Source organism: Burkholderia sp. AU30198 (assembly GCF_020419825.1).
Classification (GTDB): Bacteria; Pseudomonadota; Gammaproteobacteria; order Burkholderiales; family Burkholderiaceae; genus Burkholderia.
In genome coordinates this window covers 1-113,779 of record NZ_JAIZSA010000018.1, presented here as the reverse complement: position 1 = coordinate 113,779, position 113,779 = coordinate 1, and the positions used below count along the sequence as shown (strand labels likewise).

At 66.4% G+C, this 113,779-nt stretch carries 98 protein-coding genes and 1 pseudogene (1 of these 99 cut by a window edge); 71 read left to right on the top strand and 28 right to left on the bottom strand.

Annotated features, from left to right (window positions below; translation table 11 throughout):
• A protein-coding gene (locus LGN19_RS31310) for a LysR substrate-binding domain-containing protein (RefSeq protein ID WP_226219106.1) crosses the window boundary here: on the top strand, positions 1-772 show its 3' portion. 179 nt of this gene lie to the left of the window's left edge; the window shows 772 of its 951 coding nt (coding positions 180-951); its start codon lies off the left edge, out of view; its stop codon occupies positions 770-772.
• A 16-nt stretch (positions 773-788) separates the two neighbouring features.
• Here LGN19_RS31310 and LGN19_RS31305 read toward each other — a convergent pair whose 3' ends face one another.
• On the bottom strand, positions 789-1,721 hold the full coding sequence (locus LGN19_RS31305; RefSeq protein ID WP_122950140.1) for a LysR substrate-binding domain-containing protein: 933 nt from the start codon (positions 1,719-1,721) through the stop codon (positions 789-791).
• A gap of 96 nt (positions 1,722-1,817) precedes the next feature.
• On the opposite strand from LGN19_RS31305, the gene LGN19_RS31300 reads away from it, so the two are divergent.
• From LGN19_RS31300 to LGN19_RS31290, 3 genes are all read left to right on the top strand, one after another.
• On the top strand, positions 1,818-2,354 hold the full coding sequence (locus tag LGN19_RS31300) for a phosphonopyruvate decarboxylase (protein ID WP_226219104.1): 537 nt from the start codon (positions 1,818-1,820) through the stop codon (positions 2,352-2,354).
• On the top strand, positions 2,354-2,947 hold the full coding sequence (locus tag LGN19_RS31295; RefSeq protein WP_226219102.1) for a thiamine pyrophosphate-dependent enzyme: 594 nt from the start codon (positions 2,354-2,356) through the stop codon (positions 2,945-2,947). Before LGN19_RS31300 ends, LGN19_RS31295 begins: the two co-directional genes overlap by 1 nt.
• 124 nt (positions 2,948-3,071) lie before the next feature.
• Positions 3,072-4,550, top strand: coding sequence for an aldehyde dehydrogenase (locus LGN19_RS31290; RefSeq protein WP_226219100.1), 1,479 nt, complete (start codon positions 3,072-3,074; stop codon positions 4,548-4,550).
• Positions 4,551-4,700: 150 nt separating this feature from the next.
• On the opposite strand, the gene LGN19_RS31285 is transcribed toward LGN19_RS31290, so the two are convergent.
• Positions 4,701-5,615 carry a LysR family transcriptional regulator gene (locus LGN19_RS31285; protein WP_226219098.1) on the bottom strand — a complete coding sequence of 305 codons (915 nt, stop codon included), beginning with the start codon at positions 5,613-5,615 and terminating at the stop codon, positions 4,701-4,703.
• 191 nt (positions 5,616-5,806) lie between these two features.
• Between LGN19_RS31285 and LGN19_RS31280 the strand changes: the two genes are divergently transcribed.
• The 7 genes from LGN19_RS31280 to tssF all read left to right on the top strand — a co-directional run bounded on the left by LGN19_RS31280 (position 5,807) and on the right by tssF (position 13,124).
• Positions 5,807-6,466 (top strand): RraA family protein, encoded by a 660-nt coding sequence (locus LGN19_RS31280; RefSeq protein WP_226219096.1) that lies wholly within the window; start codon positions 5,807-5,809, stop codon positions 6,464-6,466.
• 28 nt (positions 6,467-6,494) lie between these two features.
• Positions 6,495-7,175: an RraA family protein gene (locus tag LGN19_RS31275; protein ID WP_226219094.1), complete on the top strand. Its 681-nt coding sequence runs from the start codon at positions 6,495-6,497 to the stop codon at positions 7,173-7,175.
• 3 nt (positions 7,176-7,178) lie between these two features.
• Positions 7,179-7,823, top strand: a complete 645-nt coding sequence (locus tag LGN19_RS31270; protein ID WP_226219092.1) for an RraA family protein — start codon at positions 7,179-7,181, stop codon at positions 7,821-7,823.
• Positions 7,820-9,037, top strand: coding sequence for a pyridoxal phosphate-dependent aminotransferase (locus tag LGN19_RS31265; protein WP_226219091.1), 1,218 nt, complete (start codon positions 7,820-7,822; stop codon positions 9,035-9,037). The genes LGN19_RS31270 and LGN19_RS31265 overlap by 4 nt, the downstream gene beginning before the upstream one ends.
• A gap of 80 nt (positions 9,038-9,117) precedes the next feature.
• Entirely contained in the window at positions 9,118-9,933 is an 816-nt protein-coding gene (locus LGN19_RS31260; RefSeq protein WP_226219089.1) for an alpha/beta fold hydrolase, read from the top strand.
• A gap of 527 nt (positions 9,934-10,460) precedes the next feature.
• On the top strand, positions 10,461-10,874 hold the full coding sequence (locus LGN19_RS31255) for a DoxX family protein (protein ID WP_122950131.1): 414 nt from the start codon (positions 10,461-10,463) through the stop codon (positions 10,872-10,874).
• A gap of 387 nt (positions 10,875-11,261) precedes the next feature.
• Positions 11,262-13,124 carry a type VI secretion system baseplate subunit TssF gene (tssF, locus tag LGN19_RS31250; protein WP_226219087.1) on the top strand — a complete coding sequence of 621 codons (1,863 nt, stop codon included), beginning with the start codon at positions 11,262-11,264 and terminating at the stop codon, positions 13,122-13,124.
• A 54-nt stretch (positions 13,125-13,178) separates the two neighbouring features.
• Here the strand turns inward: tssF and LGN19_RS31245 are convergent, their stop codons facing one another.
• Together LGN19_RS31245 and LGN19_RS31240 are read right to left on the bottom strand one after the other, a co-directional pair.
• Complete coding sequence (locus LGN19_RS31245) at positions 13,179-14,615, bottom strand: hypothetical protein (protein ID WP_226219085.1); 1,437 nt, start codon at positions 14,613-14,615, stop codon at positions 13,179-13,181.
• Positions 14,612-14,872, bottom strand: coding sequence for a PAAR domain-containing protein (locus LGN19_RS31240; protein WP_011350302.1), 261 nt, complete (start codon positions 14,870-14,872; stop codon positions 14,612-14,614). The genes LGN19_RS31245 and LGN19_RS31240 overlap by 4 nt, the downstream gene beginning before the upstream one ends.
• Positions 14,873-15,289: 417 nt before the next feature.
• Here LGN19_RS31240 and LGN19_RS31235 point away from each other — a divergent pair, with 417 nt between their 5' ends.
• The 15 genes from LGN19_RS31235 to LGN19_RS31170 all read left to right on the top strand — a co-directional run bounded on the left by LGN19_RS31235 (position 15,290) and on the right by LGN19_RS31170 (position 37,341).
• Positions 15,290-18,244: a type VI secretion system Vgr family protein gene (locus tag LGN19_RS31235; RefSeq protein ID WP_226219083.1), complete on the top strand. Its 2,955-nt coding sequence runs from the start codon at positions 15,290-15,292 to the stop codon at positions 18,242-18,244.
• Positions 18,231-19,481: a hypothetical protein gene (locus tag LGN19_RS31230; RefSeq protein WP_226219081.1), complete on the top strand. Its 1,251-nt coding sequence runs from the start codon at positions 18,231-18,233 to the stop codon at positions 19,479-19,481. Before LGN19_RS31235 ends, LGN19_RS31230 begins: the two co-directional genes overlap by 14 nt.
• Before the next feature lie 59 nt (positions 19,482-19,540).
• Complete coding sequence (locus LGN19_RS31225; protein ID WP_226219079.1) at positions 19,541-20,263, top strand: hypothetical protein; 723 nt, start codon at positions 19,541-19,543, stop codon at positions 20,261-20,263.
• 56 nt (positions 20,264-20,319) lie between these two features.
• A complete protein-coding gene (locus LGN19_RS31220) occupies positions 20,320-23,661 on the top strand; it encodes a type VI secretion system Vgr family protein (RefSeq protein WP_226219078.1) in 3,342 nt (1,113 codons plus the stop codon).
• A gap of 86 nt (positions 23,662-23,747) precedes the next feature.
• Positions 23,748-24,245 carry a hypothetical protein gene (locus LGN19_RS31215; RefSeq protein ID WP_226219076.1) on the top strand — a complete coding sequence of 166 codons (498 nt, stop codon included), beginning with the start codon at positions 23,748-23,750 and terminating at the stop codon, positions 24,243-24,245.
• A gap of 155 nt (positions 24,246-24,400) precedes the next feature.
• A complete protein-coding gene (locus tag LGN19_RS31210) occupies positions 24,401-24,895 on the top strand; it encodes a hypothetical protein (RefSeq protein ID WP_226219074.1) in 495 nt (164 codons plus the stop codon).
• Between the two features lie 106 nt (positions 24,896-25,001).
• On the top strand, positions 25,002-27,845 hold the full coding sequence (locus tag LGN19_RS31205; RefSeq protein WP_226219072.1) for a type VI secretion system Vgr family protein: 2,844 nt from the start codon (positions 25,002-25,004) through the stop codon (positions 27,843-27,845).
• 2 nt (positions 27,846-27,847) lie between these two features.
• Positions 27,848-28,753, top strand: coding sequence for a DUF4123 domain-containing protein (locus tag LGN19_RS31200; protein WP_226219070.1), 906 nt, complete (start codon positions 27,848-27,850; stop codon positions 28,751-28,753).
• Positions 28,753-31,431 (top strand): T6SS effector BTH_I2691 family protein, encoded by a 2,679-nt coding sequence (locus LGN19_RS31195; protein ID WP_226219068.1) that lies wholly within the window; start codon positions 28,753-28,755, stop codon positions 31,429-31,431. The genes LGN19_RS31200 and LGN19_RS31195 overlap by 1 nt, the downstream gene beginning before the upstream one ends.
• Before the next feature lie 5 nt (positions 31,432-31,436).
• Entirely contained in the window at positions 31,437-32,519 is a 1,083-nt protein-coding gene (locus LGN19_RS31190) for a DUF6708 domain-containing protein (RefSeq protein ID WP_226219066.1), read from the top strand.
• Between the two features lie 57 nt (positions 32,520-32,576).
• Positions 32,577-32,702, top strand: a complete 126-nt coding sequence (locus LGN19_RS39670) for a hypothetical protein (RefSeq protein ID WP_264173260.1) — start codon at positions 32,577-32,579, stop codon at positions 32,700-32,702.
• 74 nt (positions 32,703-32,776) lie between these two features.
• A complete protein-coding gene (locus tag LGN19_RS31185; protein ID WP_226219064.1) occupies positions 32,777-33,721 on the top strand; it encodes a dTDP-4-dehydrorhamnose reductase family protein in 945 nt (314 codons plus the stop codon).
• A gap of 125 nt (positions 33,722-33,846) precedes the next feature.
• Entirely contained in the window at positions 33,847-34,755 is a 909-nt protein-coding gene (locus tag LGN19_RS31180; RefSeq protein ID WP_226219062.1) for a LysR family transcriptional regulator, read from the top strand.
• A 180-nt stretch (positions 34,756-34,935) separates the two neighbouring features.
• A complete protein-coding gene (locus LGN19_RS31175; RefSeq protein WP_226219060.1) occupies positions 34,936-36,276 on the top strand; it encodes an MFS transporter in 1,341 nt (446 codons plus the stop codon).
• Positions 36,277-36,357: 81 nt separating this feature from the next.
• Positions 36,358-37,341, top strand: a complete 984-nt coding sequence (locus tag LGN19_RS31170; RefSeq protein ID WP_226219058.1) for a succinylglutamate desuccinylase/aspartoacylase family protein — start codon at positions 36,358-36,360, stop codon at positions 37,339-37,341.
• 234 nt (positions 37,342-37,575) lie between these two features.
• On the opposite strand, the gene LGN19_RS31165 is transcribed toward LGN19_RS31170, so the two are convergent.
• Positions 37,576-37,848, bottom strand: a complete 273-nt coding sequence (locus LGN19_RS31165; RefSeq protein WP_122950123.1) for a hypothetical protein — start codon at positions 37,846-37,848, stop codon at positions 37,576-37,578.
• Positions 37,849-38,564: 716 nt separating this feature from the next.
• On the opposite strand from LGN19_RS31165, the gene LGN19_RS31160 reads away from it, so the two are divergent.
• From LGN19_RS31160 to LGN19_RS31135, 6 genes are all read left to right on the top strand, one after another.
• Positions 38,565-39,491, top strand: a complete 927-nt coding sequence (locus tag LGN19_RS31160; RefSeq protein WP_226219056.1) for a DMT family transporter — start codon at positions 38,565-38,567, stop codon at positions 39,489-39,491.
• Between the two features lie 210 nt (positions 39,492-39,701).
• Positions 39,702-40,274, top strand: coding sequence for a plasmid fertility inhibition factor family protein (locus LGN19_RS31155; protein ID WP_226219054.1), 573 nt, complete (start codon positions 39,702-39,704; stop codon positions 40,272-40,274).
• A gap of 267 nt (positions 40,275-40,541) precedes the next feature.
• On the top strand, positions 40,542-41,891 hold the full coding sequence (locus tag LGN19_RS31150; protein ID WP_226219052.1) for a reverse transcriptase family protein: 1,350 nt from the start codon (positions 40,542-40,544) through the stop codon (positions 41,889-41,891).
• A 328-nt stretch (positions 41,892-42,219) separates the two neighbouring features.
• On the top strand, positions 42,220-42,549 hold the full coding sequence (locus tag LGN19_RS31145; RefSeq protein ID WP_175223476.1) for an H-NS family nucleoid-associated regulatory protein: 330 nt from the start codon (positions 42,220-42,222) through the stop codon (positions 42,547-42,549).
• 301 nt (positions 42,550-42,850) lie between these two features.
• Complete coding sequence (locus LGN19_RS31140; protein ID WP_122950118.1) at positions 42,851-44,098, top strand: MFS transporter; 1,248 nt, start codon at positions 42,851-42,853, stop codon at positions 44,096-44,098.
• Positions 44,095-44,706: a DNA-binding protein gene (locus tag LGN19_RS31135; protein WP_226219050.1), complete on the top strand. Its 612-nt coding sequence runs from the start codon at positions 44,095-44,097 to the stop codon at positions 44,704-44,706. Before LGN19_RS31140 ends, LGN19_RS31135 begins: the two co-directional genes overlap by 4 nt.
• Positions 44,707-44,812: 106 nt before the next feature.
• Here the strand turns inward: LGN19_RS31135 and LGN19_RS31130 are convergent, their stop codons facing one another.
• The 3 genes from LGN19_RS31130 to LGN19_RS31120 all read right to left on the bottom strand — a co-directional run bounded on the left by LGN19_RS31130 (position 44,813) and on the right by LGN19_RS31120 (position 47,878).
• Entirely contained in the window at positions 44,813-45,922 is a 1,110-nt protein-coding gene (locus tag LGN19_RS31130; RefSeq protein ID WP_226219048.1) for a polyamine ABC transporter substrate-binding protein, read from the bottom strand.
• A gap of 237 nt (positions 45,923-46,159) precedes the next feature.
• Positions 46,160-46,360, bottom strand: coding sequence for a hypothetical protein (locus tag LGN19_RS31125; protein WP_374104170.1), 201 nt, complete (start codon positions 46,358-46,360; stop codon positions 46,160-46,162).
• Positions 46,361-46,825: 465 nt separating this feature from the next.
• Entirely contained in the window at positions 46,826-47,878 is a 1,053-nt protein-coding gene (locus LGN19_RS31120) for a zinc-binding alcohol dehydrogenase family protein (protein WP_226219046.1), read from the bottom strand.
• A gap of 234 nt (positions 47,879-48,112) precedes the next feature.
• Here LGN19_RS31120 and LGN19_RS31115 point away from each other — a divergent pair, with 234 nt between their 5' ends.
• Positions 48,113-49,033 carry a LysR family transcriptional regulator gene (locus LGN19_RS31115; RefSeq protein ID WP_226219044.1) on the top strand — a complete coding sequence of 307 codons (921 nt, stop codon included), beginning with the start codon at positions 48,113-48,115 and terminating at the stop codon, positions 49,031-49,033.
• Between the two features lie 149 nt (positions 49,034-49,182).
• Here LGN19_RS31115 and LGN19_RS31110 read toward each other — a convergent pair whose 3' ends face one another.
• Entirely contained in the window at positions 49,183-50,163 is a 981-nt protein-coding gene (locus LGN19_RS31110; protein WP_226219042.1) for a helix-turn-helix domain-containing GNAT family N-acetyltransferase, read from the bottom strand.
• Positions 50,164-50,444: 281 nt separating this feature from the next.
• Here LGN19_RS31110 and LGN19_RS31105 point away from each other — a divergent pair, with 281 nt between their 5' ends.
• Entirely contained in the window at positions 50,445-50,819 is a 375-nt protein-coding gene (locus LGN19_RS31105; protein WP_174960004.1) for a sugar ABC transporter ATPase, read from the top strand.
• 35 nt (positions 50,820-50,854) lie between these two features.
• Here LGN19_RS31105 and LGN19_RS31100 read toward each other — a convergent pair whose 3' ends face one another.
• Both LGN19_RS31100 and LGN19_RS31095 read right to left on the bottom strand, forming a co-directional pair.
• Positions 50,855-53,290 (bottom strand): PEP-utilizing enzyme, encoded by a 2,436-nt coding sequence (locus LGN19_RS31100; RefSeq protein ID WP_226219040.1) that lies wholly within the window; start codon positions 53,288-53,290, stop codon positions 50,855-50,857.
• Between the two features lie 482 nt (positions 53,291-53,772).
• The gene (locus LGN19_RS31095) at positions 53,773-54,867 is read right to left on the bottom strand and encodes an AraC family transcriptional regulator (RefSeq protein ID WP_226219038.1); all 1,095 of its coding nucleotides are present in this window, start codon (positions 54,865-54,867) and stop codon (positions 53,773-53,775) included.
• A 251-nt stretch (positions 54,868-55,118) separates the two neighbouring features.
• On the opposite strand from LGN19_RS31095, the gene LGN19_RS31090 reads away from it, so the two are divergent.
• The 3 genes from LGN19_RS31090 to LGN19_RS31080 are packed head-to-tail and all read left to right on the top strand — an operon-like array spanning position 55,119 to position 59,418.
• The gene (locus tag LGN19_RS31090; protein WP_122950111.1) at positions 55,119-56,510 is read left to right on the top strand and encodes an APC family permease; all 1,392 of its coding nucleotides are present in this window, start codon (positions 55,119-55,121) and stop codon (positions 56,508-56,510) included.
• 55 nt (positions 56,511-56,565) lie between these two features.
• On the top strand, positions 56,566-57,963 hold the full coding sequence (locus LGN19_RS31085; RefSeq protein WP_226219036.1) for an aspartate aminotransferase family protein: 1,398 nt from the start codon (positions 56,566-56,568) through the stop codon (positions 57,961-57,963).
• Between the two features lie 30 nt (positions 57,964-57,993).
• Positions 57,994-59,418, top strand: coding sequence for an aldehyde dehydrogenase family protein (locus tag LGN19_RS31080; protein WP_226219034.1), 1,425 nt, complete (start codon positions 57,994-57,996; stop codon positions 59,416-59,418).
• A gap of 182 nt (positions 59,419-59,600) precedes the next feature.
• Here LGN19_RS31080 and LGN19_RS31075 read toward each other — a convergent pair whose 3' ends face one another.
• Entirely contained in the window at positions 59,601-60,455 is an 855-nt protein-coding gene (locus LGN19_RS31075) for a FadR/GntR family transcriptional regulator (protein ID WP_226219032.1), read from the bottom strand.
• Positions 60,456-60,683: 228 nt separating this feature from the next.
• Here LGN19_RS31075 and LGN19_RS31070 point away from each other — a divergent pair, with 228 nt between their 5' ends.
• The 8 genes from LGN19_RS31070 (at position 60,684) to LGN19_RS31035 (ending at position 69,462) form a co-directional block, all read left to right on the top strand.
• Positions 60,684-61,892 (top strand): ABC transporter substrate-binding protein, encoded by a 1,209-nt coding sequence (locus tag LGN19_RS31070; protein ID WP_226219030.1) that lies wholly within the window; start codon positions 60,684-60,686, stop codon positions 61,890-61,892.
• 69 nt (positions 61,893-61,961) lie between these two features.
• Positions 61,962-62,822: a branched-chain amino acid ABC transporter permease gene (locus LGN19_RS31065; RefSeq protein ID WP_122950106.1), complete on the top strand. Its 861-nt coding sequence runs from the start codon at positions 61,962-61,964 to the stop codon at positions 62,820-62,822.
• A complete protein-coding gene (locus tag LGN19_RS31060; protein ID WP_174960015.1) occupies positions 62,819-63,862 on the top strand; it encodes a branched-chain amino acid ABC transporter permease in 1,044 nt (347 codons plus the stop codon). The genes LGN19_RS31065 and LGN19_RS31060 overlap by 4 nt, the downstream gene beginning before the upstream one ends.
• On the top strand, positions 63,859-64,626 hold the full coding sequence (locus tag LGN19_RS31055) for an ABC transporter ATP-binding protein (RefSeq protein WP_122950104.1): 768 nt from the start codon (positions 63,859-63,861) through the stop codon (positions 64,624-64,626). Before LGN19_RS31060 ends, LGN19_RS31055 begins: the two co-directional genes overlap by 4 nt.
• Complete coding sequence (locus LGN19_RS31050) at positions 64,623-65,324, top strand: ABC transporter ATP-binding protein (RefSeq protein ID WP_174960019.1); 702 nt, start codon at positions 64,623-64,625, stop codon at positions 65,322-65,324. Before LGN19_RS31055 ends, LGN19_RS31050 begins: the two co-directional genes overlap by 4 nt.
• 34 nt (positions 65,325-65,358) lie before the next feature.
• The gene (locus LGN19_RS31045) at positions 65,359-66,648 is read left to right on the top strand and encodes a Zn-dependent hydrolase (RefSeq protein ID WP_226219028.1); all 1,290 of its coding nucleotides are present in this window, start codon (positions 65,359-65,361) and stop codon (positions 66,646-66,648) included.
• The gene (locus tag LGN19_RS31040) at positions 66,645-68,147 is read left to right on the top strand and encodes a M81 family metallopeptidase (protein WP_226219026.1); all 1,503 of its coding nucleotides are present in this window, start codon (positions 66,645-66,647) and stop codon (positions 68,145-68,147) included. Before LGN19_RS31045 ends, LGN19_RS31040 begins: the two co-directional genes overlap by 4 nt.
• Positions 68,148-68,274: 127 nt before the next feature.
• A complete protein-coding gene (locus LGN19_RS31035) occupies positions 68,275-69,462 on the top strand; it encodes a YncE family protein (RefSeq protein ID WP_226219024.1) in 1,188 nt (395 codons plus the stop codon).
• A 161-nt stretch (positions 69,463-69,623) separates the two neighbouring features.
• Here the strand turns inward: LGN19_RS31035 and LGN19_RS31030 are convergent, their stop codons facing one another.
• Positions 69,624-70,403: a class I SAM-dependent methyltransferase gene (locus LGN19_RS31030; protein ID WP_226219022.1), complete on the bottom strand. Its 780-nt coding sequence runs from the start codon at positions 70,401-70,403 to the stop codon at positions 69,624-69,626.
• 89 nt (positions 70,404-70,492) lie between these two features.
• Complete coding sequence (locus tag LGN19_RS39665) at positions 70,493-70,627, bottom strand: hypothetical protein (protein ID WP_006405345.1); 135 nt, start codon at positions 70,625-70,627, stop codon at positions 70,493-70,495.
• A 403-nt stretch (positions 70,628-71,030) separates the two neighbouring features.
• On the opposite strand from LGN19_RS39665, the gene LGN19_RS31025 reads away from it, so the two are divergent.
• The 7 genes from LGN19_RS31025 to LGN19_RS30995 all read left to right on the top strand — a co-directional run bounded on the left by LGN19_RS31025 (position 71,031) and on the right by LGN19_RS30995 (position 79,464).
• Positions 71,031-71,495 carry a hypothetical protein gene (locus LGN19_RS31025; protein ID WP_175223469.1) on the top strand — a complete coding sequence of 155 codons (465 nt, stop codon included), beginning with the start codon at positions 71,031-71,033 and terminating at the stop codon, positions 71,493-71,495.
• A gap of 70 nt (positions 71,496-71,565) precedes the next feature.
• Positions 71,566-72,375: an alpha/beta fold hydrolase gene (locus LGN19_RS31020; RefSeq protein WP_175223468.1), complete on the top strand. Its 810-nt coding sequence runs from the start codon at positions 71,566-71,568 to the stop codon at positions 72,373-72,375.
• A gap of 359 nt (positions 72,376-72,734) precedes the next feature.
• Complete coding sequence (ampC, locus tag LGN19_RS31015) at positions 72,735-73,904, top strand: class C beta-lactamase (protein ID WP_226219021.1); 1,170 nt, start codon at positions 72,735-72,737, stop codon at positions 73,902-73,904.
• A 163-nt stretch (positions 73,905-74,067) separates the two neighbouring features.
• Positions 74,068-76,188 carry a hypothetical protein gene (locus tag LGN19_RS31010; protein WP_226219019.1) on the top strand — a complete coding sequence of 707 codons (2,121 nt, stop codon included), beginning with the start codon at positions 74,068-74,070 and terminating at the stop codon, positions 76,186-76,188.
• Between the two features lie 11 nt (positions 76,189-76,199).
• The gene (locus LGN19_RS31005) at positions 76,200-76,460 is read left to right on the top strand and encodes a hypothetical protein (RefSeq protein ID WP_122950093.1); all 261 of its coding nucleotides are present in this window, start codon (positions 76,200-76,202) and stop codon (positions 76,458-76,460) included.
• 37 nt (positions 76,461-76,497) lie between these two features.
• Positions 76,498-78,636: a phosphocholine-specific phospholipase C gene (locus LGN19_RS31000; RefSeq protein WP_226219017.1), complete on the top strand. Its 2,139-nt coding sequence runs from the start codon at positions 76,498-76,500 to the stop codon at positions 78,634-78,636.
• A gap of 141 nt (positions 78,637-78,777) precedes the next feature.
• Positions 78,778-79,464 carry an HAD family hydrolase gene (locus LGN19_RS30995; protein ID WP_122950091.1) on the top strand — a complete coding sequence of 229 codons (687 nt, stop codon included), beginning with the start codon at positions 78,778-78,780 and terminating at the stop codon, positions 79,462-79,464.
• Between the two features lie 12 nt (positions 79,465-79,476).
• Here the strand turns inward: LGN19_RS30995 and LGN19_RS30990 are convergent, their stop codons facing one another.
• Entirely contained in the window at positions 79,477-80,364 is an 888-nt protein-coding gene (locus LGN19_RS30990; RefSeq protein WP_226219015.1) for a LysR substrate-binding domain-containing protein, read from the bottom strand.
• Positions 80,365-80,486: 122 nt separating this feature from the next.
• Positions 80,487-80,858, bottom strand: a complete 372-nt coding sequence (locus LGN19_RS30985) for a cupin domain-containing protein (protein WP_374102129.1) — start codon at positions 80,856-80,858, stop codon at positions 80,487-80,489.
• 185 nt (positions 80,859-81,043) lie between these two features.
• On the opposite strand from LGN19_RS30985, the gene LGN19_RS30980 reads away from it, so the two are divergent.
• Positions 81,044-81,706: an ankyrin repeat domain-containing protein gene (locus LGN19_RS30980; protein WP_226219013.1), complete on the top strand. Its 663-nt coding sequence runs from the start codon at positions 81,044-81,046 to the stop codon at positions 81,704-81,706.
• 25 nt (positions 81,707-81,731) lie between these two features.
• On the opposite strand, the gene shc is transcribed toward LGN19_RS30980, so the two are convergent.
• Positions 81,732-83,786: a squalene--hopene cyclase gene (gene shc / locus LGN19_RS30975; RefSeq protein WP_226219011.1), complete on the bottom strand. Its 2,055-nt coding sequence runs from the start codon at positions 83,784-83,786 to the stop codon at positions 81,732-81,734.
• Between the two features lie 53 nt (positions 83,787-83,839).
• On the opposite strand from shc, the gene LGN19_RS30970 reads away from it, so the two are divergent.
• The gene (locus LGN19_RS30970) at positions 83,840-84,556 is read left to right on the top strand and encodes a TetR/AcrR family transcriptional regulator (RefSeq protein WP_122950086.1); all 717 of its coding nucleotides are present in this window, start codon (positions 83,840-83,842) and stop codon (positions 84,554-84,556) included.
• A gap of 168 nt (positions 84,557-84,724) precedes the next feature.
• Here the strand turns inward: LGN19_RS30970 and LGN19_RS30965 are convergent, their stop codons facing one another.
• Entirely contained in the window at positions 84,725-85,996 is a 1,272-nt protein-coding gene (locus LGN19_RS30965; RefSeq protein WP_226219009.1) for an EAL domain-containing protein, read from the bottom strand.
• Positions 85,993-88,722, bottom strand: coding sequence for an ATP-binding protein (locus LGN19_RS30960; RefSeq protein ID WP_226219007.1), 2,730 nt, complete (start codon positions 88,720-88,722; stop codon positions 85,993-85,995). Before LGN19_RS30960 ends, LGN19_RS30965 begins: the two co-directional genes overlap by 4 nt.
• 241 nt (positions 88,723-88,963) lie before the next feature.
• On the opposite strand from LGN19_RS30960, the gene LGN19_RS30955 reads away from it, so the two are divergent.
• From LGN19_RS30955 to LGN19_RS30940, 4 genes are all read left to right on the top strand, one after another.
• Entirely contained in the window at positions 88,964-90,112 is a 1,149-nt protein-coding gene (locus LGN19_RS30955) for a helix-turn-helix transcriptional regulator (protein ID WP_226219005.1), read from the top strand.
• Between the two features lie 298 nt (positions 90,113-90,410).
• Complete coding sequence (locus LGN19_RS30950; RefSeq protein WP_226219003.1) at positions 90,411-90,923, top strand: AmiS/UreI family transporter; 513 nt, start codon at positions 90,411-90,413, stop codon at positions 90,921-90,923.
• A gap of 72 nt (positions 90,924-90,995) precedes the next feature.
• Entirely contained in the window at positions 90,996-92,228 is a 1,233-nt protein-coding gene (gene fmdA, locus LGN19_RS30945; protein ID WP_226219001.1) for a formamidase, read from the top strand.
• Positions 92,229-92,295: 67 nt separating this feature from the next.
• The gene (locus LGN19_RS30940; protein ID WP_226218999.1) at positions 92,296-92,616 is read left to right on the top strand and encodes a zinc ribbon domain-containing protein; all 321 of its coding nucleotides are present in this window, start codon (positions 92,296-92,298) and stop codon (positions 92,614-92,616) included.
• A 39-nt stretch (positions 92,617-92,655) separates the two neighbouring features.
• On the opposite strand, the gene LGN19_RS30935 is transcribed toward LGN19_RS30940, so the two are convergent.
• The 3 genes from LGN19_RS30935 to LGN19_RS30925 all read right to left on the bottom strand — a co-directional run bounded on the left by LGN19_RS30935 (position 92,656) and on the right by LGN19_RS30925 (position 93,894).
• Complete coding sequence (locus LGN19_RS30935) at positions 92,656-93,000, bottom strand: hypothetical protein (RefSeq protein ID WP_226218997.1); 345 nt, start codon at positions 92,998-93,000, stop codon at positions 92,656-92,658.
• 72 nt (positions 93,001-93,072) lie between these two features.
• Positions 93,073-93,576, bottom strand: a complete 504-nt coding sequence (locus tag LGN19_RS30930) for an SMI1/KNR4 family protein (protein WP_226218995.1) — start codon at positions 93,574-93,576, stop codon at positions 93,073-93,075.
• A gap of 45 nt (positions 93,577-93,621) precedes the next feature.
• Positions 93,622-93,894 (bottom strand): hypothetical protein, encoded by a 273-nt coding sequence (locus LGN19_RS30925; RefSeq protein ID WP_226218994.1) that lies wholly within the window; start codon positions 93,892-93,894, stop codon positions 93,622-93,624.
• 69 nt (positions 93,895-93,963) lie between these two features.
• Between LGN19_RS30925 and LGN19_RS30920 the strand changes: the two are divergent.
• Positions 93,964-94,147, top strand: a pseudogene (locus LGN19_RS30920) (TetR/AcrR family transcriptional regulator); the annotation flags it as partial.
• A gap of 51 nt (positions 94,148-94,198) precedes the next feature.
• Here LGN19_RS30920 and LGN19_RS30915 read toward each other — a convergent pair.
• Positions 94,199-95,284: a PDZ domain-containing protein gene (locus LGN19_RS30915; protein ID WP_226218992.1), complete on the bottom strand. Its 1,086-nt coding sequence runs from the start codon at positions 95,282-95,284 to the stop codon at positions 94,199-94,201.
• A gap of 128 nt (positions 95,285-95,412) precedes the next feature.
• On the opposite strand from LGN19_RS30915, the gene LGN19_RS30910 reads away from it, so the two are divergent.
• Positions 95,413-95,958 (top strand): AAA family ATPase, encoded by a 546-nt coding sequence (locus LGN19_RS30910; protein WP_122950639.1) that lies wholly within the window; start codon positions 95,413-95,415, stop codon positions 95,956-95,958.
• A 21-nt stretch (positions 95,959-95,979) separates the two neighbouring features.
• On the top strand, positions 95,980-96,276 hold the full coding sequence (locus tag LGN19_RS30905; RefSeq protein WP_226218990.1) for an SUMF1/EgtB/PvdO family nonheme iron enzyme: 297 nt from the start codon (positions 95,980-95,982) through the stop codon (positions 96,274-96,276).
• Positions 96,277-96,325: 49 nt separating this feature from the next.
• Here the strand turns inward: LGN19_RS30905 and LGN19_RS30900 are convergent, their stop codons facing one another.
• Positions 96,326-96,658, bottom strand: a complete 333-nt coding sequence (locus LGN19_RS30900; protein WP_122950076.1) for a tRNA-binding protein — start codon at positions 96,656-96,658, stop codon at positions 96,326-96,328.
• A 328-nt stretch (positions 96,659-96,986) separates the two neighbouring features.
• On the opposite strand from LGN19_RS30900, the gene LGN19_RS30895 reads away from it, so the two are divergent.
• The 7 genes from LGN19_RS30895 (at position 96,987) to LGN19_RS30865 (ending at position 104,404) form a co-directional block, all read left to right on the top strand.
• Positions 96,987-97,493, top strand: coding sequence for a thioesterase family protein (locus tag LGN19_RS30895; RefSeq protein WP_226218988.1), 507 nt, complete (start codon positions 96,987-96,989; stop codon positions 97,491-97,493).
• 72 nt (positions 97,494-97,565) lie between these two features.
• Complete coding sequence (locus tag LGN19_RS30890; RefSeq protein ID WP_319000671.1) at positions 97,566-98,909, top strand: phenylacetate--CoA ligase family protein; 1,344 nt, start codon at positions 97,566-97,568, stop codon at positions 98,907-98,909.
• The gene (locus LGN19_RS30885) at positions 98,909-99,667 is read left to right on the top strand and encodes an enoyl-CoA hydratase/isomerase family protein (RefSeq protein ID WP_226218984.1); all 759 of its coding nucleotides are present in this window, start codon (positions 98,909-98,911) and stop codon (positions 99,665-99,667) included. Before LGN19_RS30890 ends, LGN19_RS30885 begins: the two co-directional genes overlap by 1 nt.
• 2 nt (positions 99,668-99,669) lie before the next feature.
• The gene (locus tag LGN19_RS30880) at positions 99,670-100,389 is read left to right on the top strand and encodes an HAD family hydrolase (protein WP_226218982.1); all 720 of its coding nucleotides are present in this window, start codon (positions 99,670-99,672) and stop codon (positions 100,387-100,389) included.
• Positions 100,390-100,403: 14 nt separating this feature from the next.
• On the top strand, positions 100,404-101,525 hold the full coding sequence (locus LGN19_RS30875; protein ID WP_413227255.1) for a branched-chain amino acid ABC transporter substrate-binding protein: 1,122 nt from the start codon (positions 100,404-100,406) through the stop codon (positions 101,523-101,525).
• Positions 101,526-101,896: 371 nt separating this feature from the next.
• Positions 101,897-102,292, top strand: coding sequence for a thioesterase family protein (locus LGN19_RS30870; protein WP_043184251.1), 396 nt, complete (start codon positions 101,897-101,899; stop codon positions 102,290-102,292).
• Positions 102,293-102,508: 216 nt separating this feature from the next.
• The gene (locus LGN19_RS30865; RefSeq protein WP_226218978.1) at positions 102,509-104,404 is read left to right on the top strand and encodes a sigma-54 interaction domain-containing protein; all 1,896 of its coding nucleotides are present in this window, start codon (positions 102,509-102,511) and stop codon (positions 104,402-104,404) included.
• Positions 104,405-104,521: 117 nt separating this feature from the next.
• On the opposite strand, the gene LGN19_RS30860 is transcribed toward LGN19_RS30865, so the two are convergent.
• Positions 104,522-105,454, bottom strand: a complete 933-nt coding sequence (locus tag LGN19_RS30860) for a LysR family transcriptional regulator (RefSeq protein WP_226218976.1) — start codon at positions 105,452-105,454, stop codon at positions 104,522-104,524.
• 128 nt (positions 105,455-105,582) lie between these two features.
• Between LGN19_RS30860 and LGN19_RS30855 the strand changes: the two genes are divergently transcribed.
• The 3 genes from LGN19_RS30855 to LGN19_RS30845 all read left to right on the top strand — a co-directional run bounded on the left by LGN19_RS30855 (position 105,583) and on the right by LGN19_RS30845 (position 110,778).
• Complete coding sequence (locus LGN19_RS30855; RefSeq protein WP_226218974.1) at positions 105,583-106,983, top strand: MFS transporter; 1,401 nt, start codon at positions 105,583-105,585, stop codon at positions 106,981-106,983.
• A gap of 828 nt (positions 106,984-107,811) precedes the next feature.
• A complete protein-coding gene (locus LGN19_RS30850) occupies positions 107,812-109,377 on the top strand; it encodes a methyl-accepting chemotaxis protein (RefSeq protein WP_226218972.1) in 1,566 nt (521 codons plus the stop codon).
• Positions 109,378-109,689: 312 nt separating this feature from the next.
• Positions 109,690-110,778, top strand: a complete 1,089-nt coding sequence (locus tag LGN19_RS30845) for a sigma-54 interaction domain-containing protein (RefSeq protein WP_174957662.1) — start codon at positions 109,690-109,692, stop codon at positions 110,776-110,778.
• Positions 110,779-110,814: 36 nt separating this feature from the next.
• Here LGN19_RS30845 and LGN19_RS30840 read toward each other — a convergent pair whose 3' ends face one another.
• From LGN19_RS30840 to LGN19_RS30830, 3 genes are read right to left on the bottom strand one after another with little or no spacing between them, the layout of a single operon-like run.
• Entirely contained in the window at positions 110,815-111,924 is a 1,110-nt protein-coding gene (locus tag LGN19_RS30840) for an LLM class flavin-dependent oxidoreductase (RefSeq protein WP_226218970.1), read from the bottom strand.
• Positions 111,921-112,646, bottom strand: a complete 726-nt coding sequence (locus tag LGN19_RS30835) for an LLM class flavin-dependent oxidoreductase (RefSeq protein ID WP_226218968.1) — start codon at positions 112,644-112,646, stop codon at positions 111,921-111,923. Before LGN19_RS30835 ends, LGN19_RS30840 begins: the two co-directional genes overlap by 4 nt.
• Positions 112,643-113,692: an LLM class flavin-dependent oxidoreductase gene (locus LGN19_RS30830; RefSeq protein ID WP_226218966.1), complete on the bottom strand. Its 1,050-nt coding sequence runs from the start codon at positions 113,690-113,692 to the stop codon at positions 112,643-112,645. Before LGN19_RS30830 ends, LGN19_RS30835 begins: the two co-directional genes overlap by 4 nt.
• Positions 113,693-113,779 lie beyond the last annotated feature (87 nt).

Genomic DNA, 113,779 nt, shown 5'->3' with positions numbered 1-113,779 from the left:
GGGGCAGGCACTTTACCGGCACGCGCATCTTGTGCTCAGACAAATGGAGCAGTTGCGCCAGGAAGTGAAGGAGGGGGCGGGCAGCGAGTCGGGCACGGTCGCGGTCGGTTTCCCGACGACGATGACCTCGATTCTGGCGGTACCGGTGTTCGAACGCGTGCGTGCCCGGTATCCCGGCATTCGGCTGCAGTACGTCGAGAGCATGAGCGGCTTCATCAACGAATTGCTGGCGAACGGGCGGCTCGATCTCGCGATCCTGTTTCGGGAGTCGAACACGACCGGGATTACCGCCATGCCGCTCTTCGACGAAACGCTGTGCCTGCTCGGCGAGCCGGGTGGCGCCATAGCGGCGCGTTCGCGCACCTGCAGTCTCGCTGCGCTTGCCGGCGTGCCGCTCGTCGCGCCAGGCGTGCCCAATGGTCTGCGCCTGTTGCTCGAGCGCACCTTCGCCCGCGAGGAAGTCCCGCTCAACATCATCGCGGATATCGATTCGCTGCCCACCTTGGTGTCGCTCGCGCAGTCGGGCGCCGCATGCACGATTCTGCCTGCGTCGACGGTTGCGCTGCGTGAGCCGTCGGGGCGCCCGAAGATGCGCCGTATCGTCGATCCGGAGATCCGGCGTCCCGCAAGCTTGTGCTGGTCGAATACGTCGCCGGTGAATTCGGCCGCACTCGCGGTGCGCCAGACGATCGTCGAACTGGTGCAGGAACTGGCCGCCAGCGGTGCGTGGACCGGCATTACGTTGCGCGCGGCCGACGCATCGCCGGCGTGACGCGTGCCCGGCCGGGTCAGTCGGCAAGCCAGCGTGCGGCCGGCCAGTCGCCGCGCTCGACGGCGCGCTTCATTTCGAGCACCAGAATCGACGCGACCGCGCGCACGGCCGTCGTGATCCGGCGCGTATTCGGCAGCGCAAGCACGATCGTTCGTTGCAGTGCCTGATCGGTGAGCGGTGCCGCACGAAGCTGCTTGCGCGCGACATCTTCGGTGACGGCGATGCTCGGCAGGATCGTGAAGCCATGCCCACCCGCAACCAGGCTTTTCTGTACGCTCATTGCATTCGTTTCGACGACCACGTTGAGCTTCATCCCGCTACCGGGGCACGCCTGTTCCAGCAGGTTGCGTATGCCATGCGGCGCACTCGGCAGGATCATCGGCCACGATGTGAGGTCGGCAAGCGCGACAGGGCGTTTGGCTGACAGCCGCGACGATGGCGGTCCGACGACGCACAGACTCTCGCTGAGCAACGGTTGAACCTGAACGGTCGGCGTGGCCTTCGGGTTGTAAAGCAGTGCCGCGTCGACTTCGCCCGATTCGAGCCAGTCGCGCATATGCCCGGCATAGCCCACGGAAATCCGAAGGTTCACGGCCGGGTAGCGTTCCCTGACTTCACTCAGGAGTGGTCCGGCGAGCAGATCCGACGTGCTCGGCAACAACCCGATCGTCACGATGCCGGAAATCCTGGCGTCGGACGGCTGGATTTCGGCGCGCGCACGATCGAGTTCGAGCAGCGCACGCCTGGCGTGCTCGGCGAGGATCTCGCCCGACTCCGTCAGTTCCATGCCATATCTGCCTCGCTCGAAGAGCGAAGTCCCCACGTCTTCCTCGAGCAGCTTCAGTTGCCGGGAGACGGCAGGTTGAACGATGTGCAGCACGTCGGCCGCACGGGTGACGCTGCCCGTTTCAGCGACGGCCAGCAGCGCACGCAGTTGCTTGATGTCCATGCCGATTCGTGATCCTTCAATCAGAAAACTCTATTTCTTGATGGGTGTAATCGCATTTTATTATGCCTGAAACCACTTCATGAAGGAGCACGTCACATGAGCACTGCAGCGGGACAAACGCCAGTCTGGCAGGAGTCCATATTTTCCGTCCTGAAGGCCGGTGGTACCCGGCAGATTGCCTACGTCCCGGATGCAGGACATACGCAGGTGATTCGCCGGGCGATTGCGGACGACGAGATCGAGGCGATCGCCCTGACGACCGAGGAAGAAGGCGTCGCACTGACGAGCGGTGCGTGGCTCGGCGGGCAGCGTGCGGTGTTGCTGATGCAGAGCAGCGGTGTCGGCAACTGCGTGAACATGTTTTCGCTGCTGCGCAGCTGCAACTTGCCGTTCTTCACGCTCGTGACGATGCGCGGCGAGTATGCGGAGTTCAACCCGTGGCAAGGGCCGATGGGAAAGACGACCCAGGCTGCGCTCGAGCTGATGGGGATCACGGTGTTGCGCGCCGATCGTCCCGAGGATGTCGAGGAAATCGTCAGTGCGGGCTTCGACGCTGCGTTCGAAGCGGGCGAGCAAGTCGCGGTCCTGTTGTCGCAAAGCCTCATCGGTCGCAAGAAATGGGAGAGAAAGTAATGAGCGGGCAGAACGCGAAGACGATCGAGCGGCGCGCATTCGTCGCGAACCTGCTGGCCGGTGTGCCGGACGCACTGGTCGTGACGGGCCTCGGATCGGCGTCGTATGACGTATTCGCCGCCGGCGATCGTGTCGGCAACTTCTATTTGTGGGGCGCGATGGGCGGCGCTGCCGCGCTGGGCCTCGGCCTCGCGCTCGCGCAACCGGAAAGGCAGGTCGTCGTCGTCACCGGCGACGGCGAACAGCTGATGGGAATCGGCGTGCTCGGTACGATCGGCGCGAAGCAACCGAAGAACCTCACGATCGTCGTACTCGACAACGGGCACTACGGCGAAACCGGCATGCAGCAAAGCCATTCGAGCCTCGGCACGGATCTCGTCGCGGTCGCGAAAGGTTTCGGGCTGGCCGACTCGTTCGCGATTCACGACGAGCGTGAAGTTACCCACATCGTCGAGCGTGTGAAGGTGGGCAGTGGCCCGGTGTTCGCGCAGGTGCATATCCGTGCGGACGAGCCGCCGCGCGCGCTTCCGCCCCGGGACGGCGTATATATCAAGAACCGCTTCCGCGAAGGTCTCGGTTTCGCGCCGTTCTGACGCACGTCCGCTGCGCGTGCCGGAGGCGCAGGCATCCGGCGCACGCTTTTTTGTTCCGTGGGCTGTTGCACGGCGCGATCGTGCGCGTGCACGGAACGCAATCATCGACACCAGCGAGCCGGTCATGCAACGCTATTTTCATTTTGTCGACGGCGAGCGGCGCGAGCCCGCAAGCGGTCAGTGGTTCAACAGCGACAATCCGTTCACCGGCCAGCCGTGGGCCGAAATCGCACGCGGCAACGAAGCCGACGCCGATCTCGCGGTGCGGGCCGCGCATCGTGCGTTCGTTTCCGGCGAGTGGCGAGGGTTGTCCGCCAGCGCGCGTGGGCAGTTGCTCTGTCGGCTCGCCGATCGCCTGGCCGGCGACGCGGCCCGTCTTGCCGAAGTCGAGGTGCGCGACAATGGCAAGCTGTATGCGGAGATGCACGCGCAGCTCCACTATTTGCCGCAGTGGTACCGCTACTACGGCGGGCTTGCGGACAAGATCCAGGGCGACGTCATACCGCTCGACAAGCAGGGCTACTTCAATTTCACGCGGCGCGAACCGCTCGGTGTCGTCGCGATCATCACGCCGTGGAACTCGCCGTTGATGCTGCTGGCATGGAAGCTTGCGCCCGCGCTCGCAGCCGGGTGCACGGCGGTCATCAAGCCGTCGGAATTCACGTCGGCCTCGACGCTCGAATTCGTCGAACTGCTGCACGAGGTCGGATTCCCGCGTGGTGTCGTGAACGTCGTGACCGGCTTCGGGAACGAAGTCGGCAGCGCACTCGTATCGCACCCGCTCGTGCGCAAGGTCACGTTTACCGGCGCGGATTCGACCGGCCGCCGGATCAACGAGCAGGCCGCTCGCGATTTCAAGCACGTGAGCCTCGAGCTCGGCGGAAAGTCGCCGAACATCGTATTCGACGATGCGAATCTCGACGACGCGGTCAATGGCGCGGTATCCGGCATTTTCGCGGCGACGGGGCAGACCTGTATCGCCGGATCGCGGCTGCTCGTGCAGTCGACGGTGCATGACGAGGTGGTCGAGCGCGTGGTCGCGCTCGCGCGTACCGCGCGCATGGGCAATCCGATGGATGCCGGCACGCAGGTCGGGCCGATCACGACGCGCCCGCAATACGACAAGGTGCTCCACTATATCGACGTTGCACGGAATGAAGGCGCCACGCTTGCGCTCGGCGGGCAGGCCGCGACACGCGCCGAGTGCGGCGACGGCTGGTTCGTCGAGCCGACGATCTTCACCGGCGTCAGCAACGATATGCGGATCGCACAGGAAGAGGTATTCGGTCCCGTGCTCGCGGTGATCCGCTTCGATACGGAGGACGAAGCAGTCGAGATGGCAAACGATGTGCGTTTCGGCCTCGGCGCCGGCGTATGGACGCGCGATATCGGCCGCGCATTCCGGATGTCGGAGCGCATCGAATCGGGCACGGTCTGGGTGAATACCTATCGCGCGGTCAGCTACATGTCCCCGTTCGGCGGGTACAAGGATTCCGGGTTGGGCCGCGAGAACGGCATCGACGCCGTGAGCGAATACCTGCAGACGAAAAGCGTGTGGATCAACACGGGCGCGTCGACCGGCAATCCGTTCGTGCTGCGCTAGTCAACCGAGGTGGGCGTGCTTTCTTGCGCGCCCACCGAGTCGCATGTCCCCGGGTGCCGCCAGTATGCGGTCCGAACTCGAGCCACGTCCTGGTCGCGCCATTTCATGGTCACGGGGTACATGGAGACGGTCGATCGCCCGCTGCAACGTTCATCGCGATCGACTCATCCGCGCTTTCAGCCACGCCACCGCTTCGTCGACCATCGGGTGATGGCGGCGCGTGTTCCAGAGCAGTGCCGCAGTGACAACCTTCACTTTCTCTTTCAACGGGCGGACGACGACGTTCTCTGGCGCCAGCTTCCGCATCGATGCGGGGACGAGCGCAACCCCCTGGCCACACCCGACATAGGCGATCTGCGACGTGACCGAACGCACTTCGTGGATGACCCGCGGCGTCAGCCCGTGCGAGCGGCAAACGGAGGTCAACATGTCGAAGTAGACCGGACTGACCTGACGAGAGGACATCACCAGCTGTTCCTCTGCGAGCGCGCGCAGTCGGACGCCCGGCAAAGCCGCCAGCGGATGATCGGCCGGCAGCGCCACGGCCAGCAGGTCTTCTGCCAATGGCATCGTAGCGATTCCGTTACCTACCGCCCCGTCGACCCGAACGAATGCCAGGTCCAGTTCCCCCGCTTCGAGTGCGGGGATGGCGTCGGCGCTGTCGATTTCCTTGACGAATACAGTCAGGTTCGGGTGCGTCTGTTTGAGTGCGTCCAGCAATGGCGGCACCGTTTCGAGCATCGCGGAGGTGATCGCGCCGACATGGAGTACGCCGGACTGGCCCGCGGCGACTTCCCGAACGACGCGTTCCAGTCGTTCGACCTGGCCGACGAACTGCTGCACGGCGGGCAGGATGGCCGCGCCTGCGGGGCTGAGGTGCGTGCCTTGACGGGATCGATAAAAGAGCTGGAGCTTCAACGAATGCTCGAGCACCTTGATCTGCTCGGTCAACGGCGGCTGTGACATGTTCAGGCGCTTTGCCGCTCGCCCGAAGTGCTGTTCCTCCGCGACCGCCAGGAACATCCACAGCTGCCTGATCAGCCTGAAATCGATCGTACTGCTCATGCAAGTTTGCCTCCGTCCGAAATGCTCGGCGATCTACCCGATGCGTTGAAGAGGGCATTTTCCCCTCAACTGGCCCCGCAACCTCTTTTTTCGCTGTTCCGAAAATAGTATCAGCGAGCTACGAAATAGGAAATTTACATATCAATGCGGCGACGCGACGATAGCGGCACCTGTCAACGGAACCCAACGCGATGACCCCGACATCCCTCCTCGACCGCCTCGCCGCGCTCGACACCAACACCGTTTCCGATGCGCTCGATTTTTTCGATCTGCCGGGTGCGACCTACGGGCTGCGCCCGCTGTGGGATTGCCCGAAGATCGTGGGCCGTGCGAGCACGGTTCAGCTCGGTCCGAAGACCGACGCCAGGCCCACCGTGCATCTGATCTCGCCCGTCATCGACGCGGTGACCACGAACGACCGCGTGCTGGTGATCGCCGGCGGTGCCGACGGCATCTCGTGCTGGGGCGACATCCTGGCCAATGCCGCCACGGCAAAGCAGATCCGCGGGTCGGTCATCGAAGGCCTGAGCCGCGACATCGACGGCAGCGAGTCGATCGGCTACCCGGTCTACGGCCGCGGCGTGACGATGATCAGCGCGCGCAATCGCGTCATCCAGATCGACTCGGGCAAGCCGGTCCGGATCGCGGGCGTCACCGTGCACGAGGGCGACTACGTCATTGCCGATCGCTGCGGCACGGTGTTTGTTCAGGCCGCGCGCATCGAGGCGGTGCTGGATCTCGGCGAGCGCATCGCGCGTCGCCAGGACGCGATGGTGGCCGCCGTGCGTGCCGGCCGCTCCGTTGCCGAGGTCATGCACGACAAGGAATTCGAGGCCATCGCGGCCCGCTAACCCGACATCATTGCTGGAGTTTCCCCGTATGACGAATCCGAACAGGGCAAGCGCCGAAGACCGGGAACTGGTCGCGTCGTTCGCCGGGCTGGACACCCCGGGTGTCTCCGACGCCATGGATAAGCTGGGCCTGCACGGGCAGTCGCTGGGCATCATGCCGCTGGCGAACTACACGAAGGTCGTCGTGGGGCCGGCATTCACGGTCAAGTACGTGCCGGCCGGCAATCCGCCAGGCACCGTTGGCGACTTCATCGATGACGTTGCTGAAGGCGACGTGGTCGTGATCGACAACGACGGCCGCACCGATTGCACGGTCTGGGGCGACATCATGACCCAGTATGCGGGGCTGCGCGGGATCGCCGGCACGGTGATCGACGGTGTCTGCCGGGACGTGAACAAGGCGCTCGGCGACAACTATCCGCTGTTCACGGCGGGGCGCTTCATGCGGACCGGCAAGGATCGCGTGCAGGTCGAATCGGTGAACGCCACGGTGGGGATCGGCACCGTCCGCGTTGCTTCGCGCGACATCGTGGTGGCCGATGCGAACGGCGTCGTCGTCGTGCCGCGTGCTCGCGCACGGGAAGTTGCCGAGATCGCCCGCAAGATCGAGGAAGTCGAGTCGCGTATCCGCGAGCAGATCGCGGAAGGCAAGTCGTTGGGCGACGCACGCACCGCACTCGGTTATCACACGCTTCAAACCAAGGGCTGAGCGATGACCAACGTTCCTTTCTGCGACGCGCTTCTGCTGGCGCAAGCCTGCAAGCTGGGTACGTCGACGCTGTACGAAGCGTCCGGTCTCGCGACCAGTTCGGTCGATCCCGCGATCCACACGGTATGGCCGGGTGCGTCGATTGCCGGCCCGGCGTATCCGCTCGAATGTTCGCCGGGCGACAACCTGTCCATCCACATCGCGATGGAGCAGGTGCCCCGCGGCAGCGTGCTCGTCGTATCGACCGGTGGCTTCGTGTCGGGCTACTGGGGCGAAGTGCTGACCGTGGCGGCCGAAGCTGCCGGCATCGTCGGCCTGGTCATCGACGGAGGCGTGCGTGATATCGCGGCCCTGACCGCCCGGCGCTTTCCCGTGTTCACCCGCGGCATCTGCATGCGCGGCACGATCAAGGCCAGCGCGCCGTCGGTCGGACAGCCGATCAGCTTCGCGGGCACGCCGGTGGCGGCCGGGGATCTGGTTGTTGCGGACGATGACGGTGTCCTCGTGATCCCGGCGGCCCACGTCGACGAGACGCTGGCACGGGGGCAGACCCGCGCCGACAAGGAAGCGAAGATGATGGACGCGTTGCGTGAAGGCCGCAGCACGCTGGAGTTGATGGGACTGACGAGCTGGAGGGCAGCGCAATGACCGCAGCGGCAGAAAGTCTGAATCGCTTCCTTGCTGCGGCCCGCCCGTCGGCAACCTATAAGGTGATGGATCGCGTGGCCGCACGGCGCGCCAGCGGTGCGGCGGTGATCTCGCTGAGTGCCGGCGAGCCGGATTTCGATACGCCGGAGCACGTTCGCGAAGCGGGCATCGCAGCGATCCGGGCGGGCCATACGCGTTATACGCAAGTCGCAGGCTTGCGTGCGCTGCGTGAGGCGATCGCCGCGAAGTTCCAGCGCGAGAACGGCCTGGACGTCGACTGGCGCGACACGCTCGTGTGCAGCGGCGGCAAGCAGGTGATCTTCAATGCATTGGCGGCCACGCTCAACGAGGGCGACGAGGTGGTCGTGCCGGCACCGTATTGGGTCAGCTACCCCGAAATCGTGCAACTCTGCGGCGCGAAATCGGTAATCGTCCCATGCGGGGCAGAAAGTGGCTTCAAGCTGACGGCGGATGGGTTGCAATCGGCGATCACGCCGCGCACGCGCTGGCTGATTCTGAATTCGCCATCGAACCCGACCGGCGCGGTCTACAGCCGTGCGGAACTGCAGGCGCTGGCCGAGGTGTTGCTTGCGCACCCGCAGGTGCTGGTGCTGTCCGACGACATCTACGAGCATCTGCTTTTCGACGGCATCGAATTCTTTACGCTCGCCCAGGTCGAGCCGCGGCTGCGCGACCGCGTGCTCACGATGAACGGCGTATCCAAAGCGTATGCGATGACGGGCTGGCGCATCGGCTTCGGTACGGGTCCCGGCTGGTTGATCGACGCGATGGAGAAGTTGCAGGGGCAGCAAACGTCGGGCGCATCGACGATTTCTCAGCATGCGGCACTTGCCGCGTTGACGGGGCCGCAGGATTTCATCCAGCACTCGCGTATTGCATTCCAGCGCCGGCGTGACCTGGTCGTCGATCAACTCAACCAGGCGCCCGGCCTGCACTGTGCGGTACCGCAAGGCGCGTTCTACGTGTTCGCCTCCTGTGACGGCCTGATCGGCAAGACGACGCGTGCGGGCGTCCATCTGGACAGCGACGAGGCGGTGGTTAATGCCTTGCTCGACGAGGCTGGTGTCGCGACCGTGCATGGCAGTGCGTTCGGTCTTGGGCCTTACATTCGCATCGCCTATGCGCTCGACGACGAGTCCCTGGCACGTGCTTGCACGGCCATTCAGGATTTCTGCACGACGCTGGCGGATTGAACGTCGCCGCAGTGCGCGGCCTTTGTTGCCTTCAATGAACTGAGGCCGCATGGCGCGGATATTAGTGCAAGGTGATTGAGATGACGCGTGAATTTATCCGGTCGCAGTTCCGGTTCAACGTCGACGGTACGGCGCTGGACGTCTCGGCCATTCATCGCGACGGCGACAAAGCGCCGATCGTGTTTCTGCACGGCTTCGGTTCGACGAAAGAGGACTATGTCGATATCGTGCGCCACACCGCATTTGACGGGCATCCGTTCATCGCTTATGACGCACCGGGCTGCGGCGAAACCCGTTGTGCCGACCTGTTGCAAATCGGTATCCCGTTTCTGTTGAAAACGGCACGGGCCGTGCTCGACCATATCGGTTTCGATCGCTTCCATCTGATCGGGCATTCGATGGGCGGGTTGACCGCGTTGATGCTCGCCCACCAGCAGCCGGAGCGGGTGCTGAGCTTCGTCGATATCGAAGGAAACATCGCGCCGGAAGACTGCTTTCTCAGCCGCCAGATCGTCGACCATCCGCGGGGCGATGCCCAACGTTTCTTCGACGACTTCATCGAACGGACGCTGCATGCCCCTGCTTACGCGAGTGCGCTTTATTCGGCGAGTCTGCGTCACAAGGTTCGGGCCGAAGCGGTCGGCGGGATCTTCCGGTCGATGGTCGACCTGTCGGACAACGGCGACCTGATGACGAAGTTCCTCGGCCTGCCGTTGCCGAGGATGTTTATGTACGGCGAGCAGAATGCATCGCTCTCCTATCTGAAGCACATCCGGGAGAAGGGCGTCGAACTGGCCGAAATCCCGGATTGCGGACATTTTCCGATGTATTCGAATCCGGTGCTGATGTGGGAGGCAATCGCGGCGTTTCATCAGCGCTCGATCAGCGTTGCGTGACGATGCGTGATCGGGATGCCCGGCGGGTCGGAGAGCGCGAGTCTTTCCCGGAAACGATGGCAAGTGGTCGAGGCCGACTGAGCTGGCCACGTCGAATGAATACAAAGATCTGGCGGACGAAGATGGGCTCGGTTTCCGTTGACCGGAAAACGCAGATACCGCCCGGAACAAGGCTCTTTGCCTGAAGAAAGCGAGAGCCGGTTAATTGGCTCCAGTTCAGATTCCGTGCGCGATACCTCCCGGTGGTTGACTACCGGCGGGGTTGTCTTTAATTGTCCACTCGGATGAGACAGCGAATCATATTTAGGCGGATTGATGATTCCTGGGGAGACAGTAGACTGCATCCGTGCTTCGCCAGAACCGATCCGGAGCGTGCCGGCAACGGCGCGACCAGACGGATTCTTCGGCGGCGGGCCAGCCGGCTTGCTGTCCGATTGTGCGAGGAGTAGTTCGTTGCCAACCTGGCGCGCCGATTCGGCGTGTATCGGCACCGGATGCATCAAACCGTCAATTCAAGGGTGATTGCTATGCGTTACATTTCGCTGGAGTCGAAGAAGGACGAGCTGCTGCTGGCGGCTCGCGTGCTGTTGATGATCCTGTTCGTGCTGTTCGGCTGGCAGAAGCTGAGCGGCTTCTCGGGCACGGTCGCGTACATGGCGTCGACGGGTAACCCGGCGCCCGAGCTGGCGGCCGCAATTGCGGTGGCGGTCGAGCTGGTCGGCGGCCTGCTGATCGCGATCGGCTTCTATACGCGTCCGCTGGCACTGGCGTTCGCCGCCTATACGCTCGCGACCGCGCTGATCGGCCATCGCTACTGGGCGCTGCAGGGGATGGAGCAATACATGGCGATGATCAACTTCTACAAGAACGTGAGCATCATCGGCGGGCTGCTGTTGCTCGCGCTGACCGGGCCGGGGCGCTATTCGCTCGACCGGAAGTAAGTCGGCGCGGAATGTCCGTTCGGGTTCGCAAGCCCGGTGCACGAAAGTGCACCGGGCTTTGTCCTTGTTGAAGGAGCGCGACGTGCGGTGGTTCCGCGGGGTGCTTGCGGCGCGGATACTGCGTTGCCAAACGAACAGGTTCCGGACATGATTGCACGTGCACAGCAGTGATGCTGTTCACGCCGCGTTGCCCGGCGTGCTTTCGCATCGCGTTTCAATGTCCCCGCACGTCCCGCACCGGCATCCGGATGTTTCGGGTGGCACGCAAGGGGCTGCAGAGCAGGCGCATGCTGCTTTCGATGCGCATCGGTATTGGCCGGGCCCACGTCCGCAGCGTCTCGCGGAAATCGTTTGCTTCAGGGCATTGCCGACGGAGAACGACGACGTATGAGTCCGGAAGACCTGCTGTCCTATTACGAACGGGAACTCACCTTGCTGCGGCAGTACGTGCGTGAATTCGCCACGCACTACCCGAAGATCGCAAGCCGGCTGTCGCTGACCGGCGGGATGGACAGCGGCAGCATGGATCTCCACGTCGAACGTCTGGTCGAGTCGTTTGCGTTGATGGCGGCACGGACGGCCCGCAACATCGACGACGACTATCCGCGGTTTACCGAGGCATTGTTCGAGACGCTGTACCCGCATTACCTGCGCGCGTTTCCGTCATGCTCGATTGCGCACTTCGAGATGGACAGTGGCCGGGCGGCCCAGATGTCGACCGCCGTTACCGTGCCGCGCGGTACGCAGCTGTACAGCCGGCCGCTGCACGGAGCCAAGATATTGTTCCGGACTGCGTATGACGTCACGCTTTCGCCGCTGCAACTGACGGCGGCGCAGTTCCGCTCCATCGGCGACGTGCCGCGCACGTTGCGCCTGCCAGCCGGCGCGACGGCGCTGATCTCGCTGACGTTTGCGATTCAATCCGCCCATCTGTCGATCGCCGAGCTGGATGTGGATTCGGTCCGGCTCTATACGCAAGGCACGCCCGTCTTTACCGCGATGCTTCGCGACGCACTGTCGATGAAGGCGCTGCGCGCTTATGTCGAGCCGGCGCACGGCGGCCGGTGGATCGAACTCGACGGTACGCCTTGCACCGCGGCGGGCATGGAGCGCGCGGACAGTCTCGTCCCGTATCCCGAGTCGGCGGACCCGGCCTACCTGCTGCTGACGGAGTTTTTCGCGTACCCGGAAAAGTTCGGCTTCTTCGACTGCGATTTGCGTCAGGCGGGCCGTCTGGGCGGCAGGCAGTTCAGCATTCATGTCGTGCTGAAGGACATGAATGCTGAATCCGCTGCCGCGCAGGCGCTGGCGGCGCTCGACACGAGTCACCTGGTGCTCGGCTGCACGCCGGTCGTCAACCTGTTCGAGGCGGTGGGCAAACTGGGCGAGCGATCGAGCACGTCGGACGCCGCCGACGCATACGCGCTGGAGGCCGACGAACAGAGCGTCCATGCGTGCGCGATTTATTCGGTCGATTCGGTCGCGCAGGTGCAGGCGTCGCCGCAAGGCAGCCAGGCGGTGGCACTCGATCCGCTGCACTCGCTGCGCCATGGGCGGCACGCGGGTGCGGAGGCACTCTACTGGCAAGCCGGCCTCGATCGCCGGGCGACGCCGGGCAGTCCCGGCGAGGACGAGACGTTGACGTTTGTGAGTGACGGTCTCGTGCGCCGCGCGCCGCCAGCGGCGCTCGACATCAGGCTCACCTGCAGCAATGGCGGCCTGCCCGAGCGGCTGGGTTACGGTTCGCCGATGGGGGACCTGATGATGGAGGGCGGCAGCCTTGCGCGGCGGATTGCGTTGCTGCACCGGCCGACCCGGCCGTTGCATCACCGACACGAACGCGGCGCGCAGTGGCGACTGATTTCGCAACTGTCGCTCAATGCAGTGTCGTTGACGGGCGGCGCGGGCCCTGTCCGGGACTTGCTTGCGCTGCACGATCTGCAACGGTCGGCTCCGTCGGTCCGACTGATCGACGGCGTGGTGAAACTGACGCAGAAGGCGGTGACGGCGTGGGTGACCGAGCGAAACTTCGCGGGCATCGTCCGGGGCATCGAGCTTCACCTGACCGTCGACGAAGACGCGTTCGTCGGCACGGGCACCGGCATTCATGTTTTTGCGCAGGTCATGGACAGGTTGCTGCGCCTGCACGTGACGACGAGCAGTTTCACCCAGCTGGTCGTCTTCTCCAGCCGCACCGGCGACATGTTGCTGCGCTGCCCCCGCTGCGCCGGCACCGGATTCCTGACTTGAGCGTACCGGTGTGCCTGCGTCGGTGCCGCCCGGCATGACGAACGCGGGCGGCCCTCACGCGGGCGGCGAGCCGCCGTCCGAGTCAGGCGCGCCGTGATGGCTGACGACGAGGGCGCCGCGCATCAGCGGGTCGCTGATCGAAACGGCCAGTGTCGGTCGTTGCGCGCCCGCTGCGTGAGCGCCGGCCGCGGCGATCAGGCCGAGCGCCAGCGCGCCGCCGCCGTCGCCATTCGCGATGCCCAGGTGGCGGCAACGCAGCCGGATGTCGGGGTCGTCGGGCCACGTGCGCTGGGCCGCATCGCCGATTTCCGTGCGACGGCTGCTGCGCTGGTCCGCGTCGCTCACGAGTGCGCAGCCGGCCATGGCCGGTTCGGCGTCCGTCATGCGAGCGACCGCCTGCCGAAGCAGCCCGGCAACCGTTTCGCCGTCGGGTTGCCCGGTCGGTGGGCGCTGTTCGGCGGTCACGAGCCGATGAATCCGTGTGGTGTCCGGCGTGCCGGCCGCCATCGGCAGCGCGAGCAGGAGCGCGCACGCACCTTCGCCGAGCACCTGGCCGTCGGGGCGGTTGTGCGCAAACAGCCGGCCGGCATGGTCGAGCGTGTTCACCGTCGGCTGGCTTAACGTCGAGTCGCACGCCAGCACGAGATGCCGGGCCGTCGCGTGCGTCCGGTGAAGCTCGACGTTTAGTGCATCGAGCGCGGCGAGTGCATCAACCGGGTGCGCAACGAACGTGACCTGTGCCGGCGCGACGGCCGGCCGCCAGTGGCCGCGTTCGAGGTGCCGGTCGAGCCAGGCCACGAGTGCCGGTGCATCGGCGCGCCAGCGCTCGGGCAGCAGAAGATGCAGCGCGAATGGCGGTACCGCGCCCTGCGACGTATCGCCGGGCCGCCTGACAGGGGTGGTGGCATGGCGCTCCATCAGCTCGTCGATCGCTTCGGCTGCCAGCAGCATCGCGCGGCGCTGCTCGTCGTTTTCGCTCGGCATGACGTCGAGCGCCAGCATGCCGTCATCGGGATCGTCGCGCCAGATCGACGCCGCGGTACCCGCGAACACCTTCGTGCCGTCGAGCCGCTGAAGTGTCGGGTGCAGCCCGACGACCTGGCCGTCGCGGGCAAGCGCGAGCACGTCCTCGACGTGCATGCCCGCCGGCAGGCGCAGGCTGGCGTCGAGCAGCGCCATCGTCCACGTGAGCGACGGATCTGCGCCGGTCGTTTCGGCCGGCGCGCCGGCAGCTTGCGGCCCGGGCTTCGGTGCCGGGCCGGGTACGGGAGCGAAACCCTTGCGGATACTGGCCACCCCGATGACGAGCAAGAGCGGCACCCCGACGCCGCCCATGAACAGTTCCTTGACGCTTGGCACGTGGTCGGTCGCTTTCCAGTACGCACCGGCCAACAGCCAGACCGAGGCGAACGCGGCGGCCACCCAGAGGGCCGCGCGAACCGGCGATCGCCCGCCTGGGCGATCGACCGGGGAGTCGGGCGCCGTGCTCATTCGCTACCGGTATTCGACTGGCTGGCGATCAGGATCGCGCCGCACTTCGTTTTGTGGCCATCCCGTGCGACGGCGCGGCTCTCGATAATCGCGGTGTCGTCGCCTTCATCGATGTAATTGACGCCGTGAAGCGGACAGGTAACCGTGTCGTTGCGGCGGGCAATTCCCTTGCCGTCGATTTTGGCGATGCCTGACGCACTGGTCACGACGCCGCCATGACTGTGCTTGTCCCCGAGAACAATAAACGGGCGCGTCATATAGAGGCCTCCTGCAATTTTGAATGTGCCGCTTCGAGCGATCGGTATTTAATTCGCGATTTTCGGCGGCCGAATGCCGGAGGTCGGTAATTAATGCCGTTTGGCGACCGCCGTCGCCACCGATTATGTCCGGCGCGCGTCGCATCGAGTGCGAAAATCAAATCAGGGTTGGTGCGCCATTCTATCCGAGTTCCAATCCCCGGTTGGCACTTGCTATCAAGCTGATGATATTCTAATGGCCATGGCGCCATAAAATAGGGTTATATCATTGGCGCAGAATGATTTTACATTTTTATGTCATTTTAAAAACGAATGCCGGGCCGGGTTCATTGGTATTCGTCATCGCGCTTCCGAGAGGGCAGGTTTTCGCGCTGCGGTGCTTTTAATAGAAAAACGTAACAGGTGAGAGAGACCCGCATGGATGTTAACTCGCAACTGCCGTCTCTATTCAGCGCTTTGAATCGACTTCACGTACTCGACGGGCCGGGTTCGATCTCGTCCTTGCAGATCGAACGCTGGAGCGGCCGCGAAGCGCTTTCGGAGATTTACCGCTGGGATGTCTATGCGCTCGCCACCGATCCCGGGCTCGATCTCGATGCGATGGTCGGGCAGCGCGTCACCCTCACCACCACGCTGGCGAACGGATCGACCACGACCCGTAGCGGCCTCGTGGCCGAGGCCGGATGCGTCGGCCATGACGGCACGCTGGCCCGCTACCACCTGCAGCTGGTGCCATGGCTGGAGGCGCTCGCGCACGGCCGCGACCAGCGCACGTTCGTGAACCGGACGGTCGCGGAGGTGCTCGACGCCGTGTTCGCGGCTTACCGCAGTAGCGCCCGCTGGCGTTTCACCGCCGATGCCAACCAGCGTATCGACGCGCTCGGACCGTGCGAATACCGCGTGCAGTATCGGACCCACACGCACCTCGACTTCGTGCGCCGCGTGCTGGCGGAAGCCGGCCTCGGCTTCTGCTTCGTCGAGGACGATGACGCGCCGGCGGGCCATACGCTGCTCGTCTTCGACGACAGCGCGCAGCTTCCCGAGGACGACACCTCCCGGCGTCTCGGTGGCCTGCCGCTTCGCCTGAACGGCATGGCGGTCGGCACGGGTGACGTGATTCTGGGCATGGGCCAGGTCGTCTCGCTGACGGCCGACCGGCTGACGCTGATCAGCAGCGACTATCGCGGCAACCAGTCGGTGACGGCGACGGCGAACGTGGGCAATCCGGCCGGCTTTCGCGAGCTGTACGACGACGTCGGGCCGGAAGCGTTCACGACGCTGCGTGCGGCCGAGTCCACGGCGCGCCGGCAGGCCGATGCGATCCTGTCCGAGGCGCGCTGCTGGGCGGGCTGCAGCACGCTGCACACGGCGCGGGCCGGCCGGGCGCTGCGCGTCGCCAACGCGCCGTGGCAACCCGTGCGCGGTTCGGCGGAAACGCCCGACACCTTTCTCGTCACCGAGGTGGCGCACGTCGGTATCAACAACTTGCCGCGCACCGTGATGGACGCGCTTCAGCAGACGCTCGGCACGCTGCCGCAGGACGATCTCGATCCGCGTGTGCTGAAGGAAGCGGGTATCGGCGGTTACGCGAACCGTTTCACGAGTGTGCCGCGCGAGCAGGTCTGGCGTCCCACGCTCGAGGACGGGACAGGCCAGCGGCTGAACCCGGTGCCGACGGCGCTGGGCGCTCAATCCGCGATCGTGGTCGGCCCGCAGGGCGAGTCGCAGCCGGGCACCACCGGCCCGGTTCACACGGACGCGCAGGGCCGGTTGAAGTTGCGCTACCACTGGCAGGCGGACGGCGACACGGGGGTGTTCGCGACGCGCGCGATGCAGCGGCTGGCTGGCGACGGCCATGGCTTGCAGCAGACGCAGCGGATCGGCCACGAAGTGCTGGTGCAGTTCATGAATGGTCTCGTGCATCGGCCGGTGATCCTCGGCGGCTTGTTCAACGGCCGTGGCGAAGGCGGCGAATCGCCGACACCGGGCGGCGAGACGGGCCAGCCGCTCGACGAGTCGATCTACGCCAAGGCGGCCGATCATGCGCCGAGCGCGCAGGGCAATCTGGTCGGCGGTTACAGCCCGGCGTGGCACGGCGGCGGCGCGGGCGCGCAGCGGCACAACCACGCGGGCGCGCTGTCCGGCTTCAAGAGCCAGGGATTCGACGCGCAGGGCCACAATCAGCTGGTGACGGACGACAGCGACGGCATGGGGCGCCTCCAGATGGCGACGACGCACGCCGCGACCCAGCTCAACCTCGGTCACCTGCGTCACCAGGCGGACAACTATCTCGGCAGTTTTCGCGGCCAGGGCGTCGAACTGCGTTCCGATGCCTATGGCGCCGTGCGCGCGACGCGCGGCGTCCTGATCTCGAGCTATGCGCCGGATCCGGCGCAACCCGCCGGCGACGTCGCCGCGCTGAAGTCGTTGCTGGCGCAACAGTTGGCGCTGGCGCGCACCTTCGACAAGGCTGCCGACACGCACCGTACGTTGCCGCTTGCCGCGCAGCGCGGCGTGCGCAAGGCGGGCCAGTCGTCGCTCGACGGCGAGGCCGCACCGCTCGATGCGCTGTCGCGCAGCCTGGCGACCACGGTGAGCGCGAACGGGTTCGACCAGGCCACGGCCGATGCAGCGGGCCGTGGCACCGGCAACGCGCTGCCGCATACGGGCGACGCGTTGCTTGGCATCGCCGCCCGCGGCGGCCAGGGGCTGTTCGCGGGCCAGGCGCTGCAGTGGGCTGCGGGCGAGACGCTGACGGTCGGCAGCGGCCGCGATACCAACCTGGCGGCCAGCCGGTCGCTGCGGGTTCACAGCGGCCAAGGCATCGGCTGGCTGGCGGGCGCGAACGGGACGGGCGCGGCGAGCGACGCCGGCCTCAGCCTGATTTCGGGCAAGGACAACCTGGACCTGCAGGCGCAGCACGGCACGCTGGCACTGCGCGCGAAGGACGACCTGACGGTGGCCGCGACGAAGAGCGACGTCGAACTGGCCGCCGGGCAGGCACTGCGGCTCGCGGTGAGCGGCGGCGCGTCGCTGCTGATCGAAGGCGGCAACGTCACGTTCGAGTGCCCGGGCAACCTGACGGTTCACGCGGCCGATCATCAGTTCCAGGGGCCGACCGACCTGGACAAGGCGAAGGGCGCGTGGGGCGACCACGGGCTCTACAACGAGTATTACTGGCTGCGCGACGCACAGACGGGCAGCGCGGTGAAGGGGCTGCCTTACCGGATGGTCGGCGCGAATGGCGATGCGCTGGCTGCGCGCAGCAGCGCCGGCGACGGGCGGACGGCGACCTATTCGACGAAGGCCGCGGCGAAACCGATTCGGGTCGAATACACCGGCAACGAGGACATCGATCATGGCTGGAGCTGATACGGTCGCCGTCCCGAAGGTGCTGACCCAGACCGACAGCACGCCGATGGAGCAACAGGACGGGCATCCGGTCGCGGTCGAGCTGGTCAGGCTCGTGGAATACACGGTCAATATCCGTTCGTTTCACCCGAACAAGAAGTTCGAGCGGCTGGGTTTCCGCTTTCACGGCGACACGCGCGGCTTTTCGCTGGAGGAGAGCTTTCACCCGAGCTACCTGGCTCGCCAGACCGGCAAGGTGACGTCACGCGTGTGGCAGCTGTATTCGTGCAACCTGGCGGCGGGCAGCAAGGACAAGTTCCAGGACCGGCTGAGGCGCTCGAAGTACGCGGGGTCCAATACGTCGTCGGGGCCATGGTGGGCCTCCGACGGCCCGGAGCCCTATACGGAGAAGAAATATCAGCCCGATGGAACCGCCGATGTGAACGCCTTCGAGCAGGGGCACGCGGGGGAACAGATTGCCGAAGTGACGTCGTGGTACGGGGGCAAGAATTTTGCGTTCCTGGGGTCGCGGCTGGACTGGAATACGCTTCACACCACCGTCGTTCCCACGCTCGACGCGCGTGGGCATCTGTGGATCAGGGTCGAGCGCGTGCGCCGCTGGATGGACATCTGCATGCTGGTCTATGGCGACGGGTTCCCCAACTGCGAATCGTTCATCGAGGATCCCGCGGGCAACAAGCTGTTCCTCGGTACCCACGTGCGGATCGGCACGCCCGCCACCCATCTCGCCGGCGACAACAAGCGCATCATGTTTGCCAACGTATTGCGGGTGGAACTGACGCTCGACGGCAACTTCGGATCGAAACTGTGGATCTTCACGCAGGCGCTCGGCGGCACGCCCGACCGGCGCGAGGACTATCCGGCGATCCGCGACATCAAGACCGCACCGGGCACGCCCACGCGCCACATGAGCGACCCGGATCCGTCGGCATGGTCCGGCGTGCCGGGAGACGGGCCGCCGGTCATCCTCCCGGGAATGGACGTCGTCGCGTGGCCGGCCGATCCGCTCGGCAAGATCGGCGATGGCGTGAGCGGCGGGCTGGGCAAGCCTTTGCATATTTCCGCATACGAGGACGTGGGTGCCGTCTGGCAACGTCTGCAGGACAGCTTCAAGCGACCGCCGGCCACCCGTGACACGACCGTTCAGGCCTGGAATGACTTTCACCTTCATCGAAACCCCAACGAGGGCCGCGCGCCCGATAGCGAAGACCTGGATCCCAAGCTATGGAAGAAGTAGTGCCACCGCCGTCGTCGGAGCGTCGCGTGAGGTGGCGCTACGTCGTGTTGCTCGCTGTCGTGCTGCTCGCGGCAATCGTGTTCGGACTGGATAGGAGTCGGCGCATGCCATTGATCTACGTGATTCCGGAAGGCTATGTCGGCCCGGTGGTCGCATTGTTCGACCAGCCCGACGGTGTCGAGCCGGCCCATGCGAAAGACGGGCTCGAGGTGCGGGTGCCCGCGAACGGCATCGTCAAGATAAAGGGCAACCCGAAGCTCGGCCATTCGGAGGCGTTCCCGAAGAGCACGGTGGTGTTCGAGCTGGAGAAGCGCGACGGTAGCCGCGAGGTGCTCCAGGAAGCGATCAACCCGTGGCAAGACTACGACCGGAACGACGATCCGCACTGGAAAGTCGGCATTCGCGATGCTCAGGGGAATCTGCGCACCATCGCCGTTTCCGACCGGAAGGACGGTTTCGTGTTCGACGATTTCCCCGAGCCGGATCGCAGCCGCGTCATGGTTTTCTGGCACGAGTCGTGCCAGGACCGCGTGTTCGGTCCGGAGTCGGATGCGTATCTCGCCGGCGAAAAGTCCGCCGAGGAACTGCACGTTCCGCCGTGCGGCGAGTTCGTCGTGGGCGCCTTCGATCACATCCGGCAGTGGCCGGAATGGATGTTCCTGCGCGGCAAGGGCAAGCAGGAAAAATCGGGAGTCAGGAATCCTACGTACAGCTCGATCCAGGAGCTGGTCGACGAGGCGAATGCGCGGGTGGCCAGAAAGAAGGCCGACGCGATCAACTGAGCGATTCCGCGTGACCGGCAACGGGCACCGCGGCCGGCGTGACGCAAGAGGACGGAATGGATATTGCTGCTGCATTGAAGGGCTATTCGCAAGCGACTCGCCAGATCCAGCTCGATACGGCGATGCCGGGCGCATTCGCGGTCGAGCGGTTTCATGGCCGCGAAGCGATGGACGAGTCCTTCCGGTTCGAGGTCGACGTGCTGTCGAGCACGCCGTTCCTCGACCTGAATCCGCTGCTCGGCACGGCGATCCGCCTGCGTCTCGCGACCGGCGCGGGCGAGCGCTGCTGGAACGGGTACGTCGTGCGGGCCGCGTACAGCGACAGCGACGGCGAGATCACGCGTTACCGGCTGACGATGGCCTCCTGGCTCGAATTGCTCCGGCTTCGCCGCAATTGCCTGTATTTCGTCGGCCTCGATACCGAAGGCATTTGCGAGCGCGTGTTCGGCGACTATCCCGAGGCGTATCGGCGCTATGAGCTGAAGGAGCCGTTGCGCACCTTCGATCTGCGTGGCCAGTATCGCGAAACCGACTTCGACTTCGTGATGCGCCAGTTGTCCGAGGCCGGCCTGTCGTTTCGTCTCGAGCATGCGCAGGACGCAGGCGAAAAGCCGTCCGGCAACCATACCGTCGTGGTGTTCGACCGGCGCGCCGAACAGCCCAAAGGCAGCACCGTCGCCTACAACCGGCAGGACGTGGGCGACCCCGACGGCGTGATGACCTATTTCACGACGCGTCACCAGTTGGTCCCGGATCGCGTCACCGCCGCGAGCTGGAAAGCCAGCAATCTCGTCGCGCTTGCCGGGCATGCCCAGGGCGAGGCCGATCGCGATGCGCCCGCCATGCCCGCGCGCGAAGTGCTGGACGCGCAGCGTGCCGGCCGCTTCGAGACGTCGGACCAGGCGCAGCGTTACGCGTCGCAGCGTCTCGACGCGCTGCGCCTGTCGAAGCGGATTCACTATGGTGCAGGCTCGTCGCGCACACTGGAGATCGGCAAGGTTCACACGTTGACCGGCTATCCGGACGGTACGGTTTCGTTCGTCCCGCTGACGCTTGAGCACGAGGCGGTCAACAATCTCGGTGCCGATATCGCGCAACTGCTCGAACACGGCGAACTGGCGCAGGGGCTCTATCGCAACCGCTTTGCCGCGGTGCCGCCCGGCGTGCCGATCGTGCCGCCTCACCGCGACCGTCCGGTCGTGCAGGGCGTGCAGACCGCGATCGTCGTCGGCGAACCGTCGAACCGGGTGAGCAGCACGCGCGACCACCAGGTGCGCGTGCAGTTTCCGTGGATGCGCGGTACGGCGCCGCTGCCCGGCGGACTGACCGACACCGCGAGCCGGTCGAACCCGCAGGGGCACGCGCCCGGTGACCACCGATCCGGCGTGGTCGCGCGCATCGCCGAACAAGCGGCGGGCCCGAACTTCGGTCACAGCTTTACGCCGCGCATCGGCGCGGAAGTCGTGGTCGGCTTCGACTCGGGAAATATCGACATGCCGGTCGTGCTGGGCCAGCTTTACGGCGGCCGCGTGCAACCTCCGTTCGCGGCCGGTGAAGGCAGCAGCGCGAATCATGCGGGCGTGCTGACCGGCATGCAGACGCAGACACTCGACGGCACAGCGGGCAGCCGCTGGGTGATGGACGATTCGTCGGGCCAGTTGCGTCACGAACTTTCCAACAGCGTCGCGAACAGCCGGCTGGCACAAGGCTATCTGATCGATCAGCAGGGCGCGGTTCGCGGCGCCTATCGTGGCGAAGGATTCGATCTCGCGACCGAAGGCTGGGGCGTCGTGCGGGCCGGCGAAGGCGTGCTGGTGTCGGGCACCGCGCGCACGGAAGCGGCTTCGACGCAAATGGATCTGGGAGAGAGCGTTGCCCAGTTGAAGCAGGCGGTGAAAACCGCGCAGGGTCTCGACGAATCGGCGGCGCGCGCGACCGCCGGCCGGCTGACGGCGAACGCCGCGCAGTCGGATTTCCTGAAGGCGATCGATCCCGCGCAGGACGGCAAGTACGCGGGGGCGGTGAACGGGCAGAGCGCGACCAAACCGGCTGCCGGCGGACCAGGCGGCAGCGGGGATCCGGTCGAGCGCTTCGCGGTGCCCGCCGTCGTGCTGGAGTCGCCGCAAAACGTCGTGATGAGTACCGGCAACAGCGCGGTGTCGTATGCGGAACAGCACGTGCATCTGACCGCGCAGGGCGATGCGCACTTCGCCGCCGGCGCGACGGTCGCCGGTGCGTCCGGCGATGCGGCCAGCCTGTATGCGGCCGCGGGCGGGATCAAGGCCGTGGCCGGCCACGGGCCGGTCAGCGTCGAGGCGCATGCATCGTCGATGCAGATCCTGGCCGACCAGTCGGTGCGCATCACGTCGTCGGATGACCGGATCGACGTGCTCGCGAAGGATGCGATCGTGCTTCAGCAAGGGCCGAGCCGGATCACGCTGAAGGGCGCGGACATCCTGGTCGAGACGCCCGGATCGTTTGCCGTCAAGGCGGGTGCCCATCCGTTCATGGGGCCGGGTGCGCAGTCGCCGGTGCTGCCGGCCCTCCCGATACCCGTGCCGCTTGCGCTCTATGACGAGCAACTGCGATTCGTCAACGCAGACGGGGTGCCGCTGTCGAAGGTTGCCTATCAGTTGAAGCTGGCCGACGGCACCACGGCGTCGGGCGTGACCGATGACGCGGGCAAGACCGAGCGCGTGGCGTCGGCGAGCCCGCTGGGGATCCTGTCGGCGCTGCTGACCCCGACCCAGATGGTGGACTGCTGCGGACGCACGTCGGGCACGCCGCCAACGCCGGTCGAAGTCAAGATCAAGGGCGTACAGACGAACCAGTTTCAGTTGGGCGAATCGGAGCAGACGGTGACGGTCAAGGGACACGAACGGCCGTTGACCGCGGGCGAGATCGAGATGGCCCGGACAGTCTTCAAGGACGGCATCGACTACGACAAGGTGCGGGTGCACCGGGGGAGTTACTTCTGGTTCGACATGCAACCCAAGAGAACAGCAGTCACCCCTGACGGGCACATGTATTTTCGCGACGAGGACTTTCTCGAGGACTTCTCCGCCGAATTTGTGGCGGAAAGAGACAAGTCATGGTTCATGCACGAGATGACGCATGTGTGGCAATACCAGCTCGGCTATTCGGTGCGCTGGCACGGGTTGACCGTCACCATTCGCGGCGAGAGTGCCTATCAGTACACCATCACGCCTCAGAACGTTTTTCACGACTACAACATGGAACAGCAGGGAAATCTGGTCGGAGATTATTTCGCGATTCATGTGCGCAAGACATACCAAGCGATCAGACACCGCGGATACGTCGGAGCGCCGGAAGAACTCAACTGGGTGCTCGCGCCATTGCTGCGGGATCCGAAGAATACGGACAATCTGCCGAAGTAGCGAGACAGGCGCCGTCGCGCGGTGGTGATGTTTGAATTCCTGATCAACTCGAGTGGCTTCGCTGCCACGATGAATGGATTCGAAGCATGAGGAAAATTTCGCTAGGCAGTGCGGTGGCATGCATATCGAGCTTGGTTTTTACCTCCTGTGCGGTTGCCACGTCGCACGGTCCGATTCGCCTGGACATCAGGCAGATCGACGGAAAACCGGCTGCTTGCCTGCCGGCAAGTGACGACACTGGTTCCGACCCGATCCAGATCCGCGGGGTCGATGTGACGAGACAAACCGGCCCGGTCAGTCCCGTTGTCACGTATTGGGCGCTGGAGGTTCCGGAGCGTGCGCCGCCGGTTTATCTGAAGCGAGGCGAGTGTCTCGTCTATGGCCAGACCGTGGCCGGTGCGGTTGTGCATGCGGCGCCGAGGGCGCTGGACATCAACAAGTTCTACAGCATCTCGATCTTACCGGGGGGGGACTATGGCCCGGTGTACAGCTCGGCGTTTTGCGTGATCAGGCAAGCGGGGGGCGGTGTCCGCATTGCGACGCCGGGGCAGGAAGGGAACCCGTGCGCGCCGGCGGGACACTGAGCGGTGCAATGGGCTCCGAGTCGTGGCGTGCCGGCCGCGGATGATGACGTGGCCACGGTTGTGCCGGGCGCCGTAGCCGGGCGTTGATCATGGTGATGTCGGGCCACCGCGAGTGCTCGATCATGTTGTTGTGCCGTTCCGGGAGGATCAGGGGAATGCAGACACGCTTGCGAAGCAGCGCGCTGGGCCTGCTCGCGTCGCTGTCTTGCCTGTCGCGCGCGATGGCAACGTCGCAGGCGCCCGTCGAACTGGAGATCAGGCAGATCGACGGGAACTCCGCCGCCTGCCTGCCGGTGAGCGGCGAACGGGCAGAAAGCGTCATCCGGATCCGCTCGGTGGGTGTCGCCAGACCGACCGGACCGGCGAGTCCCGATGTGACTTACTGGTGGTTCGAGATGCCGGCCGGGGCCGAGCCCATCTACCTGAAGCGCGGCGAATGCCTGGTGTATGGACAGAAGGTGAAAGGTGCAATCGTGCGTACGCCGCCCAAACCGCTGGATCTCGACCGGACCTACTACGTCTCCATCATTCCGGGTGGGGATGCCGGCCCGGTTTATGGCGCGGCGTTCTGTACGCTCAGGCAGGCCGGTGGAGGTGTGCAGATCGCAGTGCCGCAGCGTGACCGGAATCCATGTGCCCTCGCTCACTGACCGGCTTGCGGGAATGCCGGCCGAATTCGATCGGACGGCAGTTGTACGTTGGCCACGACACGAGGCGTAGCGAACAGCGCGCGTCGTACCTACAACGAACCCATTCATGTCGACGAATATGGACGTTCTGAAAAAACTCGCCGGAGACTGGTCGCAGTACGACCGGTTCCTCTGGGTCACCACGCCGCTGGGTCCGAACGCGCTGGTCGCCGAGAGTCTGCACGGGTGGGAGGCGGTCGATCACGGCGGCTACCGGTTTCAGTTGACGGCGTTGTCCGGGAACGCGGCGCTGCCGCTGGAGCGCCTGATTGGCGCGACGGTCCTGATCGAATGGCGTGCGCGGGAAGGCAGCGACGTCCGCCGCCCCGTTCACGGTCACATCATTGCGGCGGAGCGGATCGGCTACAACGGCGGGCTGGCCCGCTTTCGTCTCGAAGTCGAGCCGTGGCTCGCGGTGCTCCGTCAGCGAGTCGATCACTACAATTTCCAGCATGCCAGCGTGCTCGACATCAGCGAGCAGATCTTCGGCTATCACACCGCGGGCACCGTGGCACCCGCGTGGCGCTGGGCCCTGACCGATCCCGCCAAATACAGCAAGCGCAGCCTGACCACCCAGGCCGGGGAATCCGACTTCGATTTCCTGCAGCGGCTGTGGGCCGAAGAGGGCATCTTCTACTGGTTCGAGCATGCCGGTGACGCCCATGCGTCCAGCCTCGGCAAGCACACGCTCGTGCTCGCCGATTCGAACCAGTACTTCACGCCGGACAAGCCGGAGGTCATCGGCTTTCACCAGACGAGCGACGGCGATCCGGCGGGCAGCATCCAGCACTTCATGACCGCGCGTCGCTGGCGTATCGGCCGGGTCGCGCGCGCCAGCTGGGATCACCGCACGCTGTCGAACCGGCTGACCGGCGCACAAGCCGACGGCGTCGCAATGGCCGGCGAAGATCGTGACGTTGCCGGCCCGTATGCGTTCCAGACCGCCGCACTCGGCGATCGGCGCGCGCGCCAGCAACTCGACGCGCAACGCGTTGCCGCGCTGTGCAGCGAAGGGCGCAGCACCTGCATGGCGCTGCATCCGGGAATGCGTTTCGCGATCGACGGGCATCCGGCGCTGAAGGCGTCGGACGCGTTCGTGTGCCTGCGCGTTCAGCACAGCGTGCGCGCGAACGTCGATGCGGACGTGCATGCCGCGATCGAGCAGACGCTCGGCGACATACCGCCGATGCTGGATACCGACGTGAACGAATACGGCATCGCCCATGCGCTGCACGCCGCGCTCGGCAGCGGGACGCACGATGGCGCGCCGCTGGTGGGCAACGAAGCGGTCTATGCGAACAGCTTCGTCGCCTTGCCGGCCGGACAGACGTATCGGCCGCTGAGCGAAGGCGGTCACGGAGCACGCTCGCATCCCGTGGTGGCCGTACAGGGCGCGCAAACGGCGATCGTCGTGGGCGCGGGCGATCCTGTTCACACCGATCGCGATCACCGGGTCCGGATCCAGCACCATGCGCAGCGCGGGCAGAAGGCGGCGAGTCTCGAGGATCATCCGCACGCGGCCAACGCGCCTGCCGACCGGAATGCGGGCACATGGACGCGCGTGCTGACGCCGGTCGGCGGCGACAACTGGGGCGGCGTGAGCGTGCCGCGCGTCGGGCAGGAGGTGTGGGCCGAATGGCTCGAGGGACAACCGGACCGGCCGGTGGTGGTGGGCTCGCTGTACAACGGCCAGGGCAATGCCGATGCGCAGCACAATGCGCAAGCGGGCGGTCCGGCCAGCAGTACCGGTAACGCGGCCGCTTGGTTCGCGGGCAATGGCCATCCCGCGGCACTGACGGGCATCAAGACGCAGGATCTGAACCTGAGCCAGCAGGGCACGGGCGGTTATCGCCAGTTCCTGATCGACGACACGGCCGGCGAGGCGAGCGCGCGTCTTTATACGACGGACCACGACAGCGGGTTGACGCTGGGTCATCTCAAGCAGATTCAGGACAACCAGCGGCAGGCCGATCGCGGGTATGGCATGGAGTTGACGACCGGCGCGGCCGCCGCGTTGCGCGGCGGCTCGGGCATGCTCGTCAGCGCGGCGCGTAGCGCCAGCCAGATGGATGCGAGCGCGGCAGGCCAGGTGCTGACCCAGAACCGTCAACTGCTCGACGGTCTCGCGGAGGCGGCGCGTGCGCAAGGTGCCGAGCCGGCGCAGCCTGCTGCGCGTGTCGGCGCTGCGCCGGGTGAAACGGGGCATGCGACGGGGCCCGACGCGTCGACGCAATCGGCCGCCGTGATCGGGTTGCAGCAGAGCGAACAGGCGCTCGCCGCGACGCGCGACGGTCGAACGTCCACCCAGGCCGGCGGCGGCAGCGGTAGTGCCGTGGCATGGTCGCGCCCGCATGTCGTCGCACACGGCGCGGACGGTCTCGCCGCCGTGACGCCCGGCAGCCAGGTCTGGGTGTCGGGGACGGAGACCGTGCTGAGCGCCGGCCAGGATCTGCAATGGACGGCCAAGGGCAAGACAACCCTGGCGGCGACGCACGGCATTGCGTTTTATACCCAGGGCAACGCCGCGGGCGAGCGCCCTGTCGCCGGGCAAGGCATCGCGTTGCACGCGGCCTCCGGCGCGGTGAGCCTGCAGGCGCAGAACGCGGGCACGCTCGGCGCGGCCGCGCAGCGGGCGGTCGTGTTGTCGAGCAGCCAGGGCGCGGCGAATCTGCAGGCACCGAAGCGTCTGCTGCTGAATGCCGCGAAAGCGTACCTGAAGATGGAGGGCGGCAATATCGAGGTCGGCGCGCCGGGACGAGTGGAATTCAAGTCGGCGCAGCGCGAGCTGACCGGGCCGCGAGGCGCGGGTGGGCAAACCTCGTTGGGCGGCAGCAGCGCGAAGGATTGCCAGTTGCGCCTGTCGGGAGCGGCCGCGAGCCACGACAGCGTCGTCATGCTGCCGGCGGGCTGACGATGGAACGCATCGACTTCGACGGTCACGCGCTCGATGCGCGCCACTTCCTGCTGCTCGACCCGTTGCAGGGCGACGGGGATGCGATGCTGCCGTGGCAAGACCTCCCGTTGCGTGCGCTGGCGCCGCCCGGATTCGACGCGCAGTCGCGGCAGTTGCCGTTCCTGCTGGCCTGGCAGGACTTGAGTGACGCGCAGCGCGCGCAGGCGTTGCGTTTGCTGACCGATGGCGACGACGCGATCGCCGCATCGCTGTGCGTCGGGCTGCTGCAGTCCGACGCGGTGTCCGCATATGTTCGCGCGCATCTGCGGCAATTGCTCGTGCCGCATTTTCCGGATGGCGCGCGCGGCGTATTCCGCTTCTACGACCCGGTTGTATTCCTGCATCTGGGCTGGATGCTCGACGGGGGCCAGCGGTCCGTGCTGTTCGGACCGGTGTCGGTCTGGACGTTCCCGTCGGGCGGCGCGTGGTTTGCGCAATCGACGCCGTTGCAGGGATCGCATCACGTGCGTTTCGCGCCGGGCGAGGCGGTGTGGCGCCGTATCGGGCGTATCGGTGCGGTGCACGCCGCGCTCGAAACCGAGCCCGCGTGGCGTGCCGAGCCGGTGCTGTACGGGCCGCAGGTCGAAGCGTGGCTCGTCAGGGCCGAAGCGCATGGCCTGAGCGAGCGCGACGACGTCGTGGCGTTTGCACGGCACGGAATGTTGAAGCATCCGGGGTTCGATACGCACCCCGAAGTCATTGCGACGTTGCAGCAGTGCGCGGGGCACCCCACCCGTTACCGGCGCCTCACGTCGCTCTGGAGCGATGACGACTGGCGGGCCATCGTTCGGGATCTGGAGCGAGCGGCCGATGCGAGACGTGTTGCACCGGCGAATACCGATCACTCGACGCAAGGAGCGAGTTGATGACGACACCCTGCCCCTTCTGTGAAAAGAAAGGCTTGCCGATTCTGCCGATCCGCTATGGCATCGCGCCGACGAAGACGTTCGGGACCTACAAGGTCCCGCACCCGCCACCCGACGCGACAGCGCTGCTGGGGCCGGCCGAGGTGCCGCTGAACGTCAACGAAACCGTCTATACGGGTCGCACGTTGCGCCCAGGCTACCTGTACCTGTTCTACGAGACGCACCAGCACTGGGAAGCGTATGCCGTCGATGAATCGGGAATCCTGTCGAGCGTGCCGCTCGTCGACGACAAGCCGCCCGGTGGCGATCGTTTCCACGAGGACTGCAAGCGCGATGCGAACAAGCTGGCCAATGCGTCGGTGATCACGATCCAGGATCCCGGCAGCGCGGGCAAGGTGTGGTTCGGGTTTTCCGATGCGTGGTGGACCAAGGCGATTCGCGACAACAATGCGGGATTGTCCGCGAAAGAGCGGAAGAAGTTCATGCGTCTCGTCGATATCGGCGCCTGGTACAACCACGGCACGCCCGGGGCGCCGCAACCCGAGCACGCGTTCCAGATTTACCAGGTCGACATGATCGTAGCCGAATATGCGATGACGCTCCTGGACGAGGTGAGCGCGTTGCGCTGGAGTCCGTTCCTGTGCCGCGACATCCTGTCCGCCACGACGCTCAAGAAGGTATGCGACGGGTTGGCGCCCGCGAAGGGTCTGGTGCTGGCGCTCCAGGATCCGGCCGGCATCGCGCAGGAAATTCCGGCATACATGAATGCGCGATGGGAGGGATTCTCGGATCAGTGGAAACGGCCGACCGACCTGGATACCAACCTGACGAACCTGCAGGCCGCGGTCGAACGTCAGGCCGAGATGAATCTGTACAACAGCCGGGTCCGGAAATCGCAGGACGATTACAACCAGCTGGTGAATAGCGGCGGGACGGCTTTCCTGCTGGAAAGCTATCGCAAGCAGATGCAGCCGCTGCTCGACGAGGCCAAGAAGGTGAAGTTCACGGCGGCCGACCTCGAGCACGCGCGCAAGGAGGGGTGGGGCAAGTACGGCAAGCTGATCAGTCCCAACCTGCGCAAGACGTATCGGGAACAGTATGAAAAGGCGTCCGACGACTACGACAACCGGATCATGCTGCCGCTCGCAAAAGCCCACGTGGCCTGGATGCGAAGCGCCGGCATGACGACGGTGTTCGATTACCACTTCGACGCGAAGGACATCAACACCGGGGTTGGCTTTACCGCGTTGTTTGCTGCGTGCGTGATGGGGACGGGGGGCTATGCGCCGTGCGTGAAGCTTTACGATGAATGGTTGCACGGCGGCATGGCCGCTCACAACCTGATATGGCGATCGCTGTTCTTCAACCATCCCGAGCTGAAGGCCCATGCTTCAGAGGTCAGCGCGGGCGCGCAGAAGGACGACGGCAAGACGGCCGATACGGCGAACCATCTGCCGAACCCCGGCAAATGGGCGAAGCTGTTTTCGCTGTACAAGACCGTGATCAGCAAGCTCAAGATGGCCGGGGAAAATGCGTACAAGACAATCGACAGCAAGAATACGCTGCCGGAACTGATCGTGGAGCTCGGGCCGAGGATGGTGGCCGCGATCAAGGAACGCAACCCGGCGTCCGAAGACCTGAAGACGGTACTGGGGATGCATGCCGGCATGCCGGTGCAGCGGTTGCAGGTAGTGGGCACGCGGCGCGACGTGTTCAGTGCGATGCACGAGGCGCTGGAAACCCTACAGCCTGCCGCGAGCGGTCCGGACAAGGCCGATCGCGCGATGATCGTGCAGGCACGGATGGCCATCCTGGACGAGGAAGCGAAGAAGGCCGGCTACAGCCTCGACGAGGAAGTCCGGTCGTGGAACCTGCTGCTGGACGCCAGCGAGGCTGACAAGGACGCGTTGTATCGGCTGCCTTCCGAAGCGCAGGGCAAGCTCGCGGCCGACCGATTGCTGTCGGTCGGGAAGGCGCCGGGCGCGGAGGTGGTCACGAAGATTCCGGTCAACAGTTATATGGGCACGGTGCTGCGTTATGCGCGTTCGCCAGGCATGCTCGCGTCGGTGTCGTTGGTGTTTTCGACGCTGGGGTGGGCGAATGCAGAGGACGCGATGGGCAAGGCGATGAAGAGCGAACAGGGGCGCGTGGCGTGGGCGTTCAGGACTGCGACGGTCGGTTTGGTGGGAGGCACGCTGGACCTGGTCAGTGCCGGTATCAAGTCGTCCGGTGTGCGACGCTTGCCGTTGCTGGGGCCGGTGGCCAAGAGCCTGGGTGGTGGGTTTCTGCGCTTTGTCAAAGTGGGTGGTGCTGGCGCGGGCGTTGTGGCAATGTGGATTGCAACCGGCATGGATGCCGTGAATCTTGCCGAAGCATGGAAACGACGCGAAGGCGGGATGGTCGTGCTGTATTTCACCCGAATGTCCGGGGAGGCCTATTTGACTTTCGGCTTGACTCGCGCATTGTTTGTCGCGATTGCGAGCGGAGCAGAGGTGGAAGCGTTGGGGCCACCGGCGTGGATCGTTACAGCCGTGATCCTGATCCTGACCGTCACGATAGATATTTTCAAGGATCCTCCGACGTTGACCTGGACGCGCAATTGTCTCTGGGGGCCTGAAAACAGCTTCGAGGATGGTCCCGAGGAACAGAAGAACTACGAAAACGCAATTGCAGGGTAAGAAATATGAGTAATGACTCGTCGTTGAAGGCCTACTGGAGCCAACTGTTCAGCAAGCGATATTGGCTCGAAGCAGAGTTCGGCATGCCACCGAAGGATCCTTGGGCGCCGACGGGCGAAATGCTCGCGTACGAACTTGGCAAGACGAAGCCGGCACGGATCACCGGGCAGCCGACGTCGCTGGATATGGCCGTGTCGTACAACGCTTCCTATCTGGAAGTCGCCGATAGTCGATACATGCGACGTGGCTTCGGCGGGATGGTGTTCACGCTTCTGCTGATGCCGCTTCTGTTTGTCGACGCGCTGGTATTGATCTCGGTCTTTACCAATCGATTCGACTCGATTGCGCTTTCGCTGGTGCTTCTGGCGTTGCTTGTGATATTGGGCGTCCCTTTGCTTTTCATGATCGGCTATCAATGGAAGCAGGACATGTTGAGCTATACCTACAAGCCGATCCGGCTGGTGCGCGCCACACGCAAGGTCCATGTGTTCCAGCACAACGGCCCCGACGGGGTGTGGTCGCTCGATTGGGACAAGCTGGTGTTCTGCCTGAAGAAGGGCGGACTGAACTGGGGCGTGCTCGGTTATTTACCGGACGCGAACAGGCAAGTGACGCATGCGTTTTACCTGGGCGCCGTCATGCCGGTTCACCCCAAGGGTATCGGGCCGGACGAACCACTGCTTGCTCACTGGGAATACTTCCGTCGTTACATGGAGGAAGGCCCGGCGAGCGTGCCTGCTCCGGATCTGCTTCTGCCCATCGAGAACCGGCGTGAACCGTTTCTTTACGGCGTGTACCGCCTATGGCAGATGTTCGGCCCGTTCGCAGTGTTGTTCGCGCCGGTTACGACACTGGCGGGCTTGTTCCGCTGGCTCGGCTTGCGAATGAGTCGCCTGCCGCGCTGGCCGGCGGAGGTGGAGGCGCAATGTCGGGTGTCACCGGAAGATGCCACCGTGCAGCCCAAGAAGAAAGCGACGGACAACAGCGTGGGCGTCGCGATGGGTGTCGTGGTGATGCTGTCGCTGGACGTCGTGTTGTTCTGGTTGCTGTTCACGCGCGTGTTCGAAATCGATCGTCTTTTTACCTGAAGGTCCTGGATTCCGAGAGGCGTCGTTGATCAAGCGGATAAAAACGCGGGCACCGAGATGAGCGACGACGCGTCTGCAAAAGCCTATTGGCGCGAAGTAGTGATCGGCTTGCCGCCGAAGGATCCGTGGACGCTGACGGTCGACATGCTTGCATACCGACTCGATAAAACGCAGCCGACCTAGCACGGGAGTCGACATCGGTTGCCCGTTCTTGTATAGATTGGAGGATCCCCGTTCCCCTTCCATAGATAGCTACCGTGCCGCACTCGACCGTTCTCCTCATCGGCGCCGCCGGCCTGCTTGGCCGCGCGGTTGCCGCGTCCCTGTCCCGCGAATCGTCGTTGAACCTCGTCGCGACTATCCGAACCCCGCAAAGCGCAGGCGCAAAACGCCTCGCACTGCCCCCGGAAAACGTCACCGAACTCGACGTCCTCGACGAGCCGGCCCTCGAACACCTGTTCGCCACCCGCCAACCGGCCGCCGTGATCATCTGCGCGGCCGAACGTCGTCCGGATGTCTGCGAACGCGATCCTGCCGGCGCACGCGCGATCAACGTCATCGCCCAGGCCCGCATCGGTGCGCTCGCCGCGCGCCATGGCGCATGGACACTCGGCATCTCCACCGACTACGTGTTCGACGGCAAGGCTGCGCCGTACCGTGAAGACGCCGCACCGAATCCGCTGAACATCTACGGCCGCACGAAGCTGGAAGGCGAGGCGGCACTGCTCGCCGCGTCGCCGCTGTCGTGCGTGCTGCGCCTGCCGCTGCTCTACGGCCCGATCGTCGACTGGAGCGAGTCGGCCGTCACGAGCCTCGTGCCGGCGATCGTCGTCTCCGCGCGCGCGGGTGCCGACGCGGTCGGCATGGACGCCTGGGCGATCCGTTACCCGACGTATACGCCGGACGTCGCGGACGTCATCCGCGATCTCACGCTGCGGCATCTCGCGGGCGCATCGATCACGGGCATCCGTCACTGGTCGGGCGAAGAGCCGATGACGAAGTACGACATTGCGCAGCGGATCGCGGCCGCGCTCGGCATCGACGCCGCGCTCAAGCGGATCGACCAGCCGACCGACGCGACGCCGCGCCCGTACGATTGCCATCTGGACGCATCGCGCGTGCGGGCAGCCGGAATCGATTACGCGACGCCTTTCGATATTGCGCTGCGCGCCGTGCTGCGCGACGCGCCGCAGGTGCTGTAGGATCGGGCGCCACGCGCGGCCCCGCGCCGCATGAGCTGCATCTGCCCATGTCAGCGGCCGCGCCACGCATGCCGTTCGCGCGCGAAGGCCGGCCAGACCCTCATCGCCCACCCAGGAGCCCAGCCATGCAACTGAGATGGCTCGAAGACTTCGTCGAACTCGCGCGCACGCGCAGCTTCACGCGCGCAGCGGAGAACCGCTTCGTCACGCATCCGGCGTTCGGCCGCCGCATCCGGTCGCTCGAGGAATGGGTCGGCACGCGCCTGATCGCGCGCACGAAGCCGCTCGAACTGACTGCGGCCGGCACCGTCTTCCTCGATGCCGCGTCGAACGCGCTCGACATCCTGCACGGCGCCCGCACGCAGCTTCAGGAAGCGGCGCCGGTGCTGGAGAACAACCTCCGGATCGCGACCGGCCGCACGCTCTCGGCCACCTTCTTCCCCGACTGGTACGACGAGACGGTTGCGCGCGCAGGCTTCTTCACCGCGACCGTGTCGACCGGCAGCGCGGAGGAAGCGATCCTGCAGCTCACGGCCGGCGAAGCCGACATGCTGATCGTCTATTCGAGCCCGCATACGCGGCTGCTGATCGATCGCGACCGCTTCGACTGGCTGTCCGTCGCGCGCGAGGTGCTGGTGCCGGTCAGCGCGTTCGATGCGCGCGGCAGCGTGCGCTACCGGCTGCCGGCCGGGCAGGCGCCGGTGCCGTGGCTCGCGTTCGCGCGCACGCTGACGCTGCGCGCGGTGCTCGCGCGGCATCTCGCCGAAATGCCGAACCGTCCGACGCTGCGGCCCGTGTACCAGGCCGACTCGTACGAAGCGATTCTCGCGATGGCGCGTCGCGGGCTCGGCCTCGCGTGGCTGCCGCAGCGGCTCGTCGCCGATGATGTCCGGCGCGGCGAACTCGCGATCGTCGGCGGCGCCGACTGGCAGATCGGCTTCGACATCGCGCTGTACCGGCGCCGGAACGACCCGCACCCGGTACTGGACGCGATCTGGCGCACCGCGCCGTCACGCGACGACGGCGCGGCATAGCCCTCTTGGGCAACGGCGCCCGCGCCCGCGCGCCGATCGGCACGATTGCGTGCCGAAACGGCACGAACGCCCGCCCCGCGTTGCCTACACTCCGCGCTTGACTGGCCCGAACGGCCGCCGGCAACGCCGCGCGCCGTCTTTCAAAATCCTGACGGCCAGCATTACCGGAGGAGCACAGGGATGACCCGCAACACGCACGCCGCGACGCCGGCCCCGCACAATCCGTGGCGCGAGATCTGCGCCGCGAGCATCGGCAACGCGCTGGAGTTCTACGATCTGCTGATCTACGGCTATTTCGCGATCGTCATCGGCCAGCTGTTCTTTCCCACGCACGACGCGGCAACCTCGCTGTTGCTGTCGGTGGGCACGTTCGGCATTTCGTTCGTCACGCGTCCGCTCGGCTCGATCGTGCTCGGCAGCTATGCGGACCGCGCAGGCCGCAAGGCGTCGCTGACGATCTCGATCGGGCTGATGATGCTCGGCACCGCGATGATCGCGTTCGCGCCGACGTATGCGCAGATCGGTATCGCGTCGCCGCTCGTGATCATCGTCGCACGGATGCTGCAGGGCTTTTCGACGGGCGGCGAATTCGGTGCGGCCACCGCGTTCATGGTCGAGCAGGCCGATGCGAAGCGGCGCGGCTTCTTCGCGAGCTGGCAGATGTCGACGCAGGGGCTCGCGACGGTGCTCGCGGCCGGCGTGTCCGCACTGCTGAGCCTGCTGCTCACGACCGACCAGCTGCATGCGTGGGGCTGGCGCGTCGCGTTCTCGGTCGGGCTGCTGATCGGCCCGGTCGGGCTCTACATCCGCCGTAACATCGACGAACCGGCCGATTTCCGCCGGCTCGGCGAGAAGGGGCGCGCGAAGTCGCCGCTGCGCGACGTGTTCGCTCGCGATCGCGCGAACCTGCTGCTCGGCGCGGGTGTCGTCGCGACGGCCACCGCGTTCAACTACGTGCACAAGCTGTACATGCCGACGTACGCGGTCAAGCAGCTGCATATCCCGGCCACGTCGTCGTATCTCGGCGCGGTCGTCACGGGCGCGATGCTGATGGTCGCCGCGCCGGTCGTCGGGCACCTGTCGGATCGTTTTGGCCGCATCCGCGTGATGCTGGTCGCGCTGATCCTGGTCGGCGTGACGACGTGGCCGCTGTTCGTGATGCTGAACCGCTATCCGACGGTCGAGACGCTGCTCGCGGTGCAGGCGCTGGTCGGCCTGCTGATCGCGGTGAGCCTCGCACCGCTGCCGGCGCTGCTCGCCGACATCTTCCCGACGAGCACGCGCGGCACAGGCCTCGCGCTGTCGTACAACTTCTCGGTGACGCTGTTCGGCGGCTTCGCGCCGCTGATCGTGACCTGGCTGATCGACGCGACGCACAACAAGCTGGCGCCGAGTTTCTACGTGATGGCGACGGCCGTGCTCGGGATCACGTCGGTGATCTCGCTCCGCCGCCGGATGCGCGGTGCCGCTGCCGCCGCCGCGACGCCGTCGACGCCGTCGACGCGCGCGACCGAGGCCTGAAGCGGCGGCCCTGATCCCGATTCCGGCGCAGCCGGCACAAGCCGGCTGCGCCTTTCCCGAACCCTGTTGAGCCTTTCCGACATGACCACGCTTGAAGCCATCCGCGCCGCGTTGCCGGCCTATCCGATCGAAGTGGCCTTCCCCGACATCTCGCGCTGGCGCGCGGGCAATACGGGCATCGACTATCTGCATACGTTCGACAGCGGCCGGCCCGGCAAGCACGTGATGATCCTCGCGCTGACGCACGGCAACGAAGTCAGCGGCGTGATCGCTGTGGACGCGTTGCTGGCCGCGGGCCTGCGCCCGGTTGCGGGCCGCCTGTCGCTCGGCTTCGGCAACGTCGGCGCATACGAGCATTTCAGTGCTGAGAACGCCGATGCGACGCGCTACCTCGACGAGGACATGAATCGCGTGTGGACGCCGGCCGCGCTCGACGGTACGCACGACAGCCGCGAGCGCGTGCGTGCGCGCGCGATGCGTCCGCTGCTCGATACGGTCGACCTGTTGCTCGACATTCATTCGATGCACGAAGCGTCCGCGCCGCTGATGATGACCGGGCCGCTTGAAAAGGCGATCGCGCTGGCGGCCGCGATCGGCACGCCGGAGCACGTGATCATCGATCGCGGTCATGCGAACGGCACGCGGCTGCGCGATTACGGCGGCTTTGGCGATCCGGCCAGCGCGAAGAATGCGCTGCTGATCGAGACGGGCCAGCACTTCGCCGCGAGCGCACGCGATGTCGCGCTCGACAGCGCGGCGCGCTTCCTGCTGCATGCGGGCGTGGTCGCGCGCGACGACGTCGCGGCCTTTCTCACGCAGGCCGCGCCGGTGCGGCAGAAGTTCGTCGAGATCACGGAGCCGGTCGTCGCGCGTTCGATGGACTTCCGGTTCTCGCAACCGTTCACCGGGCTCGAGGTGATCGGGAATGCCGGCACCGAGATTGCGCGTGACGGCGACGACGTGATCGTCACGCCGTATGACAACTGCGTGATCGTGCAACCGTCGATGCGCCATCTCGGCGTGAACGTCACGATGATGCGGCTGGGGCGATTGCTGGATCGCTGATGGCGCGCGATGGCCGCTGCGATGCGGTCCGTCATTCGACTTGCCGAACGCGATAAACGCCTGCCCGCGATGGGCGGCGAGCCTGCTTCATGAATGCCAGGACGGGGCAGATAGCGGGCATGCAGGTGTCATGTTGCGTCGTATCGACACCGCAGCCCGCGATGGCGCGGATTCAGAATGTCATTCCAGCTCCGCGCTCAACGTACTGGTAATCGACGAGCGTTCCAAGGTTGATCAGCGAATGGCAAAGCGGGTCGCCGGCGAGCCATTCGCACAATTATTTCCATAAATAAACAGATTTCTGTTTTCTGAATATACCTGGTAAATAATTGGATAAACTTCTTTGGCACTGAACGAGTAGACGCCGTCGTTGATGGTGACCAGCAGGTTGCCGGTGGCGTCGGTTTCGATCTTGTCGATCTTGCCGGCCTTGCAAAGTGCCTGGGCGGACGCGCACGTGGAGGCAAGCATCAGTGCTGAAAACAGCACGGTTGCAATCTTCTTCATGAATTTCCTTTGGTATTGAATGAATTAATGCGATTTGACGACGTCGGTCACGTCCGGAAAGACGTGTCTGTCTTTCCGGATGGTTGATTCGCCAATGTCTGGAAATCAACGGTGGCCTGGTAAGGGGGAAGCTTTGCGACAAGGCACGAATGCAATGATTCGTGCTGCGCCTCCGTTGTCTCGTTGATTTTGGACTCGCGGTGTTGCGGCGCACAACACAGGCTATTTATTTGAATTAGAGGGCGCCAATCGAATTAATTTATCGTTAACTGGAATCGATAATTTTTTGTTTGAATTTGATTTTATTGAATTCTGAATGTGGTTGTTTTTATTTTTTGATTGTTTCGATATTCGAATAATCGGTGGCGAATATTGATTCGATGGTGGATGGCACGAACCGAGCAGTGCGAATCCGGAGCTGTCGGCGACGGCCGGGTCGACCCGAACCGGCACGGAAGGGCGTTACACTGCGCGGGTTCCCGAACGCATCGGGATGCGTCAGGACCCCGTGCACACGTGTCAGGAACCGGCAACGCATGTTGTCGGGTCTCGTCGCAGCGGCCGTGTGCTTTCTCGCGTCGCAGGCCGCCCCTTCATTGCCGGAGCGGACTTTCTGTTCGATGGAGGCTACGTTGCGAAATGAACCGGTCGATGACGCGTTCCGGCCTGCACGGTCCGGCGTGACGCGCTTCCTCGCCGCACCCGGAGGTCGCTTCGTGACGGCGCTGACCGCGACTTGCCTGTGGGGCAGCGCGTTTCCGGTCGTGAAGGTCGGATACGGGATGCTGGGCATACGCCGCGACGACACATTCCAGCAGATTGCATTCGCGGGCTATCGCTTCGTTCTGGCGGCGCTGCTGCTGTTCGCGCTGATGGCCATCGCGCGCGTTCCTCGACCGCCGTTGAACCGCGCGACGGCCGTGGCGATCGTGCGCGTGGGCGTCGTACAGACCTTCCTGCAATACGTGTTCTTCTACGCGGGAATTGCGCTCAGCAGCGGCATGGAAGGCTCGATCATCGCCGGCACGCTCACGTTCTTTCAACTGGGCCTCGCGCACGTGATGCATGCCGACGACCGCATGACCACGACCAAGGTCGTTGCCGCCGTTCTGGGTTTCGCCGGCATCGTCTTCTACCACGTGATGGCCAATGGCTACGTATTCACGATCGGAGGCGGCGAGGCACTGATGGTGTCGGCGATGTTTTTTGCCGCACTGGGCAACATGCTGAGCAAGCAGGCGGCCCCCGCGATCCTGCCCGTCCTGCCGCTCACCGCGATGCAGATGTTGCTCGGCGGCATTGCGCTGATCGCGGTCGGCGGTGCGAAGGCGGGTGTCGCGCCATTCGACTTCTCGCTCGGGTCGGTACTCGTGCTTGCCTACCTGGCTTTCGTATCCGCCGCCAGTTTCCTGCTGTGGAACAGCCTGATGTCCTACAACAAGGCGGGTGCGGTATCGATCTACCTGTTCCTCGTGCCGATCTTCGGCGTCCTGTTGTCGTCGGCGCTGTTGGGGGAGTCTTTGCGGTGGTACGTGGTGCCGGCGCTCGTGCTGGTCGTGATCGGGATCGCGCTGACGCATGCAGGCACGGCCGGTCGCGCAATCGTGCCGAGCGGTGCCACCGGGCCGAGCGATCGACCGTGATCCGGCGTCCGGCCCCCGGACTGCTGGTCGGGCACCGACGATCGGGTGGGGCGCGTTCATCTGGACGCGCGCGGAAAGGCGCTACACTGCGCGAGTTCCCGAACACACCGGGAGCGTCAGGGCACCGGGCACACGTATTGCATACGCGCAACGATGTATTTGCCCGCACCCTGACGCATTCGAACAAATCACGAGAGAAAGAGAGGGCCCATGCTGACACGTCTTCGTATCGGACTCGACCGCGCGCGCGACCTGCGCGAAGCGGGACAACCGTCTCCCATCCGGCCGCGCCCGCAGGCGAGCGAACTGGTCGACCTAAGCGCGAAGCGCGCGATGTGGCGGGTTGCCGTGCCGGGCCAGGCCGATTGCTACATGGCGGCGACGCCCGCCGAGACGGAGCGCTACGTCGTGCATCTCGACGCTCAAACGTTCTACGGCCTGTGGCTCGGCACGAGCCCGAGATTTCCGCAACTGAACTCGCAGGACTGCGTGCCGCGCCGCGTCATGCCGCTCGACAGCAAGTACGCATCGGCCGCCGCCGCGTTCCGGGCCGGCCGCCTCGAACCGGTGGCAGTGCCGCCGGTCGGCTACTGGCTCGAGGGAAGCGGGTATGAGGTCGCGATGAGCGACGGCATGACGCGCACCTTCTGGCTGCTCGCCAACCGCGTGCGGTCGTTTCCGGTCAGCGTCGACAACGCGACCTGGGCGACGATGCTGAACAACATGGCCGGCGTCGGCGTCGCGCCGATCGCGTACCGCGAACTGTTTGCCCGGCACGCGTAGGCCGCGCAGCGCGATCCGGCGCGCCGTGCGGCGGCACCGGATCGCCACCAGGTTTGACACGCCGCGTTCGCGGCCATTAAAGTCGCATCGCGGGCCGGTGGGTCAAGCACACGCCCGGAACAGGCAGCCGATGTTCCAGGACTACGGGGCTACCCCGTGGATCAGATCGACACCCCGATGCGTCGCAAGGAGCACCGTTGCGCGTTGCGCAACGACACTCCTCGCAGCACCAGTCACGTTGGCTCATCGTCCCGCCCATCGATTCCCATGCACGGCTCCCTGTTCGATACCGTCCGCACGATTGCCGAAGCGATGCTGGCCGGCGCGCCCGAACGTGCCGGCGTCCTTTCCCGGATGGCGGCCGTGCTCGGCGGCGCCCCGCCGTGGACTCACGAAGTCGCGAATGCCGCGCTCGCACGTTTCGGCTCGCACTGGGCCGACGTCGACATCGATACGCTTGCGGCGGACCTCGCCGAGGCGCCGGCGTTCGTGCTCGCGTGGTATGGCAGCGATCGGCCCGCGCCGATCCGCGTCGTGCGGCGGCCGCCGGTTCAGCAACCGCTGCCGGCGCCGCTCGCGGGCTGCGACGTGCCGCAATGGGCGACGCCCGGCGATCTTGCCGGCTGGCTCGGCGTGAGCGCGCCGGAACTCGACTGGCTGTCCGACCACCGGCGCGTCGACGCGCGCAGCGGCGCCACGCCGTTGCATCACTACACGTACGTGGCGCACGACAAGCGCAGCGGCGGGTGCCGCCTGGTCGAGATTCCGAAGGGCCGGCTGCGCGAAGCGCAGCGCCGCATTCTGCACGGGCTGCTCGATCGCATCGCGCCGCACGGTGCGGCACACGGTTTTCGCAAGGGGCACGGGATCGTCTCGTTCGCCGCGCCGCATGCGGATCGCGATGTCGTCGTCCGTTTCGATCTGGCGGATTTCTTCGTATCGATACACGCCGCACGCGTTCACGCGCTATTCGTCACGCTCGGGTATCCGGCCGAAGTCGCGCGCACGCTCACAGGGCTGTGCACCAACCGCGTACCGTCCGCGCGGCTGCTTGCGCCGGACCTGCGCGACCGGTTCGACTGGATCGGCCGCCAGCGCTATCGCGAACGGCATTTGCCACAGGGGGCGCCGACGTCGCCGGCGCTGGCGAACCTGAGCGCGTTCCGGTTCGACATGCGGCTCGCCGCGCTCGCGCGTTCGCTCGGCGCCACCTACACGCGCTACGCGGACGATCTCGCCTTTTCCGGCGGCGGCACGCTGGCGCGCGATGTCGAGCGGCTGCAGCTCCGGGTCGCCGCGATCGCCCTCGAGGAAGGCTTCGCGCTGCAACTGCGCAAGACGCGCGTGATGCGACGCGGCAGCCGGCAGCAACTGGCCGGCGTGGTCGTCAATCGTCATCCGAACCTGGCGCGCGATGAGTTCGATCTCCTGAAGGCCATCCTGACCAACTGCATCCGGAGCGGGCCGGCATCGCAGAATCGCGACGCGCATCCGGACTTCCGCGCGCATCTCGCCGGGCGTGTCGCGCATGCGGCCGCGCTGAACGCGGCGCGCGGCGCGAAGCTGCGCGCGCTGTTCGACCGGATCGCGTGGGAAGCGCGCGACGTCGGCCGGTAAGCGGCCGGATTCGCATCGACGCCGGTCGACGACTTCTGCAATACGGCTCCCCGCACTGCTATCATTCGCGCCATGCCGCGCCAGTGCCATGGTGCGGCGCTTGACTTGCCGCAGCCGTACGCCGTGCCTTCGTCGATGGCGCGCTGCGTGTTGCCGGCCCAGCCTTGTCGGTCATTGATTGACGCGCGACGTCGTTTAGTGCGTATCGCGCAAGCCATGCCGGCTCAGGCAAACGATTCACTCATTTGACAGCCCCTATTGGTGGAACTTCATGGTAGGTTCCGCCATCGGAGCTTTTTGCCAAAACATGCCCAAAGAGGATGAATACATGACCCAGGCCCTGCAGGAACTCGAAGCACAACTTCGGGACCTGAACATCAAGCTGTCGGATGCGAAGCAGAAGGAGAAGCAGGCCGCGCTCGCGGCATTCAAGGAACAGGTCGAGCTTTTGGGAATCTCGCAGCAGGAAGTGCTGAGCGCGCTCGGCTATATCGTCCAGCGAAAACGCAAGGCGCCTGCCAAGTACTACGATCCGACGTCCGGCCGCTCATGGTCGGGCCGCGGCCCGCGGCCGAAATGGCTCGAAGGCAAGGATCTCGATACGCTCGTCGTCGACCGTGAGGCCAAGACCTGGTGGCCCGGAGACGACCAGAGCTGAAGCCGGCCGGTCCGCCAGGCCACCCGGCGCCGTCCGGTTCGCGCAAGCGGGCCGGCCGGCAACACCCCGCCAGCAAGCTGTTTTTCATCCGGTGTCCGGCCTGACCGCGACATCGCCGGGTTCGCCGCCGACACCGGCTCACCGTTTCCCCGTTCCCCCGTTCATTACCCGCCGATTCCCGCCTGCCGTTGCGCAAGCGGGCGCTGACGCATGCGCGGACCGCCGCCGCTGGCGCGCGCGCCAGGGCTTTGCTCGCGGGCACAGGCCTTAGAATGTCGCCGGACAATCGTGGCGGGACACCATGGCAGCAAACATGAAATCTTCGACGCTCGGCGGCCCGTCGGCCCCGCGCGTGGAGCAGGTCGGCGCGTACGCGTGGAAAGCGCTGGCCGGATCGGCGATCGGCTATGCGATGGACGGCTTCGACCTGCTGATTCTCGGCTTCATGCTGCCCGCGATCACGGCGGCGCTGCAACTGACGCCCGGGCAGGGCGGCGCGCTGGTCACCTGGACACTGATCGGCGCCGTCGCCGGCGGCATCGTGTTCGGTGCACTGAGCGACCGTTACGGCCGCGTGCGCGTGCTGACCTGGACGATCCTGCTGTTCGCGATCTTCACCGGGCTGTGCGCGTTCGCGCGCGGCTTCTGGGATCTGCTCGTCTACCGCACCATCGCGGGCATCGGGCTGGGCGGCGAGTTCGGGATCGGCATGGCGCTCGCGGCGGAAGCGTGGCCGGCCAGCAAACGCGCCCGCGTGTCGTGCTACGTCGCGCTCGGCTGGCAGGCCGGCGTGCTGCTGGCCGCCCTGCTGACGCCGTTCCTGCTGTTGCACATCGGCTGGCGCGGGATGTTCCTGGTCGGCGTGCTGCCCGCGCTGCTCGCCTGGGCGATGCGCAACAAGCTGCACGAGCCGGAGGCGTTCGTGCAGCGCGCGACGCAGCCGAAGGCCAACGCATTCCGCCTGCTCGTCGCGGACGGTCGCACCGCGCGCACGAGCGTCGGCATCGTGATCCTGTGTTCGGTCCAGAACTTCGGCTACTACGGGATCATGATCTGGCTGCCGACCTTCCTGTCGAAACAGATGGGCTTCTCGCTGACGAAGTCGGGGTTGTGGACGGCGGCAACGGTCGTCGGGATGATGATCGGCGTCTGGGTGTTCGGGCAGCTGGCCGACCGCATCGGGCGCAAGCCGACGTTCCTGCTGTACCAGCTCGGCGCGGTCGTGACGGTCATCGCGTATGCACGTCTGTCGGACCCGACCGCGATGCTGTGGGCGGGCGCGCTGATGGGCATGTTCGTCAACGGGATGGTCGGCGGCTACGGGACGCTGATGTCGGAAGGCTATCCGACGGCCGCACGTGCAACCGCGCAGAACGTGCTGTGGAACATTGGCCGCGCGGTCGGCGGCTTCGGCCCGGTCGCGGTCGGCGCGCTGGCCGCGCACTACTCGTTCCAGACGGCCATCGCGCTGCTCGCCGGCCTCTACGTGCTCGACATGGTCGCGACGCTGTGCCTGATTCCCGAGCTCAAGGGCGTCGAGCTCGAATGAGCGCGGCGCTCGCGCGCCACCCAACGACTTCACCGGAAACCACGATGCAACAGAAGAACAGGACGATCGGCGTGATGGGCTCGGGCAAGGACCCGTGGCTCGCGTTTTCGGCGCCGCTCGGCGCATGGCTCGCGCAGGCCGGCTTCAACCTGCTGACGGGCGGCGGGCAGGGCGTGATGCTGGCGGTCGCGCGCGCGTTTGCCGGCGTGCCCGGGCGGGCGGGCCGATCGATCGGCATCCTGCCGACGCAGGCCGATCCGCTCGCGGGCTTCGTGCCGCTCGACGGCTATCCGCATCCGTTCGTCGACATCCCGATCCTCACGCCGCTGCCGCGCCGCGAGCCCGACGCGGATCCGCACACGATCAACCGCAACTACGTGAACGTGCTGAGCAGCGACCTGATCGTCGCGCTGCCGGGTGGGCACGGCACGGCCGAGGAGATTGCGCTCGCGCAGCGCTGGCGCAAGCCGCTCGTCTGCTTCGGGCCGGACGGTGCGTTTCGCGAACTCGCGGCGGGGGCCGCGTGCACGTCGTCGCTCGATGACGTGATCCGCTTCGTGGAAGACGCGTTTTCGGCGGAGCAAGCGCAGGTGCAGGTGCTGCGGTAGTTCACGCAGTCAGCGCGCTGGCGCGCGCCGTCGCCGCTTTTGAGGCAACCGTGCCGCCGGCGCGGGCAAGCCGCCGGCGGCACGATCCGTTACCTCGGCGCGCGGCTCAGCGGCCCGTCTTCAACTGCGCCCACAGCCGGTTCTGCAGCCGGCGAATCTCGGGCGGCATCGGCTTGAGCAGCGTCATCTTGCTCAGCACCTCGTCGGCCGGATACACCGACGTGTCGCGCGCGATCGCGGGCTTCACGTACTGGCGCGCGGCCTTGTTCGCGGTCGGGTAGAACACCGCGTTGGTGATGCCCGCATTGACCTTCGGATCCTGAACGTAGTTGATCCACTTCAGCGCGGCGTCGCGGTTCGGCGCGTCCTTCGGGATCACCATCATGTCGAACCACAGCAACCCGCCTTCCTTCGGATTCGCGAAGCGGATCTCATACGGGCGCTTCGCTTCGGCGGTGCGGCGGTGTGCGATGCCGACGTCGCCCGAGTAGCCGAGCGACACGCACAGGTCGTTGTTCGCGAGATCGTTGATGTAGCCCGACGAGTTGAACTGCGTGATGTACGGGCGCACCTTCTTCAGCACCTCGAACGCGGCGCGATAGTCGGCCGGGTTCGTGCTGTTCGGATCCTTGCCCATGTACTGCAGCGTGGCCGCGAACACGTCGACGGCCTGGTCGAGGAACGACACGCCGCAGTTCTTCAGCTTCGCCATGTTGGCCGGATCGAACACCAGCGCCCAGCTGTCGACCGGCGCCTTGTCGCCGAGCGCCTTCTTCACGGCCTGCACGTTGTAGCCGATGCCGTCGGTGCCGTATGCCCAGGGCACGCCGTACTGGTTGCCCGGGTCGGCATCGGCGACCATCTTCATCAGCAGCGGATCGAGGTTCGACAGGTTCGGCAGCTTCGACTTGTCGAGCGGCTGATAGACGCTCGCCTGGATCTGCTTGGCCATGTAGTTCGACGTCGGCACGACGATGTCGTAGCCGGAATTCCCCGACAGCAGTTTCGCCTGCAGCGTGTCGTCGTTGTCGTAGTTGTCGTAGCGGACGTGGAGGCCCGTCTGCTTCTGGAAGTTCGGGATCGTGTCCGGTGCGATGTAGTCGGACCAGTTGTAGATGTTCAGTTCGCCGGCCGCGTGGGCGGTCGTGCCGGCGGCCGCGGCGGCCGACAGGATGGCGGCGGTTGAAAGTGCGCGGCGAAGCGTGCGGATTCGCATGACGAAGTCTTCCATTTCGGTACGCGCGTCGAGCCGCGAGGCGCGGGTCGTTGCGCGAGGGTTCATCGGATGAAGCGGGCGTGCGCGACCGCCGCTCGCCGTGAGCGAACGTGGTGCACGACGGTCAGGAGTCCGTTCGATATCGAGCCGGGCCGCGCGGACGCGAAGTGCGGACCGAGCCCGTCACCGGTCGGCGACACGGCGAGCCGGTCGAACGGATACAGGGGAAAGGGGGCGCTAAGGCAGCAACGATGCCACGTCGTCGGTATGGATCGCGACGTAGGCACGCGCGGCGACGGCGTTGTGGCGGCGAACGGAACGGCGGGACAGGATGGTGTAGATCGACAGGGACAGGCGAGGACTGTGCCCGCCGTCACTGTCGTCGGAGGACGCGAGCGTGGCGCGCAGGTGTCGCGCGTCGCCTCGTCTCCACCGCACCAGCGGGCCACGGAATCTCACGATTACTCTCGACCGGGTTGTTGAAAGTATTGAACACCTGGCGGTTCGCCAGCGACTGCCGTTTCGGGTTTCGGTCATCGCGTTGGCCGCACGGCGGCATCGGCTTCGTGACGCGAACTGAAAGCTTGGCAGACCGCCGAATCGCCTGAAAATGACGCTCCCGTGAATCATCAGGTAAATCGCTGTAAGGATGTCTCCGGATTTTCCCTAGTGATTCGAAGGCCGATGAACGCGCGTGGCGTGAGGGCGAAGGCGAGAGAAGCGCGCGAGCCAGACTGTCTTGCTGGTCAGGACAGGCTCAAAGTGATGAGAATATTCGACGGCCTGCTGCCCGGGTCGCGCCTCGACACGTCATTTCCCAGGCTGTCGCGGCCTGGTTGGCGAGCCGGAAACCGGGCGACGGGACGCCGTTGATAACGGCAGCCATCGCACGGTGTCCTTGATCTACTTCATCGTGTCTTCCGCGGCGCGCGCCACCACGACCTTGCCGGTCATGCCGCCGCCTTCCACCAGACGATGCGCGTCCCGCAGCCGCGCCGCGTCGAGCGGAACCAGCACGCGGTTGACGGTCGAACGCAGCACACCCGCATCCACCAGGGCAGCCACTTCGTCGAGGATGCGGTGCTGGGCGATCAGGTCCGGCGTGCCGAACAGCGGGCGCGTGAACACCATCTCCCAATGCAGCGAAACGCTCTTGGCCTTGAACGGCACGGCATCGAGTGTGTCGTGGTCGTCGATGATGGCCAGCCGGCCCTGCGGGGCAATCAGTTCTGCCAACTCCGCCCAGTGTTCGGCCGTATTCGACAATGCCGCGATGTGCGTAATCGGTGGCACCGGCAACGCGCTGACTTGTGCGGGCAGCGGCTGGCGATGGTCGATGACGTGATGGGCGCCCAGGGCCAGGCACCAGTCGCGGCTCTGCGCGCGCGAGGCCGTGGCGACCACCGTCAGTCCGGTCAGGCGGCGAGCGAGCTGGATCAGCATCGAGCCGACGCCACCGGCACCCCCCAGCACCAGCAGGCTGCCCGCGCCGGCCGGCTTGCCGGGCGGCACGCCCAGACGATCGAACAGCAGTTGCCAGGCCGTCAGCGCGGTCAGGGGCAGCGCCGCCGCTTCGGCAAAGCTCAGGCTCGCGGGCGCACGTCCGACGATGCGTTCATCGACCAGGTGCGAATGCGCGTTGCTGCCGGTCCGGTCGAAAGACCCGGCGTAATACACCGCATCGCCGGGCCGGAACAGCGTGACGGCCTCGCCCACGGCTTCCACGATTCCTGCGGCATCCCAGCCCAGACACCGGACGCTAGCGGGCGCGGCCACCTGTCCCGCTCGAATCTTGGTGTCCACGGGATTGACCGAAACGGCCCGGACGGCAACGCGCAGATCATGGGGCCCGGGTGCCGGACAGGCGATCTCGACATCGACAAGGCAGTCGGGATCGGCCAGCGTGGATTGCCGGCGAAATGCGACGGCGGCGACGCTCGAAGCAGTCGTTGTCATCACTGCCTCCAGTCGGCCATGGGCCCGTTCCGGCGCAGGATGGATGACTGGCTGGTGTTGCATGAGACGGCGTGCAGGCGATGCGCCCGGATGCGGGGGGAAACAGCGTGAGAGATCACGGATCGTCCTTTCGTGGCGGGTCAAAGCCGGGATCTTAGGGGCGCCGTGATTAAAGAAAAAGTGGGCTATAGTTCCGCTTTATGCGGAACTTTATGTCCGTAATCGAGGTGGGGAATGGACGGCCTGAGCGGCTTCGTGGTGTTCGTGCAGGTCGCGGAAACGCGTAGCTTCGTGGCGGCGGGTCGGTTGCTGGGCGTTTCCGCCTCTGCCGTCGGCAAGAGCGTGGCGCGGCTGGAGGAAAAGCTGGGCGTGTCGCTGTTTCACCGCAGTACGCGCAGCGTCACGCTGACGGCTGAAGGCGCGCTCTTTCTGGAACGCAGCCGCCGCATCCTCGCCGAGGTCGAAGCCGCGGAAATGGAGCTCTCCCATGCGACGGCCGCGTCACGCGGCCGCTTGCGCGTCAGCCTGCCGATGGTGAGTTCACCGATGCTGCCGGTACTGGGTCAGTTCATGCGCGAATACCCCGAGATCGAACTGGATCTGGACTTCACCGATCGGCTGGTCGATGTGGTCGACGAAGGTTTCGATGTCGTGATCCGGGCGGGCGAGCCGACCGACTCACGCCTCGTCGCCCGAAAACTCGGTTCCTTCCGCTCGGTTCTGGTGGCCTCGCCCGACTACCTGGTGCAGCGTGGCACGCCCAGGGTGCCTGCCGATCTGCCGGGGCACGCCTGTCTGCACTACCGCTTTCCCCGTACCGGCAAGCTGGAGCCGTGGGAGTTACGTCGCGCCGCGGGCGAGCCCGAACTGCACTTGCCCACGTCGATGATCTGCAACAACATCGAGACGCGCGTGCGCTTTGCGCTGCAAGGCCTGGGCATCGCGTATCTGCCGAAATTCGCCATCGAGGAGCCGCTGTCGGACGGTCGACTGTGCGAGGTTCTGGCCAAATATGCGCAGCGCACCGGCGCCTTCTACGTGCTCTGGCCCGCGAGCAAGCACCCGTCGCCGAAGGTCCGGGCCTTGGTGGATTTTCTCGGCGCGCGGGTCTTTCCGGCCGCTGAAGCCAAGCGGAGAAAGCCGGCCAGTCGATAGACCGGTATCGCGGGGGCGCGCATGGCGTCGGTGGTCATACGGCGCCCGGCGCGGTGCTTCGCGCGTCGCGCAACGCCGGGCGGGAAGGTCGTGTCGACAGGCGACAAGGGCATTTGCCGCGAAGACGGACGGAGACGCCCCGTCGAACCTCAGTCGCGGGCCGGCCCGGGCCGGCTGAAGCGCTGCTCGACCACCTCGGTGCCCCAATGCGTGCCTGCGGATTCGCTGGTCAGCGTGAAGCCGAACGACTCGTACAGATGGCGCGCCGAATCCAGGCCCTTGAACGTCCACAGGTAGGTTTCGCGAAAGCGCTGCGCGTCGACGAAGCGCATGGCTTCCGTCATGAGCCGGCGCCCGATGCCGGACCCGCGCAACGCGTCGTTCACGATGAACCATCGCAGGTGCGCGACGCCCGTTGCCGGGTCGCCGTCGATCGCGAGCGACGCGAGGGTCCGTCCGTCTTCCTGGCACAGCCAAAGCGCCTTGCCGTCGGCCGGCAGCGCACCGGCGAACTCGGCCAGCTCGGTCGCCACCCGCTTTTCGAAAACGGCGCCGAAGCCCCAGTGTTCCGAATAAAAGCGCGCGTGAAGGCTCGCGATATCGCCGATGCAGCCCGGCTGGTAGCCTTCGCGGATCGACGGCGCCTCGGGTGCGGCGGCGGGCGCCTTGGCGGCGTTGTCCTGCGCGAGCGCATCGGCATACAGCGCGAGCGAGCGCAGCAGCGCCTGCTGGTCGGCCGGCACCATCCGGCGCAGCGCATTCGACACCTGATCGGTCGCGAAGGTGTCGATTCTTTTCTGGAGCTTTTTCCCATCGGCGGTCAGGTACAGCTCGGTCGCGCGCGCATCGTCGCTCGACACGCGCCGTTCCACGACGCCGGCCGCCTCGAGCCGCGCGAGTTGCCGGCTCGTGTTCGATTTGTCCAGCCGCAGGATGTTGCCCAGGTCGCGGGCGTTGATGCCGGGCGCCGTCCCGATCTCGAGGATCGCGTGAACGGCCGAAGGCGCCCAGTCGCTGTCGGCCAGCGTCGCGCGCATGAAGCCGAGCTCGCGAACCAGTTTGCGGGAGAAGTCGCGCAGCTCGAGGATGGTCGCTTCGCGAGGCTTGGCGGGAGCGTCGATGAGGTCCATGGTTGGCCTGAAAAGGTTGCGGATCGCAATCAATAATAGTTGCGAGTCGCAACTTGATCAAGGGGGAATTTCATGTGGACGGGCCGTGCCGAGCGGGCGCTTCCGGAGGCCTGCGTTAGCGCGGCTCAAAGGGGGAGCTGAGTGGCGGGCAGTCAGTGGTACTGGCGCGGATGGTGGCGTGCCGCGGACTGGACGCATACTCGGTGCATTCGGCCTGCCAGCCATATGAGCTCGGGCGTCGGCCGGTCATCGATCCGCGGCCGCGGACAACGGAGTGCACCATGAACAATCTGAAGCCGATGACGATTGCGTTGCTTGCCGGATGCGGCATCAGCGCCGGCGCGGCCTACGCTGCCGGCAGCATGGATGCGCCGCCCTGCAGCGCGGCGCATGCGGCGGATCAGGGCGGGATCGCCGCGATGCCGGGCACGTCGGTCCGCAGCTTTTCGACCGCCGGTTGCTCGGGCGCGGTGCTGCAGGGCGAACGGGCCACCGCGACGGTCAACGGCGACCGGGTCGAGCTGCGGGACGGCACCGTCTATGTGAACGGCCGTTCGTACGGCGCGGTCACGCCCGCGCAGACGGTCGAATACGAAGCCGCGCACGACCGGCGCACGTTGAAGGTCGACGGGAAAGTCCGCACGCCGGTGCGCTGAGTCGCGCGTCGCGGCTCAGGCACGCGGTGCCGCGCTTATTCGACCAGCGTCAGCTGGCCGTCGCTGAGCCGCACTTCGCGCCCGATCCACGCCGCATCGACGCGCGGCAGCACGGCCGACGGCTTGCGCAGTTCGCGCAGCAGCGTCGCGCCGTGCGACAGCCGGCCGCCCATGCGTGCGATCACGGCGCGCGCGGCCTGGTACTGCGCATGCCGGCCCGGGTCGAGCGTGTCTTCCAGCAGGATGTCGTGGCCGAGCACACCCTGGGTGTGGCCCGGATAGATCATGAAGCCGGCCGCCTCGTCGGTCCCTTCGCTGCCGTCCTGCCAGAAGCTGCCGTTGCGTTCGCGGCGCTCGGGATGCGGCGCGAACCACGTGTCGCGGTCGGCGGCCGGCATCGCATGATGCAGGCGGAAGAACACGCGCATCAGGTTGTCGCGATACCACTCGCGCACCTGCAGATACCAGCCGCGCATGCCCGGCGCACCGAGCGCGTGGAGCACGCGGACCGGCAGCGGCCAGTCGGGAAACGCCTGCAACGGCAGGCTGGTGGACGCGGGGCGTGCGGTGCCCGGATCGGTTTCCCACGGCAGGCGATGCGGGCTGTCGTCGAGCTGGCCGTATGCGGTCGGCGGACGGCCCCACAGTGCGCCGCCGCTGCTGGCCAGCGATGACGCGATGCACAGGTTGCCCTGCACGACGAACACGTAGAAGCGCGTGAACCAGTCGGCCAGTTGCTGGCCGTCGGCGCGTCGCTCGACGAGCGTCGCGAGTTCCCGGTCGAAGCGCTGCAAGCCGCGCTCGAGCGTCGGCAGATGCCCGCGCGCGACGCGCAGCATGCGCCAGAACACCGGCAGCGAACGCAGCAGCCGCAGCGGTCGCCAGCGCAGCGGCGGTGTCGCGCCGCCGATCTCGCCGCTGTAGTTGCCGGCCGACACGCCCCAGTCGGCGAGGCGGGCGAGGAACAGGTCGTTGTTGATGTACGACGCGCCACCGTAGAGCGCGGTAAATGGTTCGTTGTCCTGCAGTACGCGCGCATCCCAGCGCGCCATGATGGCCGGGATGCTGCCGGCCGCACGCCGCTGCGCATACTCGACCAGTCGGCTCGGCTGCGGCGGCAGGATCTCGGCGATGTTCGCGGCGGTCAGGTGCCGGTGCCAGCCGTAGCTGCTGATCGGGCGGTACTGCAGCAGCCACAGCCGCGTGCCGTCCCACGCCCATTCGACATCGCCCGGCACGTAGTGGAACGCGCGCAGCACGCGCTGCAGGAAGTCCCACAGCTGCGTCGCGCTCAGGCCGTGCGCGGTCGGGAACGTGCCGCGCTGCCAGGGCTCGCCGAGCCGCGACAGGATCGCGCGCTGCGGGCTGGCTTGTCCGTCGGCGAGCGTTTCGAGGTGGCCTTCCACCCATTCGACTTCGACCGCGAGATGTCGCACGAACGCGATACCCGACAGCACGGGCGTGATGAAGCGCTGCACGACCGTTTCCTCGAGGCCGCCGTCGAGCAGCTCGGCCACGCGCGCGGCCGCTTGCGATGCCGGTACGCGCAGGAACGTGGTGTGCAGGCCGGCGTTGGCCGCATCGGCCTGGTCTTCTCCGTGGCTCGACGAGCGGATCGCCCACTCGGCGTCGGGCTGGCTCGCGAGAAAGCCGGGCAGGCGCGGGTCGTCGGCACGGGTCAGCGACAGCGCGGGCGGCACGGGCAGGCCGGCCATCGTGGCCAGTGCCAGTCGCCCGCCCTTGGTGTGCGCGACGAAGCCGGCGTCGCCCGCTTCGAGCCACTGCGCGAATGCCGCCGGCGTGTCGATCCACGGATAGTGTCCCCAGCCGGCCTGCAGCGTGACGGTGAGATCGGCGCGTGCGAGGATGGCCGACCACGCGGCGGCCTGGCGCACGCCGAGCACGTTGTCCTGGTCGCCCCACACGAGTTCGATGCGATCGGTGACCCACTCGAGCAGCGGCAGCGCGGTATCGGCGCGCACGAGATCCCAGTGCGGCAGGAACGCGCGGCAGCGCGCATAGCCGGCGCCCATGCGGCGGTACTGGGCGCGCGTCCAGGTCAGGTTCGAGAACTTGCGGGCGAACAGCGCCGGGTAGTGCGCGAGCAGCCAGTGGATGGTCTTGCGCAGCGGTTTCGGCGCCATCAGCTTCGGCAGGCGCCGTTCCCACAGGAACGCACCGACGGGCGCGAGCAGCACGCTGCGGCCGAAGTGGCCGGGGCGTCGCTGCAATGCGTGCAGCACCAGCAGCGCATTCACGCCGACCGCCATGATCGCGTGGCCCGGTTCGGTCGCATCCAGCAGCGCTTGCGCATACGCGGCGAGATCGTCGCAGGGCGGCGCGGGGTTGTCGCCGAAGCCCGGCAGTTCCAGCGGCACGGGCCGGTAATGCCGGAAGTGGGGCAGCGCATCGTCCCACCAGTCGGCCGCGCTGCCGTTGCCGGCGAGGAGGTACAGGATCGGTTTGCTCATGGAGGCTTGGTCGGCGGGCGATCGTCGCGATGGCACACGCCCGGCCGGGGCGGTGCCGTCGGCGGATGCCGCGGGTCTTGTTCGTGTCGTCTTGTTCGCGTTGCGCCGGTGCGAGTGGAATGGAGGCGTGGCCCCGCTCGGCTTGATGGTTGCGGGCATTCTACGCGAGTCGATTCCGCTCGAGAGGCATGCGGGGTTGCGGAGTTTCAGATGCGCGATCGATACCCGTTGCCGGGTGTCGATTGAACGAAATGCCTCGAGGCCGGCGAATGATCCGGATCGAAGCGCGGATTTCGCCTGAACGAAAAAAGTAGCGTCGGGCCGCCGGCGTTCACCGGGCCTGATGCAAGGCATGAAACAGAAAAGACGCTGGTCATGCCTTGCGTGTGCGGGAAGCCCTGATGCCGGCAAGGCAGCCAGCTTGCCGTCGTGAGTCGGGAACGCGTTGGCTGCGGGTTCTTTAAACGGCCACCGATTGCGCGCTACGCGTCGGGGTCCACGCCCGCGCGCGGCGTGCGCCCGGTCCAGCGCCGATACGCATGACGGAAGCTGCGCGGCTCGCTATAGCCGAGGCGCTCCGCAATCGCCGCGACCGTCAGCTCAGGGTCGTCGAGCATCCGCTGCGCCTCGTCGCGGCGCACGTCGTCGAGCAGCGACTGGAACGTGAGGCCATCCTTGTCGAGCCGCCTGCGCAGCGTGCGCTCCGTCAGGTGCAGTGCGTTCGCGAGCGACGTCATCGACTTGAAACGCGCGAGGTCGCGCGCCATCAGCTCCTTCGCGCGATCGGCAAAGCGCGTGCCGACCGACGCGGCCCACTGCCGTTCGAGCGCCTCGCACTGGCCGTGCAGCGCGTTGAAGCTGACTTCGTTCGCGAGCAGCGGCATCTCCGTGCCGTTCACCGACGTGAACACGAGGCGGTTGTCGCCCGCATTGAACGCGATCTTGCAGCCGAAGTGACGCGCGTAGTCGGCCGCATTGCGCGGCGTGCGGCGCGCGAGCTGCACCTGCGCGGGCCAGACCGGCTTGCCGACGAGATCGGACACGATCAGGCGCAGGCTCGACAGGCACATGTCGACCTGGAACACCTCGAGATCCGGCTCGCCGTTGTAACGGCTGATCGTCACGCTCATGCCGTCCGCGTGCGCATCGATACGCACATCGAAATACAGCCCCATGAATAGCGGAAACTGGCTCATGCACCGGAATGCCTGCATCACCGAGCCGCTGATCAGCATCGCGTAGCCGGCGAGGCCGAGCGTCGACACGTGCAACCGCGCACCGATCGACAGCCCGATCGACGGCACGCCGCTGCGCTGCAGCAGGTTGTGGAAGCAGCGCTGCTCCTGGCCGCGATTCACGTGCAGGTTCGGCGACGCGACTTCGGCCGCGCCGAGCCCCGTGCCTTCGAGCAGCGCGGCACCGTCGATATGCCGCACGCGGCACTCGTCCAGCGCGACCGCGATCGCGTGGACGGTGGCGGGAATGTCCTCCTGGCGGCCGGCCGGGCGCGCGAGGCCGAGCGACGAGCGCAGGCTGCGCTCGGCCCGGCTCTGGTTTCGATGGGAACGGCTGTCCATGGTGCTGACGGGGCGACTGGGTCGCGTAGAACATAGCCGGAATGTCCGCAAAACGCCAGTGCGGCACAGCACCATGCAAGCCGCGCCGGCGCTGCGCGCGGCGCTGTGTCCGGAAATATCCCCTGATTACGTCCGCTTTTCTCATTCGTGGTCGATTTTTTGGCGCACCACACTTTCTGCCAGTCGTGCGCCGCCGGCCATGCCGGGCGAACGAGTGTTGGAGCCGTGAACGCCACCCACGTGAGGACAGCATGGACAACGACAGCCCAGGTCGATACGCATCGGCCGCCGCGACGCATGACTTCGGGACGCACGCAATCCGCAGCGAGGCGGACGAACGCCGCCAGCCGCACCTGCTCGGACTGGCGACGCTGGTGATCTTCGGCCTCGCGTACATGCTGCCGATGACGGTGTTCACGACCTACGGGCTCGTCACGAGCGAAACGAACGGGCATCTGACGGCCGCGTATGCGGTCACGCTGGTCGCGATGCTGTTCACCGCGCGCAGCTATGGCCACATGGCGCGGCTGATGCCGAGCGCCGGGTCCGCCTACACGTTCGCGAGCCGCAACTTCGGCACGTCGGCCGGCTTCATGGTCGGCTGGGCATTGCTGATGGATTACCTGTTCATCCCGATGATCAGCTACCTCGCAATCGGCATCTACATGAAACAGATTTTCCCTGGCGTGCCGGCCAGCGTGTGGATCGTCGGGAGCATCGCGCTGATCACCGGGCTGAACATCGTCGGCATCCGGCTCGTCAATCGCGTGAACCTGATCCTGATCGCGAGCCAGCTCGTGTTCATCGCGATCTTCTTTATTGCTTCCGCGCGGGTTGCGTCGGGCGAAGGGTTGTCGATGGCCGTCGCGCTGCCGTCGTCGGGCGATGCGCGCGCGATCTTCGCCGGTTCGGCGATCCTGTGCCTGTCATTCCTCGGCTTCGATGCGGTCACCACGCTGTCGGAGGAAACACGCGAGCCGAAACGCACGGTGCCGCGCGCGATCCTGCTCTGCACGCTGGCAAGCGGTGTGCTGTTCATGCTGGTCGCATACGTCGGGCAAGTGGTGTTTCCCGACTGGCACGCCTTCAAGGATCTCGATTCGGCCAGCCTCGAACTGATGCGGCGTATCGGCGGCGGCACGCTGTCGGCGTTCTTCGTCGCGGTGTACGTGGCCGGCTGCTTCGCGAGCGCGATGGCCGGGCAGGCGAGCGTGACGCGTGTGCTGTTCGCGATGGGCCGCGACCGGGTGCTGCCCGAACGCGTATTCGGCCACCTGCATGCGCGGCTGCGCACGCCGGTGCGCGCGACGCTCGCGGTCGGCATCGTGTCGTTGTCCGCGCTGTTCATCACGCTCGATCTCGCGTCGACGATGATCAGCTTCGGTGCGCTCGTCGCGTTCGCGGTCGTGAACCTGTGCGTGATGCGCAGCTATCTGTGCCGCCCCGAGCATCGCCGCTTCGCGGGCTGGATCACGTTCGGCGTGATGCCGGCGATCGGCTTCGCGATGAACGTGTGGCTCTGGTCGGGACTGTCGCGCCAGACGTTCTACGTCGGCACCGGCTGGCTCGTGCTCGGACTCTGCCAACTCGTGTGGCTGACGCGCGGCTTCACGCGCCCGGCGCCGACGCTGTCGATGAATTGAATGACCGGCCGCGCCGCGTCACGCCGGACTTGAAACCCTGAAGGAGGAACGACCCATGAACGCTGTTGACGTCAATCTCGATGCGGACCTGCAGGCCCTCGGCAAACGCCACCTGCTGATGCATTTCACGCACGCCGATGCGTATCGCGACCACGCGCTGACCGTGTTCGACCGCGGCGAAGGCTGCTGGCTCGTCGACCGCAACGGCAAGCGCTACTTCGACGGGCTGGCCGGGCTGTACTGCGTGCAGGTCGGCTACAGCCACGGCGCGGAAATCGGCGACGCGATCCGCGAGCAGATGGTGCGGCTGCCGTTCGCAACCAACTGGGGGGTGGGCCACGAGCCGGCGATCAAGCTCGCGCACAAGCTCGCGACGCTCGCGCCGGAAGGCCTGAACCGCGTGTTCTTCACGTCGAGCGGCTCGGAGTCGAACGAATCGGCGATCAAGCTGGTGCGCCAGTACCACCAGTCGCGCGGCGAGCCGCAGCGGCGCAAGTTCATCGCGCGGCGCGTCGCGTATCACGGCACGTCGTTCGGCGCGCTCGCGCTGAACGGGATGACGAACTTCCGCAAGCATTTCGAGCCGCTGATGTCGGGCGTGCGGCATGTGGGCAACACGAAGCGCTACGGCCGCCCGGTTGGCGAGACGGAAGCGCAGTTCACGCGCCACCTGCTCGACGAGATCGAATCGCTGATCGTGCAGGAAGGGCCGGATACCGTCGCCGCGATCGTCGTCGAGCCGCTGCAGAACGCGGGCGGCAGCCTGACGCCGCCGGCCGGCTACGCGGCCGGGCTGCGCGACATCTGCGACCGGCACGGCGTGCTGCTCGTCGCGGACGAAGTGATCTGCGGGTTCGGCCGGCTCGGCGAATATTTCGGCTCCGCGCGCTACGGGCTGAAGCCGGACATCATCACGTTCGCGAAAGGCATCGCGTCGGGCTACGTGCCGCTCGGCGGCGTGATCGCGAGCGACACGGTGGTCGACACGGTGCTCGACGGGCCGCAGCAGATGTTCCTGCACGGCGCGACCTACGGCGGCCACCCGGTCGCGTGCACGGCCGCGCTCGCGAACCTCGCGATCATGGAGCGCGAAGGCGTGCTCGACAATGTGCGCAGCAACGAAGCGGTGTTCCGCCAGACGCTCGACGGCCTGCTCGAACTGCCGTGCGTCGGCGACGTGCGCGGCGACGGCTATCACTACTCGCTCGAACTCGTGACCGACAAGGCCGCGCGCCGCTGGGCGGCCGGCATCAGCGCGCAGGCGTTCGTGTCGACGCTGCTCGCGCCCGCGATCTTCGACGCGGGGCTGCTGTGCCGCGCGGGCGTCGATCACGAAGGCACGCCGATCGTGCAGTTCTCGCCGCCGCTCGTGATGTCGCGCGACGAGATCGTGTGGTTCGTCGCGCAGATCCGCGACATCCTCGTCGACACCTATGCACGGGCGACGCGCTGAGCGCGGCGTCCTTCATTCCAGGAGCATTCGATGCGAACGTCACAACAGTCCTATATCGACGGCCAGTGGCTCGATCCGGCCGATGCGAAGTCGATCGACGTGATCGACCCGAGCACGGCGCGGCCGTATGCGCAGCTCAGGATCGGCAGTGTGGCCGACGTCGACCGCGCGGTCGGCGCGGCGAAGCGGGCCTTCGACACGTATTCGCGCTGGCCGGTGGACGAGCGCGTCGCGCTGCTGCGGCGCGTGCTCGAGATCTACCAGCGCCGCTACGAGGAGGTCGCGCAGACGATCAGCCAGGAGATGGGCGCGCCGATCGCCTTCGCGCGCGCGGCGCAGGCCGCGGTCGGCACCGCCCACCTCGAACAGACGATCCGCGCGCTGCAGTCGTTCCGCTTCAGCACGCAGACCGATTCGCTGCTGGTGTCGCACGAGCCGATCGGCGTGTGCGCGCTGATCACGCCGTGGAACTGGCCGATCAACCAGATCGTGTGCAAGGTCGCGCCGGCGCTCGCGGCCGGTTGCACGATGGTGCTCAAGCCGAGCGAGATCGCGCCGTTCAGCGCGATCCTGTTCGCGGAGATCCTGCATGAAGCCGGCGTGCCGCCCGGCGTGTTCAACCTCGTGCATGGCTTCGGGCATGAAGTGGGCGACGCGCTGTCGCGGCATCCGGATGTCGACATGGTGTCGTTCACGGGTTCGACGCGCGCGGGCGTCGAGGTCGCGAAGGCCGCCGCCGATACCGTGAAGCGCGTGCACCAGGAGCTTGGCAGCAAGAGCCCGAACCTGATCCTGCCCGACGCCGATATCGAGGATGCGGTCACGCGCGGCGTGCGCAGCTGTTTCAGCAACAGCGGCCAGTCGTGCAATGCGCCGACGCGCATGCTCGTGCATGCGGACCATCTGGCGCTGGCCGAGCAGGCCGCGCGCCGGGAGGCGGAGCGCACGGTCGTCGGCGATCCGCGTTCGACGGAAACCGGCATCGGGCCGGTGGTCAGCCGCACGCAGTTCGACCGCATCCAGCACTTCATCCGGCTCGGGATCGAAGAAGGCGCGACGCTCGTCGCCGGTGGCCCCGGGCGGCCGGACGGGCTCGGCGACGGCTTCTACGTGCGGCCGACGGTATTCTCGAACGTCACGCCGGACATGACGATCGCGCGCGAGGAGATCTTCGGGCCGGTGCTCGCGATCATGACCTACCGCACCGAGGACGAGGCCGTCGCGCTCGCGAACGATTCGGTCTACGGGCTCGCGGCCTACGTGCAGTCGAAGGATCCCGAGCGGGCGCGCCGGGTGGCGGCACGGTTGCGGGTCGGCAATGTCCACATCAACTACCCGCCGTGGAATCCGGCCGCGCCGTTCGGCGGCTACAAGCGCTCGGGCAACGGCCGCGAGTACGCGGAGTTCGGCCTCGTCGAGTATCTGGAGACGAAGGGCACGACCGGGTACGCGTGAGCCGCGCGCGCTGACGATTCCGGTTGCCCCGGGTCAGGCGCGACGCGCATGTGCCGTTGCGGAGGCCGCTTGCGGCGTTCGGCCTCGACGGCCCGGGGCGTTGTGGCCGAACCCCGCGCGGTTGAGGCATTCAGGCCGCCGCGCGGCCTGCGACGGCGAGCCGATGCCGCGCTTGCCAGCCGTCAGTCCTCGTCGGAATCCGTTGCGGCTGCATGGGATCCCGCAACGAAAGCGGCGGCCCGCCTGCGGATCTCGGAATCGAGGATCAACCGCCCGCGCAGCTTGCCTTTCATCCGCTTCACATGCTTGGGCGCCTCGGTCATATGCTCGACCATCAGCGCACGGACGCGCTCGGCATCGCGCTCGCGTGCGGCCTGCAGGATCGCCTTGTGGATCGCGACATTTGCTTCGCCGAAGCGCTTGTGCTCGACGAGCGGCGTGTCGTTCCGGAACTCGATCAGCTGGCGGATCATCTCGTTGATCAGCTCGCAGTTGAAGCGCAGGAACGGGTTCGGGTTCGCGGCCGCGAGGATGTCGTGGAACGTCGTGTCTTCCTGGCGCTGGCGCAGCATGTGCCCGCGGTCGTGCACGCCCGATGAGCCGTCGCAGCACGCGATGTTCGCCTCCAGCGCCGCGAAGTCGCGCTCGGTCAGGTGCGGCACGGCACCGGCCGCCAGCTCGGGTTCGAGCAGCTTGCGCACGGTGTAGATGTCGTCGATCGTCACGTCCTTGAAAAACAGGTAGTTCTGCAGCAGCTGCAGCGTGCGGTCGAGCGGCACCTCGACAACCATCCCGCCACCCGACGGCCCCGTCGTGACCTTGATGAGCCCCTGCACCTCGAGTGACTTCAGCGCCTCGCGGATCGTGCTCTTGCTCACCGCATAGAGCTGCTGCAGCTCGGCTTCGCGCGGCAGGCGGTCGCCCGGCTTCAGGTCCTTTTCCGTGATCAGCCGCTTGATCTCCTCGGCGACGAGGTCGGCCCGCTTCGGCTGCTTGATTTCGACCGCGAGGCCCGCCCTGGCTCGATCCATGACCATCTTCACCACTCCTTTGTCTGACTGCGCGCCGCGTCATCGTCGACGATCCGCTCCGGCGCGAGTACGGAATTTTGCCTGATTGACACCAATTTTGATCAACTCTAGCATCAGGTTCATTCTATTTATCATGATAAATAGGATCAACCGGCGGCGCGCATCCTGCAGGGCGTGGGCACGGTTTGGCAGTCGGTCGCATCGCGTGTGTCCCCCTTTATCAGGAGCGTCAACTTGAATCGCCGAGAACTGTTGAAACTGGCCGCGTTGTCGGCCGTGCCGGGTGCGCTCGGCAGCTTGTCGTCCCGTGCCGCGTTCGCGCAGGGTTCATCCATCCAGCTGGCGTGCCCGGTGCCGATGTCGGGGCCGTTCGCCGCCAACGGCAAGTACGCCGATCTCGGCATGCAGCTCGTCGTCCAGCAATACGGCAAGGTGCTCGGCGCGCCGCTCGCCTACACGGCGCTCGACACCGAGGGCAAGCCCGCGACCGCCGTGCGGCGCGTGCAGGAGATCGCCCAGCAGAAAGGCGTGCGCTTCTTCGCGGGCGGCATCCTGTCGTCCGAATCGCTGGCGATGGGCAAGGAAGTCCAGAAGGCGGGCGGCGTGTTCATCACGACGGCCGGTGCGGACGAGATCACCGGCAAGGATTGCAACGCCGCGACCTTCCGCTGGTCGGTGCCGACCTTCGGCGCGATCGAGCAGACGGTGCGCCCGTTGACGCAGATGCTGCCGAAGGCGAAGCGCTGGTACACGATCACGCCGCAATACGTGTTCGGCGACGGCCTGCTGTCGGCCGCGAAGGCGATCTTCAAGGAGAAGGGCATCGAGCATGTCGGCAACAGCTACCACTCGCTTGCCGAGAAGGAGTTCAGCGGCTACCTGACGAACGCCGCGGCCGCGCAGCCCGACGTGCTGCTGATCCTGAACTTCGGCTCGCAATCGTCGGACACGTTGCGCCAGGCCGTGAGCTTCGGGATGAAGCGCAACTGCACGATCCTGCTTGCGTGGGCCTCGGGCCTCGAGCAGTTCGAGGCGCTCGGGCCCGACATCTGCGACGGCGTGTATTTCGGCGCGCAGTACTGGCACGGCATCGATTCGCCGCTGAATCGCGATCTGGTGAAGCGCACGAACGCCGCGTTCAAGGCGAACCCGAACTACAGCCTCGCGGGTTCGTACATCTGCTCGAAGATCCTGGTCGACGCGATGGTGAAGGCCGGCAGCGCCGATCCGAAGAAGGTCGTCGCGGCGATGGAAGGCATGAAGTACGACGGCCTCACGGGCCCGGAGGAAATCCGCAAGGGCGACCACCAGGTGCTGAAGAACTACTACCTGCTGAAGGGCAAGCCGAAGAGCCGGATGAAGAGCGCGGACGATTACGCGGACATCGTCAGCTCGGGCCAGTCGTTCCTGCCGATCGACAAGACGAGCTGCAAGCTCGTGTGACGCAATGCGTGCGTCCGCGGCAGTCGTGCGCCGCGGACATCCGTTACCTTCCTTTCTGACACGGAAGCCATGAACGTCTATCTGCTGCAGATCGTCAATGGCATCGGCGTGGGCATGCTGTATTTCCTGCTCGCCGTCGGCCTTTCGATCGTGTTCGGCCTGCTGCGCTTCGTGAACTTCGCTCACGGCGCGTTCTACCTGCTCGGGGCGTATCTCTGCTACCAGGCGCTGCAATGGTCGGCGAATTTCTGGGTCGCGCTCGCGGTCGTGCCGCTCGTCGTCGGCGCGTTCGCGTGGGTCGTCGAAAAGCTCGTGCTGCGTCATGTGTACGCGCAGCAGCACGAATTCCACATCCTGGCGACCGTCGGGCTTGCGCTCGTGCTGCAGGAGTGCGCGATCCTCGCATGGGGCCCGCTCGGCGACAACGTGCCGCCGCCCGACGCGCTGAATGGCGTCGTGATCTGGGGCGGTTTCGTCTACCCGAAATACCGGTTGTTCGTGATCGGCTTCACGGCCGTGCTCGCGGCGCTGCTGTGGTGGGTGCTCGAAGGCACGCGGCTCGGCAGCACGGTGCGCGCGGGCAGCGAATCGTCGGAGATGGTGTCGCTGCTGGGCATCAACGTGACGCGCGTCTTCAGCCTCGTATTCGCGCTCGGCGCGGCGACGGCCGCGCTCGCGGGCGTGCTCGCCGCCCCGATCCGCGGCGTCGATCCGTTCATGGGCATCGAGGCGCTCGGCGTGGCGTTCGTCGTGGTCGTCGTCGGCGGGATGGGGAATTTTCTCGGGGCGCTCGTCGGCGGGCTGCTGGTCGGCATCGTGCAGAGCCTGATGAGCACGCTGTGGCCGGAAGGTGCACGGCTGATGATCTATGTCGCGATGGCGGCCGTGCTGCTGCTGCGTCCGAACGGTTTGCTCGGGAGGGCCGCATGATTCAATCGTCCAAATCGCTCCCGCCCGGCGCGCCGGCGTCGCGGCGCGCGCAGTCCTGGCGCGCCGTACTGCAACGGCCGGAAGGCTGGCTGGCCGTGGCCGTCGCGTGCATCTTGCCGATCGTGCTGAGCTCGGGTTCGCTCGCCACCGAAGTGCTCGTGTTCGCGCTCGCCGCGCTCGGCTGCAATCTGCTTCTCGGCTATACGGGGCTCCTGTCGTTCGGGCAGGGGATCTTCTTCGGGCTCGGCAGCTACGCGGCAGGCCTCGTGCTCACGCATGGCGTCGCGTCGGTGGGCGTCGCGCTGCTCGCGGCCGCGGGGCTCGGCGCGGTGGCCGCCGCGCTCGTCGGCTGGTTTTCGATCCGCCAGCGTGGCACCTATTTCGTGATGCTGACGCTGGCGTTCGGGCAACTGTTCTATTTCCTCGCCTATACGACGCCGGATCTCACGGGCGGCGACAACGGGCTGCTCGATATCCCGCGCCCCGCGTTGTCCGCCTTCGGGCATCCGCTCGTCGTGCTCGATTCGCCGTGGCGCTATTACGGCTTCGTCGCGGTGCTGTTCGTCGCGGTGTTCTGGCTGCTGCTGCGCGTGTCGCGTTCGGTGTTCGGTCGTACGCTGCTCGCGATCCGCGACAACGAGGCGCGCGCGGCGGCGGCGGGCTACGACGTGAAGCGCTTCAAGCTCGCGGCGTTCGTGATCTCGGGGGCGGTGACGGGGCTCGCGGGCGCGCTGCATGCGCTGATGACCGGCATCGCGCCGCTGTCGAACATCGACTATCACACGAGCGAGATGATCCTCGTGATGACGGTGATCGGCGGCACGGGCAACCTGTTCGCGTCGGTGCTCGGCGCCGCGTTCTACGTGCTGTTCGCGGACTGGCTGTCGACGCTCTGGCCGCGCTGGCTGCTGCTGCTCGGTCTCGTGCTGATCGCGGTCAGCCTGTTCATGCAGCGCGGCTTGTGGGGGCTCGGCGAACGCGTGATCGCATCGCTGCGGCGCACTGAACGCACGGCGGCTACGACCAGGGAGCAGGCATGAGCGAAGCGATTCTCGAAGCGCGCGGCATCGTCAAGCGCTATGGCAAATTCACGGCGCTCGGCGGCGTCGATCTGCGGATCATGCCGCGCACCGTGCATTCGGTGATCGGCCCGAACGGTGCGGGCAAGACGACGCTGTTCCATACGCTGACGGGCACGCTGCCGATCACCTCCGGCTCGATCGTGTTCGATGGCCACGACGTCACGCGCGAACCGGATTTCAGGCGCGTACGGCGCGGCATCGCGCGCTCGTTCCAGGTGACGAGCCTGTTCCCGAACCTGAGCGTGCGCGAGAACCTGCGCGTGGCCGCGCAGGGCGTCGACGCGCGGCGCGCGCTGAATCCGTGGACGCAGCCGAGCGGCCCGCTCGCGCACGACGGTATCGTCGGCGACGTCCTGGAGCGGCTCGGCCTGCAGCGCTTTGCGGACACGGTTACCGCCGCGCTGTCGCACGGCCAGCAGCGCCGGCTCGAGGTCGGGATGGCGTTGGCGGCGCGGCCGCGCGCGATCTTTCTCGACGAACCGACGTCCGGCATGGGGATCGACGATCTCGACGACATGAAGGCGCTGATCAGCGGATTGCGCAGCGACTACACGGTCGTGCTGATCGAGCACAACATGGGGATCGTGATGGACATCTCCGACACGATCACGGTGATGCAGCAGGGCCGCGTGCTGGTCGAAGGCAAGCCCGACGCGATTCGCGGCGACGAGCGCGTCCGTACCGCCTATCTCGGCAACATGATCACGGGAGGCCGCGCATGATGCTCGACATCACGGAAATCCATGCCCATTACGGCAAGAGCCATGTGCTGCAGGGCGTCTCCCTGAACGTGAACGAAGGCGAGACGGTGACGCTGCTCGGCCGCAACGGCGCGGGCAAGTCGACGACGCTGAAGACGATCGCGGGCGCGGTCGCGCCGACCGGCGGCGCGGTGAAGTTCCTGGGGCGCCAGGTCGCCGGGCAGCCCGTGCACCGGATCGCTGCGCGCGGCCTGTGCTTCGTGCCCGAGCATCGCGGGATTTTCCGGCTGCTGTCGGTCGAGGAGAACCTGCGGCTCGGCGCACGCCGCGATTCGCCGTGGCAGCTCGACGACATCTACCGGATCTTCCCGCGCCTGAAGGAGCGTCGCCGCAACGGCGGCGCGCAGCTGTCGGGCGGCGAGCAGCAGATGCTCGCGATCGGCCGCGCGCTGATGAACCATCCGCGCCTGCTGATGCTCGACGAGCCGGTGGAAGGGCTGGCGCCGGTGATCGTCGAGGAGATCGTCGAGCAGCTGAAGCGGATCAAGGCGGCTGGCGTCGCGATCCTGCTCGTCGAACAGAACCTCGAAGTGTGCACGCAGCTCGCGGATCGCCACTTCGTGATCGAACAGGGCGTGATCGTCTACGAAGGCAGCAACGCGGCGTTCATGGCCGATCACGAGGTAAAGGACCGTTACCTGGGCGTCGGCGTCGCGTAAGCGCCGCACCCTTTCATTGCGAGGAGTTCCATCGATGCAAGTTCTGGATTCGACACCGGGCGTCGCAGCGTCCGGCTTGCGCGTCGACGGCGCGCGGCTGTGGGGCAGCCTGATGCGTCTCGCGCGGATCGGCGCGACCGACAAAGGGGGCGTGTGCCGTCTCGCGCTCACCGAACTCGATCGCGAGGCGCGCGACCTGTTCACCGCGTGGGCGAAGGAAATCGGCTGCACGGTGCGTGTCGACGCGATCGGCAACATCTTCGCGCGGCGGGCGGGCGAAAGCGACGACCTGCCGCCCGTGACGACCGGCAGCCATATCGACACGCAGCCGACCGGCGGCAAGTTCGACGGCAACTACGGCGTGCTCGCGGGCCTCGAGGTGCTGCGTACGCTCGACGACGCGGGCGTGCGCACGCTGGCGCCGCTGGAGGTCGCGGTCTGGACCAACGAGGAAGGCTCGCGTTTCGTGCCCGTGATGATGGGCTCCGGCGTGTTCGCGGGCGCGTTCACGCTCGACCACGCGCTCGCGCAGCGTGACCGCGACGGCATCTCGGTGGGCGACGCGCTGGCCGCGATCGGCTACGCGGGCCATGAGAGCGAAGGGCGCGACGCGCATCCGGTCGGCGCCTATTTCGAAGCGCATATCGAGCAGGGGCCGGTGCTGGAGGCCCATGACACGACGATCGGTGTGGTCGAGGGCGCGCTCGGCCAACGCTGGTATGACGTGACCGTACACGGGATGGAGGCGCATGCCGGTCCGACGCCGATGGCGCTGCGGCGCGACGCGCTGCTGGTCGCGGCCGATCTCGTGCGCGCGGTCAACGGCATCGCATGCGCACATCCGCCGCACGGACGCGGTACGGTGGGCTGGGTCGACGTTCACCCGAATTCGCGCAACGTGATTCCGGGGCGCGTGACGCTGACCGTCGACCTGCGCGCGGCGGACGATGCGACGCTCTCCGCGATGGATGCGGAACTCCGCGCGGCGTGCACAGACCTGGGTACGTCGGCCGGCATGCGGATCGACGTCGAGCAGGTCGTGTATTTTCCGCCGCAGCCCTTCGACACGACGCTGGTCGAGCAGGTTCGCGCGGGCGCGCTCGCGCTCGGGCTGTCGTCGATGAACGTGATCAGCGGTGCCGGTCACGACGCCGTGTATCTTGCGCGCGTCGCGCCGACCGCGATGATCTTCGTGCCGTGCAAGGACGGGATCAGCCACAACGAGATCGAGGATGCCGATCCCGCGCATCTGGAAGCCGGCTGCAATGTGCTGCTGCACGCGATGCTGGGCGCGGCCGGGATCGCGGAGGAGCGTGCGCGATGAAGATCCTGATCGCCCGGATGAACCACGAGACCAACACGTTCTCGCCGGTGCCGACGCCGCTCGCCGCGTTCGGCCGCAACGGCCCCGACTGGGGCGACGACGCGTATCGCGCGAATCGCGGGATGCGCACCGCGATGGCCGCGTTCATCGACGCGGCCGAGCGCGAGGGCGCCGAGATCGTGACGCCCGTGTCGGCGGCCGCGAACCCGAGCGGGCCGGTCGCGGCCGACGCGTATGCGGCAATCTGCGACGCGATCGTTGCGGCCGCACCGGGTTGCGACGCGGTGATGCTCGACCTGCACGGCGCGATGGTCGCCGAGCAAAGCGCGGACGGCGAGGGCGACCTGCTCGCGCGCGTGCGCGCGGCGCTGCCCGGCGCGCCGATCGCGGTCGCGCTCGACCTGCACGCGAACGTCACGCAGAAGATGATCGATCACGCGGACGTGATCGTCAGTTTCAAGACCTATCCGCACGTCGACATGGTGGAGACCGGCGAGCATGCGGCGCGCTTGCTGCTCGACCGGCTCCACGGCCGCGCGCGGCCGGTGCTCGCATGGCGGCAGCCGCCGCTGATGGCATCGACGCTGCGCAGCGCGAGCGCGGAAGGCGCGATGCGGCGCGCGGTGGAGGCCGCGCGCGCGGCCGAGGCCGACGGGATGCTCGCGGTATCGGTGCTGCCCGGCTTCTCGCTCGCGGACATTCCCGCGCCGTGCATCAGCGTCGTCGTGGTGGCCGATGGCGACCGGGCCGCGGCCGATGCCGTCGCCGAGCGCATCGCGCGGCAGATCTGGGACGAGCGCGACGACTTCGTCTATCGGAGCGCGCCGCTCGCCGAATCGGTTGCACAGGCCGCGGCGCTCGCGCACGGTGCGGATCGCCCGGTGCTGATGCTCGATCACGGCGACAACTGCATGTCGGGCGGCCCGTGCGACACGATGGATCTGCTCGAGGCCGCGCTCGCGCAAGGGCTCGACGGCATCGTCAGCGGGCCGCTGTGCGACCCGCAAGCCGTCGCGGCGCTGATCGACGCGGGGGTCGGCGCGACCGTCACGGTATCGGTCGGCAATCGCCTGCCGTCGCACGGCGGCGTGCGGCGCGAGCCGTTTCGCGCGACGGGTGTCGTGCGCGCGCTCACCGACGGCGAATACGTGATCACGGGGCCGACCTACACGGGCCAGCGCGCGTACATGGGCCGCACGGCCGTGCTCGATATCGGCGCGGCTACACTCGTCGTGACCGAACGCACACAGGAGCCGTGGGATCTCGGCGTATTCGAGAGCGTCGGCGTCGATCCGCGCCGCGCGCGCTTCCTGCTGCTCAAATCGCGGATGTATTGCCGGCCGGTGTTCGTGCCGATCGCGGCCGCGCTGGTCGAGTGCGACAGCCGTGGCGTGACGGGCTCGGACTACGGGCTGTTCCGCTACGAGCGGCTTGCGCGGCCGGTGTATCCGCTCGACGACGTCGGCGAGTGGCCGCGTGGCGCGCGACGGACGGATTGACGGCAACAAACCGGGTGCGAGACGCCGGATTGGCCGGCTTTCGGGCATCATGCGATGGCATCGACCCGTCGAGCAGCAGGGTCGAGCCATCCATTGCATCCGCAACCGACCCGGAGAACCGACCGCCATGCATTCGAACCCTTTCCGCCCCCGCAGCGCGCGCCTGCTCGCCGCGCTGACCCTCGCCACGACGGCCGTTGCCGCGCACGCCGCCGACTGGATCGTGTCCGGCAACGACGGCAAGTACCAGCGCGTCGAGGGCCGCGACACCTATCTGGCCTCGCCGCCCGCCGACACGCTGACGCTGCTCGACGCCAGCACGTTCCCGCCGAAGGTCGCGCTGCAGGTCGACGTCGAGAATGGCATCCAGGGGCCGCCGCAGGCCGTCGCGATCACGCCCGACGCGAAGCTCGCGCTCGTCGCCGCGCCGACGCGCTACGACACGGCCGCGAAGCAGCTCATGTACGACACGTTCCTGCAGGTCGTGAATCTCGACACCGCGCCGCCCGCAGTCACGCGCATCGAGCTCGGCGCGCATCCGCAAGGCATTGCGATCGACCGCTCGGGCAAGCTCGCGCTCGTCGCGAACGTGGACGGCAGCGTGTCGATCCTGCGCATCGACGGCACGCACGTGACGCTCGACGGCAACCTGAAGATCGGCAAGAAGCGGCTGGCCGGGATCAGCTTCACCCATGACGGCAAGCATGCGCTCGTGTCGCTGCGCGACGAGCAGGGCGTCGCGGTGCTGAACGTCGACGACGGCAAGGTGACCGACTGCGGGTCGCGCCTGAGCGCCGGCGTCGCGCCTTACACGATCGACGTGTCGAGCGACAACCGCTGGGCCGTCGTCAGCAATGTCGGGCTCGCGGGGCTGCCGGGCTATACGGGCACCCTGGCCGGCGACGCCGATTCGATCGCGCTGATCGACGTGTCGCGCGTGCCGTTCCGCACGGTCCAGTACCTGACGGTGCCGTCGCTGCCGGAAGGCGTCGCGATCTCGCCGGACGGCAAGTGGATCGCCGTGCAGGCGATGGACGGCTCGAACCTGACGCCCGACAATCCGGGCCGCCACAAGATCGGCAAGGTGCTGCTGTTCGCGATCCGCGACGGGCAGGCCGTGAAGGTGAGCGAGCTGCCCGGCGGCGAAGCCGCGCAAGGCATCGTATTCACCGCCGACAGCCGGCACGTGATCGTGCAGTTCAACGTCGAACGGCAACTGGCGCTCTATGCGGTGGAAGGCGGCAAGCTGCGCGATACGGGCAAGCGGATCGCGCTGACGGGCGGCCCGTCTTCATTGCGGACGTTGCCGCGCTGACGCGCACGAGCTCCGTTCGTTCCGTTCACGCAGACGACGGCCGGCGGTTCCGCCACCGCGCGGCGCATGCGCCGCGCCGGCGCGCGATAAACGCAACCGGGCACGCGCAGGGTTCCGCCCTGCGCGCGGCGTTCGTCGCAGGCAGGATGGTCGGCAAGCCGTTACGGATTGAGAAATTTGCCGAGCCAGCGCGGTGTCGCGGTGCGATCGAAGACGACGTGCAGCCAGGGACTGATCGCGCCATATTCGAGCCCGTGGCGTTGGGCAAGCAGCGTCAGGGACTGCGGGGTGTAAAACGAGACGTGCCCGTTGCGCGGGATGCAATATGACCACTGATCGAGGCCGCGATCGATGATGTCCCGGGTGATCAGCGATGTCTGGAACAGCAGCGCGCCATCGGGCTTCCGATAACGCATGATCTGGTCGAAGAGGTCGAACGGCGCCGGATGATGCTCGAACACTTCGAACGACAGGATCGTATCGAACGTGCCTTCGGGGGGCGCCGGGTGCGAGAACGGATCGTACGACGTCACGTCCGTGAAGCCGCGCGCCGACAGTTTCCGTTCCAGCAAGCCCAGCCCCGAGCCGAAATCGAGAATCCGGCCTTCCCGCATGTCCGGAAAACTGGCGCAGATCAGGTCGGCCTGCTGTTGCGGACGGATCTCGAGATACTCGGGGTCGTGGCGCACATAGTCGGCGTTGTACACATGCCGTGAGAAATCGTCGTGCGTCCAGCTGTCGAATGCGGGCGCCCACGTGAAGCCGCATTGCTCGCAAGCGTGGTAGTAGATCGGGATTCCCGCATACGGGTCGACTTTTTTCCCGGTCATGAAGTCGGCGCCGCTGCGCGAGAAATCGACCAGGCCGCAGATGGGGGCGTGGGCCGCACACACCTTGCAGGCCATGGCCGACGGGTGGCGATTCAGGTTCCGATTCAACACCCTTCTCCTGTTCGCCAGCGAGGCGTGCGCGTGACGGATGGTGCGGGAGAGGCTATCACAGTCGCGTCAGCCGTCGCGACCGTGTGCGCTTACGGACGCAGCAGGTCGAACCCGCCAAATACGACGACACCGCTCAACGCGATCATCGCGACGGAGTGCTGGCCGAAGTAGAGAATCGCGGCGGCAAGCCACGTCGTGATGCAGAAGGCGCCGATGCGGGCCATCGTATGTTCCTCGAATGCGTGATGAAGTGAGCGCGCGCCGCATGGCGTTCGCCGCTCGAATCGGCGAGCGGGGCACGCAGGCGAACGGAAAAGGCGACCCGCGCAGCCGCGACCGCGGCGTCGACACGCGTGGCGTGCCGCGCCCGGCAGGGCGGGAGTCGAGACCGGCGGCGTTGCGCGCTCGCGCCCGGAGGTGGTCGGCACGCGGATTCCGCTGGCGAAGCAGCAATTTTACCAGCGCCGCGATGTCGCTAATCTGGCCCTTTCGAAGCTAAAAGAATGCGATCTTCCGCCAAATCAGTCCGGTCCCGATATTCAAGTTTCGTGTGACGAATGCCGTAAACAAGTTGGAAGGCATTTCCGCCCCAGTCACGATTCGCTTACCTACACACGGACCGACACGATGCAGATCGATTTCTCCACGACCACGCGCGCCCCGCTGGCGGACGGTAGCCCGAGCACGAACGCTTCGTCGGCCGCCGCGGCGACAACCTCGGCCGCGCCCGCCGCAGCGTCCTCCACCGATGGCGCGACGAGTACGACGGGCACCACCGGCGCACCGGGTTCGACCGGCGCCACCGGCGAAACGCTCGGTGCATCGGGCGCGTCGTCGGAAGACCCTGCGGTGGCCCAACTGAAAGCGTTGATCGAGCGGCTGCAGAAGCAGTTGGCCACGATCGAGCGCCAGATGGCGAGCGCGGCCCAGCGCGCGAAGGACGACCCGGCCGCGGCGATCGAACAGCAGTCGCTGAGCGCGGAAGCCGGCGCGATCTCGGGGGCGCTGGCCACCGCGATCTCGCAACTCGCGGCGGTGATCGAGAAGTCGGGCGGCTCGTCGACGGGCGGGCTGGTGTCGACGCAAGCCTGACCGGTTGCGGCCGCGTCGGCCGCACGCATTACAATCGCAAGCGCGTCTCCCTCGACAGGACGGCAGAACGATGAATGCGGAAATCGACGACGACCTCGTCCGCTTCGACGCACAGGGCGGCACGCCGCTGCCGGCGGCCGATGCGCAAGGATGGCTGGAACACGACGGCGCGCGGATCTGGCACGCGTCGTTCGGCCACGGCCCGCCGGTCGTGCTGCTGCACGGCGGCCTCGGTCACGGCGGCAACTGGGGCAACCAGGTGCCGGCGCTGCTCGCGGCCGGCTACCGCGCGATCGTGATCGACAGCCGCGGCCACGGCCGCAGCACGCGCGACGACCAACCCTATTCCTACGAACGCATGGCGTCGGACGTGCTCGCCGTCCTCGACGCGCTGCACGTCGACCGCGCGCGCTTCGTTGGCTGGAGCGACGGCGCGTGCATCGCGCTCGTGCTGGCCGATCGCGCGCCGGAACGCGCAGCCGGCGTGTTCTTCTTCGCGTGCAACATGGATCCGGGCGGGACGAAGGAGATGGCGCCGAGCCCGCTGCTCGAGCGCTGCTTCGCGCGGCATCGCAAGGACTACGCAGCGCTGTCCGCGACGCCGGACCAGTTCGATGCATTCGTCGCGGCGGTCAGCGAAATGATGCGCACGCAACCGGATTACCACGCGCAGGATCTCGCGGCGATCGCCGTGCCGGTCACGATCGTGCTGGGCGAGCACGACGAATTCATCCGGCCCGAGCATGCGGCATACCTGGCGCGCACGATTCCGGGCGCGACGCTGACGATCCTGCCCGGCGTGAGCCATTTCGCGCCGCTGCAACGACCCGCGCGATTCAACGCGGCGATGCTCGCGTTCCTCGACCGGCTGCCGCGCTGACACGCTCACCTCACCGTGTTGCCGGCGCCGGGGATCGCGCGCACCGTGACCGGCCTGCCGTACCGCTCGTCCGGCAACGTCCCGCGCGTGTCGCTCCCGTGGCCGCACGCTTGGCGGCGCGTGTATCGGTGTTCCGGTGTTCCAGGCACACCGTCGAGCGCGCCGCGCTGGCGGCAGCGTGTTCCGACGCGTCGCCTATCGCATAAGTTTTTCTTTCGGCTCGCGCAACATATCGTCGATTGTTGGCGGCGGGCCGGCAGTGGATAGTCCTGCTTCGGCAGGCCGGCCACTGCGATTTCCGCATGGCGCGGCCAGATCCGTTGTCCACGCAACCATCAGAAATCAAAGGAACCGCAACCATGCGATTCAACGCGACACGCTTCGCCGCGACCCTGCTCGTCGCCGCGTGCGCCACCGCCACGGCCGGCCGCGCGGCCGCCGCCACCCAGGACGACCTCCACGACACCGTGACCCGCCATATCGCGCCGCTGATGAAGCAGTACGCGATTCCCGGCATGGCGATCGGCATCGTCGCCGACGGCAAGCCCTATGTGTTCGACTACGGTGTGATGTCGACGCAAACCGGCAAGCCCGTCACCGGCGATACGCTGTTCGAGATCGGCTCCGTCAGCAAGACGCTGACCGCGACACTCGCGGCCGACGCGCAGGAGGGCGGCGAACTGTCGCTCGCCGATCCGGCGGGCAAGTACCTGCCCGCGGTGCAGGGCAAGCCGTTCGGCGTCGTGACGCTGCTTGATCTCGGCACGCACACGTCCGGCGGGATGCCGGTGCAGGTGCCGGACAGCATCCGCGACGATGCGGGCCTGATCCGCTATCTCGACGCGTGGCGGCCCGCGCATGCGCCGGGTACGTACCGCACGTATTCGAACGTGTCGGTCGGGATGCTCGGGTGGCTCACCGCGAAGGCGATGCACAAGGATTTCGCGGTGCTGATGGAGCAGCGGCTCTTCCCCGCGCTCGGGATGACGCACACGTATATCAACGTGCCCGACGCGCGCCAGGCCGACTATGCACAGGGCTATACGCAGGACGGCAAGCCGATCCGGATGACGGGCGGCATGCTGTGGCAGCCGGCCTACGGCGTGCGCACCACGGCGGCCGACCTGCTGCGCTTCGTGCAGGCGAACATGGGGCTGATCGAAACCGCGCCGCGCTTGCAGCGCGCGCTTGAACGCACGCACACCGGCTATTTCCGCGCGGGGCCGCTGACGCAGGACCTGATCTGGGAACAGTATCCGTATCCGGCCGCGCTGCCGGCGCTGCTCGAAGGCAACTCGATGAAGATGCTGCGCGACGGGTTGCCGGCCACCGCAATCAAGCCGCCGCTCTCGCCGAGCGCGGATACGTGGATCAACAAGACGGGCTCGACCAACGGCTTCAGTACCTATGTCGCGTTCGTCCCGTCGAAGCGGATCGCGATCGTGATGCTCGCGAACCGCAGCTATCCGAACGAGGACCGCGTGAAGGCCGCGTACGGGATCCTCGGGGCGCTCGACGGCCGGCGGTAACGTTTCCGCCGGAGCGTCGGCCGTTCCAAGCGGCCGGCGCTCCCCAAAAAAACTGATACCTGTATCGGCACGCTTCTGCAAAACGAAATACGTGCATCGCATCCCCTGAGCAGAATCCGGGCAGATCTCCGGGCGTGTCCGGATAGTCCAGTCAGGGGGAAACATGCGGAAGACCACTCTCGCGCGGCTGCTGTGCGGGCTGACCTTGGTCGGCGCGCTCGGCGCGTGCGGCGGCAACATGGATGGCACCGGCGGTGCGGCCGGTCCGTTGGCGAACGCGGCCGGCGGGTCCGGCGGCACCGATAACGGCAAGGGCAACGGCGGCAACCCGCCGGGCCAGCAGGTCGCGAACCGCGCGCTCGTGATCGAGCTCGACGGCGTCACCTATGCGGCACTGCAGGCCGGCATCGCGGGCGGCACACTGCCGAACCTCGCGAAGCTGCACATCGCGCCCGCATACAGCGGCGGCGTCAACGGCCTGCTGTCGCAGCAGCCGAACCTCGACGCGCCGAGCTGGGCCACGCTGCTCACCGGCGCGTGGGGCAACCGCCACCAGGTGCTGTCCGACGCACCGAACCAGGCGCTGCAGGCGCCCACTACCTTCGACACGCTGAAGACCGCCAACGCCGGCCTGCTCGGCGCGGCCGTCGGGTCGCCGGCACTCGCGTCGCTGCTGACCGCCGGGCGCAACGCGGGCAGCCTCGACACGCTCGCGAATTGCGCGGCGGTCGACAGCTGCGTCACGCAGCAAGGCACCACGATGATCCAGCAGGGCTACTCGCTCGTCGTCGCGCAGTACCACTCGGCGCAGGATGCGGCGCTGAACTACGGTCTCGGCGCATCGGCGTACGCGAACACGCTGCAGCAGCTCGACGCGGCCGTCGGCGCGCTCGTCGCCGAAACGGCGAAGCGCAACAAGGAGAACTGGCTGGTCGTCGTCACCGGCGGCCACGGCCTGAACGCGGCGGGCGGCAGCGACGGCCTGCCGCTGCTGTCCGAATCGACGACCTTCATCGCGATGAACCAGGCCGACAACGGGCGGCTGGGCAGCGCCGCGCAGCCGGCGTCGCTGGCCGACCTGCACACGCGCGCCAGCATCGCGGACATTGCGCCGACCGTGCTCGCGCAGTTCGGCGCGCTGCCCGCGCCGTCCGCATACGAAATGGACGGCGGCGAACTGATCGGCACGCAACCGGTGTCGCAGCTCGCCGGCGCGGCGAGCACCGACGGCCACAGCGTCGTGCTGACGTGGGCCGCGCCCGCGAGCGGCGCGATCGCGGTGTACCGCGCGGGCCAGCAGATCGCGACGCTGCCGGCCGGCACGACGACCTATACCGACAGCAATCTCGGCCTGAGCGCCGCCGGCACCTACAGCTTCGACTACGTGGTGACGGCGGGCGGTGCGCCGCTCGGCAGCATCGCGCGGATCGCGTACGTGCCGCCGCCGCCGCCCCCGCCACCGCTTGCGACGACGCTGAAGAACGGCCTCGCGTCGTACTACCCGTTCGGCGCGCTGCCGGCCGTCGATGCGCTGAACGCGAGCACGATGGGCCCGTTCTCGGCCGCCGCGAACGGCGGCTCGCTGACCACCGATCCGTTCGGCGGGCAGGCGCTGCAGGTGACGACGCAGACCGTCGACACGAACGGCTACGACGGCTACAAGCTCGTGCAGAACGCCGATATCGCGACGCAGGCGCAGTTCACGATCGGCATGTGGCTGAAGACGCCGTGTACCGACGTGGTCGGCTTCGGCACGCCGGTGTTCGCGAACAAGAACTGGCAGAGCGGCAAGAACGCAGGCATCGCGATCGGGCTGTTCCCGCAGGCATCGGGCGCGCCGTCGGGCACCTGCAACCTCCAGTACAACGCGGGCGACGGCACCACCCGCAACGACCTGAAGACGATGAGCGTGACCGCGAACCAGTGGGTGTACGCGGCGTTCGTGATCGACACGGTCGGCAAGACGATGACGGCCTACACGTTCGACCCGGTGCTCGGCGAGCAGAAGCAGAGCACGCCGCTCACGGTGTCGGCGGCCGCGTTGCCGGGCCTCGGCACGAAGACGTTCGGCGTGAACGAGGACGGCACGGGCCAGTACCACATGCTCGCGTGCGGCTACCCGGCGAGCCACTACAGCGGCGGCTACACGGTCAACGCGTGCACGACGGTCAAGCCGAACGTGGAGAGCTTCTCCGACGTCGCGATGTGGAACCGCGTCGTGACCGAAACCGAACTGCAGTCGGTCGCGGGCTCGGGCAAGCCGCTGTCGACGATCCTTCACTGACGGAGTCCGACATGAACCTGACGAACCTGCGCCGCGTGCGCGTCGCGCTCGCCGCCTGCGTGCTGAGCGCGCTGGTCGCCGGCTGCGGCGGCGACGATTCGGGCGGCACGGCCGCCAGCGCCGCGAAGGCGAATGCCGCGCCGGCTGGTGCCGGCGGCGCGAGCGCGCCCGTGCCGATCGTCGTGGCGCCGGGCGCCGGCCCGTGCCCCGCATCGGGCACGGCGGCGCTGCAATCGCCGTCGCTGAACTCGCAGCTGCGCTGCGCGCCGTGACGCGCGCGCCTTTCCGGGACGACCTTCCTTCTCGACCATGACTTCCATCGACCGCCGTTCGTTTCTCCGTGCCGCCGCCGCCGGCACGGCCTTCTCGATGTTCCCGCCGGCGATCCGGCGCGCGCTCGCGATTCCGGCCAACAACCAGACCGGCACGATCAACGACGTGCAGCACGTCGTGATCTTCATGCAGGAAAACCGCTCGTTCGATCATTACTTCGGCACGATGCCCGGCGTGCGCGGCTTCGGCGACCGCCTGACGATCCCGCAGCCGGGCGGCACGCCCGTGTGGCAGCAGAGCGACGGCAAGCGCCCGGTGCTGCCGTTCTACCTCGACAGCACGAAGGGCAACGCGCTCCTCGTCGGCGGCGCGCACTCGTGGACCGATTCGCACTCGGCCTGGGACAACGGCCGGATGACCGCGTGGCCCGCGTCGAAGGGCGACGCGTCGATGGGCTACCTGCGCCAGTCCGACCTGCCGTTCCACTTCGCGCTGGCGAACGCGTTCACGCTGTGCGATGCGTACCACTGCTCGCTGCACGGCGGCACCAACTCGAACCGGATCTTCCTGTGGACCGGCACGAACGGCCCGACGGGCTCGAACACGGCCGTCGTGAACAACGACGGCTGGGACGGCCTCGGTTCGTCGAAGACGGGCCTGACGTGGACGACCTACCCGGAGCGCCTGCAGGCGGCCGGCGTGAGCTGGAAGGTCTACCAGAACATGCCGGACAACTACACCGACAACCCGCTCGCGGGCTTCGCGGCGTTCCGCAAGGTCAACGAGACGGTGCCGGGCTCGCCGAACGCGCCTTATACGCCGGCGATGGAAGCGCTGTCGCCGCTGTACAAGGGGATCGGCAACACGATGCCCGACGGCGGCTTCCTGCAGTCGCTCGCCGACGACATCGCGGCGAACCGGATGCCGCAGGTGAGCTGGATCGTGTCGCCGACCGCGTACTGCGAGCACCCGGGCGCGTCGACGCCGGGGCAGGGCGCGTACTACCTGCAGCGCCTGCTCGACACGCTGACCGCGAACCCGGACGTGTGGAGCAAGACCGTGCTCATCGTGAACTACGACGAGAACGACTGCTTCTTCGATCACATGCCGCCGCCGAACGCGCCGTCGCGCAACGCGGATGGCACCTATGCGGGCAAGTCGACCGTCACGACGCAGTACGAATACTTCACGCTGCCGAACCCGCCCGGCGATTCGTCGCCGCTCGCGCCGGACGGCCGCCCGTACGGGCCCGGCCCGCGCGTGCCGATGTTCGTCGTATCGCCGTGGAGCACGGGCGGCTGGGTCAACTCCGAGGTGTTCGACCATACGTCGGTGCTGCGCTTCATCGAGCAGCGCTTCGGCGTGCAGGAGCCGAACATCAGCCCGTGGCGTCGCGCGGTGTGCGGCGACCTGACGTCGGCCTTCAACTTCAAGAACCCGAACGGCAACCCGGCGACGTCGTTCCCGGCGCCGACCAAGGCCGCGGCCGATGCGCAGCACGTGCAGCAAAGCCTGCAGGGCGCGGTGCCGGTGCCGTCGGTCAGCGCGCAGCAGATGCCGACGCAGCCGGCCGGCACGCGCCCGTCGCGCGCGCTGCCGTACGAGCTGCACACGAGCGCGAGCGCCGACGTGTCGGGCGGGCTGGTGTGGCTCACGTTCAGCAATACCGGCACGGTCGGTGCGGTATTCCATGTGTACGACAAGCTGCATCTCGATCGCGCGCCGCGCCGCTATACGGTCGAGGCGGGCAAGCAGTTGTCGGATTCGTGGCGCGCGGTGGCCGACGATGCGGGCAACTACGACCTGTGGGTGCTCGGGCCGAATGGCTTCCTGCGCGAATTCCAGGGCAACGTCGCGAAGGCCGCGAGCGGGCCGGTGCCGGAGATCCGCGTGTGCTACGACCCGGCGAACGACGCCGTGTACCTGACGATCATGAACGTCGGCAACGCGGCGAGCCAGGTCACGGTCACGTCGAACGCGTACCGCACTGACGGCCCCTGGAGCTATTCGGTGCCGGCCGGCATGCAGGTCGAGCCGTACTGGACGCTCGCGGCGTCGAGCGGCTGGTACGACTTCACGCTGACGGCCGAGAACGGCCTCGTGCGCCGCTTCGCGGGCCGGGTCGAGACCGGCAAGGACAGCATCAGCGATCCGGCGATGGGCGTGTCCAGCTGACCGGCGCCGGCCGGGCGGCCGGCGTCGCATCACCGGTTGCCGCCGGCGCGTCGACCCGCGCCGGCGGCTTTTTGTGCGCGGCCTCGATTCGACGGGGCCGCGCGTTTTTCATTCATTCCTGTTCACACGACGCTTCATTCGATGACGCAACTCGCGCTTTTCGATCTCGATTTCACGCTCATTCCGTTCGACAGCGACCAGGCCTGGGGCCATTTCATGGTCGAGCATGGTCTCATCGACGCGGCCGAATTCGCCCGCATCGACGCCGCGTTCTCGGCCGGCTATGCGGCCGGCACGCTCGACATCCATGCGCACCTGTGCAACATGCTCGCGCCGCTCGCCCGCTATTCGCGGGAACGGCTCGCGCACTGGCACGCGTGCTTCATGGCCGATGTCGTGCGGCCCGCGATCTCGCCGGCCGCGCTCGATCTCGTGCGTCATCATCGCGCGCGCGGCGACCTGTGCTGCATCGTCACCGCGACGAATGCGTTCATCACGCGGCCGATCGCACGCGCGTTCGGCATCGATCACCTGATCGCGTGCGAGCTCGAAACCGTCGACGGGCGGCCGGATTCGCGCTATACGGGGCGGCCGGCCGGCGTGCCGAGCTATCGGGAAGGGAAGATCGTGCGGACCGACGCGTGGCTCGCGTCGCTCGGGCTCGCGTGGTCCGACTTCGAGCGCAGCTGGTTCTACAGCGATTCGCATAACGACATCCCGCTGCTCGAGCAAGTGACGGATGCGGTCGCCACCAATCCGGACGACCGGTTGCGCGCGCTGGCGACGGCCCGCGGCTGGCGGATCGTGGAGCTGTTCGAAACGGTGTGAGCGCGTGCGCCGTTACGCGCAGGCCGGCGTGCGCGCGTCGTGGCGGTCGACGTTGGCCATGAACGCGGTAATCAGCCGCGTGTCGGCGCGCGCGTCGAGGTAGTACAGGTATTCGTGCATCGGCGGCAGATCGTCGGCGAACGCGACCGCGCGCAGTTCCGGATGCGCGCCGACCTCGCCGCGCGGCATCAGCGTGCAGCCCATGTCGTGCCGCACGGCTTCGCGGATCGCTTCGCGACTGCCGAGCTCGATCGCGTTCGCGGGCAGCCCGATGCCCGCTTGCTTCAGCACGTGCTCCATCAGCGCGCGCGTGCGCGAGCCGGCCTCGCGCAGCAGCAGCGTCTCGCCGGCCAGCGCGGCGAGCGTGACCGACTCGCGCGCGGCGAGCCGATGCGAACGGTGCACGACGAGCACGAGCGGATCGTTCGCGATCGTATGCCGCACGAAACGCGGATCGTCGTCGCGCTGCGACGACACCGCGACGTCGCAGCGAAAATCGACGAGCGCGTCGAGCACCTGCTGCGAGTTGCCGATCTCGATGCTGATCCTCACGGCCGGATACTGGCGCCGGAACGCGGCGATCGCGGGCAGGATGTAGAACGGGCCGGTCGTGCCGACGCGCAGGTTGCCGGTATGCAGTTCGCGCTCGTTGCGCAGCGCGAAATCGATATCGTTTTCCATCTGCAGCATCTGGCCGATCATCGGCATCAGCGACGCACCCGCGTCGCTGAGATCGAGACGGTTGCCGCGGCGATGGAACAGCTCGACACCGTAATGGCGTTCGAGCTGCTGGATGCGCGACGTGATCGTCGGCTGGCTCACGTCGAGGCGCTTCGCGGCGGCGGTCACGCTCCCCTGGCGGGCGGTTTCGTAGAAGGCGGCGAGAAGCAGGGCAAGCATGGCGACACACGGGACGAGACGAGCGGAAATTACCGGTCGCGTGTGTCAGTGCCGTGTCATTGTCGTGGAAATGCGCGGCAAATTGGGGCGCGATGTGGCGTGCGCCGCGTCGCGGTCGCCGCTTATTCGGGCGGCTGCTCGTCGTAGGCGACGAAGATCTTCCGCGTGCGTTCGACGACTTCCCACGTGCCGCGAAAGCCCGGCGGAATGACGAAGCGATGGCCGGTGCGAAGGGTTTTCGCGTTGCCTTCCTCGTCGGTGATCACCGACGTGCCTGCCAGGATCTCGCAGTATTCCGCTTCGGTATACGCGACCCGCCAGCAGCCGGGCGTGCTTTCCCAGATGCCGGTCGAGAAGCGCCCGCACGGGCTCGTGAAGCCGGGGGTGAGCGTCTGCAGCGGGTCGCCGGCAATCAGCTTCTCGGGCGGCACGCGGTATTGCACGGGTTCGCCGTTCGGGGTGAGGGCATCGGTGATGGTGGAAATGTCGAGCACGGCTGGCATCCTTCGTCGAAGTGAAATGAACGCGCCGACGGCGCGTTCGCATGATTCCACAATTGCAGCCCGGATTGGCGGTTGCCGGCGTCGCTGCTCGCGTCGCGAGTGCACGGCCGTGACGAGCGCTTATGATGAGCGGACGACGCGGCCGGTGGATGCGCGAAAGACGAAAGGAGAAACGATTGAGCATCACATGGGATGGAATCACGGGCGCCGATGTGCTCCACGACGCTGAGGTCGCGAGCCGGCACGCGTTGGCCGACGCGGCGCGCAACGGCGACTGGGCGACGATGCTGGATCTCGTTGCGAAACAGTCGAGGCTCGTCAACGCGACTCGGCTGGGTGGCACGTCGCTCTATACACCGCTGCATCAGGCGGCATACAACGGTGCGCCGAAAGAGGTCGTCACCGAACTGTTGCAGCTCGGCGCGTGGCGCATGCTGCGCGATGCACATGGTGCGCGTCCGGTCGATATTGCCGAGCAGCGCGGGCATCGGCACCTGATCGATCTGCTGACGCCGCAGCCGCGACGCTTCGTGCCCGACGATACGCTGCGCGCCATCCAGCGCCACTTCCACGAGATGATGCTCGGCCGTATCGCACGCCTGCGCGTCGACGCGCTGCGCCTGCCCGAACTCGAACCGCTGCTTGAACTCGACGCGCAGGCCGAACGCGTATGGTTCGCGGTGCCGGGCATGTACGGCGGGTTCGACTATGCGCTGCGCGAGGACGGCGCCGCAGCCGTGCTCGTATCCGCAAGCTGGTGGCGCGTGGTCGACGGCTCGGGCCAGCGGCACGAGATCACGGCGCGCGGCTGCACGCTGGTCGAAGAGGGCTTCGTGTGACGGCGTTGCGCCGTCACGTCACCGCTCAGGCAACAGCTGTGTCCGTCGCCGGGACTGCCGCAGCACCGCGCGTGGCCGAACCCCGCGCTGCCGCCGCACCCGCCAGCCGCCGATAGCGCGCGAGCGCCCACAGCGGGAAGTACGCGGTGTAGCCGTGATACTTCAGGTAGAAGATGCGCGGAAAGCCCGGCGCATTGTGCGAGCGGTGCCACCAGAAGCCGTCTTCCTGCTGGACCGACTGCAGGTACGCGATGCCGCGCTTCACCGAATCGGATTCGCAGTCGCCGAACGCCATCTGCGCGAGCAGCGCCCACGCGGTGAAGTTCGACGTGCTCTCGCCGCCATTGGTGCCGCTCAGCTTCGGGTCGATGTAGCTGTCGTTCGTCTCGCCCCAGCCGCCGTCCGCATGCTGTCGCGAGCGCAGCCATTCGATCGCGCGTGCGATGTACGGCTGCGACTTGTCCTCGCCGGCGAGCGCGAGGCCGGCCAGCACGCTCCACGTGCCGTAGATGTAGTTCGTGCCCCAGCGGCCCCACCAGCTGCCGTCGGGCTGCTGCGTGCGCTTCACGTAGTCGATGCAGCGCGCGAGCGACGCGCGTTCGTCCGCGCGTTTCGTCACGCCGAAGCACAGCAGCACGCGGCCCGACACGTCCTCGGTCGGCGGATCGAGCAGTGCGCCGTGATCGGCGAACGGGATCGCGTTCAGGTACAGGCGGTCGCAATCGGCGTCGAACGCCCCGAAGCCGCCGTTGCGCGATTGCAGCCCGCGCATCCAGTCGAGCGCGCGCGCGACGCGCGGCGCATACGGGTTCGTGCCGTCCGCGTTGCAGTGCGTGCGGCCGCGGCGGTCGAGCATCGCGGTGACGACCGCGGTGTCGTCGATGTCGGGGTAGTACGGGTTCTCGTACTGGAACGCCCATCCGCCCGGCTGGACGTCGGCCGGCGCGTTCTCGATCCAGTCGCCGCGCAGGTCGTTCACCTGGCGTGCGGCCAGCCAGTCGTACGCGCGGCCGATGCGCTGGTCGAGTGCGCGCCGTGCTTCGCCCGGCTCGCCGTCTTCCGGCGCCGCCACGCCGCGCGCCTGCTCGAGCGCCATCGTGCTCCACGCGGTATCCCACACCGGCGACAGGCAAGGCTGGCAATACATGCTGCCGTCGGGCCGCGTGACCAGCAGCTTTTCCAGCGCATTGTCGCAGTCGCGACGCAGCGGGTGATCGTCCGGGTAGCCGAGCACCTGCATCATTTGATTCGCATACACGATTGGCGGGAAGATGCCGCCGAGCCCGTCCTCGCCGTTCATGCGCTCCGCGCACCACGCTTCGGCGTGGCGGATCGCGCGCTGCCGCAGACCCTTCGGCATCAGCGGCTCGACATGGCGCACCGTGCGGTCGAGTGCGAGGAACAGCTTGCGCATGCCGCGCGCGGGCGGGAAGTATTGACGCTCCTCGTCCGGCGGGGTGACGAACAGCTCGCGCATCGAGATGTTGCGCGGATTGCGCGCGCGCGCCTTCAGCGAGCACAGCACGAGCAGCGGCACCATCGTCGTCCGCGCCCAGTACGCGACCTTGTACATCGAGATCGGCACCCACTTCGGGAACAGCACGAATTCGATCGGCATGAACGGCGCCGCGCGCCACGGCACCTGGCCGAACGTCGCGAGCAGGATGCGCGTGAACACGTTCGCGCGTGCCGCGCCGCCGAGCTTCAGGATCGCGTCGCGCGCGCGGACCATGTGCGGCGCGTGTTCGCTGTCACCCGCCGCCTTCAGCGCGAAGTACGCTTTCACGCTGCACGACACGTCCGGATCGCCGTCGACGTACAGCGCCCAGCCGCCATGCGTGTCCAACCGCTGGTTCGCGCGCAGGTAGCACGCCATCTTCTCCTGGCGGATGTCGTCGATCTTGTCCATGAAATGCATCATCAGGATGTATTCCGCGGTGATCGTCGCATCGGATTCGAGTTCGAAACACCAACTGCCGTCGGGCTGCTGGAGACGCACGAGGGCGTCGCGTCCACGGGCGATGGCGGTGTCGAGCGCGGACCAGGGGGAGGGGGTGGGTGTAGTCATGCGGCGGATCATACCATCCGGCCGGAATGTTTATCTCGAGACGCCCGGGTGCTACCATCCGCACCATGAAAAAACACCTCGAACCCGCGCCGCGCGATGCGTCCGCGCCCGTCGAACCGGCTGGAACGGCCGGTGCGCGGGCGCCTGAGGCATCGTCGGCGCCGGCCGTCGCCACCGCCGGCGTGCGTCGGAAAAAAGCGCCGGATCAGGTGCGCGCGCAGTTGCTGGCGGCCGCATCGGAAATCGCGACCCATCATGGCGTGGCCGCGTTGACGCTCGATGCGGTGGCCGAGCGTGCCGGTGTGACGAAAGGCGCGCTGCAGTATCACTTCGCGAACAAGCAGGGGCTGCTGGATGCGCTGTTCGGTCAGGCGACCGAGCGGTTCGCCGCGCACATGGCCGCGCGCGTCGAGGCCGATTCCGGCGGCGACGGCGCGGCGGCGCGCGCATACGTACATACGGTGCTCGATGCTGTGCATCCGGCCGCGAGCACCGACGTGCTGCGCGTGCTGGTCGCGTCGATGATTACCGACCAGGACACGCGCGAACGATGGTCGGTGCCGATGCGGGAATGGACGCGGCCGGACCCCGTGCCGCTCGAGCAGGCCGCGACGCTGATGATCTGCCGGCTCGCCGCCGACGGACTGTGGATCTCGGAATTGCTCGACAGCGTACAGATGTCGGCCGAACTGCGCGCGGAAATCGTGCGACAACTCGATCGCATGAGTGCTGGTGAACGGCCGGCGCGTACCGGCGGCGCGACGCGCGGCCGGCGCGGCTGATCGCCACCGTCAGTCGCCGAACAACGCGACGAGATCGGCGAGGCGTCTGACGCCCGTCTTATCGTCGCGCGTCGGCCGAGCGTTCAGTCATGCAAAACAAGCGCCGGGCGACGCCGTCCTGCGAGAGATTGCTGGCACTCGCAGGCGCGTTCCATACGTATACCGACCCTAGCTCGCGGGCAACATCTGTCGCCAGTTCTCCGCGTCCCAGCGCGGGCCCGTCAGGTCGCCCTGGCAGAGGTCGCAGCCCTCCCATTTGAAGAACTGCAGGTCCGCCGCCCGCGTGACGCCGCTGGCGAGCACCTGCACGCCGAGCGTATGTCCGAGCGCGATCACCGCGCGGGCAATCGCCGCGAGCTCCGCATCGTCGGCCACGTCGCACGCGCCGCTGGCCGCGATCTGCAGCCGGTCCGGCATCAACCGGCGCAGATGCGCGAGCGAGATCGGGCCGTTGCCGATATCGTTCAGCGTGATCGACACGCCCATGTCCCGCAACTGCGCACACGCGTCGCGTGCGGCCTCGGCGCCGTCGGAGACGGACGGCAGGTTTCCGGGCAACTGGATGTCGAGCGCGCTGCCGGGCAGGCCGGCGTCGGCCAGCGCGTCGCGCACGAGGCTCGTGAGGTGCTGAAACGTATCGGCATCGTTGCCGGCCGCGGGTAGCAGCAGTGGCACGCTGATCCGCAGCGGCCGGCCGGCCGCGTCATGCGCGGGCGCGCCGTGGTCACGCTCGGCACGCCACGCGTTCGCCAGTGCGCACGCATCGCGCAGCAGCGCTGCGTTGACTGCCGATATCCGCACCGCGCCGTGGATCTTGCCGGAGACGGCCGCGTGCGGCATCCAGCCGTCGGCGACCGGCCATTCCGGCAGCAACGCGACGGACGCCGGCGTGCCGTCGGCCAGTTCGAACTGGCACTGGGCGAGCAGGCGGTAGCGGGTTGCGTCCAGAACGCGGCCGATGGCGCCGTCGTCGCTCGGGCCGTCCTGCGGCGTATGCGTTTGCCGCAACGTCTTCAGGTATTGGTAGCTGCGCAGCCCGGCAATCACCACCGAGAGTAGCTTTTGCGCGGTGAGCTCGGTTTTGACGAAGTAGCCGTTGATTTCATAGTCGGTCACGACCCGCGCCTCGGGCGCCATGCCGGGATGGCCGGTGCGCAGCACGATCTGCACGTCGGTGTTGCGCAACTGCCGGCGGATGCGTTGCACGACATCCAGCCCGGCATGGTCCGTTTCCATCACGACGTCCAGCAGCGTCAGCGCCGTGTCCGGATGAGCCGCGAGGTGGGCGAGGCATTGCTCGCCCGAGTACGCGCTGTGGAAGATCACCGGGCGGCCGGAAAAGGTCAGGTCGCGCAGCACGAGGCGGGTGACTTCGTGCACCGCGGGTTCGTCGTCGACCAGCAGGACCTGCCACGGGAGCGTCGATGCGTCTGCATTCATGAGGGATTTCCGGTGGGAACAACGGGAATGGTGGCCTTGGCCGACGGCGTGACGCGCGGCACCTGCACCAGAAAGGTGACGCCGCCGCCGTCGCGGTCTTCCACCGAAATGGTGCCGCACAGCCGCTGCGTGATCAGGTTGTAGACGAGGTGCAGCCCCAGTCCGCTGCCGCCCTGGCCGCGGCGCGACGTAAAGAACGGCTCGAAAATCTTCCCGTGCAGTGCACGCGGAATGCCGCAGCCGTCGTCGCCATGGCGGATCACGACCTCGTCGTCGGCGGCCTGTCGCGCGCTGATGGTGATGATGCCGGCGCGGCCGTCGGCGAAACCGTGCTGCAGCGAATTCATCACGAGGTTGGTGGCGATCTGCGCGATCGGGCCGGGATAGCTGTCCATTACGATGCCGGCCGGGCAATCGATCAGCAGCGACACGCGGGTATCGCGCAGCCTCGGCTCGAGGCTCAGCAGCGTATCGCGCAGGTAGTCGCCGAGGTCGAAGCTGCGGCGCTTCTCGCTGGTCTGGTCGACGGCTACCTGCTTGAAACTTTGCACGAGCTGGGCCGCGCGGTTGGCATTGGACAACAGCAACCGGGCCGATTGCGCGGCGTCGGCAAAATAGCGTTCGAGCTCGGCGGGAGGCAACGCGCCGCGCGCATGCAGGGTCGACGCTGCGTCCGTGCGATCCTGCAGGTAGGACGCCGCGCTGACGACAATGCCGACCGGCGTATTGATCTCGTGTGCGACGCCGGCCACCAGGCCGCCCAGAGACGCCATCTTCTCGGATTCGACCAGCGTTTTGCGCGCCGATTCGAGATGGCGCAGCGACTCGACCAGTTCCGCGCGCGCCAGCTCCCGGCTTTCGTGCGTCAGCACGATCCACCACGCGCCGAAGGCCAGCAGCGGAAGCGTGGCCGTGTAGGTACGCAACAGCAGATTGCCGAAACCCGCAGCCGGCGGCGCGGCGCCCGTGGACATCAGGCGCCAGGCCAGCAGGAAGATCGCACCCATCGCCGCCGCCGCGATGAGAAACAGGCCGAAGAAGCGGGTCAGTCGCCCGGTAAAGCTCGGCGCGAGCACCCTGGCCAGCTCGCCGTGGCTTGTTGGCGCGTGCGCGTCGAGCGCGCCCGGGCGTTTGCACGCATCGTGGCAGTGGTTGTCGAGCCCGCAGCACAGCGAACAGATCGGGCCTTGATAGAACGGGCAGTGCGCCATGTCCGGCGCTTCGTAGTCACGCTCGCACACGCAGCAGCGGATCGTCTCGTCGGCATCCTGCTCGCGGTAATGCGTATTGTCGCGCGCGATGTAATAGCGTCCTCCGGTGGCGAAGGCGATGGCGATGGCGCTGGCGAACGAGGCAAGGAGCGAGATGAAGGCCGAGTAGGCCTGCGCCAGCGGGCCGAACAGGCCGGCATACGCGCAGACGCCGGCCAGCGATGCGATCACCATCGCGCCGCAGCCGACCGGATTGAAGGCGTGCAGATACGCGCGACGGAATTCCACCTCGCGCGGGCTGATGCCGAGCGGCTTGAGCACCATCAGGTCGGCCGCGAGCGCGCCCAGCCACGCGATCACCAGATTCGCGTAGACGCTGAGCACCGCTTCCAGCGTGCTGAAGATGCCGAGCAGCGTCAGCAGCAGCGCGATCACGACATTGAACACCAGCCAGACCACGCGCCCCGGATGATAGTGCGTGAGCCGCACGAACACGTTCGACCAGGCGAGCGAGCCGGCATACGCATTGGTCACATTGATCTTGATCTGCGAGACGAGCACGAACAGCAGCGCCGCCGCCAGCACGACTTCGTGCCGCTCGAACACCTCGCCGTAGGCCCACAGATACATATGGATCGGCTCCATCGCCTGCCCGCTGGGCACGCCCGCCCCGATCGCCAGCACCGCCAGCAGGCTGCCGGCCAGCACCTTGAGCCCGCCGATCAGGATCCAGCCGGGGCCCGCGAGCAGCAACGCGCTCCACCACGCGACGCGGTTTTCGCGCGTGCGTTCGGGCAGGAAGCGCAGATAGTCGACCTGCTCGCCGATCTGACCCACCAGCGAAAACAGCACGCCGGCGGCCGCACCGAAGGCCAGCAGGTCGAAGCGGGGCGAGCCGCCGCCGTTTCGGCCGGTGAACGCGGCCCATTGCGCCAGCACGTGCGGGTCGTGGTGCAGGATAGAGATGAATGGCAACACCAGTAGCACGACCCACAGCGGCTGGGTCCACATCTGCAGCTTGTTGATCAGCGTGACGCCGAAGAAAACCAGCGGCACGATCACCAGCGAGCAGATCAGATAGCCGACCGTGAGGTCGAGCCCGGTGGCCAGCGCCAGCGCCTGCGCGAGAATGGCCGATTCGAGCGCGAAGAAGATGAACGTGAAAGACGCGTATATCAGCGACGTGACGGTCGAGCCGACGTAGCCGAAGCCGGCGCCGCGCGTGAGCAGGTCGATGTCGACGTTGGACACGCTGGCGTAGTAGGCCACCGGCAGGCCGATCAGAAAGATCAGCAGGCAAACCAGCACGATCGCGGGAAACGCGTTCTGAAAACCGAAGCTCAGCGTGACGCTGGCGCCGATGGCTTCCAGCGCCAGGAACGACGCGCCGCCCAGCGCGGTGTTGGCGAGCGTGAATGGCGTCCAGCGGCGGTACGAGCGCGCCGCGTAGCGCAGCGCGTAGTCTTCGAGCGTTTCGTTCGCGACCCAGGATTGATACTCTCGTTTGATGCGCATGGTGTGGGCGTCGGTGCGGATTGCGCTGACTGCGGGCGCTCCGATTATTGTCGGATTACCGATGCGATGCAACGATGCACGGCCGGCCGGCGCGTGTCGGGCGAGGTGCGAGCGACTGCGCGGGTCTTGACTTTTGCGGCCCGAGCGAAAAAACTTGCCGGCGAATCATTCGCACGCAGATCGCTCCGTTTCAGTTGCGCTGCGCGACACACCGCAGTAGGGACCCAAGGAGGAGGCGCGGTTGTCAGCGCACAATGCCGATACGCCAGAGACGGGCGAACTGCTTTACCGCATCCATGCCGCCCGCGATGAAGATGCCTGGCGTGGCGTGATGGCGCAACTGCGCGCGCGCTTTGACGCCGCGTCGGCGGTGCTGGCGCAGCGCCATCTTGCCAGCGGCCAGGGCGAAGTGCTGTACGGCGCGCCGGACGATCCCGCCTTCGCACGCGCGTTTGCCGAGTACGCGCCGCGCAATCCCTGGTTCCTGTCGACCGATGTCTGTCAGCCGCTGCATGTCAGCAGCGGCGACGAGATATTGGGCAACCGCGAGCTGCTCCGCACCGACTACTACAAGATCCTGCTGCATCCGCAGCGCCTGCTGCACCGGCTGTGCGGCGTGGTTGCGCGCGACGAGGACGTACTGTGCTACGTCGAGCTGTATCGCAGCGAAGGGCAGCGGCGCTTCGGCGCCCGGGAGAAGAGCGAATTTCGCAGTTTGCTGGCGCATATCGCGCTGGCCATGGAGAACCGCTGGCACCGTCGCCATGCCGCCGATCTGGGGCAGGTGCTGATGCATGTCATCGACGGCCACGCCAATGCGACCTTCCTGGTCGAACCGGACGGCCGCATCGTCTACAGCAACCGCAATGCGCAAGCGCTGTGCGAGCAGGGCAGCGGTCTGCGCTGCGACGGAGCGTATCTGGCCGCCGTGACGCCGGCCGATCAGCGCGCGTTGCGCGAGACGCTGGCCGATGTGGCCCGGCAAGCGGGCGAAGACGGCGCGCGGACCGGCCTGCCGCCGACACAGGTGCTGTCGGTGTCGTCGCCCGGTGCGCGCTTGCCGACCACGCTGACGGTGCAGCCTGCCGGCGCGTCGCTTCGCAGCGGCACGGGGCAGGCGCGCTCGCTGCTCGTGGTCAGCGCGCGTCGCCAGCGCATGGAGCACGCGCACCACGACTGCCGGTTCGCCCACCAGTTCAAGCTGAGCGACGCACAGGCACGGGTCAGCGCGCTGATTTTCGACGGACACTCGATCGCCACGCTCGCGCAGACGCTGCACGTCTCCGAGAACACGGTGCGCAGCCATCTGAAGCAGGTCTTCCAGAAGACCAATACGCATGGCCAGATGGAGCTGGTGCGACTGCACGCGCAGCACTGCCCGAACGCCTGAAACCGGCGTCGCTCCGCGCGTCGGCCGATGCCGGTTGTCTTCCTCACCTTCCTCACCTTCCTTGCCGAAGGCGCTCCCGCGCCGGCGCCATGCCGTCCTTACCGACACGATGACTCACCCAGCTGGGTGAGTCCTGCTCCCGCCGCCGGGTGATGCGCGATTCGTCGCCGAGAGGGATTCGGATTGCAGACCAACTGCCTATAGTTGATGCGTCCGCACTGGCGGCAGGACGCAGGCGGGCCACGACAGCAGGTGAAATAACGAAAACGACCGAAGGCAAAAATCGAAGGAGACGTCGATGCTAGGTTTGACCTTGCTGTACGTGGGCGCCGTGCTGTGTCTCAACGGCCTGTGGCTGCTGGGACGGATCGGCGACCGGGAAATCTGGGTGGTCAATATTTTCTCGGGCGGCGTAACCATGCTGGTGTCGTTGCAATTGATCTTCGGAAGCGGCGCCAGCATCGCGTCGATCAAGGCCGGCGCATTGACGCTGCTGTTTACCTTTACCTATCTGTGGGTCGCGCTGAACCGTTTCAACGGCGCCGACGGGCGCGGCCTGGGATGGTTCAGCCTGTTCGTCTCCGTCACCGTGATTCCGGTCGCCATCGAGTCCTGGCAGCGCGCGGTGACCGCGTGGGACGTCTGGTTCGCATGGTGCTGGATCGGCTGGGGCGTGTTGTGGTTCCTCTATTTCGTGCTGCTGGCGCTGCAGCGTCCGATCCTCCGGTTGACCGGTGTCGCGACCATCCTGGCAGGCATCGCGACCGGCTGGCTACCGGGCTACCTGCTGCTCAGCGGCACGTTCAAGTAAGTCAAGTGAGTTAGCAGTCGGCCATTCCCGCTATCCCGGCGATGGCCGTATCAACCACCAGGAGACAGGCATATGACCGATACCCTCATCAAGGTAGACCTGAAACAATCGGCCTACGAGAACGAGATGGTGCACAACCGCTGGCACCCGGATATTCCGATGGCGTGCTGGGTCAACCCCGGCGACGATTTCATTCTCGAAACCTACGACTGGACCGGCGGTTTCGTCCAGAACAACGAGTCTGCCGACGACGTGCGCGACATCGACCTGTCGATCGTCCACTTCCTGTCCGGGCCGGTTGGCGTGCGCGGCGTCAAGCCCGGCGATCTGCTGGTGGTCGACCTGCTGGACATTGGCGCCAAGGCGGAGAGCCAGTGGGGTTTCAACGGTTTTTTCTCGAAGCAGAACGGCGGCGGCTTCCTGACCGACCATTTTCCCCACGCACAGAAATCGATCTGGGATTTCCACGGCGTCTATACGTCGTCGCGTCACGTGCCCGGCGTGCAGTTCGCCGGCCTGATCCACCCCGGCCTGATCGGCTGCATGCCCGACCCGAATCTGCTGCGCACCTGGAACGAGCGTGAGCTGGGCCTGATCGCGACCGATCCGCAGCGCGTGCCGCCGCTGGCCAATCCGCCGTTCCGTCCGACGGCGCACATGGGCCAGCTGCGGGGCGACGCACGCGAGAAGGCCGCGGCCGAGGGCGCGCGCACGGTGCCGCCGCGCGAGCACGGCGGCAATTGCGACATCAAGGATCTGTCGCGCGGATCGCGTGTCTACTTCCCGGTCTATGTCGACGGCGCGGGCCTGTCGGTCGGCGATCTGCACTTCAGCCAGGGCGATGGAGAAATCACCTTCTGCGGCGCGATCGAGATGGCCGGCTGGGTTCACATGCGCGTGAACGTGATCAAGGACGGCATGGCCAAATACGGCATCCGCAACCCGATCTTCAAGCCGAGCCCGATTACGCCCAACTACAACGACTACCTGATTTTCGAAGGTATCTCGGTGGACGAGAGTGGCAAGCAGCACTATCTCGACGTCAACGTGGCCTATCGCCAGGCGTGTCTGAACGCAATCGAATACCTGACCAAGTTCGGCTATTCGCGCGCGCAGGCCTATGCCATTCTCGGCACGGCGCCGGTGCAGGGGCATATCAGCGGCGTGGTCGACGTCCCGAACTCCTGCGCGACGCTGTGGATACCCACGCAGATCTTCGACTTCGACATTCGGCCCGATGCGAACGGCCCGGTCGTGCACGTCAAGGGCGATGCCGACGTGCTGATCTCTCACGACCTGCACTGAGCTCGCTGCCCAGTTCGCCGCGCGCCGGCCCGGCCGGCGCGCCCAACCCCTGTCCGGAGCCTTGCCGATGCCGATCTATGACTATGCCTGTCCCGCCTGCGGCGACTTTACTTCAGTGCGGCGCATCGCCGAGCGCGATGCGCCGATCGCGTGTCCGGCCTGCGGCGCCGCGGCGCAACGCGTCGTGGCCGCCACCATGCTGGCGCTGATGCCGGCGACGCAACGCAACGCGCATGCCGGAAACGAACGCAGCGCCCATGCACCGATGGTCTCGCAGGGGCACCGCCATGGGCCGGGATGCGGTTGCGGTGGCGCGCAGGCCCGGGCCTCGTCGGCCGGCGGCGCCAAGTCCTTCGTCGGCAAGCGGCCCTGGATGATCAGCCACTAGGGGGCAGGCCTTGATCGGGGAGCGATGCAGCGCATTGCGTTACGAGGTTCGGCGCGCTTGCTGAATCCCGTCCGTTTGCGGCGTGTGCTGTCGCTCCACCGCCTGCTTCGCGAATCGAATCTCGCTGTCGACGCTCGGTTCGGTCGCGATGTGTTGGTGGTCGACGCTGACGAGCCATCGGTCGGTCGACTGACACCAGCGAACCCGGCGCTCGTCCATCAGCGACGAGAGCCAGCGCCGCACGGCAGCGTCGTCGGAATCGGCGATGCGTGCGGCCTGCTTGCGGATTTCGCGCCAGTCACCTGCAGCGTTCGCGATAGTGCGAACGAAAAGCCACAGGCAACCACTGCCCCAACTCCTTTGCGGCCGCGTCAATATCGGCATCGTCAATTTTTCTACTGCAATTCTCAAACCCCGTAGATCGCATCGCTACTCCGTGGATTGCCAGCGACAACATCAGCAATCACTGATCAGATCTTCGAACTCGTCGCCAGAAATCAATCCATCGATAAATTCCTGCAGGGATAGCGCAACAAACTCTATGACTTCACGTCCTTCATCGTCAACAACGTCTCGATTGAGAAGGTAGATCGCGTGGTCATCAAGCTTCATGAGATGCGGATATCCACTCACATCGAATGCAAATGGAATGTACTGGTGCTTGTCGAACAGTGCTTGCGTATCCGTGTAATCAATATAGTTTTCTTCCAGCGTCGATCCATCAGCCGTTGACGGATACTTAATTGGATAGAACCCATTGAACGTCACACCGTTTGCATTGCAAGGGTCGACCCCCTTCTGGATGTAGCACATCTTGAAACAGTCCGGAAATCCGCCGTTCGCTTTCAAATAATGCTTCCGGAGATCGTCTGGCATTCGGATGCCGAATTGGTTCTCGAAGTTCGAGATATCGTTTTCAGTCAGTGATTTGGCCAACTTGACCAGCTTCAACTGCTTCATGGAGCTCTCCTGGCGGCAGCCACCGCTCTTGGCCATAAACATACCTTACTTGGACGGTTGAGCCAAAAGATAGAAGAACGCGTTATTCGTCAGATAGTGTCCATCCGTACCGTCGAACTTCGCTGCGGCATCCGGTCCCGCAAAAAAACGAATCTCCGGTTTTTCATTTGTCACTCCCGTTTCGCGGTTGACCACGAACGTCTTGTGCGCAAATTTCTTGAGCACTTTCCAGACGGGTTCAACAAATATTTTCTGATAATTCTTGTTCGAATAATGAACGCCGGGGAAGCATGAAGCAGCGGAAAAAGCGCAGAGCATTGGTCATCGTCGGCGCCGTGTCATCGGTTGAGTACGGCGGTTCGGCGACGGCGAGCACGTCCATCATCTGATCCCGTGCCGCTCGAGCAAGCCGCGACACTGATGATCTGCCGGCTCGCCGCCGACGGGCGGTGGATTTCGCAGTTGCTCGACAGCGTCGAGGTATCCGGCCGACTTGCGCGCAGAGATCGGCCGACAACTCGATGCGATAAGCCGTGGCGTGTTTCCGAAAGGGCGCGACGGGCCCGCGTGACGCATGCGTCGTGGCGCCCGGCCGGCCTGGCGCCACGATCCGGCGGCGATCTCAGAACTGCGCCTGCAGCTTGACCTCCCTGGCATCGCGCCAGACCGTCAGCGGCACTGCCGTGCCCTTTGGTGTCGCAAGCACGGCGTCTCGCAGGTCGTCCATCTGCTTCAGCGGGTGATCGCCGAACCGCAGCAGCACATCGTAATTCTTCAGGCCGGCGTGATCGGCGACCGTGCCGGGCAGCACAGCGAGGATCTGCAGCGCGCTGCCGGGGAGTTTCAGCCCCGTCTGCTCCTGTTCGCTCAATTCGACAAAATGCACGCCGAAGACCGACGGACGGTTCAACATCGCCGCCGGTATCAGCCGGCGGTCATTCGGAATGCTGGCGAGAAAGCGCGACAGATACGCAGCCGGAATCCGGATCCGGAAGCCCTTGTCGGCCACATCGTAGTCCGAGAGGTTGAGCACCAGGTCGGTCCCGCTGATGTCGTAGGGCTTCAGGTCGATGCGGTTCAGCATGATGAAGACGCCGCCGTTCACGGGCCAGCTCTTGCCGCCATCGGCCACCGGGCTCCAGTTCTCGGTGTCGCTGTAGCCGCCGCCGTTCAGCGTCGGAATCGCGACCGGGATCTTGGGCTGCTTGTAGTGGGTGCCGAATTCCCCGTAGTCGCGCACGGTATTGAAATTGCACTTCTCCATCGTATGGAAGGCGACGGCCAGCCCCAGTACGGAATCGTTGCCTTGCGGTGACTGCACCAGCGTCAATTGCGCGTTGACGATGCCTTGAGCCGCCGGTAACCCCGAATCGCTGATGGTCAATATGGGGGAATCGTAACGAACGTTATCGGGGAAACGCTCGGAGAGCCACGTATAGACAGGCGGCGCGGCCTTTTCCTGCGCCAGTGCGACCTGTGGGGCCAACGACGACATCGCCAGCAGGGCGGCAAATACAAAACCACGTTTCATTTCGGAATGCCCTTTTCTCTGTTTGTTATCTGAATGGCGGCGGGCGAGGATGCCCGGGAACGCCTTGTTTGTTTTTCCGGCTAGCGTATCAGTTTTAAGCGCGCAGGTTGAAGTGCTTTGTTTTCCACCCGCTTGCTCACGATCGGGTAGTTGGTTATTCTGATGCGCATGACCCATTCGCAAACCCGCTCGATTATTTGCGCCGCCATGTTGCCGGCGGGGTAGCGATCGACTGAATGGATGTCGTCACAACCCGCCCGGAAGGCGGGTTTTTGCTTTCTGGGCATTCGATGGAGAGCGTGGACATGCAGACACGGAAGTCACTTCACGCGACGGCATCGAACGATGCCGTGTTGCTCCACATGGTATGCGGCAAGATCGCGGCCGGAAAATCGACGCTCGTCGCGCGGCTCGCGAGTGCCGGGCCGGTCGTTTCGATCAGCGAAGACGCGTGGCTTGCGCAGCTCTATCCGGGCGAGATCCTGTCGATCGACGACTACGTCCGGTGTGCCACGCGCGTCGGCAACGTGATTGCCGATCAGGCCCGCGCGGTGCTGCAGGCCGGCGTATCGGTGGTGCTCGACGTGCCGTTCAATACGGTCGCCGCGCGCGCCTGGGGGCTCGCCATTTCGCACGCCGTCGGCTGCGACCATCGACTGCATTACCTCGACGTCAGCGATGCGGTCTGCAAGGCGCGGCTGCGCGCACGCAATGCGCGAGGCGACCATCCGTTCCAGGCGTCGGACGCCGAATTCGACCGGATCACGCGGTACTTCGTCGCGCCGGCAGCGACGGAAGGGTTGAACATCGTGGCGTATGACGAAGCCGGTGCCGTCAGGCTTTCTTCGTAACGGTGCGGCAGAGTGGCGAACATGGAATATCTGCGTGAAACGCTCGATCTGCCGATGGTGCAGGTTCCCGCCGGCACCATTGCAATGAGGGACGACCGGATTGGCCGCACCTGGTGCGTCGATCTGCAGCGCTTTGCGATCGGCCGCTATCCGGTGACCCAGGCGCAATACGCCGCGGTAACGGGACAATCGCCTTCGTCGCGCGCCAGTGCGCAATGCCCGGTATGGGTTGCACGGCTCGAAGTGCGAGACAGTCGTATCAGTTGGCAGCGAGGCGCAACGAGGCCGACTCGAATGCAGGCATGCCCGCTGCTTTAGCGTAGCGGGCATCGATCATGCGGTGCAGCTTCAAAGTGTGCCGGGTCCGTTACGCGAGACGGGACCCGTTGGGAACCGGTCGCTCGAGCGTGGTGATCACGACGCCGTCGTCCGTGTGAAATCCGCTCAGCAGAAATTGTGACTTGATGGGCCCGACCTGTTTTTCAGGGAAGTTCAGGACTCCGACGATCTGCCGTCCGACGAGCGCTTCCGGCGTGTACAGGGAGGTGATCTGCGCGCTGGTCTTGCGTTCCCCATATGGACCGAAATCCACCCAGATTTTATAAGCGGGCTTGCGGGCTTCAGGAAAAGGTTCGGCGCGCGTAATGGTGCCGGCCACCATGAGAACCTTCTGAAAATCGTCCCAACTTATCTGTTCCATACGTGTGTTTTCTTCTCTCGAGAAATCCGGCACGCGTCAATTGAAAAAGGCGCGTCAGAGCCGCGTACTTTACATCAAACGTTCTGAACTGGCGCGCGGATTTGCCGGGTGGGCGATGGCTACAGCGTCGCGCAGGTCAACACAGGCGTGGTGCCACGCATGTCTGCCATCGACTCAAAATCGGAAGCGCTGCGCAAACGTCGGACGTTGTGGGCGACCCGCCGGTCTGTCGGGATGCGACGTCGGATCAGCGGCCGGTTCTCACGGCCGCACGGAGATATCCAATGCGATAGCGGTCAGGCACATTCCCTGACGACCGTTAAAAATAATGACGTTCAGATTGTTGACGACGGCCTGTTGTGCCGGCGGCAAGTCCCTGGCGACGCGGCTTTCCGGCAAAACGTCAGGCTGGCATGGCCCTTGCGTCATCTGGATGCAGATGAACCGGGAGACGCGCGATCCGATGCCAGCGAAACGTACAGCGATAGCGATGATTTTGGGGAGGCAGGGGCTGGTTGAACAGGGTCGCCGTCGCGCAGATGAATTTCATCCGGAGGTGCTGTCAACCTCTGCCCTCGTGGGTGTGGTGGAAGCAGCATGCGTCGAGGCCATGCGTGAGGATATCCGGGGCGACCAGTGTTCGATCGGCAACGTGATGCACTTCAGGCATTTGGCTCCCACGCCGTCGCAAGCCGAGGTTTTCGCAACGGCAACATTTCGGATGTTCGACGGTGAACTGTACTGGTTCGATGTCGTCGTAGCCGACGCAGCGGGCCCGGTTGCAAGCGGCAGTCATGCACGTTCGATAGTCGAGCGTTCGGCAATCGGGTTTTAATCCGATTGACGTCGCAACATCTGATTTCCAACTGAAACAATATCAATTCGAAGTGCTAAAGGAATGGAAGACATGAAAGTGGAGTCGACGAGAAATCCAGGCAATGCGCTGTTTGACGAGGCATTCGAAACCTTGCCGCTTGACCAGGTGCGCCAGCATCAGGACAAACTGTGGTCCACCCAGTGGGACTACGTCCGTTCCATGTCGTCCTTCTATCGCACGAAGCTGTCGCGCTGGACCGATCGGGAAGTGACATTGGACATGCTTCAAGACCTGCCCTTTACCGAGAAGGACGAGCTTCGGGTCAGTCAGGAGGCGGCATCCCCGTTCGGTGACTACGTCGCGTGCGGCGAGGCGAGCGTTGCCCGCCTGCATCGCACGTCCGGGACGACCGGCCGTCCGCTGATTCTTGCGAACAGCGCTTCCGACGCCCGCCGGATTGCACACGTCGGTGCGCGTTCGATGTGGGCGGCCGGTTTGCGCCCGACGGACCGGGTGGTTCACTGCCTGAACTACTGCATGTGGACGGGCGGCTTTACGGATCACACGATCCTCGAAGCGACCGGTGCGACGGTCGTGCCATTCGGTGTCGGCAACACGCGTGTGCTGATCGATTCGATCGTCAATCTCGGCATCAATGCGATTTCGTGCACCCCTTCGTATCCGGGGCTCATCGAACAGATTCTGCGCGAATCGGGCGGCCTGCGTCCCCGCGATCTGAAACTGACGTTGGGGCTGTTTGGTGGAGAGGCGGGGCTCGACAATCCGGACCTGCGAAACGCGATGGAAGAGAAGTGGGGCTTCAAGGTGCGTAATGCCAATTTCGGGCTGTCGGAGGTGCTGAGCATCCTGGGTGGTCAAACCGACTGGACCCACGATTTGTTGTATCACGCGAGTGACGTGGTGTTTGCGGAGATCCTCGATCCCGCGACGCTTCAGCGCCTCCCGATCGCAGAGGGGACCGTGGGGGAACTCGTCTGTACGCACCTGCAGAAGGAATGTCAGCCACTCGTTCGATACCGGACGCGCGACGTCGTGACCGTGACCGGCGTCGACCGGGGGCCGGACGGCCGGACGGCGTGGCGATTCCGGGTCACCGGCCGGACCGACGACATGTTCAACGTACGCGGCATCAATGTGTTCCCGAGTGCCGTCCGGGTTGCCGTCGAATCGGTTCCGCAATGGGCATCGGGCATCTTCAGGATCATCCTGAAGGGCGACGGCCCGTATGACCGGATCACGATGGCGGTGGAAGCGGCGCAGGGTTTGCCGGCCGACAGCTGGTCAAAGGCCAGGGAGCAGGTCGAGGCGGCGATTCGCACGAAGGTCGGTTCGACGGCGGAAGTCACGATGGTGCCGTTCGAACATTTCCCGCGGACGGAAGGTAAAACGCGTTGGGTCGAAAAGGAGGCGTGATGCGCTACGCAAGAGTCGAGAAGTCGGGTGCCGTGTCGACGGTCGTTCTTGATCGCCCCGAGCGGTTGAACGCGATCAGCGGCGATTTGCTGGACGACCTCCATCAGGCATTGGTCGAGGTCAACGCCGATGAAGGGTGCAAGGTCATCGTCTTCACGGGCGAAGGTCGGGCATTCTGTGCCGGCGACGATCTCAAGGAATTTGGCAAGCAGACGGAAAGCGATGCGAGTATTCGCAGCCACGTCGAACGCATCCAGCAGATCACGCGCGATCTGATGTTCAATGGCAAGCCCGTGATCGGCGCCGTGCACGGCTTTGCCGTCGGTGGCGGGTTCGAGTGGCTGCTCAATTGCGATCTGGTCGTGGCTTCGGACGATCTGGTGTGCTTCTTTCCGGAAATGGCGTGGGGGCAGTTCGTCACGGGCGGGGTGACGCAACTCCTGCCTCAAAGCGTCGGCCATCAGCGCGCCATGGAGCTTTGGCTGCTGGGCGAGCGTCAGTCGGCCCAGCAGTTGTATGCGCTCGGCCTCGTCAATCGGGTCGTCGAACGGGACAAGGTCCTTGAAACCGCACGGGAACTTGCGACGCGCGTTTCCGAACGCTCGGCATTTTCGGTATCGAGGCTGAAACGCCTGCTGACGACCGAGCTTTCCACTGATCTGGGCCGCAGTCTCGAGCTGGAACAGGCCGCAACCGTTGCGGCGTTTGCGACCCCCGAGGCTGCCAGACGCGTCCAGGCATTTGCTACGAGGAATTGACCATGAATATTCAAGCATTGACGTTCGACTATTTCGGCACGCTGGTGGATGTCGACAAGGGGGGCATGGCAGGTATCGCCGAAGTCATGCGCATCCTCGGGGTCGACTCGCCCCGTTCCGTGTTCGATGTGTACCTCGAGTGGGATATGCGCAACGTGCAGACCTATCGAGGGGGCGCGTACCGGAGCTATCGGGCGGTCGCACAGGAAGCGTTGACGGCTTGCATCGATAGCCTCTTTCCGAAGGCGCTCAACGGTCACGACGTTGAAAAGCTCACGGACGTGCTGCTCACACATCTGGTCGAGTCCTCGCCGCCGCATGAGGATGCCGTCGCGTTTCTCGACTGGGCTGGAGCCCGATATCCACTGATGCCCATCACGAACATGGACAGCGACCTCTGGCGGCGCAGTCAGCTGGTGCGCTACTTCGAGCATGTCACCACCGCCGAAATGGCCAAGGCCTACAAGCCTTCTCACGTGATATTCAGCCTGGCACTGGACCGCCTCGGGCTGGACGCGCCGAACGTGTTGCACTGCTCGCTCGCCAGCTGGGCGGATGTCGATGGCGCAAAGCCGCTGGGCATGCACGTGGCATGGGTCAACCGCACCGGGGACACGCTCGGCCCCTGGCAGCCACGCCCCGATTTCGAGTTCGACACGTTGTCGCCTGTTCGGGATGTCCTGGAACGGCTGCCGTCCAATGCTTCAGGGGAATCGAAATGAACCGCCTTGCCTTGATGTTTGCAGTCGCTGCCGTCGGTGTGAACGCCACGGGCATTGCGTCGGATGCGTGTGCCGATACCGTCGTCAAGATCGGCGCGGCGGGCCCCCTTACCGGAAGTTCGGCACAAAGCGGGAAGGATGATGAGCGCGGCGTACAGCTGGCGATCAACGAACTGAATGCCCGCAAGCTTGTCATCGGGGGGCAGCCGGTGAAGTTTCAGCTGGTGTCCGTCGACGATCAGGGCGATCCGAAAGTCGGCGTCAACGTCGCGCAAAAGCTTGTCGACGACGGCGTGGCCGCGGTTATCGGGCACTACAACTCGGGCGTCAGCATTCCGGCTGCGCGCATCTACAACGATGCGCACGTCGTGATGATCACGGGCGCCTCGTCCAATCCGCAACTGACGAAGCTGGGATTTGCCTACGTCTACCGCCTCGCGACCAATGACAATGTCATGGGCGGCCGCATGGCGGACTATGCAGCCAACGTATTGAAGCTCAAGCGCGCGGCCGTGGTCGACGATCGGACGGCCTATGGCGCCGGGGTCGCGGACGTGTTCGTCAAGACGGCGGAGAAGGACGGAATGACCGTCGTGGCCCGTGAATACAGCACGGACAAGACGACGGACTTCAAGGGCATCCTGACGCACATCAAGGCGCGGAATCCGCAGGTGGTGTTCTACGGCGGCTACTACGCGCAAGCGGCGATGCTGGCACGCCAGATGGTGGATCTCGGCATCAATGCGGTGCTGGTGGGCGGCGACGGCATCTGTTCACCGGAGTTCAGCAAGCTGTCGAACAACGTGCTCGACAACAAGATGTTTTGTGCGCAGGGCGGCGCGCCGCTCGACAGCCTGCCCGACGGCAAGCGTTTCCAGAGCACATTCAAAAGCACGTTTGGCGCCAACGTGGATACCTATGCGCCGGCCTTCTACGCTGCAACGCTGGTCGTAGCGGACGCGATGCAAAAGGCGAACTCGACGTCACCCGAAGCGTATTCGAAGGTGATGCGCCAACAATCGTTCACGAGCATGCTCGGGCCGGTGAAGTTCGACGATCAGGGCGACTGGATCGATGCCCCTGTGACCGTGTACAAGCTGTTGGGCGGCAATCTGACCCCTGTCGCCGCGAAGTAGCGAATCGAAGTATCGACATATCGAAGTCGGTCTCCTGTCGGTGCCTTTGTAACGCTTGGGCCGTCGAAAGACGGCCCCTTTTTCCGGGTTCCGGATGCCGGGCAATCACCCGCGCAATCGCGCGTGCTTCATTCAGTCCCGCGACCCGGTAACCACAGTGCGGATGGTTACTCCGGACTGGGCCCGCGTCAGATCGGCAAAACGACTGCCAAAAGCATAAGAAACCGAGACGGACGTTAATTTTTTTAACGGAATGATTCGTGTCGGGCCTTCCAGCACGGCCCTGCGAAACCCGCCGGGCGGAACCGTCCATCTGCCGATCTGCCTGGCATGGGAATTGCTGCGTTGGCTTGACCAAAAAAGGAGATTACATGATCAGCTCTGGAGCAACGGCGACCCTGACCCGCCTCGTTGGTGTACAAGACCTGGCCTCTGCGTTCGGCAACGACTCGGATGAACAGTACCCGGATGTGATGTCGACGCCCGCGATGCTCGGGCTCATGGAGCGTGCATGCGCGGAAGTCATGCGAGGCGAACTCGACGGCGATCAGCTGTCGGTTGGCGTCACGACGCAGCTGACGCACTCGGCACCCACCCCGGTAGGCGCGGAAGTGAGCGCCACGGCCAGCTTCCGGGGGCAGGAAGGGAACCTGTACGTATTCGACATCATCGCGCGCGATTCGAAAGGCCAGGTTGGAAGCGGCACGCATGCGCGCGCGATCGTCGACCGTGCGGCAATCGAGAAAAAGGCGGCGTCGCGCCGCTGATTGCAGTGATGGTCCGGGACGTCCTCGGTTCCCGGAGCCCGGGGCGATCCTGTATCGCTGTCGTCAGTGGGCAGGACAGGTAAGGGGCTTGTCAGCGCACGCCGGGGCCAGCCTCGTGAACGCGAAAGCGTTCGTATCAGGAAAGCCGGGGTGCGCGTTCGTGGCGTCGACCGGCGGCGGCGTGCGCATCGGTCATGGGGCGGTACGGGGATCAACATGAAAGTTTATGCCGCTGGTAAGCTGGCCGGGCCTGCCACCGTTCTGCGAACGCTAATGAATGAGCGAAATCTCCGCGCTGCCGATCGATTGCGCGACCTGCGGTCAGCGATCGATACGGCTTGCTGGCTCGATGCAAGATGCGTCGCGGCGCATCGGTTCGGCGCTTATGTCCTCACCTTGAGCGACGAAGCGATCCCGCTCGAGCCGGCGGACGACCATGCGGAAGCGTTGCCGGGCGTGTGCCAGGTCGATGTCGGGGCGCTGGATCTCGAGCGCTTGCTGCAAGTTGCGAGGGATTCACTTCAGGAAAGCGACACGGTAACGGTCGACGTGCCTTCGGCCGGCGCGGCCGATCTTCACTGCGTCGCCACCCGCGTTTCGATCGGGTCTTCGACGGTCTATCTCTTCGTGTTGAAACCCCGCGCGAGTGACGCCCGGCCACTGCATGATCTGCTCGCGTTACTCAGAATCACCTTGAGCGTCTCACTGCGAAGTTACTTCGATCTCGTCGCACACCAGACGCTGGTCGAGGAGCAGAGAGCCATCATCGACCACATTGGCGACGGCCTGATGGTGCTCGGTCAAGGTGGCGTCGTTCGACATGCGAGCACCGTGGCAGGACGCATTCTCGGGATTGATCCGGTGACCAGCATTGGTCGGCCGCTCGGCGAGCTGATCGACTTTGAGCCGATCATCGCCCCGATATTCACGACCGGCGTGGGATACGTGGACCGCGAGCTCATCATCGACTCGCCTGCGCGCCATCTGCATCTGATCGACACGGCAATCCCGGTCAAGAACAGCTGCGGTCAGGTGGTGTCCGTCGTCAACACCTTCCGCGAGATCAAGCGCGTGCGCAGCATTGCCGGTAAATATGCAGGCAACTACGCACGTTATACGTTCGAGAGCATCGTCGGGCAGAGCGACAGCCTTCTGGATGCAGTCAGCGCGGCCCGCAAAGCCGCACGCGGTGCGGCGAACCTGCTGCTCAGCGGCGAAAGCGGGGTGGGCAAAGAGGTTTTCGCGCAGGCGATTCACAACGCGAGCGCGCGTCAGGCCGAGCCCTTCATCGCGATCAACTGTGCTGCGCTTCCGCATGACCTGATCGAAAGCGAGTTGTTTGGACACGCACCGGGCAGTTTCACCGGAGCGACCAAGGAAGGGCGCCCGGGCAAATTCGAATCCGCGGATGGCGGCACCGTGTTTCTTGATGAAATATCCGAGCTGCCCATCGATGTTCAGGCCAAGCTCCTTCGCGTGCTTCAGGAGCGGGAAGTGACAAGGCTCGGCGATACCAAGGGAATCCCGATCGATGTGAGAATCATCTGCGCGAGCAACCGGGATCTCGAGGCCATGGTGGCCGCGAAGGAGTTCAGGGAGGATCTGTACTATCGATGCAACGTCATCGAGATCGCGATCCCTCCGTTGAGATCGCGCAAGGCGGACATCACGGCGACAGCGAATTTTTTCCTGAGCAAGTACGCGGCGCTGCTCAACAAGAAGATCTTCGGTTTCAGCCCGAAGGCGCTTGACCAGATGAACGCATACGCATGGCCCGGCAACGTGCGCGAACTGGAGAACCTCGTCGAACGGACGGTGAACCTGAGCGAGGAAGGCACCATCGACGACGTGTCGGCGCTATTGCGTCCATCCCGGGTCGCCGGCAGTGGCGCTGAACCGGCATCGACGCCCGAGCGGCCGGACACGCAGGGCAGACGAGGCGATCAGGTCGTCCAGTCGCTGAAGGACGTCGAGCGACACGCCATCAGTGAAGCGCTTGCCGCGTGTCGGTTCAATGTCACGCGCTGTGCGGCCATCCTCGAAATATCGAAGCCGGCGCTGTACGCAAAAGTGAAGCGATACAACATCAAGCTCGAGCGGCCATTGCATTAGCCAGGTTGGGGTGACTGCCGACCCGACGGCACGTGTCATTTCTGTCCGCCTCGCATGGTTCGATCTTCCTGCCCCCCAACATCGACGTCGTGGTAACAGCCCGGGCAGCGCCCGCGATCAACCGGGCGCTGCTTCCCGCGACGCGTGTGCCGCCAGCGCGTCGATGGTGACGCGCAGGCGCGCGGTCATGCGCGTGGTCCTGGACCACAGCGCATGAATGGGCAGCGGCGCCGGCTGCGCATCGGGCAGGACGACGGCAAGCCGTCCCGCCCGGATGTCGCGCTCGGCAAACCAGCCGGGCAACTGCGCCAGCCCCCGGCCTGCCAGCGCGGCATCCTTCACCGCCGCCAAGTCGCTCAGGCGCAGGCGCGCCTGTCGCGGCAGGTGGCGTGCCTGGCCCACTTGGGCCACTTGGCCCGCCTCGCCGCCAAACTGCCAGACTTCTTCCATGCCGTTGCGCAAGCGGGCGATGCAGTCGTGATCACGCAGGTCGTCCAGGGTGCGGGGCGTGCCGCGCCGCGCCAGGTACTCCGGGGCGGCGCACAGGCACAGCGTCTGTTCGCCCAGCGGGCGAGCGACGTGCGATGCGCTGTCGTCGAGCTGGCCGATGCGTACCGCGAGGTCGATGTTTTCCTCAACCAGATCGGCGGCCCGGCTGGAGAATTGCACATCGAGGTCGAGTGCCGGGTAGTGCTCGGCCAGCCTCATGAGAATTGGCAGGACACGCTCGCGCCCATACAGCGTCGGCAGCGCGATCCGCACCCGGCCCGAGGGCAGCAGGCGCCGCTCGGTCAGCACCGACTCGGCCTGATCCAGCTCGGCCAGCGCGCGCAGGCAGCTTTCGTGGAAGGCGACGCCCTCATCGGTCAGCGACATGCGCCGCGTAGTGCGCACGAACAGTCGCACGCCCAGGCGCTGCTCCAGGCGCGCAACGGCCTTGCCGACACTGGAGGGCGACATGCCCATCTGGCGCGACGCCACACTGAAACTGCCGCATTCCACGGTCTGGATGAAGGCGAGGATGCCCTGGAAGCGATCGGAAAGCTGCATGGCTATTTGATAGTTCGAGTATTTAATCCTGGTATTGAGTGTATCAATTCAATCCCTGTTTTATTGATTAGCATGTCCTGCCTATCTGCACGCGCCGTCTGGCCGTGCTCTTTCAGGAGTGCTTTTCCATGTCTCGCTCGTCAAGCCGGCAGCGCTGGCTGGCCCTGGCTGGCATTGCCATTGCCAGCTTCCTGGGCTGCATCGACTTCACCATCGTCAATACCGCGATCCCCGCCATCCAGTCGGCTTTCCACGCTGAAATCGACCAGGTGCAATGGGTCATCACCGCCTTCGTCATGGCCTTGTCCAGTTGCACCATCGCCGTGGGGCAACTGGCCGACCGTCATGGCCGCCGCCGGGCGATGTACATCAGCATGGCGTTGTTCGGCGTCACCTCGCTGGGCGCCGGGCTGGCCTCGGACCTGACTGCGCTGGTGGCATGGCGGGCGATGCAAGGCATGGCCTGCGCCGGGCTGTACACGGCGTCGGCGGCGCTGGTGGCGGAGATGTTTCCCGAGCAGGAGCGCGGCAAGGCGCTGGGCCTCCTGTTCAGCGTCAATGGTCTGGGCCTGGCCATCGGGCCGGTCCTGGGTGGCGTGCTGGTGGATGCGCTGGGCTGGCGCTCGATCTTCCTGGTCAACGTGCCGCTGATCGTGATCAGCTTTGCGTTGTGCGTGGGGCGGTTGCAGGCTGGCCTTGCGATGCCCGTGCGACGACGCTTCGACTGGCTCGGCATCGCGTTGCTGCTGGCGGTGTTGCCGTCCTGGCTGACCGCGTTGATTCATGGCGCCGACTGGGGCTGGGCATCGCCCGCGACCTTGGGGCTGCTGGCGCTCGGCAGCGCGCTGGCCGGTGTGCTGGCGTGGGTCGAGCGGCGTGCGCCGGTGCCGCTGCTGCGGCTGGCGCTGTTCGCGCAGCCGCGCTTTGCGGTTGCGGCCTGTGCGACGGCGGCGCTGGCCTTCTTCTACTGCGCCGCTTTCTTCCTGATGCCGTTGTACCTGGGCGAGTTGCGCGGCCAGGACAGCGCCGCGACGGGCTGGCTGCTGTTGCCCACGACGGCCGTGATGGCGCTGATCGCGCCATGGGCCGGCCGCGGCTGCGACCGGTTCGGCACCGGGCCGGTGATGATGGCCGGCTTTGCCGCGCTGCTGCTATCGGCCCTGATGCAGTCGGCCTTTACCGCGACGACGGGCTGGCCGTGGGTGCTGGCTGCGTTCGCCTGCATGGGTATCGGCTGGGGCTGCGTGCTGGGGCCGTCGATGACGGCGGCGCTGTCGGCACTGCCCGAAAACCTGGCCGGCACCGCGCTGGGCATGGCGACGACCGTGCACAACGTGGGTGGCTCGGTTGGACTGGCCGCGGCGACCGTGCTGTACCGGCTCGCCGCGGAGCACGGTGGCGGCTTTGTCGCCGGCTACCGTGGGGTCATGCTGCTGCTGGCACTGGTCTGCTTGGGGGCGCTGGCCGTGCTGGCGCTGGGGCGCCGCGCGCTGCATGTGCATCCCGCCCGTGCTGCGTCGAATGCTTGAGGGCTGTTGCCCGGTGTGCTTCGGGGCATTGCCTTGGGGCACGCCTCTTGTGTCGCGGGGAACCGCTGTGCGGCCACCAACGGCCGGCAAAACCTGCCGACATCCAACAGGTTTGGCCGGCCGACTGCGGGCAAGCAGACCCGCAGGTCACCATCGAAGCGGAACTTTGGCACGCACCCACGGCGGCAATCACCGCGTTCACGCGCGACGCATCTCGTGCGGTGCGCGCCAACTCAAGGGGCACTCCATTGGGCAGGCGGGCGGACGAATCGAGCAATTCGTGCCGTCGGTGCGAACACGGACTCGTGTTTCACGATCGATAGTCTCACCACGCATCCGGCCGATTACGACAATGCTAACGGGACGTGGCGCATCAACAATTCGGCCAACTACGTGTCCAGCGTGTGCGACGAATTTCAGTTCGGCGACGTGAAAGCACGCCGCGTACCCGCATGACTGCATGAGTGCATGAGTGCACGACAGCACGACAGCACGACAGCACGACAGCACGACAGCACGACAGCACGACAGCACGACAGCACGACAGCACAACCGCACAACCGCACAACCGCACAACCGCACAACCACCCGACTGTCGAAGCCCGTTCAAGCCGGGCCGACCGCAGACAATCACCTGCTGGCACGACTCCCCCCTTCCCCTGTCGCAATCGTCAAGATTCGCGTCGCGTGCAGATAAAACCCTCCCGTTTCCCCCGCCGTTAACCCGTTCGCAGCCGATGCGTCGCGTGTTGCGACGCGGCGCGCGTCTTTCGTGATCCGGAATCCACATCCGCCGCTGGCCGCATCTGGCCCGCGCAAGGGAACGTCATGCGAAAACAACTCACTATTCGTGGTGGTCTCGTCGCGACCATCGCCGGCTATACCGTGCTGCTCGTGCTGGTGGTCGGCGCATGCATCGCGGCCCTCTATATGGGCAACGGTTCGCTCGAAGCGATGTACCGCGATGACACCGCGTCGCTGCTGCACCTGAAGACCAGCTCGGAGCGGATGCTCGTCCTGCGCGAACGCATGAGCGACGTCGCGCAGATCATCAGCGCCGGCCAGTCGGGCAAGGAAGAGGGGGCGAAACTTCACACGCTTCTCAAGCAGAGCAACGACGAACTGGACGCCTACACACGCCTGCACGCGCGCAACCCCGACGAGCAGGCGCTGTTCGACACGCTGCAGACTCGCCGTCGGGCGTTGCTCGACAGCGTGTTCCTGAAGGCGCTGTCGCAACTCGACGGCGACGACGCGTTCGGCTTCCTCGATACGCAGCGCACCGCGCCGGCCGCGCTGTTCGCGGCCTACCAGCAGGCGATCGATGCGCTCGAATCGTTCCAGGTTGCCCGCGAAAAGGCGCGCTACGATGCGGCCGGGGTTCATTTCCACCGGATCGTGTGGGGGATGGCGGCGGTCGCGGTCTTCGCACTCGTCGTCGGCTTCGTTGCGCAGCGCATGCTCGCGAAGGCGATCATCGAACCGATCAAGCTCGCGGTCGACCAGTTCGAAAAAATCTCGAAAGGCGACCTGACCGGCACGGTCGTCGTGCCCGGCGAGAACGAGATGGCCTATCTGCTGCATGCGCTGAAGCGGATGCAGGACGGCCTGGTCGGCACCGTGCACCAGGTGCGCGCGAGCACGGAGACGATCGTCGGCGACGTCCGCACGATCGCGAGCGGCAACGTCGACCTGTCCGAGCGTACCGAGCAGCAGGCCGTATCGCTGCAACAGGCGGCGGCGAGCGTCGAGCAACTGACGGCGGCCGTGCGCCAGAACGCGGACAACGCGCGCGATGCGCGCACCTACGTCGAAGGCGCGGCGGGCATTGCGTCGCGCGGAGGGGAAGCGATGCAGCGCGTCGTCGAGACGATGTCGGCGATTTCGCACAGTTCCGCGCGGATCTCCGGGATCGTCGGCGTGATCGAGAGCATCGCGTTCCAGACCAATATCCTTGCATTGAACGCCGCCGTCGAAGCCGCGCGCGCAGGCGAGCAGGGGCGCGGCTTCGCGGTCGTCGCGACCGAGGTGCGCGGGCTCGCGCAGCGCTGCGCGTCGGCGGCGAAGGAAATCCGCGAGCTGATCGGCCATTCCGCGCAGCGTGTCGAAGACGGCAGCGGCCTCGTCGCACTGGCCGGCTCGGCGATGGCCGAACTCGTCGCCGCAGTCGAGCGCGTCAATACGATCATGAGCGAAACCAGCAACGCGTTCGAGGAGCAATCGTCGGGCATCGAGCAGGTGAACGCCACGGTCATCCAGATGGAGCAGACGATGCAGCGCAATGCCGCGCTGGTCGAGGAAGCCGCAGCCGCGGCGCTGTCGCTCGACGAACAGGGCGCGCGGCTGAGCGCGGCGGTCGCGCAGTTCCGTTTGCGTGACGAGGCGGTCGCGTGATGCACGGGCGTTTGCGCCCGAATGCGGACCGTCGTGCGCGGATGCTGCGGCAATTCGGAGATGAATGGCGGGCGTCAGACGATGCGTCCGACGCATACGGATCAGCCGGTCAACGGAGACGCACATCCTGAGCGTGCGTTGAAACCGCTCGCCAGGATGCGACCCGAGCCGGGTTTGCGCCGATGATTTGTTTATAAGCAGGGGCCGGGGAAGATTTTCGGCAATCGATAGTTTCCATGCGGCGCAGGTTGACTAAGATCAAACACTCGTGCGGACGCCCAAATCGATAACTGGTCCGCTGGCGCTCGGATCATGGACAACCGCACAGATTCCCCTTCGCTCATTTCGCTTCCGGAAAGCGAGCATCGCCCCCTTTCGGTGCGCGCGAAGGCGCTCGTATTCGCGGACCCGGCGTCCCGTGCGGTGCTGCGTTTCGTGGAGCAGATCGGGCCAAGCCCGGCACCCGTGCTGATTCTCGGCGAGACGGGCACCGGCAAGGAGCTGGTAGCGCGGCACATCCATTCGGTGAGCGGTCGCAGCGGTGCGTTCATCGCGGTCAACTGCGGCGCGATCAGCCAGCAGCTTGCGGAAAGCGAACTGTTCGGTCACGAAGCCGGCGCATTCACGGGTGCGCAGGGGCGCCGTGCCGGCTATTTCGAGGAAGCGCACGGCGGCACGATCTTTCTCGACGAGATCGGCGATCTCGCGCTGCCGCTGCAGGCGAAACTGCTGCGCGTGCTGCAGGAGGGCGAAGTGACGCGGGTCGGCGCGACCCGCGCGCGGCAAGTCGACGTGCGCGTCGTGGCCGCGACCAACGTCGATCTCGAGCAGGCGGTGCTGGCCGGCAACTTCCGGATGGATCTGTTCTACCGGATCAATCTCGCACGCGTGCGGCTGCCGCCGCTGCGCGAGCGGCCGCAGGACATCCTGCCGCTCGCGGAGCATTTCCGCGGGCGTTATTGCGTGCAGCTGAAGCGGCCGCAGCCGATGCTGTCCGAGGGCACGGTCCAGGCACTGCAGGCTTACCCGTGGCCCGGCAATATCCGCGAGCTGGAGAACGTCATGCATCTCGCGCTGCTCGTGTCGAACGGCAACCTGATCCGGCCGGAGCACCTGAAGTTCTCGGAGGCGCTCGCGGGCTTTGCGCGTGCGGATGCCGCAGCGTCGACGCTGCCGCAGGACGACATCCGTGCGGGCGTGCGACGACTGTTCCGCTCGCCCGGGGAAAGCCTGCTGCGCGACATCGAGGAGCTGATCGTGGGCGAGGCGTTCGAGCATTGCCGGTTCAGCCAGGTCCGCACGGCCGCGCTGCTGGGCGTGACGCGCAACACGATGCGCACGCTGCTCGCCCGTCACGGCCTGCTCAACGTCCCCGGCCCGGACGCCGCGCACGACGAGTGACACGGCGCGCGCCGGCCGGCGGCGCACCGCGGCCGGTCACGGCAGGCTGGCACGCGCGAGCCGCATGCGGACGCGCGGCAGCACGTGCGCACCGATGCGCGTCGCCTCCTCGAGGTTCGGATACGACGACAGCAGGAATTCGTCGATGCCGAGCATCCGGTATTCATGCATGCGCGCCGCCACCTGGTCGTAGCTGCCGACGAACGCCGTGCCCGCGCCGCCGCGTATCAATCCGACGCCCGCCCACAGATTCGGATACACCTCCAGCTCGCGCAACGAGCGCAGCGCGCCGCGGCTCAGCGCGGTCTGTCGGCGCTGGCCGACCGACTCGTACTCGGCGAGCTGACGTTGTGCGTCGACATAGACCTGGTCGGAAATCTCGCTGAGCAACTCGTCCGCGCGTGCCCATGCGGCGCGCTCGGTGGCGCGCGCGATCACGTGCGCGCGCAGCCCGAAGCGGATCCGGCGGCCGTGCATCGCGGCGAGCGCCCGCAGCCGCGCGATGCGCTCGCGGACGACGTCGGGCGGCTCGCCCCACAGCAGGTAGGTGTCGGCCTGACTCGCGGCGACCTGTTCCGCGAGTGTCGAGGCGCCGCCGAGATACAACGCGGGCGGATCGGCGAGCGGGATGCCGGCATGCGCGGGGTTCAGCGTGTAGTAGCGGCCGGCGACGCTGTGCCCGGCACCCTGCCACAGTCGGCGCAGCACGCGCAGGTATTCGGACGAACGCTGGTAGCGGGCGTCGTGATCGAGAAAATCGCCGAGCGCGCGCTGTTCGTACGTGCTCGACCCGTTCACGGCGAACAGGCGCAGTCGGCCGCCGCTCATCCGCTGCAGCGTCGCCGCCTTGCGCGCGATCTGCTCAGGCTGTTCGAGCCCCGGGCGGAACGTCACGGTGAACGCGATGCGCCGTGTCGAGCGCGCCAGCTGCGCGCTGACGAGCCACGGATCCTCGAAGCCGGCCGCCATCGGCAGCAGCAGGCTGTCGAAGCCCGCGGCCTCGGCCGTGCCGGCGACGTCGCGCAGATACTCGGGCGTCGCGGGCCGATAGTCCTGCAGGAACGTCGGCGGCCGGGGCAGGCCGCTGTTCGCGAGATGGGGGCCGTCGCCGTTGGTCGGCAGGAACCACGCGAAATCCACGCTCATGCTTTGCCTTGCCGTCGGGTTGCAGGGGCGGCGTGGCCCGCCGCATCGAACCGGAGCACGCGCCGGAACAACGCGTGGGCCGGCGGGGGCGCGAGGCCGCGCGCACGGTATGCCTGCTCGAGCGCCGTCGATGCCGCCGGTGGCGGCGCGTTCGCGGCAACGATCAACCCGTCGCAGAATGGCACGGCGAGCGGGATGTCGCGCCGGTCGGCGACGGTCCAGTAAACCGGCGGCCGCTGCAGCGTGAGGTCCGGCAGCCGCGTGTTCTCGACGCGATAGTAGGTGCCGCGATGCTGCAGCAGCCCGGGCGTGGCCCACAGCGCGCGGAGCGCGGAGAGGAATTCGGCGGTGCGCGCGAGGCGCTGGTCGCGGTTCAGGTGCGCGGCGTGGTCGGTCGCGTCGACGTCGGGCGCGTCAGCCTCGCATGCGAGCAGCGCGCGGCCGCGACTGAGCGACTGCAGGCTCTGCGCGAGATGCGCGGCCACGACCGGCAGCATGGCGCCGGCCTGCAGCGCGACCATCACGCGCAGGTCCGGCAACGCGTTGACGAGTGCCGCGGCCGCCATCCACGGATCGGGGCCGGTCGCGCGCGTGGGCAGCAGCACGGCATCGCAGCCGGCCGCGACGCCCGCCGCGGCGATCGCGATCCAGTCGGTGGCCGGGTCGGCGCGCGCATCGTCGCAGTCCAGGTCGAGCCGGAGCAGCAGGTGTGGCGCGCTCATGCGGCGGCGCGGGCCGGCCGCCAGCCGAGCGCCGGCGCAATCGTTTCCGCGACGGTGCGCAGGCGCCGCAGTGCGTCGTCGAGGGTCGTGCTTTCCGATTGCACGACCGGAAGAAAATAGTCGGCGAACGGGAACAGCGCCGCGTCGCCGTGCAGGCGCTCGATGATGTCGTCCGGATGGCCGTGATGGACGTTCAGCAGTCGCACGATCTCCGCGGGGTCGGTCACGCCGGGATGACCGTTGGCCGCGAGCCACGGACCGTGCCGCACGACGTCGGGCGCGAGTTCCGCGAGCGCGGTCTGGCGGTCGCGCGCCGGAAACACCGCGCGCACCACGCCGATCCGCGGCGCCGCCGCGTGACCGTGGGTGTGCCACGCATCGAGATAGGCCTGTGCGAGCGGGCGTTGCACGGTGCGCGGATCGTGCACGGCGGTGCCGAGCAGCAGGCCGTTGGCGTGGCGTGCGGCGAAGCGGGCGCCGTCGGCCGATGCGTGCGAGTGCCACAGGCGCGCGCGCAGGCCGGGCGCGGGCGGTTGCAGCGCGAGCGGCGGCGCGTCGGCGGCGACAGGCGCGATGGGCCGGCCGGCCAGTGCATCCTGCAGGCGTTCGAGCGCAGCCGCGAAGCGGGCCTGCCGCGTGTCGACGTCGAAACCGAACGCGGCGAACGCGTCGAGGTTCGCGCCGCCGCTGCCGAGGCCGAGCTGCACGCGGCCGCTCGCCAGCGCGTCCAGCACCGCGGCGTCCTCCGCGAGCCGCAGCGGATCCTCGAGCGACAACGTGACGATGCCGGTGCCGAGCTCGATACGGCGTGTGCGTTGCGCGACGGCCGCCAGCAGCACGAGCGGCGACGGCAGCCGGCCATACTCGGCGCGGAAGTGATGCTGGGCGACGAAGCCGGCGTCGAAGCCGAGCTGTTCGGCCGCGACGAAGAGGGTTTCGAGATCCGCGTACACGCGGCGCGCGTCGCCGGCGCCGTGGACGTGCGTGAGAAAACCGAGCTTGAAGGGGCGGCGCTCGGCCGGCTGGGGAGAGGGGGAACGGGTCATGTCGTCAGTGCAACGGAGGTGGACGGGAGGGCGTCGGTGCGCTCGGCGGGTGTCCAGCCGAGCGCCGGCCCCATGGTGCGGGCGCGG

What these genes read in the sequence shown, in the direction of transcription:
- LGN19_RS31305 (WP_122950140.1), bottom strand. Translation starts at nt 1,721, where the DNA reads ATGGACATCAAGCAACTGCGTGCGCTGCTGGCCGTCGCTGAAACGGGC.
- LGN19_RS31300 (WP_226219104.1), top strand. Translation starts at nt 1,818, where the DNA reads ATGAGCACTGCAGCGGGACAAACGCCAGTCTGGCAGGAGTCCATATTT.
- LGN19_RS31295 (WP_226219102.1), top strand. Translation starts at nt 2,354, where the DNA reads ATGAGCGGGCAGAACGCGAAGACGATCGAGCGGCGCGCATTCGTCGCG.
- LGN19_RS31290 (WP_226219100.1), top strand. Translation starts at nt 3,072, where the DNA reads ATGCAACGCTATTTTCATTTTGTCGACGGCGAGCGGCGCGAGCCCGCA.
- LGN19_RS31285 (WP_226219098.1), bottom strand. Translation starts at nt 5,615, where the DNA reads ATGAGCAGTACGATCGATTTCAGGCTGATCAGGCAGCTGTGGATGTTC.
- LGN19_RS31280 (WP_226219096.1), top strand. Translation starts at nt 5,807, where the DNA reads ATGACCCCGACATCCCTCCTCGACCGCCTCGCCGCGCTCGACACCAAC.
- LGN19_RS31275 (WP_226219094.1), top strand. Translation starts at nt 6,495, where the DNA reads ATGACGAATCCGAACAGGGCAAGCGCCGAAGACCGGGAACTGGTCGCG.
- LGN19_RS31270 (WP_226219092.1), top strand. Translation starts at nt 7,179, where the DNA reads ATGACCAACGTTCCTTTCTGCGACGCGCTTCTGCTGGCGCAAGCCTGC.
- LGN19_RS31265 (WP_226219091.1), top strand. Translation starts at nt 7,820, where the DNA reads ATGACCGCAGCGGCAGAAAGTCTGAATCGCTTCCTTGCTGCGGCCCGC.
- LGN19_RS31260 (WP_226219089.1), top strand. Translation starts at nt 9,118, where the DNA reads ATGACGCGTGAATTTATCCGGTCGCAGTTCCGGTTCAACGTCGACGGT.
- LGN19_RS31255 (WP_122950131.1), top strand. Translation starts at nt 10,461, where the DNA reads ATGCGTTACATTTCGCTGGAGTCGAAGAAGGACGAGCTGCTGCTGGCG.
- tssF (WP_226219087.1), top strand. Translation starts at nt 11,262, where the DNA reads ATGAGTCCGGAAGACCTGCTGTCCTATTACGAACGGGAACTCACCTTG.
- LGN19_RS31245 (WP_226219085.1), bottom strand. Translation starts at nt 14,615, where the DNA reads ATGAGCACGGCGCCCGACTCCCCGGTCGATCGCCCAGGCGGGCGATCG.
- LGN19_RS31240 (WP_011350302.1), bottom strand. Translation starts at nt 14,872, where the DNA reads ATGACGCGCCCGTTTATTGTTCTCGGGGACAAGCACAGTCATGGCGGC.
- LGN19_RS31235 (WP_226219083.1), top strand. Translation starts at nt 15,290, where the DNA reads ATGGATGTTAACTCGCAACTGCCGTCTCTATTCAGCGCTTTGAATCGA.
- LGN19_RS31230 (WP_226219081.1), top strand. Translation starts at nt 18,231, where the DNA reads ATGGCTGGAGCTGATACGGTCGCCGTCCCGAAGGTGCTGACCCAGACC.
- LGN19_RS31220 (WP_226219078.1), top strand. Translation starts at nt 20,320, where the DNA reads ATGGATATTGCTGCTGCATTGAAGGGCTATTCGCAAGCGACTCGCCAG.
- LGN19_RS31215 (WP_226219076.1), top strand. Translation starts at nt 23,748, where the DNA reads ATGAGGAAAATTTCGCTAGGCAGTGCGGTGGCATGCATATCGAGCTTG.
- LGN19_RS31210 (WP_226219074.1), top strand. Translation starts at nt 24,401, where the DNA reads ATGCAGACACGCTTGCGAAGCAGCGCGCTGGGCCTGCTCGCGTCGCTG.
- LGN19_RS31205 (WP_226219072.1), top strand. Translation starts at nt 25,002, where the DNA reads ATGTCGACGAATATGGACGTTCTGAAAAAACTCGCCGGAGACTGGTCG.
- LGN19_RS31200 (WP_226219070.1), top strand. Translation starts at nt 27,848, where the DNA reads ATGGAACGCATCGACTTCGACGGTCACGCGCTCGATGCGCGCCACTTC.
- LGN19_RS31195 (WP_226219068.1), top strand. Translation starts at nt 28,753, where the DNA reads ATGACGACACCCTGCCCCTTCTGTGAAAAGAAAGGCTTGCCGATTCTG.
- LGN19_RS31190 (WP_226219066.1), top strand. Translation starts at nt 31,437, where the DNA reads ATGAGTAATGACTCGTCGTTGAAGGCCTACTGGAGCCAACTGTTCAGC.
- LGN19_RS39670 (WP_264173260.1), top strand. Translation starts at nt 32,577, where the DNA reads ATGAGCGACGACGCGTCTGCAAAAGCCTATTGGCGCGAAGTAGTGATC.
- LGN19_RS31180 (WP_226219062.1), top strand. Translation starts at nt 33,847, where the DNA reads ATGCAACTGAGATGGCTCGAAGACTTCGTCGAACTCGCGCGCACGCGC.
- LGN19_RS31175 (WP_226219060.1), top strand. Translation starts at nt 34,936, where the DNA reads ATGACCCGCAACACGCACGCCGCGACGCCGGCCCCGCACAATCCGTGG.
- LGN19_RS31170 (WP_226219058.1), top strand. Translation starts at nt 36,358, where the DNA reads ATGACCACGCTTGAAGCCATCCGCGCCGCGTTGCCGGCCTATCCGATC.
- LGN19_RS31165 (WP_122950123.1), bottom strand. Translation starts at nt 37,848, where the DNA reads ATGAAGAAGATTGCAACCGTGCTGTTTTCAGCACTGATGCTTGCCTCC.
- LGN19_RS31155 (WP_226219054.1), top strand. Translation starts at nt 39,702, where the DNA reads ATGCTGACACGTCTTCGTATCGGACTCGACCGCGCGCGCGACCTGCGC.
- LGN19_RS31150 (WP_226219052.1), top strand. Translation starts at nt 40,542, where the DNA reads ATGCACGGCTCCCTGTTCGATACCGTCCGCACGATTGCCGAAGCGATG.
- LGN19_RS31145 (WP_175223476.1), top strand. Translation starts at nt 42,220, where the DNA reads ATGACCCAGGCCCTGCAGGAACTCGAAGCACAACTTCGGGACCTGAAC.
- LGN19_RS31140 (WP_122950118.1), top strand. Translation starts at nt 42,851, where the DNA reads ATGGCAGCAAACATGAAATCTTCGACGCTCGGCGGCCCGTCGGCCCCG.
- LGN19_RS31135 (WP_226219050.1), top strand. Translation starts at nt 44,095, where the DNA reads ATGAGCGCGGCGCTCGCGCGCCACCCAACGACTTCACCGGAAACCACG.
- LGN19_RS31130 (WP_226219048.1), bottom strand. Translation starts at nt 45,922, where the DNA reads ATGCGAATCCGCACGCTTCGCCGCGCACTTTCAACCGCCGCCATCCTG.
- LGN19_RS31120 (WP_226219046.1), bottom strand. Translation starts at nt 47,878, where the DNA reads ATGACAACGACTGCTTCGAGCGTCGCCGCCGTCGCATTTCGCCGGCAA.
- LGN19_RS31115 (WP_226219044.1), top strand. Translation starts at nt 48,113, where the DNA reads ATGGACGGCCTGAGCGGCTTCGTGGTGTTCGTGCAGGTCGCGGAAACG.
- LGN19_RS31110 (WP_226219042.1), bottom strand. Translation starts at nt 50,163, where the DNA reads ATGGACCTCATCGACGCTCCCGCCAAGCCTCGCGAAGCGACCATCCTC.
- LGN19_RS31105 (WP_174960004.1), top strand. Translation starts at nt 50,445, where the DNA reads ATGAACAATCTGAAGCCGATGACGATTGCGTTGCTTGCCGGATGCGGC.
- LGN19_RS31100 (WP_226219040.1), bottom strand. Translation starts at nt 53,290, where the DNA reads ATGAGCAAACCGATCCTGTACCTCCTCGCCGGCAACGGCAGCGCGGCC.
- LGN19_RS31095 (WP_226219038.1), bottom strand. Translation starts at nt 54,867, where the DNA reads ATGGACAGCCGTTCCCATCGAAACCAGAGCCGGGCCGAGCGCAGCCTG.
- LGN19_RS31090 (WP_122950111.1), top strand. Translation starts at nt 55,119, where the DNA reads ATGGACAACGACAGCCCAGGTCGATACGCATCGGCCGCCGCGACGCAT.
- LGN19_RS31085 (WP_226219036.1), top strand. Translation starts at nt 56,566, where the DNA reads ATGAACGCTGTTGACGTCAATCTCGATGCGGACCTGCAGGCCCTCGGC.
- LGN19_RS31080 (WP_226219034.1), top strand. Translation starts at nt 57,994, where the DNA reads ATGCGAACGTCACAACAGTCCTATATCGACGGCCAGTGGCTCGATCCG.
- LGN19_RS31075 (WP_226219032.1), bottom strand. Translation starts at nt 60,455, where the DNA reads ATGGTCATGGATCGAGCCAGGGCGGGCCTCGCGGTCGAAATCAAGCAG.
- LGN19_RS31065 (WP_122950106.1), top strand. Translation starts at nt 61,962, where the DNA reads ATGAACGTCTATCTGCTGCAGATCGTCAATGGCATCGGCGTGGGCATG.
- LGN19_RS31060 (WP_174960015.1), top strand. Translation starts at nt 62,819, where the DNA reads ATGATTCAATCGTCCAAATCGCTCCCGCCCGGCGCGCCGGCGTCGCGG.
- LGN19_RS31055 (WP_122950104.1), top strand. Translation starts at nt 63,859, where the DNA reads ATGAGCGAAGCGATTCTCGAAGCGCGCGGCATCGTCAAGCGCTATGGC.
- LGN19_RS31050 (WP_174960019.1), top strand. Translation starts at nt 64,623, where the DNA reads ATGATGCTCGACATCACGGAAATCCATGCCCATTACGGCAAGAGCCAT.
- LGN19_RS31045 (WP_226219028.1), top strand. Translation starts at nt 65,359, where the DNA reads ATGCAAGTTCTGGATTCGACACCGGGCGTCGCAGCGTCCGGCTTGCGC.
- LGN19_RS31040 (WP_226219026.1), top strand. Translation starts at nt 66,645, where the DNA reads ATGAAGATCCTGATCGCCCGGATGAACCACGAGACCAACACGTTCTCG.
- LGN19_RS31035 (WP_226219024.1), top strand. Translation starts at nt 68,275, where the DNA reads ATGCATTCGAACCCTTTCCGCCCCCGCAGCGCGCGCCTGCTCGCCGCG.
- LGN19_RS39665 (WP_006405345.1), bottom strand. Translation starts at nt 70,627, where the DNA reads ATGGCCCGCATCGGCGCCTTCTGCATCACGACGTGGCTTGCCGCCGCG.
- LGN19_RS31025 (WP_175223469.1), top strand. Translation starts at nt 71,031, where the DNA reads ATGCAGATCGATTTCTCCACGACCACGCGCGCCCCGCTGGCGGACGGT.
- LGN19_RS31020 (WP_175223468.1), top strand. Translation starts at nt 71,566, where the DNA reads ATGAATGCGGAAATCGACGACGACCTCGTCCGCTTCGACGCACAGGGC.
- ampC (WP_226219021.1), top strand. Translation starts at nt 72,735, where the DNA reads ATGCGATTCAACGCGACACGCTTCGCCGCGACCCTGCTCGTCGCCGCG.
- LGN19_RS31010 (WP_226219019.1), top strand. Translation starts at nt 74,068, where the DNA reads ATGCGGAAGACCACTCTCGCGCGGCTGCTGTGCGGGCTGACCTTGGTC.
- LGN19_RS31005 (WP_122950093.1), top strand. Translation starts at nt 76,200, where the DNA reads ATGAACCTGACGAACCTGCGCCGCGTGCGCGTCGCGCTCGCCGCCTGC.
- LGN19_RS31000 (WP_226219017.1), top strand. Translation starts at nt 76,498, where the DNA reads ATGACTTCCATCGACCGCCGTTCGTTTCTCCGTGCCGCCGCCGCCGGC.
- LGN19_RS30995 (WP_122950091.1), top strand. Translation starts at nt 78,778, where the DNA reads ATGACGCAACTCGCGCTTTTCGATCTCGATTTCACGCTCATTCCGTTC.
- LGN19_RS30990 (WP_226219015.1), bottom strand. Translation starts at nt 80,364, where the DNA reads ATGCTTGCCCTGCTTCTCGCCGCCTTCTACGAAACCGCCCGCCAGGGG.
- shc (WP_226219011.1), bottom strand. Translation starts at nt 83,786, where the DNA reads ATGATCCGCCGCATGACTACACCCACCCCCTCCCCCTGGTCCGCGCTC.
- LGN19_RS30970 (WP_122950086.1), top strand. Translation starts at nt 83,840, where the DNA reads ATGAAAAAACACCTCGAACCCGCGCCGCGCGATGCGTCCGCGCCCGTC.
- LGN19_RS30965 (WP_226219009.1), bottom strand. Translation starts at nt 85,996, where the DNA reads ATGAATGCAGACGCATCGACGCTCCCGTGGCAGGTCCTGCTGGTCGAC.
- LGN19_RS30960 (WP_226219007.1), bottom strand. Translation starts at nt 88,722, where the DNA reads ATGCGCATCAAACGAGAGTATCAATCCTGGGTCGCGAACGAAACGCTC.
- LGN19_RS30950 (WP_226219003.1), top strand. Translation starts at nt 90,411, where the DNA reads ATGCTAGGTTTGACCTTGCTGTACGTGGGCGCCGTGCTGTGTCTCAAC.
- fmdA (WP_226219001.1), top strand. Translation starts at nt 90,996, where the DNA reads ATGACCGATACCCTCATCAAGGTAGACCTGAAACAATCGGCCTACGAG.
- LGN19_RS30940 (WP_226218999.1), top strand. Translation starts at nt 92,296, where the DNA reads ATGCCGATCTATGACTATGCCTGTCCCGCCTGCGGCGACTTTACTTCA.
- LGN19_RS30935 (WP_226218997.1), bottom strand. Translation starts at nt 93,000, where the DNA reads ATGCCGATATTGACGCGGCCGCAAAGGAGTTGGGGCAGTGGTTGCCTG.
- LGN19_RS30930 (WP_226218995.1), bottom strand. Translation starts at nt 93,576, where the DNA reads ATGAAGCAGTTGAAGCTGGTCAAGTTGGCCAAATCACTGACTGAAAAC.
- LGN19_RS30925 (WP_226218994.1), bottom strand. Translation starts at nt 93,894, where the DNA reads ATGCTCTGCGCTTTTTCCGCTGCTTCATGCTTCCCCGGCGTTCATTAT.
- LGN19_RS30915 (WP_226218992.1), bottom strand. Translation starts at nt 95,284, where the DNA reads ATGGGTCATGCGCATCAGAATAACCAACTACCCGATCGTGAGCAAGCG.
- LGN19_RS30910 (WP_122950639.1), top strand. Translation starts at nt 95,413, where the DNA reads ATGCAGACACGGAAGTCACTTCACGCGACGGCATCGAACGATGCCGTG.
- LGN19_RS30905 (WP_226218990.1), top strand. Translation starts at nt 95,980, where the DNA reads ATGGAATATCTGCGTGAAACGCTCGATCTGCCGATGGTGCAGGTTCCC.
- LGN19_RS30900 (WP_122950076.1), bottom strand. Translation starts at nt 96,658, where the DNA reads ATGGAACAGATAAGTTGGGACGATTTTCAGAAGGTTCTCATGGTGGCC.
- LGN19_RS30895 (WP_226218988.1), top strand. Translation starts at nt 96,987, where the DNA reads ATGACGTTCAGATTGTTGACGACGGCCTGTTGTGCCGGCGGCAAGTCC.
- LGN19_RS30890 (WP_319000671.1), top strand. Translation starts at nt 97,566, where the DNA reads ATGAAAGTGGAGTCGACGAGAAATCCAGGCAATGCGCTGTTTGACGAG.
- LGN19_RS30885 (WP_226218984.1), top strand. Translation starts at nt 98,909, where the DNA reads ATGCGCTACGCAAGAGTCGAGAAGTCGGGTGCCGTGTCGACGGTCGTT.
- LGN19_RS30880 (WP_226218982.1), top strand. Translation starts at nt 99,670, where the DNA reads ATGAATATTCAAGCATTGACGTTCGACTATTTCGGCACGCTGGTGGAT.
- LGN19_RS30875 (WP_413227255.1), top strand. Translation starts at nt 100,404, where the DNA reads ATGTTTGCAGTCGCTGCCGTCGGTGTGAACGCCACGGGCATTGCGTCG.
- LGN19_RS30870 (WP_043184251.1), top strand. Translation starts at nt 101,897, where the DNA reads ATGATCAGCTCTGGAGCAACGGCGACCCTGACCCGCCTCGTTGGTGTA.
- LGN19_RS30865 (WP_226218978.1), top strand. Translation starts at nt 102,509, where the DNA reads ATGAAAGTTTATGCCGCTGGTAAGCTGGCCGGGCCTGCCACCGTTCTG.
- LGN19_RS30860 (WP_226218976.1), bottom strand. Translation starts at nt 105,454, where the DNA reads ATGCAGCTTTCCGATCGCTTCCAGGGCATCCTCGCCTTCATCCAGACC.
- LGN19_RS30855 (WP_226218974.1), top strand. Translation starts at nt 105,583, where the DNA reads ATGTCTCGCTCGTCAAGCCGGCAGCGCTGGCTGGCCCTGGCTGGCATT.
- LGN19_RS30850 (WP_226218972.1), top strand. Translation starts at nt 107,812, where the DNA reads ATGCGAAAACAACTCACTATTCGTGGTGGTCTCGTCGCGACCATCGCC.
- LGN19_RS30845 (WP_174957662.1), top strand. Translation starts at nt 109,690, where the DNA reads ATGGACAACCGCACAGATTCCCCTTCGCTCATTTCGCTTCCGGAAAGC.
- LGN19_RS30840 (WP_226218970.1), bottom strand. Translation starts at nt 111,924, where the DNA reads ATGAGCGTGGATTTCGCGTGGTTCCTGCCGACCAACGGCGACGGCCCC.
- LGN19_RS30835 (WP_226218968.1), bottom strand. Translation starts at nt 112,646, where the DNA reads ATGAGCGCGCCACACCTGCTGCTCCGGCTCGACCTGGACTGCGACGAT.
- LGN19_RS30830 (WP_226218966.1), bottom strand. Translation starts at nt 113,692, where the DNA reads ATGACCCGTTCCCCCTCTCCCCAGCCGGCCGAGCGCCGCCCCTTCAAG.